Raw genomic sequence first — 115,343 nt, 5'->3', positions numbered from 1 at the left:
GGACTGGAAACTGCTACGCTTCTGCCCCTGCGCGGTACTGATGGTCAAGACCGAGAACCCCTGGGCCGGCGGCGTGGTTCTCGCCGCCGTGGATGTCGGCAATGCGGACGAGGATCATCGTCACCTGCACGCGAACATCGTCGATCACGGCTATGACATCGCCAGCCTGGCCAAGGGCCATCTGCACGTGATCAGCGCCCATCCGTCGCCGATGCTCTCGGCCGCCGACCCGGTGTTCCAGCTCCGGGAAACCATCGAGGCGCGCTATCGCGAGCAGTGCCGGGCCTTCCAGGCGGAGTTCGATGTCGATGACGAGCACCTGCATATCGCCGAAGGTCCGGCGGATGTACTGATCCCCCACATGGCCCACAAGCTCGGCGCGGTGGTCACCGTGATCGGCACGGTGGCGCGGACCGGGATTTCCGGGGCATTGATCGGCAACACTGCCGAAGTGGTGCTCGATTCGCTGGAAAGTGACGTGCTGGTGCTCAAGACCCAGGAAATCACCGATCACCTGGAGGAACTGGCCAGGGGCTGAGGCCTGCACTGGACACCAGGCCCTCCTCGCGGGCAAGCCCTGCTCCTACAGGTTCGAGTCGAACTCAAGAGATATGAACACACGACAACTGTGGGAGCCGGCTTGCTGGCGATCCGCCAACGGCGGCCATCCAACACGATCTGCGCCGCTCATGATATCGCGATCGCCAGCAAGCCGACTCCTACGATGGCGAGCGAGGCCTAGCCGCCCAGGGCTTCCTTGAGGAAGCCCGGGGCGATATAGCGCTCGTAGTGTGCCTCGGATAACAGGAAGAACTCACGATCGATGGCATCCCGCAGTTCCGGCAGGGCCCAGTCACGGAACTCCGGCAACAGCACCATGCCATAGGCCTCCAGCTGGTTGATCACCCGCGCGCCACGGGCGATCAATTGATAGGCCCAGCAATATTCCGACTGGTGCGGCACGAAGCGGATCTTGCGCGACTCCAGCTGCTGGCGCAGTTTCAGCGGGTCGAACACCTCGACCTTGGCCACCATCACCTGCACCAGCAACTGTTCCAGACGCAGCCACACCGCACGCTTCTGCTCCTCGCTGTAGCCGTTCCAGTGAATGACTTCATGGTGGAAGCGCTTGCAGCCGCGGCACACCAGATCACCGTAGACAGTGGAGCAGAGGCCGACGCAAGGGGTCTTGATAGTCTGATTGGGCATGGGCAGGGAAAACGCGCAGAAGCAAAACAGGCCCGCATGTTAGCCCTTTGTCTAACAAGGGTCACCCCCGAACCTGTAGGGCTTACCTTACCTTTCTGCAGAATATGCCGTAGAATCGTTCTGCCTTTTTAGGCGCCAATGTCCGTTGGAAGCTGTTTTCAAAGCGTCACGAGCACAGTTTAGGGTGAAGCCGTCCCAGGGCGCTTCATCCACCGGGTGGTCACCCACCCTTCATCCTGAAGAACGACGTTGGCTCGGGAATTTCCGCCCGGAAGTTCTCGCGCCGACCCTCATCTGCTCCGTTCCGAAGGCGTAAAACTTTGAAAACAGCTTCTGTTGGAAATCGCGGAAACTCTGGCTAAGCGGCTCAAAAAGCCCCGCAGCGCATGAGTACCGTGCATTTCTGGATGAGCGTCCCGGACACCCATTTGGGACCACTGATGAGGGTAATAACTGTGCTTGAAGCCTACCGCAAACATATCGAAGAGCGCTCAGCCCTGGGTATCGTGCCCCAGCCGCTTAACGCCGAACAAACCGCAGGCCTGGTCGAGCTGCTGAAGAATCCTCCGGCTGGCGAAGAAGCTTTCCTCGTTGACTTGATCACCAACCGCGTTCCACCAGGAGTGGACGAGGCCGCCTACGTCAAGGCCGGTTTCCTCTCCGCACTGGCCAAGGGCGAAGCCAAGTCTCCGCTGCTGGACAAGAAGCGCGCGGTTGAACTGCTCGGCACCATGCAGGGCGGCTACAACATCGAGACCCTGGTTGCGCTGCTGGACGACGCCGAGCTGGCGCCGGTTGCCGCCGAGCAACTCAAGTACACCCTGCTGATGTTCGACGCTTTCCACGACGTCGCTGAAAAAGCCAAGGCCGGCAACGCCCACGCCAAGGCCGTCCTGGAGTCCTGGGCCGCCGGCGAGTGGTTCACCGCCCGTCCAGCCATCGCCGAGAAGTACACCCTGACCGTGTTCAAGGTGCCTGGCGAAACCAACACCGACGACCTGTCCCCTGCCCCGGACGCCTGGTCGCGCCCTGACATCCCGCTGCACGCCCTGGCCATGCTGAAAATGGCCCGTGACGGCATCGAGCCTTCCCAGCCGGGTTCGGTTGGCCCCCTGGCACAGATCGAAGCGGTCAAGGCCAAGGGTTTCCCGGTTGCCTACGTCGGTGACGTGGTCGGTACCGGTTCCTCGCGTAAATCCGCCACCAACTCGGTGCTGTGGTTCTTCGGCGACGACATCCCGTACGTTCCGAACAAGCGCGCCGGTGGCTTCTGCTTCGGCACCAAGATCGCCCCGATCTTCTACAACACCATGGAAGACGCCGGCGCCCTGCCGATCGAATTCGACTGCACCAACCTGGCCATGGGCGACGTCATCGACGTCTATCCGTTCAAGGGCGAAGTACGCCGCCACGGCAGCGACGAGCTGGTCACCAACTTTGAACTGAAAACCGAAGTGCTGCTGGACGAAGTCCGCGCCGGCGGCCGTATCCCGCTGATCGTCGGCCGCGGCCTGACCGGCAAGGCTCGCACCGAGCTGGGCCTGGCGCCATCGGACCTGTTCAAGACTCCAGAAGCTCCGGCTGCCAGCACCAAGGGCTTCACCCTGGCACAGAAGATGGTCGGCAAGGCTTGCGGCGTCGAGGGCATCCGTCCTGGCACCTACTGCGAACCGAAGATGACCACCGTCGGCTCCCAGGACACCACCGGTCCGATGACCCGTGACGAACTGAAGGACCTGGCTTGTCTGGGCTTCTCCGCCGACCTGGTGATGCAGTCCTTCTGCCACACCGCGGCCTATCCGAAGCCGATCGACGTCAAGACCCACCACACCCTGCCCGACTTCATCATGACCCGTGGCGGCGTGTCCCTGCGTCCAGGCGACGGCATCATCCACAGCTGGCTGAACCGCATGCTGCTGCCTGACACCGTCGGCACCGGTGGCGACTCCCACACCCGCTTCCCGATCGGTATCTCCTTCCCGGCCGGTTCCGGCCTGGTCGCCTTCGCGGCCGCTACTGGCGTGATGCCGCTGGACATGCCCGAGTCGGTACTGGTCCGCTTCAAGGGCAAGCTGCAGCCTGGCATCACCCTGCGCGACCTGGTTCACGCCATTCCCTACTACGCGATCCAGCAGGGCCTGCTGACCGTAGAGAAGAAAGGCAAGAAGAACATCTTCTCCGGTCGCATCCTGGAGATCGAAGGCCTGAACGAGCTGACCGTCGAGCAAGCGTTCGAACTGTCCGACGCCTCGGCCGAACGTTCCGCCGCCGGTTGCACCATCAAGCTGCCGGAAGAAGCGATCGCCGAATACCTGAAGTCGAACATCACCCTGCTGCGCTGGATGATCGGCGAAGGCTACGGCGATGCCCGTACCATGGAACGTCGTGCCCAGGCGATGGAAGCCTGGCTGGCCAAGCCGGACCTGCTGGAAGCCGACAAGGACGCCGAGTACGCTGCAGTCATCGAGATCGACCTGGCCGACGTCAAGGAGCCTGTGCTCTGCGCGCCGAACGACCCGGACGACGCCCGCCTGCTGTCCTCCGTTGCCGGCGACAAGATCGACGAAGTGTTCATCGGTTCGTGCATGACCAACATCGGCCACTTCCGCGCTGCCGGCAAGCTGCTGGACAAGGTCAAGGGTGGCATCCCAACCCGTCTGTGGCTGGCGCCGCCAACCAAGATGGACGCCCACCAGCTGACCGAGGAAGGCTACTACGGCATCTACGGCAAGGCCGGTGCACGCATGGAAATGCCAGGCTGCTCGCTGTGCATGGGTAACCAGGCACGTGTGCAGACCGGTTCGACCGTGGTCTCCACTTCGACCCGTAACTTCCCGAACCGCCTGGGTGACTCCACCAACGTCTACCTGGCTTCGGCCGAGCTGGCGGCGGTCTCCTCGATTCTCGGCAAGCTGCCGACCGTCGAGGAATACATGGAGTACGCGAAGAACATCGACAGCATGGCTGCCGACATCTATCGCTACCTGAGCTTCGACCAGATCGCCGAGTTCCGCGACGCTGCGGCCAACGCGAAGATCCCGGTCGTTCAAGCCTAAGCGACAGTGCAATAGAAAAAGCCCCGACTGATCGGGGCTTTTTCATTTCTGCCGGGAAATTTCTGCGGGGCCCCGTGGAAGATGATCCCTGTGTGGGAGCTGATCCCTGTGGGGCGAGCGGGCTTGCCCGCACTGGGGTGCGAAGCGCCCCCAAAACCTGCAGCCGCACTCCTACAGAAGTACCGGGGGTTATGGCTTTACGACTGCTCTGCAGCCGAGCGCGGGCAAGCCCGCTCACCACAAAAGCCCGCTCGCCACAAAAGCCGGAAGCCCAAAACCGGCAAGTTCCCAAGCCAAATAGCCTTCCTACTGGCGCACCAGCCGCTGGTTCTGGAAGTCCACCACTTCAGTACTGCGATACGGATTGATGTCCAGCCCGCCACGGCGCACATAACGTGCATACACCGTCAATTTCTCCGGCTTCAGCAGCCGCTGCAGATCGAGGAAGATCCGCTCCACGCATTGCTCATGAAAGTCCGAGTGCTGACGGAAACTCACCAGGTAGGCCAGCAGACTGGCATGGTCCAGCGCCGCACCACGGTACTCGACCACCACGCTGCCCCAGTCCGGCTGGCTGGTTACCGGGCAGTTGGACTTGAGCAGGTGACTGTGCACGCTCTCCTCGACCAGGCGCGACGCATCACAACGCAGCAGCTCAGGCCGTGGATGGGCATAGTCGCTGACACTGATGTCCAGCTCATCGATACAAGTGCCCGGCAACGCCACCACGCCCTCGGCCTGCACGTCGCCCAGGCGACGAATACGCACACCCACCGGCTTGCCGGCAGCCTTCGACAGATCGGCGCGCAGCACCGCTTCCAGGCTCGGGATATCGGCGAACGGCGTCTGGTTCAGCGAGTTGAGGTACAGCTTGAACGACTTGGACTCGATGATGTTCGGCGAGTCGGCCGGAATGCTGAACTCGCCGATGGCCACCACCGGCTTGCCCGACGGCAGCAGCCAGGACAGTTCGAAGCAGTTCCAGAAATCCACGCCGTGATACGGCAAGGTCTCGGCACTCAGCCCCAGCTCGGCCCATTTCGCGGCGCGCGGAATCGGAAACAGCAGGGATGGCGTGTAAGTGGCGATGTATTCACTGGACTTGCCCAGCGGCGAATGTTCGGCTGCGGGATGCATAACGAAAACCTGAAAGAATAAACCCGCCCAGTCTAGCGGGTTTACGTCCGGCTTTCAGCGTGCCGAGGCCTGCGACCTGCCTCAGCGGTCAATTTTCAGCTTGCCGACCATGCCCGCCTGGTAGTGGCCTGGGATGTTGCAGGCGAACTCGAGCGTGCCGGCCTTGCTGAAGGTCCAGGTCAATTCGGCGGTCTTGCCCGGCTCGACCAGCACACTGTTGGGATCGTCGTGCTTCATCATGCCATGATCCATGGCGCCGCCCGCCATGCTGGAATGATCCATCGCCGGCATCTTCATGCCGGTCGGCGTCAGCATGCCGCTCTGCTGCATCTTGAGCATTTCCCGCTGGTGCTCGGCATGCATCGCCGCCTCGCCGAGGTTGAACTCGTGCAGCAACCGGCCCTTGTTGACCAGCACGAAACGCACCGTTTCACCGGCCTTGACCTCAAGCTCCTTGGCATCGAAGGCGATATCGGTCATGGTCACTTCGATCGTACGGGTCGCCTTCGCAGCCGGCGCCGGCTGGCCGAAGTCATAATGCCCGGCCGGCGAGGCCCAGGCCACGGAACCCAGCAGCAGGCCGGCAAACACGAGGCTATTGCGCACAAACATGGTCACACTCCAACGGAACAGGTTTCACTCTGTGCAAGACTGTAGGGCCAGGCCGCTGCCACCAGGCTGACAGGAAGATTACAACTTTGTCAGCTTGGGCGCGGGTGGCCGGGCGACCTGTATAACGTTACCGTTCCATCTGCCATGAGTCATCCATGAAACTGCTGATCGTCGAAGACCAAGCGAAAACCGGCCAATACCTGCGCCAGGGCCTCAACGAGTCCGGCTTCAACTGCGAGCTGGTCGCGGACGGCACCAGCGGCCAGCACCTGGCCCTGACCGGTGACTACGACCTGCTGATCCTCGACGTCATGCTGCCGGGTCGCGACGGCTGGCAGATCCTCCAGGCGGTGCGCGCCGCCGGCCTGGAAATCCCGGTGCTGTTCCTCACGGCCCGTGACGCGGTCGAGGACCGGGTCCACGGCCTGGAGCTGGGCGCCGACGACTACCTGGTCAAGCCCTTCGCCTTTTCCGAACTGCTGGCCCGGGTCCGCAGCCTGCTGCGCCGCGGCGGCGGCAACACCCAGGACACCAGCCTGCAGGTCGCCGACCTGCGCCTGGACCTGATCCGCCGCCGGGTCGAACGGGCCGGCCAGCGCATCGACCTGACCGCCAAGGAATTCGCCCTGCTGGAAATGCTGCTGCGCCGCCAGGGCGAAGTGCTGCCCAAATCCCTGATCGCCTCGCAGGTCTGGGACATGAACTTCGACAGCGACACCAACGTCATCGAGGTCGCCATCCGCCGCCTGCGCCTGAAAATCGACGACGCCCACCCCAACAAGCTGATCCACACCGTTCGCGGCATGGGCTACGTGCTCGAAGAGCGGGACCTGTGATGCGCCGCCTGTCCCTGGCCGGTCGCCTGGCCATGCTGTTCGCCGCCTGCACCGCCACGGTGTCGCTGGTGGCCGGCGTGCTGTTCAACCGTGCCAGCGAATCGCACTTCATCGAACTCGACCAGCAACTGCTGGATGGCCGCCTGGCAGAACTGCGCAACACACTCGGCCAGGTAGACAACCCGGCCGACTTCCAGTCATTGCGCGACCGCCTGCAGGGCGAAATCAACCTGCGCCCTGACCAGGCCCTGAGAATCCATGGTGCCGACGGCCAACCCTGGTTCGACAGCGCCCCGCACCTGCCCATGACCTTGCCCACGCAACCCGGGCTGCTCAGCCTGCTGGACGGCGCAAGCGCCTACCGGCTGTTCAATGCGCCACTCACCCCGGGCCAGGCGGGTTCGCCCGAGCTGACACTGATCCTCGACATCACCCATCACCAGCACTTCCTGCAGCGCATGCAGCAACTGATCTGGCTGACGGTCGGCCTGTCGGCCCTCGCCACCGCCCTGCTCGGTGCCTGGGCCGCCCGCAGCGGCCTGCGCCCGCTAAGACGGATGAGCGAAGTGGCGAGCAGCGTCTCCGCCAACTCCCTGACCCCGCGCCTGGACATCGACCGGATGCCGGCAGAGCTGGCCGAACTGGGCCAGGCGCTCAACGCCATGCTTGGACGCCTGGAAGACTCGTTCCAGCGACTCTCGGCATTCTCCGCCGATATTGCGCATGAGTTACGCACACCGTTGTCGAACCTGCTGACCCACACCCAGGTCACGCTGACCCGCCCTCGCCCACTGGAAGACTACCGCGAGGCACTGCACAGCAACCTCGAGGAACTGCAATGGATGGCGCAACTGGTCAACGACATGCTGTACCTGGCCAAGGCCGACCACGGCCTGTTGAGCCCCAGCTTCGAGCAACTGGAACTGGCGGACGAGGCGGATGTGTTGCTGGAGTTCTTTGCGCCACTGGCGGAAGACAACCAGGTACGCCTGGCCCGTAGCGGCACGGCAAGCATACTGGGCGATCGCAGCATGTTGCGCCGGGCGCTGTCCAACCTGCTGGACAATGCCCTGCGCTTTACGCCGGCAGGAGGTGAAATCCAGCTCAGCCTGGAGGCGACGGCCACAGGATCGCGCATCAGCGTGCAGAACAGCGGTGCGGGGATCGCAGCAGCGTTGCTGCCCCGGTTGTTCGACCGCTTCTACCGGGCAGACCCGGCGCGTCACGAAGGCAGCAGCGAGCATGCCGGGCTGGGGCTGGCGATCACCCAGTCGATCGTGCGGGCCCATGGCGGACAGATTCGCTGTGAGTCGGAGGAAGGCTGGACGCGGTTCGTGATCGAGTTGCCGCGCCAGGCTTGAGGGCCCCTTTTCGCGGATTACGAGTAGCGCAAAGCCTGCGCCGGCTCGGTCTTCGCCGCGCGATACGCCGGATAGAGCGTCGCGAGAAAGCTCATGATGAACCCGGCCGAACAGATCAACACCACATCCCCGCCCTGCAGCTGCGATGGCAGGTTGCTGACGAAGTACACGTCGGAACTGAAGATGTGCTGCCCGCTGACCCGCTCGATCCAGCCCACCAGTTCGCTGACGTTCAACGCCGCGATCACCCCGAGCACACCGCCGATCAGGGTTCCGACGATGCCGATCACCGTGCCCTGGACCATGAAGATCGCCATGATCTGCCGGGGTGTGGCACCGATGGTACGCAGGATGGCGATGTCCGCCCCCTTGTCGTTCACCACCATGATCAGCGTAGCGATGATGTTGAAGGCCGCCACCGCGACGATCATCAACAGCAACAGGCCGATCATGGTCTTTTCCATCTTCATCGCGCTGAACAGGCTGCCCTGGGTGTGAGTCCAGTCATCGGCCTTGTACTCGGCCCCCAGGCCGCCGGCGATGGCCGCGGACACCTGCGGTGCGGCATACAGGTCCTTGACCGCCAGGCGCACGCTCTGCACCTGGTTCGGCTGCCAGTGCTGGATCTGCGCCGCATCAGCCATGTGGATCAACGCCATGGAACCATCGAGCTCGGCACCGACCTTGAACACACCGACCACGTTCAGGCGCTGCATGCGCGGGGTAATGCCACCCGGGTCGCTGCTGACTTCCGGAACGATCAGGGTCAGCTTGTCGCCGACATTGAGGCGGAAACGGCGGGCGGTGATTTCGCCGATCACCACGCCGAACTCACCCGGCTTCAGGTCTTCCAGCTTGCCCTGGACGATGTGCTGGGCAACGATCGAGACCTTGCCTTCCTGGGCCGGATCGACCCCGCTGATCTGGATCGGCTGCATCGATCCCTTGTACGACAGCATCCCGTCCATCTCGGTGAAAGGCACTGCCGCCGTCACCTGGGGGTTCTTCATCGCGGCGGCGGCCACCGGCTGCCAGTCATCGATGGGCTTGACCCCGACGATGGTCGCATGGGGCACCATGCCGAGAATCCGCGACTGCATTTCCTTCTGGAAGCCGTTCATCACCGACAGCACCACGATCATCGCCAGCACACCGAGGGCGAGGCCGATCATCGAGGTCATCGAGATGAACGAAACAAAACGATTGCGGCGTTTGGCGCGGGTATAGCGCGTGCCGATGAAAATCGATAACGGTCTGAACATTCGCAGGCCACCGTAGAAAATAATCGAGCCGACCCCGCGCACATCCGCGCGGGCCGGCCTGGGCGAATCAGATAGCGACCAGCTTGCCGTCCGTCAGGTGCAGCACACGGTCCATCTGGCGCGCCAGGTTCATGTCATGGGTCACCACCAGGAAGGCGGTATGCATCGAGGTGCTGAGCTCCAGCATCAGGTCCTGGATGCCCTGGGCGGTGTGGTGGTCGAGGTTGCCGGTCGGCTCGTCGAGCATCACCAGGCCCGGCTTGTTCACCAGTGCCCGGGCGATCGCCACACGCTGGCGCTCACCACCGGACAGTTCGGCCGGCTTGTGCTCCAGGCGATGGCCCAACCCGACCCGCTCCAGCAATGCCGTGGCGCGCTGGCGTGCTTCGGGGATCGCCGTGCGACCGATCAGCAGCGGCATGCAGACGTTCTCCAGCGCGGTGAACTCCGGCAGCAGGTGGTGGAACTGGTAGACGAAGCCCAGCGCCCGGTTGCGCAGCAGGCCGCGGGCCTTTTCACCCAGCGCCGACAATTCCTCGCCGGCCAGCCAGACACTGCCCTTGGACGGCGTATCCAGCCCGCCCAGCAGGTTGAGCAAGGTACTCTTGCCCGAACCGGAACTGCCGACGATCGCCACCCGCTCGCCCGCGAACAGCTCAAGCTGCAGGCCGGACAGCACCACCACCGACTCCGGGCCCTCCTCGTAGGATTTGCCCAGGTTGCGGCAACTCAGCACTGCTTTATCACTCATGCCCAACTCACTCATAACGTAGCGCCTCCGCAGGCTGGGTGCGCGCCGCACGCCAGGCTGGATACAGGGTGGCGAGGAAACTCAGGACCAATGCCGCGCCGCAGACCATCAGGACATCCTCGGCCATCAGCTGCGATGGCAGGTAGTCGATGAAGTACACGTCGGCATTGAGGAACTTGTGACCGATCAGGCCTTCGAGAGCGGAAATCGCGGCGCTGACATTCAGCGCGGCGAAGATCCCCACCGCCGCGCCGATCAGCGTACCGACCACGCCAATCACGCTGCCCTGGACCATGAAGATCGCCATGATCTGCCCGGGCGTGGCACCGAGGGTACGCAGGATCGCGATATCACCCTTCTTGTCGTTCACCACCATCACCAGCGTCGAGATGATATTGAACGCCGCCACCGCGACGATCAGCAGCAACAGCAGGCCGATCATGGCCTTTTCCATCTTGATCGCCTGGTACAGGTTGCCGTGGGTACGGGTCCAGTCACGGGCGTAGAAATGGTTGTCACCCAGGCGCTGGGCGATCTCCCAGGCCTCGCGCGGCGCCTGGAACAGGTCGTCGAACTTCAGGCGCAGGCCCTGGACCTGGTCCGGTTTCCAGCGATGCAGGCGGGCCAGGTCGTCAAGGTTGGTCAGGCCCAGGTAGCCGTCCAGCTCACCGGCGCCGACGTGGAAGATCCCGACCACGGTGAAGCGCTTCATCCGCGGGAACATGCCCGCCGGTGTCACCGAGACTTCCGGGGCGACGAAGGTCAGCTTGTCGCCCAGGCCAACACCGAGCTTGGTCGCGGCCTTGTCGCCGATGACGATACCGAAGCTGCCGGGCGCCAACGCATCGAGCTGGCCCTGCTGCATGAAGCGGTCGATGATCGATACCTTGCGCTCCTGCGCCGGGTCGATGGCGTTGAGCAACACCTTCTGCACCTGGCCGTTGTTGGTCAACAGCCCCTGCATCTGGGTGAAGGGCGCCACGGCGGCGACTTTCGGGTCCTGCCGGACCTTGTCCGCCAGGACCTGCCAGTCACTGATCGGCTCGCCCGATTCGATGGTCGCGTGGGGCACCATGCCCAGCACGCGGTCGCGCATTTCACGATCGAAGCCGTTCATCACCGAAAGCACCACGATCATCACCACCACGCCCAGGGCGAGGCCGATGATCGAAGTCAGGGAAATGAAGGAAACGAAATGATTGCGACGTTTTGCACGGGTATAGCGCGTACCGATAAATACGAAGAGTGGTCTGAACATGTCGGGGGCTGGTTTGGAGGAAAAGAGGACGTCCATGTGGCGAGGGCGGGTCAGCAGCTTTACACTCAGACCATTGCCTCTGCCTTGGGTTCGCCATGTCGACATTAGATGAAGAAGATCGCCGCGAATACTACCGTATCGAGGACACGATCGCACTGGAAATCCGCCCCCTGTCTGCCGTCGACGCGGCGGGCAAGGATGTGTTGCAGGATGCTTCACCGCTCTTCAACCTGCTGAGCGAACTGCACCTGAGTGAATTCGAATCGCAGCACCTGCTGCGCCAGGTCAGCGAGCGCGACCGCGCCCTCTCCGCCTACCTCAAATCCCAGAACAAGCGCATCGACCTGCTCAGCCAAGTGATGGCCATGACCATACTCGGCGAGATCGGCGAACCGCAGCCGGTGATCCTCTCCGAAGGCGGCATCGAGTTCAGCCATCACATGGCCTACCCGGCCGGCACCCACCTGGCGGTCAAGCTGGTGCTGATGCCGCAGGCCCACGGCCTGCTGCTGCGGGCCAAGGTCACCCACTGCGAACCACAGAGCTTCGGCTCGTTCGAAGTCGGTACCGAGTTCGAAGCATTGACCGATGCCCAGCGCCAACTGCTGGCCCGCTACATCCTACAGAAGCAGGCGCAGCAACGGCGCCAGGCCCGCGAACAGAACGACCCCGAGGCCAATTGAGCCTCGGGACCTGCGTGCTACCCCCGATTACTTGCCGGACATTTTTTCCTTGAAGGAGCAGTCGTGACTCTGATTTATGGCCATCGTGGCGCCAAAGGCGAAGCGCCGGAAAACACCCTGACCAGTTTCCAGGAGTGCCTCAAGCACGGCGTGCGCCGTTGCGAGCTGGACTTGCACCTGTCCATGGATGGCGAACTGATGGTCATCCATGACCCGACCCTCAAGCGCACCACCGACCGACGCGGCAAGGTGGTCGAACACACCGCCGCCGAACTGGTGACCTACGACGCGCGCAAGGGCGGCCCGGGCTGGATCACGCCCTGCCCGATCCCACGCCTGGAGGAGCTGTTCGAACAGTGCGATTTCGAGCACTGGCAACTGGAAGTCAAGAGTGCCTCGCGCACCCGCGCGGCGACCACGGTACTGGCGATTCGTGAAATGGCGCAGCGCTTCGGCCTGCTGGACAAGGTCACCATCACCTCCAGCTCGCGCGAGGTACTCAAGGCGGCCCTGGAACTGACGCCGGACCTGTCACGCGGCCTGGTGGCCGAATATGCCTGGCTCGACCCACTCAAGGTCGCCCAGAGCTATGGCTGCGAGATTCTGGCGCTGAACTGGACACTCTGCACCCCGGAGCGCCTGCTCAGGGCCCAGCGCCAGGGTCTGCACGTGTCGGTGTGGACAGTCAACGAGCCGGCGCTGATGCGCAGGCTCGCCGACTTCGGCGTCGATAGCCTGATTACAGACTTTCCCGGTTTGGCCACGGCCACACTTGGGAAAGGCTGAAATCGGTCTCCCCGGCCGGCTCAGGCCACCGGCCGGAGCCGCTCAAAAAAGCCGGTTCAGGCCGTCGTAGGCAGCTACCCGATAGGCTTCGGCCATGGTCGGGTAGTTGAAGGTGGTGTTGACGAAGTACTTCAGGGTGTTGTTCTCGCCCGGCTGGTTCATGATCGCCTGGCCGATGTGGACGATTTCCGAAGCCTGGTAGCCGAAGCAGTGCACACCGAGCACTTCCAGGGTTTCGCGGTGGAACAGGATCTTCAGCATGCCTTGCGGCTCGCCGGCGATCTGCGCACGCGCCATGCTCTTGAAGAAGGCCTTGCCCACTTCGTAGGGCACCTTGGCCTTGGTCAGCTCATGCTCGTTCTTGCCGATCGAACTGATCTCCGGAATGGTGTAGATCCCGGTCGGTACGTCGTTGACATAACGCCAGCTGCCGTTGTCGACAATGCTGCCGGCTGCCGAACGCCCCTGGTCGTGGGCGGCACTGGCCAGGCTCGGCCAGCCGATCACGTCGCCGGCACCGTAGATGTTCGGCTGGCAGGTACGATAGTTCTCGTCGACTTCGATCTGGCCGCGGCCGTTGACCTTGACGCCGATGTTCTCCATGCCCAGCTTGTCAGTGTTGCCGGTACGACCGTTGCACCAGAGCAAGGCGTCGGCCTTGATCTTCTTGCCGGACTTCAGGTGCAGGATCACCCCGTTGTCCAGGCCTTCGACCCGCTCGTACTCCTCATTGTGGCGCACGGTGATGTTGTTATTGCTGAAGTGGTAGCTCAACGCCTGGGAAATCTCGCTGTCGAGGAAGCTCAGCAACTGGTCGCGGTTGTCCACCAGCTCGACCAGCACACCCAGGCCACTGAAGATCGACGCGTATTCGCAACCGATCACCCCGGCACCGTAGATGATCAGTTTGCGCGGGGTGTGGCCGAGGCTGAGGATGGTGTCGCTATCGTAGATACGCGGGTGGTGGAAATCGATATCGGCCGGACGGTACGGGCGCGAACCGGTGGCGATGATGATGTGCTTGGCCACCAGTTTCTCGACCACGCCGTTCGGGCAGACGACTTCGACGGTCTGCTCGTCGGCGAAGCTGCCGGTGCCGAAGAACAGGTCGACGCGGTTGCGTGCATAGTAACCGGTACGCGAGGCAACCTGCTTGGCGATCACCTTCTCGGCGCTCTTGAGCACGTCCGGGAAGGAGAACCAGCGCGGCTCGCCAATGGCCCGGAACATCGGATTGGTGTTGAACTGCATGATCTGCCGCACGGAGTGACGCAGGGCCTTGGACGGGATGGTCCCCAGGTGGGTGCAGTTGCCACCGACCTGCCGGCGGCTGTCGACCATCGCGACCTTGCGCCCTGCCTTGGCGGCGTTCATTGCCGCCCCTTCTCCAGCGGGGCCGGAACCCAGTACCACTACGTCGTAGTTGTAGACAGCCATGCGTACTCCTCAGAACAGGCCGAGGCACCCCTTTGGCACCTGCGGCTAAATCACGTCGCGGCAGCGACATGCAGGATCAAATCTCGGTGTGCAGTTTATAGATGCGTCAACGCCGCGCACATTAACCCTTGGTCGCGTCGTAAGCCAGCTTTGCCTGCACTACATGTTAATGCCCGGCAGCCTTCAGTAATCTGTCAAACGCCGAATTCGTTCGTGTGACGAAAGCTTTATCGGTACGAATCACAAAAAATGCGGCGATATCGTGTTTTTCCGCATAGTCCCAACCTCGCTCAGGGCCGAGGATCAGCAACAACGTCGACAAACCATCGGCCATCAGCGTCGACGGATGAATCACTGTGACCGCTGCCAGGCCGTGGGTGATCGGCGCACCGGTCAGCGCATCGAAGGTATGGGAGTAGCGCTTGCCACCCTGCTCGAAGTAATTGCGATAGTCCCCCGAGGTGGACACCCCATAGCCGTCGATATCGACGATCCGTTGCGCAACCTGCCGGTCATCGCGCGGCGCCTCGAGGGCGACACGCCAGGGACTGCCATCGGGCTTGCGCCCTACCGCCTTGAGCTCACCCGTAACCTCGGCCAGGAAGCTGTCGATACCCAGCGCCACCAGCCGCGCGGCAATCAGATCCACAGTGTAGCCTGCGGCGATGCTGTCGAAGTCGACCTCCACCGCGGCATCCTTGCACAGGCGTTCGCCGTCGATGTGCAGATGGGCATGACCGACCCGCTGGCGGACCGCCGCCAGCTGCGCGGTATCCGGTACCTTCTCCTGGCGCCCTTGCGGGCCGAAGCCCCAGAGATTCATCAGCGGCTCGACCGTCAGGTCGTAGGCACCGTCGCTGTCAGCGGAGAGCGCTTCGCCAGTGCGCACCAGCTCGAGAATCGACGCCGGCACGACCTGGCAGCCGTTGGCCGGCAAATCGTTGAAGCGGGCGATATCCGAGTCGCCGCGATAGGTCGACAGCTGCTGGTCGACCTGCACCAGGATCGCCTCGACTTCCTTCCTGACCACAGCCGGCACCGGCCCACCGGCACGACGCACGTACTGGATCGAATAGGTGCTGCCCATGGTCGGACCACCAAAGCGCTCCAGCGAATCCTGCCCTTCACAACCGGATAGCAGCGCCAGGACCACCAGCCAAGGGCGGTGTATTCGCAAGACAATCCTGAAAGGCGGGAGAAAGAACATGGGCTCACAATGGGCAGCATTCGGGGTTGCGCATTATGCGCCAGATCATTGCCGACCCATTGACAATCATGACCAGGCGTTACTCACAGCCGACCCGAAACTGCTGCGGAGCGCTCTAGCCCGTGGTGTATGCCATTTAGCCAGCAAGCTTGCTTTTTTGTTGCCCGGAAACCTTAATACACATATCGTTACAAAACTGTTCTGCCAGCGTGCGTATACCTGAAAGAGTCAGTAAGGACGAGCAAAGACGAAGGATTGCTTATAAGACAGCCAACGTGAGTGAATAAAAATGGCCTCGAATACGGGCAAGGGCAAGGCGATCTTTCGCGTTGTCAGCGGCAACTTCCTTGAAATGTTCGACTTCATGGTCTACGGCTTCTACGCCACGGCCATCGCTAAAACCTTCTTCCCTGCCGACAGTGCATTCGCTTCGCTGATGCTCTCGCTGGCCACCTTCGGTGCCGGCTTCCTGATGCGCCCACTGGGGGCGATCTTCCTCGGCGCCTACATCGACCGCCACGGCCGTCGCCAGGGCCTGATCATCACCCTGGCCCTGATGGCCGCCGGTACCGTGCTGATTGCCTGTGTGCCGGGCTACTCGACCCTGGGCGTTGCCGCACCGCTGCTGGTACTGGCCGGCCGCCTGCTGCAAGGCTTCTCCGCCGGCGTGGAACTGGGTGGCGTTTCGGTCTACCTGGCCGAGATCTCGACCCCGGGCCGCAAGGGTTTCTTCGTCAGCTGGCAGTCCGCCAGCCAACAGGCCGCCGTGGTCTTCGCCGGCCTGCTGGGTGTAGGCCTGAACCACTGGCTGAGCCCGGAAGAAATGGGTGAATGGGGCTGGCGCGTACCGTTCCTGGTCGGCTGCATGATCGTTCCGGCGATCTTCATCATCCGCCGCTCGCTGGAAGAAACGCCCGAGTTCCAGGCCCGCAAGCATCGCCCAACCCTGTCGGAAGTGATGCGCTCGATCGGCCAGAACTTTGGCCTGGTGCTGGCCGGCATGGCGATGGTGGTGATGACCACGGTGTCCTTCTACCTGATCACCGCCTACACCCCGACCTTCGGCAAGGCCGAACTGCACCTGTCGGACTTCGATGCGCTGCTGGTGACCGTGTGCATCGGCCTATCGAACTTCTTCTGGCTGCCGGTGATGGGTGCCGTCTCCGACAAGATCGGCCGCAAGCCGCTGCTGCTGGCGGCGACCATCCTGGCGATCCTGACCGCCTACCCGGTGCTGTCCTGGCTGGTGGCCGACCCGAGCTTCAGTCGCCTGCTGATCGCTGAACTGTGGCTGTCGTTCCTGTACGGTTCGTACAACGGGGCCATGGTGGTCGCCCTGACCGAAATCATGCCGGCCGAAGTACGCACCACCGGCTTCTCCCTGGCCTACAGCCTGGCAACCGCGACCTTCGGCGGCTTCACGCCAGCCGCCTGCACCTACCTGATCCACGTGCTGGACAACAAGGCCGCGCCGGGCATCTGGCTGAGTGGCGCGGCAGTACTGGGCCTGATCGCGACCCTGGTGCTGTTCCGTGGCAACAAGCACGCACTGCGTACCGCGCAGACCGCGGCGTGACACAAGGAGAGAGGGGTATCCATATTGCTGTGGCCACGTCGCCGTGCCCATACCCTGTGGCAATCTCTCTCCCCATTGCCATATCCCTGTGGCGAGCGGGCTTGCCCGCGCTGGGGCGCAAAGCGCCCCTGAAGCCTGCATGCTCGCTTCGCCTGACATACCGCGACTGCTGACCTCGGGGCTGCCTTGCAGCCCAGCGCGGGCAAGCCCGCTCGCCACAAGTGATCACTCACCAGAGCGGCCTATCCAATAGGGTGGTCAGCCCAACAGAGTGAGCTGCCAACCACAAAGGCCGGACCAGACTCAAAGCCAAAACCGGCTCCGGCACAAACAAAAACGCCCCGACAAGTCGGGGCGTTTTCATTTCCAGTCGCTTAGCGCGGGAACGCTGGCGGGTTGACCCCAGCCATGTCTTCCATCACGCGAACCACCTGGCAGCTGTAACCGAATTCGTTGTCGTACCAGACGTACAGCACGACGCGGTTATCGTTGCAGATGGTGGCTTCGGCGTCGACCACACCGGCGTGGCGCGAACCGACGAAGTCGGTGGAAACCACTTCCTGCGAGTTCACGAAGTCGATCTGCTTGTGCAGGTCCGAGTGCAGCGCCATGTAGCGCAGGTACTCGTTCATCTCTTCGCGAGTGGTGGCGGTGCCCAGGTTCAGGTTCAGGATCGCCATCGACACGTTCGGCGTCGGAACGCGGATCGCGTTACCGGTCAGCTTGCCAGCCAGCTCAGGCAGGGCCTTGGCAGCGGCGGTGGCGGCGCCGGTTTCGGTGATCACCATGTTCAGCGCAGCGCTGCGGCCACGACGATCGCCCTTGTGGAAGTTGTCGATCAGGTTCTGGTCGTTGGTGTACGAGTGAACGGTTTCAACGTGGCCGTTGACGATACCAAACTTGTCGTTGACCGCCTTCAGCACAGGAACGATGGCGTTGGTGGTGCAGGACGCCGCCGAAACGATCTTGTCCTCGGCGGTGATCTCGGCATGGTTGATACCGTGCACGATGTTCTTCAGCTTGCCCTTGCCGGGAGCGGTCAGGACAACGCGGTCGATACCCGGGCAGGCCAGGTGCTGGCCCAGGCCGTCGGCATCACGCCAGACACCGGTGTTGTCCACCAGCAGGGCGTCCTTGATACCGTACTGGGTGTAATCCACCTCGGTCGGGTTCTTCGCGTAGATAACCTGGATCAGGTTGCCGTTGGCGGTGATGGTGTTGTTTTCTTCGTCGATGGTGATGGTGCCGTTGAACGAACCATGTACCGAGTCACGACGCAGCAGGCTGGCGCGCTTGGTCAGGTCGTTGCTGGCACCCTTGCGCACGACGATGGCACGCAGGCGCAGGCCGTCGCCACCACCGGTTTTCTCGATGAGGATACGGGCCAGCAGGCGACCGATACGACCGAAGCCGTACAGCACCACGTCGGTACCCTTGCGAGCGGCAGCGTTCTGCTGGCCAACCACGTCGGCCAGCTCTTCACGGACGAACTGCTCGGCAGTACGGCCGTTGCCTTGTTCCTTGAATTTCACTGCCAGCTTGCCCAGGTCCACCGAAGCGGCGCCCAGCTTGAGCTCGCTCATGGCCTTGAGCAGCGGGAAAGTCTCGTGGACGGACAGTTCGGCATCGTCGCTCTGACGATGGCGAGCAAAGCGGTGAGCCTTGAGAATCGCGATGACAGACTGGTTGATCAGGCTGCGGCCATAGATCGAACTCACCACATTGTTATTGCGGTAGAGCTGACCGATCAGCGGAATCATCGCTTCTGCAAGTGCTTCACGATCAATCCACTCACCAAGACACTGGTCGGGCTTCTGAGTCACGGGAACCTTCCACATGTAGGGGCTTAAAAAAGGGGCTACATTATGCCGCCGAGTCGCCCCATGAGCAATGCGCGACTGTCACCCTTCGTCACAGAAAATGCCCACGGAAAAATCCCGACCTCGACGCAGACCAGTAAACACGCGGCTTCCAGAGCGCCCCATTTTGGAGCAGTCAGTACGACTTGTCTGTAACCCTCCGAAACACTGCGGGCATACCCCACTACATATTCAGGGAAAAACCGTGTTTTTTTGTCATAGCCACTACATTTCCCTCGTCATGCAATCGGCACAGTCTGCAACTGACAGGCGGCACCCGGGACCGTTACAATTGATCAATTTGTCGCAACGCTTGGAGCTCAACCTTCCGTGCCCGTTCTGCGTCTACCGCTACTGCCTGCCGCAACAGGCAAACAACACTGGGGCAACCTCCCCGGTGCCGCACTCAGCCTGGCCATTGCCGAGGCTGCCAGCGCCGCCCGGCGCTTCACCCTGCTACTGACTGCCGACAGCCAGAGCGCCGAACGGCTGGAACAGGAGCTGAGTTTCTTCGCTCCCGATCTGCCGGTGCTGCATTTCCCCGACTGGGAAACGCTGCCCTACGACCTGTTCTCGCCGCACCAGGACATCATCTCCCAGCGTATCGCCAGCCTCTATCGGCTGCCGGAACTGGAACATGGCGTGCTGGTGGTGCCGGTCACCACCGCCCTGCATCGCCTGGCCCCGACCAAATTCCTGCTGGGCAGCAGCCTGGTCCTGGATGTCGGCCAGAAGCTGGACGTGGAGCAGATGCGCACCCGCCTGGAGGCTGCCGGCTACCGCTGCGTCGACACGGTCTACGAACACGGCGAGTTCGCCGTGCGCGGGGCCCTGATCGACCTGTTCCCGATGGGCAGCAAGCTGCCATACCGTATCGACCTGTTCGATGACGAGATCGAGACGCTGCGCACCTTCGACCCGGAAAACCAGCGCTCCATCGACAAGGTCGATTCGGTGCGCCTGCTGCCGGCCAAGGAATTCCCGCTGCAGAAAGAGGCGTTGATCCGTTTCAAGGCGCGCTTTCGCGAGCGCTTCGATGTCGACTTCCGCCGCTGCTCGATCTTCCAGGACCTCAACAGTGGCATCACCCCTGCCGGTATCGAGTACTACCTGCCACTGTTCTTCGAGGAAACCTCGACGCTGTTCGACTACCTGCCGCAGGACACCCAGGTGTTCTCCCTGCCGGGCATCGAACAGGCTGCGGAAAACTTCTGGAACGATGTGCGCAATCGCTATGACGAACGCCGCATCGACCCGACCCGCCCCCTGCTGCCACCGGCCGAGCTGTTCCTGCCGGTGGAAGACTGCTTTGCCCGCCTGAAAAGCTGGCCGCGCGTGATCGCCAGCCAGCAGGACGTGGAAACCGGTGTCGGCCGGGAGCGTTTCGCCGCCCGCGAACTGCCGAACCTGGCAATCGAAGCCAAGGCCAACCAGCCCCTGGCGGCGCTCTCCGGGTTCCTCGACCAGTTCCCCGGCCGCGTGCTGTTCACCGCCGAATCCGCCGGCCGCCGGGAAGTCCTGCTGGAACTGCTGGAACGACTCAAGCTGCGCCCGAAAACCGTCGACAACTGGCCGGAATTCGCCGCTGGCAAGGAACGCCTGGCAATCACCATTGCCCCGCTGGACGAAGGCCTGGTGCTCGACGACCCGGCCCTGGCATTGATTGCCGAAAGTCCGCTGTTCGGCCAGCGCGTGATGCAGCGCCGGCGCCGGGAAAAGCGCGCCGACGCCAACAACGACGCGGTGATCAAGAACCTCACCGAGCTGCGTGAAGGCGCACCGGTGGTGCACATCGACCATGGCGTCGGCCGCTACCTGGGCCTGGCGACCCTGGAAATCGACAACCAGGCCGCCGAGTTCCTCACCCTCGAATATGCCGAGGGCGCCAAGCTCTACGTGCCGGTCGCCAACCTGCACCTGATCGCCCGCTACACCGGCAGCGACGACGCCCTCGCCCCACTGCATCGACTCGGCTCGGAAACCTGGCAGAAAGCCAAGCGCAAGGCCGCCGAGCAGGTCCGCGACGTCGCCGCCGAACTGCTCGACATCTATGCCCGCCGCGCCGCGCGCGAAGGTTATGCGTTCAACGATCCGAAGGCCGACTATGCGACCTTCAGCGCCGGCTTCCCCTTCGAGGAAACCCCGGACCAGCAGAGCGCCATCGAGGCGGTACGCGCCGACATGCTCGCCGCCAAGCCGATGGACCGCCTGGTCTGCGGTGACGTCGGCTTCGGCAAGACCGAAGTGGCCATGCGCGCAGCCTTCATCGCCGTGCACGGTGGCAGGCAGGTGGCGATCCTGGTGCCGACCACCCTGCTCGCCCAGCAACACTACAACAGCTTCCGCGACCGCTTCGCCGACTGGCCGGTGACCGTCGAGGTGATGAGCCGCTTCAAGTCAGCCAAGGAAGTCAGCGCCGCCGTGGCCGACCTCGCCGAAGGCAAGATCGACATCGTCATCGGCACCCACAAGCTGCTGCAGGACGATGTAAAGATCAAGAACCTGGGCCTGGTGATCATCGACGAGGAACACCGGTTCGGCGTGCGCCAGAAGGAACAGCTCAAGGCCCTGCGCAGCGAGGTCGACATCCTCACCCTGACCGCCACGCCGATTCCGCGCACGCTGAACATGGCCGTGTCGGGCATGCGTGACCTGTCGATCATCGCCACGCCGCCAGCGCGCCGACTGTCGGTACGCACCTTCGTCATGGAGCAGAACAAGAGCACGGTCAAGGAAGCGCTGCTGCGCGAGCTGCTGCGCGGCGGCCAGGTCTACTACCTGCACAACGACGTGAAGACCATCGAGAAGTGCGCCGCCGACCTCGCCGAGCTGGTGCCGGAAGCCCGCATCGGCATTGGTCACGGGCAGATGCGCGAGCGCGAACTCGAACAGGTGATGAGCGACTTCTACCACAAGCGCTTCAACGTGCTGATCGCCTCGACCATCATCGAGACCGGCATCGACGTACCGAGCGCCAACACCATCATCATCGAGCGTGCCGACAAGTTCGGCCTGGCCCAGTTGCACCAGTTGCGTGGTCGGGTCGGACGCAGCCACCACCAGGCCTACGCCTACCTGCTGACGCCGGGTCGCCAGCAGATCACCGCCGACGCGGAGAAACGCCTGGAGGCGATCGCCAACACCCAGGACCTGGGGGCCGGCTTCGTCCTCGCCACCAACGACCTGGAGATCCGTGGCGCCGGCGAACTGCTCGGCGACGGCCAGAGCGGCCAGATCCAGGCGGTGGGTTTCACGCTGTACATGGAAATGCTCGAGCGCGCGGTCAAGGCCATCCGCAAGGGCGAACAGCCGAACCTCGACCAGCCGCTGGGTGGCGGCCCGGAGATCAACCTGCGCCTGCCGGCGCTGATCCCCGAAGACTACCTGCCGGACGTGCACGCGCGCCTGATCCTCTACAAGCGCATCGCCTCGGCGACCGACGAGGAAGGCCTCAAGGACCTGCAAGTGGAGATGATCGACCGGTTCGGCCTGCTGCCCGAGCCGACCAAGAACCTGGTGCGCCTGACACTGCTCAAGCTGCAGGCCGAGCAACTGGGGATCAGGAAGATCGACGGCGGCCCGCAAGGCGGACGCATCGAGTTCACCGCGGACACACCGGTCGATCCACTGGCACTGATCAAGCTGATCCAGGGACAACCCAACCGCTACAAGTTCGAAGGCGCCACGATCTTCAAGTTCATGGTACCGATGGAACGTGCGGAAGAACGCTTTAATACACTGGAGGCGCTGTTCGAGCGCCTCACCCCGAAATCTGCCTGATAAGGACGCCGTATGCGCCTGATCCCATCGCTGGCCGTGTTGTTGACCCTGCTTTCCCCGGCCGCCTTTGCCGATGAGCCATACCAGGTCGAAATGATCCTGGTGCGGCAGAACCTCGAACAACCCTTCCAGAGCCAGCCGGCTCCGGAAGACTGGGCCAAGGGGGCGAAAGCCATCACGGCCAGTGACGAGCGCACCCCCAGCCTGAACGACATGGCCAGCAAGCTCAGCGCCAGCGGCAACTACGAGGTGCTGCTGCACAAGGCCTGGCAGCAGAACCTCGGCGACCAGCCGAGCGTCGTCTCGATCACCTCAGGCCAGGAGCAGTTCGGCCAGTTCCCGGTGGAAGGCACCCTGAGCCTGACCCTCAAGCGCTTCACCGAGGTGCAGGCGCAATTCTGGGTCAACGGTTTCGACAACAATGGCGTGGTCAATGCCAGCGAGCGCCTGAGCCAGACCAGCCAGACCAAGAACGGCCAGCTCAACTTCCTCGACGCCGGCCACCTCGGCCTGCTGCTCAAGGTGACCTCGCTGAACGCCTCCCGCCGCGAAGCGCCGTCCCAGAACCTCGACCAGTGAAAGCCAGATGCCCGCGCCCGTGACACCCTCCATGACCAAGCCGCTCGCCCCGTCCTGGGCCAGCCGCTTCAAGGAACAGAGTCTGGAGCGCGGTCGCCGCTACGCGATCGAAAACCGGGTGAGAATCGTCGAGGCCGCCGACAGCACGATCACCGCCAGCTGCGAAGGCTCTGGCGGCAACGTCTATCGGCAGACCATCCACCTGCGCGAATCGGCCAAGGGCACCCTGCTGATCATCGACGCGACGTGTACCTGCCCGGTGCGCAGCCACTGCAAGCACACGGCGGCGGTCCTGCTGAAAGTACAGGAAACCCTGGCCTACCCGGCCGCGGAGAAAGATGCCGAGCTGCTGGAAAAACTCCAGGCCGTGCTCGACTCGCGCCCACCGCCGCCCCCCCAGCAGCAGGTCGACGACGTTCAACCGGTGCCCCGGTTATGGCTGGCGAGTGTCGAGTTCAGTGCCTTCGAACCCCGCAACGGGCGCATGCAGCGCTACATCCAGCACCGCGCGGCACTGTCGTTCAATTACCTGGGCGAGTACGCCAGCGGCCAGAAGAACGCCGACATCATCCTGCGCCAGGAACACCAGAGCCTGCGCATCAAGCGCCAGCCCGAAGCGGAAAAGGCCTGCCGCGAACAACTGCGCCAGCTTGGTTTCAAGGTTGCCACCCGGCAGAGCAAGGCCCTGCCGGAAAGCGCCGGCGAGTTGTACGAAATGGTCAATGACAGCGCCTGGCTGAACTTCACCCTCAACGAGCTGCCAGGCTTGCGCGCGCTGGGCTGGGAATTGCAGATCGACGAAGACTTCGGCTTCGACCTAAGCCCGGTCGACGACTGGTACGCCACTGTCGATGAAGCCCCGGAGCGCGACTGGTTCGACCTGGAACTGGGAATCATCGTCAATGGCGAGCGCCTGAGCCTGTTGCCGATCCTGCTCAACCTGATGCGCTCGCACACCGAACTGCTCAACCCCGAGCGACTGGCCCGGCGCCGGGATGACGAACTGATCCTGGTGAACATCCCCGCCTCGCCCAGCGGCAGCCACGACCCGCTACAGGTGGCACTGCCCTATGGTCGCCTCAAGCCGGTACTCAGCACGCTGGGCGAGTTCTACCTGGAAGAACCCGGCAGCACCACGCTGCGCCTGAGCAACGCCGACGCGACCCGGCTCAACCCCCTGGACGGCCTGCCACTGCTGTGGGAAGGCGGGGCGCAAATCCGCAGCCTGGCCGAGCGGCTGCGCGATATCCGCGAGTACAGCGCCAGCGTCCCCGAGGGCCTCAACGCCACGCTGCGCCCCTACCAGCACGAGGGCCTGAGCTGGATGCAATCGCTGCGGCAGCTGGAAGTCGGCGGGATCCTCGCCGACGACATGGGCCTGGGCAAGACCCTGCAGACCCTGGCGCACATCCTCAGCGAGAAGAACGCCGGACGCCTCGATCGCCCGTGCATGGTGGTGATGCCCACCAGCCTGATCCCCAACTGGCTCGACGAAGCCGCGCACTTCACGCCGCAACTCAAGGTCCTGGCGCTGTATGGCGCGGCCCGCAAGAAGCATTTCGAACGACTGGGCGACTACGACCTGATCCTCACCACCTACGCCCTGCTGCCCAAGGACATCGACACGCTCAAGACCCAGCCCCTGCACGTGCTGGTGCTCGACGAGGCGCAGTACATCAAGAACCCCGGCAGCAAGGCCGCCCAGGCCACCCGCGAACTCCAGGCAAGGCAACGCCTGTGCCTAAGCGGCACGCCCCTGGAAAACCACCTGGGCGAGCTGTGGTCGCTGTTCCACTTCCTGCTGCCAGGCTGGCTGGGCGACGCCAAGAGCTTCAACCGCGACTATCGCATCCCCATCGAGAAGCACGCCAGTGAAGTGCGCCTGCAACACCTGAACGGCCGGATCAAGCCGTTCCTGCTGCGCCGCACCAAGGAACAGGTGGCGACCGAGCTGCCACCCAAGACCGAGATCATCCACTGGGTCGAACTCAACGAGGCGCAACGCGACGTCTACGAGACCATGCGCCTGGCGATGGACAAGAAGGTCCGTGACGAAATCACCCGCAAGGGCGTGGCGCGCAGCCAGATCATCATCCTCGAGGCGCTGCTCAAGCTGCGCCAGGTCTGCTGCGACCTGCGCCTGGTCAGCGACGCGACCCCTCCGGCCCGCGGCAGCGCATCGGGCAAGCTCGACAGCCTGATGGAAATGCTCGAGGAGCTGTTCGCCGAAGGTCGGCGAATCCTGTTGTTCTCGCAGTTCACCTCGATGCTGTCACTGATCGAGGCCGAACTGAAAAAACGCCATGTCACCTACGGCTTGCTGACCGGGCAGACCCGTGACCGACGTACACCGGTGAAGGACTTCCAGAGCGGCAAGCTGCAGATTTTCCTCATCAGCCTCAAGGCCGGTGGCGTCGGTCTGAACCTGACCGAAGCCGACACCGTGATCCACTACGACCCGTGGTGGAACCCGGCGGCGGAAAACCAGGCCACTGACCGCGCCTACCGGATCGGCCAGGAAAAGCCGGTGTTCGTCTACAAGATGATTGCCCGCGGCACGGTCGAGGAAAAGATCCAGCACCTGCAACAGGAAAAATCCGACTTGGCCTCCGGCGTGCTCGACGGGCGCCAGGCCGGGGACTGGCAGTTGCAGAACGAGGACATCGAGGCGCTGTTCGCGCCGCTGCCGGACAAGAAGGCCGGGCGTTGAGCCCCCCCTGAAAGCTTCGCGGGCAAGCCCGGCTCCTACAGTATGCGTGTCGTGCGTCAGATGGAGTACGGCACACCTTGTAGGAGCCGGGCTTGCCCGCGAATGGGCCCTCGAATATGACGCCACTCAATCGATGAGCTGAGCCTCGCGCAACGCCCCCAGCGCCTCCAGCCATCGCGGCTGCTCGCGGTAGTCCGTGCGGGCGAAGCCCTGGCCACGCATCCGCGCGATCCGTGGCGACGGCGCCACCTTCAGGCGCTGCGCGGCACTCAGGGCCAGCTCCGCCGCCGCCCGGTCATTGCACACCAGCCCCATGTCGCACCCGGCCGACAGCGCCGCCTCGATACGACTGGCCGCATCGCCCACCACATGGGCACCGGCCATGGACAGGTCATCACTGAAGATCACCCCATCGAACCGTAACTCGCCGCGCAGGATGTCCTGCAACCAGCGCCGCGAGAAGCCGGCAGGTTGCGCATCGACCTGCGGATAGATCACGTGAGCCGGCATCACCGCCGCCAGCTGCTGGCTCAGGTGGGCGAAAGGCACCAGGTCATGGGCGCGAATGGTGTCCAGGCTGCGCTCGTCGACCGGGATTGCCACATGGGAGTCCGCCTCGGCCCAGCCATGCCCGGGAAAGTGCTTGCCGGTGGCGGCCATGCCGGCCGCCCTCATGCCGCGGATGAATGCACCGGCGAGCAGGGCCGCACGCTCCGGATCACCCTCGAAGGAACGACTTCCAACCACCGCGCTACGCTGATAGTCCAGGTCCAGTACCGGGGCAAAGCTCAGGTCGAGCCCGACCGCCAGCACCTCGGTCGCCATCAGCCAACCGCAGTGTTCGGCCAGGCGCTCGGCCTGCGGGTTGTCGGCAATCGCGCGCATCGCCGGCAGGCGCACGAAGCCCTGGCGCAGGCGCTGCACCCGCCCGCCCTCCTGGTCGACCGCCAACAGCAGATCAGGGCGAATCGCGCGGATCGCAGCGCTCAGTTCGCGCACCTGGCGCGGGCTCTCGATGTTGCGCGCGAAGATGATCAGCCCACCCACTTGCGGCTGGCGCAACAACTGGCGATCTTCAGACGTCAGCCAGGTGCCGGCGATATCGACCATCAGGGAGCCTTGCAGGGCAGTACTCATAGGAAATCCTTGTGAAAAAGGGCCGTCTGGAAAACCGCCAGGCGTGCGAACGCCCTGCCACGGAGCGCATCCGGCAGACGAACAGGAAAAAAGGGAGCGGCAAACGCAAAGGAGTCAGGCATGGGCGGCAAGCTTAGCGGATCGAGGCCTGCGCGCCCACCCGGATGCGTCAGGCCTTGACGACAGGCGCCGCCGACTTGCTGCGCGGGCGCAGTTGCGCGGCGGCCATGGTTTCGTCGGTGACACCGCTGTCGGCGCGCATGCCGGCCGCCAGGAAGGGCACCATCAGGCGCATCACCGTCTCGATCGAGGTATTGACGCCGAAATCGGTCTCGGCGATCGCGCGCAGCGCCTTGATCCCGGACATGCTGAACGCCGCTGCGCCGAGCATGAAGTGCACGCGCCAGAACAGCTCGATCGGGGGGATACGCGGGGCCGCTTCATTAACCAGCAGCATGTAGCGGCGGAACACCTTGCCGTACATGTCCTCCAGGTAACGGCGCAGGTGGCCCTGGCTCTGGCTGAAGGCAAGGCCCAGCAGGCGCATGAAGATCGACAGGTCGTTGCCGCTGCGGGGCTGCACGACCAGGGCCTGTTCGACGAGTATTTCCAGCAGTTCTTCCAGGGTCGGCTTGACCTCCGGCTTGGCCTGGCGGCGCTCCAGTTCGCGCTCGAGGCTGACGCAGAATGGGCCGAGGAAACGCGAGAAGACCGCCTGGATCAGGGCCTTTTTCGAGCCGAAATGGTAGTTCACCGCCGCGAGATTGACCCCCGCCTTGCTGGTGATCAACCGCAACGAGGTCTCGGCGAAACCTTTTTCCGCGAACAATTGCTCGGCAGCATCGAGAATGCGTTCAACGGTTTCCGACTGGGCCATGACTACTCCGCCTGACAAACACTTGTTTGAAACATACGTTTCAGACCACGGAATGTCAAGCCTGACGGTCCCTTTCCGGCCGGTCAGTCAGGTATTAAATCATAGAACCCGCACCTGTAGCGCGGCACTTGCCATGGATCCCGAAGCCCTTTGCGACAACCGTCCGGCGGCCACCTTGAAAAGGAGGATTGCCAAGCGCCTCGCACTGTATATAATTCCAGTCACTGTATAAAAAGACAGAGCCATCGAAATGCTAAAACTGACGCCTCGCCAAGCTGAGATTCTGGCTTTTATCAAACGCTGCCTCGATGACAACGGCTATCCGCCTACTCGTGCGGAGATTGCCCAGGAACTGGGCTTCAAGTCACCGAATGCGGCCGAAGAACACCTCAAGGCCCTGGCCCGCAAGGGTGCGATCGAAATGACACCCGGTGCCTCGCGTGGCATTCGTATTCCGGGTTTCGAAGCCAAGGTCGACGAATCCACCCTGCCGATCATCGGTCGCGTCGCGGCTGGTGCGCCTATCCTCGCCGAACAGCATGTCGAGGAATCCTGCAACATCAACCCGACGTTCTTCCACCCTCGGGCCGACTACCTGTTGCGCGTCCACGGCATGAGCATGAAGGACGTCGGCATTTTCGACGGCGACCTGCTGGCCGTGCACACCTGCCGCGAAGCCCGCAACGGCCAGATCGTGGTCGCCCGCATCGGCGAGGAAGTCACCGTCAAGCGCTTCAAGCGCGAGGGCAGCAAGGTCTGGCTGCTGGCGGAAAACCCCGAGTTCGCCCCTATCGAAGTCAACCTGAAAGAGCAGGACTTCGTCATCGAAGGCCTGAGCGTCGGCGTCATTCGCCGCTGAAGGAGGCGTCATGCAATTTCCGCAAACTCCACAACATGCACAGCTGCCCTTGTTCGAAGCGTTCATGATGCAGCCGCTGGCCCCGGTCCTGAAGGACGTGGTCGAAACACCCTGGAGCACCGAGCCCGAGGCCTTTAGCGAGTTGTCGTTGCGCGGCGGGAATTGCCTGAGCCTGCTGGCCCCGATCCTGCGCGAACTGAGCCAGGACCAGGACGCCCGCTGGCTGACCCTGATCGCCCCACCCGCCAGCGTCACCCAGGCCTGGCTGCGCGAAGCCGGCCTGAACCGCGAGCGAATTCTGCTCCTGCAACCCAGCAGCGCCCAGAATGCCCAGCAACTAGCCTGTGAGGCCTTGCGCCTGGGGCGCAGCCATACCGTGGTCAGTTGGTTGAATCCGCTGAGCAGCAGCGCTCGCCAACAATTGATCAACGCCGCACGCAAGGGCGACGCACACAGCCTGAATATTCGCTTGGGTTGAAGCGGGATAACGATAGGCAGGCTGTTCGCACCCACCCCACAAGGCTTCTCCAGGACAGAGAAGCCGATAGGACCAACGACTGGCTACAGACACGTACCTGAGCCAGGCACGCACAGCTCCTTAGTGAAGAACCCGCGGACCGTCTTCTTCTTTCTCAAACTCGCCTTCCACCAGGCGCCCTGCCATCTGCACACCCACGCTCAACATGGCCTTGGCCACTTCGACGTGCTGGCCCTGCAGGAAGGCCTTGGCGTCCTCAGAAAAGTTCAGGGTGACCAGAGAACCTTCGTCCTCGGCGCGGCGCAGCTCGATACGGCCGTCCGGCAGCTCGACAATTTCTAGAAAGGACGTAGGCATAAAAGTCTGTTCTCCACGAAAGGACAATATTATACCAGTCATTCATGGCAACTCGCTCATCATCTCAACAGCTTTCGTTACCGCCTGATGAACAACTGACAGACGGAACCTACATCCCGTCCGCGCAGATCAGCACTCGCTGAGCCCATCCCGGAAGCGAATCGCCAGCGCCTTGAGGTTCTGCCGCCAGCTTTCCAACTCTTCACGGCCCAGCTCCGGTGCCGCCTCTTCATCCAGGCTGACTGCCTCGATCAGCGGCTGCAACACATCGCCCTTGGGTTTGCGCGGCGCCAGCGGTGGCAGATAGAGCGCAGAGTGGGCAGCGATCAGCCGCGCCAGCCAGGTTTGCGGGCTGTGGGCCAGCTCTACCAGCTCGGCCATTTCCGGAATGGCGATGGACTCCAGCACTTCCCGGGTCAGCAACAACTCGGCGCGCGGCGCGCTGGCCTGAGGCAGACGATAGAAGCCGGCGATCTCATGACACAGCCCGAGCAAGGCGCCATAGAGATGAAATACCGCGGCTTCACGCTCGGCCTGGGTCAGCGCCAGCGCGTTCATCGCCCGGCTCTCCTCGGCCTTGCCAAGGGCTTCCAGGGCCAGGCCGGCGTAGAAGATCTTCTGGTTGGTACGGGTATAGAGTTCGTTGGCCATGATGGCGCACTCCCAAATAAGACCATACACGGCCCGCTGCAGGAGCGCGGCTTGCCCGCGAAGGCGTCTTCAAGGACGCTAAAAGCTTCGCGGGCAAGCCACGCTCCTGCAGGGGCCCGCATCAGGCCCTGGCTTCAAGGAAACCAGGACCTCGACCGGCAAACGGATCAGGCACCCTGACGCTTGTCTTCCACCTTCCACTTGCCGCTGTCGTAGAACGCCTTCCAGCCCGTCGGCTTGCCATCGACCTCGGTCTGCACGTACTGCTCCTTGGTCTTGCGGCTGTAGCGGATCACCGCTGGACGGCCGTCCGGGTCCTTCTGCGGCGCTTCGCAGAGGAAGTGGTACTTCGGATCGATTTCATCCTTGTGCGGGACGATTTCGAGCACCAGTGGCGCACGGGTCTCGCGATTTTTCGGGAACTGGCTCGCGGCCAGGAACAGGCCCGAGGCACCATCCCGCAGGATGTAGGTGTCGTCGACCTTCTCGCACTTGAGCTCCGGCATCTTCACCGGGTCCATTTTCGGCGGCGCCGCATCACCGCTTCTGAGCAGCTTACGCGTGTTCTTGCAGGTCGGGTTGGTGCAACCGAAGAACTTGCCGAAACGGCCGGTCTTGAGCTGCATCTCGCTACCGCACTTGTCGCACTCCAGGCTCGGCCCTTCGTAACCCTTGATCCGGTAGTTGCCTTCCTCGATCTCGTAGCCGGCGCAATCCGGGTTGTTGCCACAGATGTGCAGCTTGCGCTTCTCGTCCAGCAGGTAGGCGTCCATCGCGGTGCTGCAGATCGGGCAGCGATGCTTGCCACGCAACACCAGCGATTCCGACTCACCCTCGTCGTCCGCGGCGATTTCGTCGCCCGGCACCAGGTTGACGGTTGCCTTGCAGCGTTCTTTCGGTGGCAGGCTGTAGCCCGAGCAACCGAGGAACACACCGGTCGAGGCGGTACGGATCTGCATCGGCCGGCCGCAGGTCTGGCATGGGATATCGGTCATGACCGGCTGGTTGGCACGCATGCCGTTTTCCGCACCCTCGGCCACTTCCAGCTTCTTCTTGAAGTCGCCGTAGAATTCGTCGAGCACGTTCTTCCAGTCACGCTCGCCCTGGGCCACGTCGTCGAGGTTCTCCTCCATGTCCGCGGTGAACCCGTAGTCCATCAGGTTCGAGAAGCTTTCCGCCAGGCGCTCAGTAACGATGTCGCCCATCTTCTCGGAGTAGAAGCGACGATTGTGCAACGCCACGTAGCCGCGATCCTGGATGGTGGAAATGATCGCCGCATAGGTCGAAGGACGACCGATACCACGCTTCTCCATTTCCTTGACCAGGCTGGCTTCGGAGTAACGCGCCGGCGGCTTGGTGAAGTGCTGGCTCGGGTCGAGCTGGATCAGCTTCAGCACTTCGCCCTGGGCCATGTCCGGCAGGACATCATCGTCGCCCGGCTTGCTCAGCTGTGGCAGAACCCGGGTGTAGCCGTCGAACTTGAGGATGCGACCCTTGGCACGCAGCTCGAAGTCGCCAGCGGCGACGCTGACAGTGGTCGACAGGTACTGCGCCGGCAGCATCTGGCAAGCGACGAACTGGCGCCAGATCAGCTCGTACAGGCGCTCGGCGTCACGCTCCATGCCCGAGAGCTTGCTCGGGTCAGTGTTGACGTCCGAAGGCCGGATCGCCTCGTGCGCCTCCTGGGCACCTTCCTTGCTGCTGTAGACGTTCGGTGCGGACGGCAGGTATTTCGCGCCGAACTCGCCCTCGATATAGGTCCGCGCCATCGCCACGGCGTCTGCCGAGAGGTTGGTGGAGTCGGTACGCATGTAGGTGATGTAGCCCGCTTCGTACAGACGCTGGGCCATCATCATGGTCTTCTTCACCCCGAAGCCCAGGCGGTTGCTCGCGGCCTGCTGCAGAGTGGAGGTAATGAACGGAGCCGAAGGCTTGCTGCTGGTCGGCTTGTCTTCACGCTTGGCGATGGTGTAGGCCGAGGCCTTGAGCTTCTCCAGCGCCGCCATGGCCTGGGCTTCGTTCAGCGGCTTGAAGGCCTCGCCGTTCTCCCGCGCCACCTCGAAGCGCACCTTGGCGCCCTTGGTCGTGCCCAGGCCGGCATGCACTTCCCAGTACTCTTCCGGGATGAACGCGCGAATCTCACGTTCACGCTCGACCACCAGCTTCACCGCCACCGACTGCACGCGACCGGCGGACAGGCCACGGGCGATCTTCGCCCACAGCAGCGGCGAGACCATGTAGCCAACCACGCGATCGAGGAAGCGACGGGCCTGCTGGGCATTGACGCGGTCGATGTCCAGCTCGCCAGGCGCCGAGAAGGCCTCCTGGATCGCCTTCTTGGTGATTTCGTTGAACACCACGCGCTTGTAGCGGCTGTCGTCCCCGCCGATGGCTTCGCGCAGGTGCCAGGCAATGGCTTCCCCCTCGCGATCCAAGTCGGTTGCGAGATAGATGGTGTCGGCATCCTTGGCCAGTCGGCGCAGCTCCTCGATCACCTTCTCCTTGCCAGGAAGGATCTCGTAGCGGGCTTTCCAGCCATGATCCGGGTCGACGCCCATGCGCGACACCAGCTGCTTGCGGGCCTTCTCCTTCGCCGAGAGCGCAGGCGCCTCGCTGGCCGCAGCCTTGCCGCGCTTGGCAGCGGGTTCCTTGGTGGCACTGGCCGAACCGCTGGTGGGCAGGTCTCGGATATGGCCGATACTCGACTTCACCACGTACTGGGTTCCCAGATACTTGTTGATGGTCTTGGCCTTAGCCGGGGATTCCACAATGACCAGCGATTTGCCCATGGATCGGAAAATTCCTGAATGCTAGAAGTGAGAGCGCAGCCCGCGACTGGCGCGGCACCGCTATATATAGTGGCAACAAGGTGAGGTCAAGCACAGGGTGCTGCGCGACCGGCCCTCAAGCCTTGGAAAAAACACTCGGCTCGGCCTGCACCAAAGCAAAGCGTGGGACCCGTTCGCCGTCAACCTCGACCGACTCCAGGAACATGCTCAAGGGCCGTACCCAAAAGCCGTATTCGCCATACAGCGCCTGGTAGAACACCACCTCTTCCTCGGTCTCGGAATGCCGTGCCACGCTGAAAACGCGGTACTGCGGCCCCTTGTAATGCTGATAGAGCCCGGGTTGCAAAGTCATGTATCGGCCCTCTTACAAAATAAAATAAAAAATATCGCAAAAACAAAAACCGGGGCACCAGGCCCCGGTTTCCGTCAACGAAACACTCAGACGCGTTCGAAGACGGTGGCAATGCCCTGGCCGAGGCCGATACACATGGTGGACACCCCGAAAGTGCCGCCGTTCTGTTTCATCACGTTCAGCAGGGTGCCGGAAATCCGTGCACCCGAGCAACCGAACGGGTGACCCAGGGCGATGGCACCGCCGTGCAGGTTAACCTTCTCGTCCATCTTGTCGAGCACTTTCAAGTCCTTCAGCACTGGCAGGGCCTGTGCGGCGAAGGCTTCGTTGAGCTCGAAGAAGTCGATGTCGGAGATCGACAGCCCGGCACGCTTGAGGGCTTTCTGGGTCGCTGGCACGGGACCATAACCCATGATCGCCGGATCGACACCGGCCACCGCCATCGAACGGATCACCGCCAGCGGCTGGATACCCAGGTCCTGCGCACGCTGCGCCGACATCACGATCATGCACGAGGCACCATCGGTGATCTGCGACGAAGTACCCGCGGTCACGGTCCCCCCCTTGGGGTTGAATGCCGGCTTCAACGCCGCCAGGCTTTCCAGGTTGGTTTCCGGGCGAATGGTCTCGTCGTAGTCGAAGACCTTCAGGAAGCCAGCCTCGTCATAACCCTGCATCGGGATGATCTCGTCCTTGAACTTGCCTTCCACGGTCGCCTTGTGGGCGAGCTGGTGGGAACGCACGCCAAAGGCGTCCTGAGCCTCACGGGTGATGCCGTGCATCTTGCCGAGCATCTCGGCGGTCAGCCCCATCATGCCCGAAGCCTTCGCCGCGTACAGCGACAGGTGCGGGTTCGGATCGACACCATGCATCATGCCCACGTGGCCCATATGCTCGACGCCGCCAACGACGAAAACGTCACCATTGCCGGTCATGATCGCCTGGGCGGCGGTGTGCAGTGCGCTCATCGACGAGCCACACAGGCGGCTGACGGTCTGGCCGGCAGCGGTGTGCGGGATCTGGGTCATCAGCGAGGCCATGCGCGCGATGTTCCAGCCCTGCTCCAGGGTCTGGTTCACGCAGCCCCAGATCACGTCCTCGACCTCGTTCGGGTCGACCTTGGTGTTGCGCTCCAGCAGCTTGCTGATCAGGTGCGCGGACATGTCCTCGGCACGGGTATTGCGGTGCATGCCGCCCTTGGAGCGGCCCATCGGAGTACGACCGAAGTCGACAATCACGACGTCTCTAGGATTCAAGCTCATATCGTTCACTCTCGCTCTAGTGTGGGCGCTTAACCGAAGAACCGCTGGCCGTTCTTGGCCATTTCACGCAGTTTCGCGGTCGGGTGGTACAGCGCGCCCAGATCGGCGTACTGGTCAGCCAGGGCAACGAACTCGGCCACACCGATCGAGTCGATGTAGCGCAGCGCACCGCCACGGAAGGGAGGGAAACCGATGCCGTAGACCAGGCCCATGTCGGCCTCGGCCGCAGTGGCGACGATGCCGTCTTCCAGGCAGCGCACGGTTTCCAGGCACAGTGGGATCATCATCCAGTTGATGATGTCCTCGTCGGTCACTTCACGCTGCTCGTAGACGATCGGCTTGAGCACTTCCAGCACCGACGGATCGGCGACCTTCTTCTGCTTGCCACGCTTGTCGGTCTCGTAGGCGTAGAAGCCCTTGCCATTCTTCTGGCCCAGGCGCTTGGCGTCGTACAAGGCATCGACAGCCGAACGACGGTCGTCCTTCATGCGATCCGGGAAGCCTTCGGCCATCACGTCGCGACCATGGTGACCGGTGTCGATGCCGACCACGTCCATCAGGTACGCCGGGCCCATCGGCCAGCCGAACTTCTCCATGATCTTGTCGATACGAACGAAGTCCACACCGGCACTGACCAGCTTGGCGAAACCGCCGAAGTACGGGAACAGGATACGGTTGACCAGGAAGCCGGGGCAGTCGTTGACCACGATCGGGTTCTTGCCCATCTTCTTGGCGTAGGCCACGGTGGTGGCGATCGCCTGTTCGCTGGACTTCTCGCCACGGATCACTTCCACCAGCGGCATCATGTGCACGGGGTTGAAGAAGTGCATGCCGACGAAGTTTTCCGGACGCTTGAGGGCCTTGGCCAGCAGACTGATGGAAATGGTCGAGGTGTTGGATGCCAGCACGGCATCTTCCTTGACCTGGGCTTCCACTTCCGCCAGGACTGCCTGCTTGACCTTCGGGTTCTCGACGACCGCCTCGACCACCAGGTCGACGTGGCCGAAGTCACCGTAGGACAGGGTCGGACGAATGCCATTGAGCACTTCGGCCATCTTCGCCGCGGTCATGCGGCCCTTGTCGACGCGACCGACCAGCAGCTTGGCGGCTTCGGCCAGGCCCTGCTCGATACCGTGTTCGTTGATGTCCTTCATCAGGATCGGCGTGCCCTTGGACGCCGACTGGTAGGCGATGCCGCCACCCATGATGCCAGCGCCGAGTACGGCGGCCTGCTTCACGTCCTTGGCGATTTCGTCGTAGGCCTTGGCCTTCTTCTTCAGTTCCTGGTCGTTCAGGAACAGACCGATCAGGCTTTCGGCAGCCGAGGTCTTGGCCAGTTTCACGAAGCCGGCGGCTTCGATTTCCAGGGCCTTGTCACGACCGAAGTTGGCGGCCTTCTGGATGGTCTTGATCGCCTCGACCGGCGCCGGGTAGTTGGGACCCGCCTGCCCGGCCACGAAGCCCTTGGCGGTCTCGAAGGCCATCATCTGCTCGATGGCGTTGAGCTTGAGCTTGTCCAGCTTCGGCTGGCGCTTGGCCTTGTAGTCGATCTCGCCGGAAATGGCGCGCTTGACCAGGTCTAGGGCGGCCTGCTGCAGTTGCTCGGGGGCAACCACGGCGTCGACGGCGCCGACTTTCAGTGCGTCTTCGGCACGGTTTTCCTTGCCGGCGGCGATCCACTCGATGGCGTTGTCCACACCGATCAGGCGTGGCAGGCGGACGGTGCCGCCGAAGCCCGGGTAGATGCCCAGCTTGACTTCCGGCAGGCCGATCTTGGCGCTGCTCGACATGACCCGCAGGTCCGCGGCCAGGCACATTTCCAGACCACCGCCCAGGGCGATGCCGTTGATCGCGACAACGGTCGGAACGGCCAGGTCTTCGAAATCGCTGAAGATCCTGTTGGCTTCGAGGTTACCGGCCACGAGCTCGGCATCAGGCAACTTGAAGTTGTCGACGAATTCAGTGATGTCGGCACCGACGATGAACACGTCCTTGCCGCTGCTGACGATGACACCCTTGACCGAGGCATCGGCCTTGAGGGTATCCACCGCCTGACGCAGTTCGTTCAGGGTGAGACGGTTGAACTTGTTGACGGACTCACCCTTGAGATCGAACTTCAGTTCGACGATGCCACTTTCAAGAGCCTTAACCGTGATGGCTTTACCTTCGTAAATCATCAACTGATCTCCACGATATGGAAGCTGAACAGTACACGTCGGTCGCTAGCTTCCGGCCCCGCATTGACGTCACCGTCACTGCTACGCCAAGCCGCCAGGCACACCCGCCGACGCGATAGTCGGGATTCTGTAAGAGCGGTCTGTCAGACAAACGCTCAATTCATACGCCCGTTTGATTTGGGTGTGGACACCTTCACGGAATTCGAGGCAATTGTCAATTGCCGAAAACACCCCGAAAAAATGCGACTTTCCGGTCACTTTCCAGGCGTGCAGGTGCTGCAGCCGCCGTCCTGATGGCGCTTCATTCATGAAATCAATAGCACGCAAAGCCATCAGATCAGACACAAATCTGAGAACAGGCCTACCAGACTCCAAGAGAGAGCCTAGTGGAAAATATGGACACTTTTTGTGAAAGGAAGGTGCCAGAGCGGTTTGCCGATGGAATGCCCTCGGCTCAAGCCAGCGCCTTGAGCACCGCCGCGATATCCTGGAGTACTTTCGCGTCACCGCGTTCGCCCCAGTAGAGCGCGATCATCTGCGCATCCGCCTCGACCTTGAAGACATTGCCCGGCAACGTCCGCAAATGGGCCAGCAGCGCCTCGTCCGCGAGCACTTCGCGCCACTGGTTGACCCACACACCCGGCTCGCTCTGCCAATAGCACCAGCACGGCGATACCTTGCCGCGCCGTGGTCGATGATACTGCGCACAGGGGCTTGGCGGCTCCTGGGGCAGCCAGTGCGGCCATTCCTGGGGCGCCAGCTGCATGCCCAGGCCAATGCGGCGCGCCTCCATGCGCAGGGCCATCCGATCGCTCTGGCGGCGCGACGGACGCAGCCAGGCCAGAGGACTGAGAACCACCGCCAGGATTGACACCACTATCCAGACCGTCATATCTCTACTCCCCGATGATTATTCATGAGCGATTGATTCAGCGCAGAACCAATCAGCTTGAAACGAGCCATAATTAATACAAATGCGATCCTCAGGAGGTGCCTCCAATGCCCTACAACCACATTCTGGTTGCCGTCGACCTGACGGAAGAGTGCGACCCGGTCATTCACCGCGCACGCGAACTGTCGGCCAGCAACAACGCCAAGCTCTCGCTGGTCCACATCGTCGAGCCCATGGCCATGGCCTTTGGCGGCGACGTCCCGATGGACCTGTCCCAATTGCAACAGCAGCAGTTCGACCAGGCCAAGGAGCGCCTGGAACGGCTGATCAACAAATACCCTGAAATTTCCAAGGACACCTGCCACCTGACCTACGGCCAGCCGCGCCAGGAAATTCACCATCTGGCCAAGGAACAGCACTGTGACCTGATCGTGGTCGGCAGCCACGGACGCCATGGCCTGGCCCTGCTGCTCGGATCCACTGCCAACGACGTCCTGCACGGCGCCTCCTGCGACGTCCTCGCGGTACGCCTCCAGACCAAAAACTGATCCGCCCCTGTAGGAGCAGGGCTCGCCCGCGAATGGCATTGCAGGGTGAAACAGTGACAGGACGTTGTCTTGTTCGCGGGCAAGCCCTGCTCCTGCAAGGACACCGCCTCGCCTGTGCACCCCTTGAGCAGCTTCTGAAAAAAGCCCGGCCTCACAGAATGAAGCCGGGCTTTTTTATTGTCGCGCCGTCAATCAGGCATCCAGCTCGGCCCAGCGCTCGACCATTGCATCCAGCTCGGCCTGCAGGGCCTCCAGCTTGGCCAGCACCGCAGTGGTTTCAGCCACTGGACGCTGGTAGAAGCCTGCTTCGGCCATCTCGGCCTGCACGGCGGCAATGGCCTGCTCCTTGGCATCGATCTCGCCCGGCAGAGCCTCCAGTTCGCGCTGCAGCTTGTAGCTGAGCTTCTTCTTCGCCGCCGGTGCCTCAGCCACAGGCGCAGCCTGCGCAGGCGGCGCACTGACGATCGCCGATTCCAGCTCGGCCTTGCCCGACTTGCTCTCGGTCACCCCGAGCAGGCGCGGCGAGCCGCCCTGGCGCAGCCAGTCCTGATAACCACCGACGTATTCACGCACCTTGCCTTCACCCTCGAACACCAGGGTGCTGGTCACCACGTTGTCGAGGAATGCCCGGTCGTGACTGACCATCAGCACGGTACCCTGGAAGGTCAGCAGCACCTCTTCCAGCAGTTCGAGGGTTTCCACGTCGAGGTCGTTGGTCGGTTCGTCGAGGACCAGCAGGTTCGCCGGCTTGCTGAACAGCTTGGCCAGCAGCAGCCGCGCGCGCTCGCCACCGGACAGCGCCTTGACCGGCGTGCGGGCCCGCTGCGGGCTGAACAGGAAATCACCGAGGTAGCTGAGCACATGACGGCTCTGGCCATCGATCTCGATGAAATCGCGACCTTCGGCGACGTTGTCGACCACGGTCTTTTCCAGGTCCAGCTGATGGCGAAGCTGGTCGAAATAGGCCACCTCGATGCGAGTGCCCTCCTCCACCTTGCCGCTGGTCGGCACCAGGCCACCCAGCATCAGCTTGAGCAGGGTGGTCTTGCCGGTACCGTTGGCCCCGAGCAGGCCGATGCGGTCACCGCGCTGCAGGACCATCGAGAAGTCCTTGACCAGCACCGGGCCGTCCGGATGGGCGAAGCTGACGTTCTCAAGGACCATCACCTGCTTGCCGGACTTCTCGGCGGTATCGAGCTGGATGTTCGCCTTGCCGGTGCGCTCGCGCCGCTCGCTACGCTCGACACGCAGCGCCTTCAGAGCACGCACACGGCCCTCGTTACGGGTACGCCGGGCCTTGATGCCCTGGCGAATCCACACTTCTTCCTGGGCCAGGCGCTTGTCGAACAGCGCGTTGGCGGTTTCCTCGGCAGCCAGCGCGGCTTCCTTGTGCACCAGGAAGCTGGCGTAGTCGCCGTTCCAGTCGATCAGCCCGCCGCGATCCAGTTCGAGGATCCGGGTCGCCAGGCTCTGCAGGAAGGAACGGTCGTGGGTGATGAACAGGACCGCCCCCTGGAAGTCCTTGAGGGCTTCTTCCAGCCAGGCGATCGCGCCGATATCCAGGTGGTTGGTCGGTTCGTCGAGCAGCAGCAGGTCCGGCTCGGCCACCAGGGCCTGGGCCAGCAGCACGCGACGGCGCCAGCCACCGGACAACTCGGCCAGGGTCTTGTCGGCCGGCAGCTGCAAACGGCTCAGGGTACTGTCGACCAGCGTCTGCAGGCGCCAGCCATCGCGGGCTTCGAGGTCATGCTGGACGCGCATCAGCTTGTCCAGGTCGGCATCGGTGACGATGTTCTGGCTCAGGTGGTGATATTGCGCCAGCAACTCACCGACACCGTCCAGGCCCTGGGCCACGACGTCGAACACGGTGCGCTCGTCGGCCACCGGCAGTTCCTGCGGCAATTCGCCGATCTTGAGCGCCGGCGCGCGCCAGACGGAGCCGTCGTCGGGCTTCTGATCGCCCTTGACCAGCTTCAACATGCTGGACTTGCCAGTGCCGTTGCGGCCGATGATGCACACCCGCTCACCACGGGCGATCTGCCAGGACACCTTGTCCAACAACGGCATGGCGCCGAAAGCAAGGGACACATCGCTGAATTTGAGCAGGGTCATGAGCTTCTCCAAAAACCGGGCGCGCATTCTACCCGATGTTGAGCGGCGAGGCGGTCGCGATTTTCGCCGGTGGTCGACGCCCGCCCCGTCCGGCACATGACATTTGGTATCAAGTTGCGTACGAGAGGCCGGCAAAACTTTCGCCCGTCGCCGGCAAAAGGCTAAGCTACCGGACAATCAGCGCCGGCCCAGCCAGCGCTTGTCCGTTTTTCTGACCGGAAGTCTCATGCGCAGCCGTCTTTTCAACTTTTTATCGTGTCTGCTTCTTTCCACCTGCGCCGTCCAAGCTGCACAGGCCGTCGACCTCGCCCAGCAACGTCAACTCTACGATGATGCCAAGCGCGCCCTGGCCAAGGGCGACTCGGGCCCGTATTTCCAGAATCGCAGCGCCCTGTTGAGCTACCCGCTGGAACCCTACCTCGCCTACGACGAATTGACTGCCCGGCTGAAGACCGCCAGCAACGCCGAGATCGAGCAGTTCCTCGCCGAGCATGGCGACCTGCCCCAGGCCAACTGGATGAAGCTGCGCTGGTTACGCTGGCTGGCCGAACGCGGCGACTGGGCACCCTTCGTCAAGTATTACGACCCGAAACTGAACTTCACCGAACTGGACTGCCTCAACGGCCAGTACCAGCTCAGCCACAACCTGCGCGCCGAGGGCTTCGCCACCGCGGAGAAACTCTGGCTGACCGGCAAGACCCAACCCGGTGCCTGCGATGCCCTGTTCGACGCTTGGGCCGCACAGGGCCAACTGACCGAGCAGAAGCGCTGGCAACGCGTCAAGCTGGCCACCGAGGCCCGCAACTACGGGCTGGCCACGGCCTTGACCAAGGGCCTGAACACCCTCGGCGCGCAAGGCCGCCTGATGATCGACGTGGCGCAGAAACCTGACCTGCTCAGCCAACCGGCGCGCTTCATGCCAGCCGACGAGGCGATGTCCGACGTGGTCGGCCTGGGCCTGCGGCGCCTGGCACGCCAGGATCCGGACAAGGCCATGGCACTGCTCGACGGTTATGCCACGAGCATGCACTTTTCCCGTGACGAAAAGGTGTCCATCGCCCGTGAAATCGGCCTGACCCTGGCTCGCCGCTACGACGGTCGCGCCCTGGAAATCATGACCCAGTACGATCCGGAGCTGCGCGACAACACCGTCACCGAGTGGCGCCTGCGCCTGCTGCTGCGCCTGGGCCGCTGGGAAGAGGCCTACCAGTTGACTCGCCGCCTGCCACAGGACCTGGCCAGTACCAACCGCTGGCGCTACTGGCAGGGCCGCAGCCTCGAACTGGCCGAACCACAGAACCCGCAGGCGCAGGTGCTGCTCAAGAACGTCGCCCGCGAGCGTGACTTCTATGGTTTCCTTGCCGCCGACCGCTCGCAGACCCCTTACCAGTTGACCAACCGCCCGCTGGTCCTCAGCCAGCAGTTGATCAACAAGGTCCGCAACACCCCGGGCATACGTCGCGCCCTGGAACTGCACGACCGCGGCCAGATCGTCGACGGTCGCCGCGAGTGGTACCACGCCAGCCGCCACCTCAGCCGCGACGAAATGGTCGCACAGGCCAAGCTGGCCTATGACCTGAAGTGGTATTTCCCGGCGATCCGTACCATCAGCCAGGCGCAGTACTGGGACGACCTGGATATCCGCTTCCCGATGGCCCATCGCGACACCCTGGTGCGCGAATCCAAGCTGCGCGGCATCCATTCGAGCTGGGCGTTCGCGATCACCCGCCAGGAAAGCGCCTTCATGGATGATGCCCGCTCCAACGCCGGCGCCAGCGGCCTGATGCAACTGATGCCCGGAACGGCGAAGGAAACCGCACGCAAGTTCAGCATCCCGCTGGCCTCGCCGCAGCAAGTGCTGGACCCGGACAAGAACGTCCAGCTGGGTGCCGCCTACCTGAGCCAGGTGCACGGCCAGTTCAACGGCAACCGGGTGCTCGCCACCGCCGCCTACAACGCAGGTCCTGGTCGGGTTCGCCAATGGCTCAAGGGCGCGAACCACCTGAGCTTCGATGTCTGGGTGGAAAGCATTCCGTTCGACGAAACCCGCCAGTACGTGCAGAACGTGCTGTCCTATGCGGTGATCTACGGCCAGAAGCTCAATGCACCACAGCCGCTGGTGGACTGGAACGAGCGCTTCTTCGACGATCAGTGATTCAAACGCCGACCTGCAAGAGCACACGTGACCTGTGGAGCCCTGAACTCACCCTTGATTCAGGGACCACAACAGACCTGGGGAGCCGGCTTGCTGGCGATAGCAGCGCATCAGGCGCCGCTGATCTCGTTGAATGCCGCCTGCCGCGGATCGCCAGCAAGCCGGCTCCCACAGGGAAAGATGTCGTGCAGAAAGATGTAATCCGTCGCCCCGCCACAGGGCCCGACGGATCACTCGAGAATCGTCACCGGCATCCCCACTTCCAGCCGCCCCAGCCCGTCATTGACCAGGTTCTGCCCGAAAAACACGTCCCCATCCTTCTCGCGATAGGTCTTGAGCGTGGTTAGCGGCTCGCGGTCGGCGCTGCGCTCCCCGGTCTGCGGGTCGATGGTGGTGAGAATGCAGCGTGAGCAAGGCTTGACCAGGCGGAACTCGATCTCGCCAATCCGGATCCGCTTCCACCGGTCCTCGGCAAACGCCTCACTGCCCTCGATGACCAGGTTCGGCCGAAAGCGCAGCATCTCCAGCGGACGCCCGACCTTCCGCGACAGATCCTCCAGCGAGGCCTGGCCGATCAGCAGCAACGGAAAACCGTCGGCAAATGCCACGCGGTCATCTTCCCGGCCATAACCGGCCTCGGTGATTCGCGCCCGCTCCTGCGGCACATGGACCAGGCGCACCGCCTTGCCGATGAACCCGCTCAACCACGCCGCGGCCTCGTCACCGGCATCGGGCACGCGCAGGGTATCACTCCAGATGGTCACGCCGCGCAGTTGCTCATCGGCAGCCGGCAAGGCCACCTCCAGCGACGAATGCCCCGGCGCACTCAGGGTCAGGCCACCGGCGTCATTCCACAACGCCGACAGTTGACTCATGCCGGCCACCGCACGCTGGGTCAGGAAACGCCCGCTGGTCTCGTCCACCACCATCCAGCGTCGATCGCCGGTCAACCCCAGCTCATCGAGCGCGGCATGGCCCAGGCGTTCACCCTTTGCAGACTTGAGTGGATAACGATACAGCGCGCTCAGACGCAACATGAGGACCGGCTCCGTGAAAAAAAGACCACGATATACGAGCCGATCACCCAATCAAAGGCGACATCACCACAGCGATGACCGGGGCAGGCCTTGCACCTGCCCCCGACGGCACAATCAGGCGCCGGGATGGTCCAGCAACAGGCGCTGGCGCACCACATCCACCAGCTTGTCCGGCTGGAACTTGGAGAGGAAGTTGTCGCAGCCGACCTTCTTCACCATCGCTTCGTTGAAACTGCCGGACAGCGAAGTGTGCAGCACCACGTACAGGCCACGCAGACGCGGGTCATTGCGGATCTCGGTGGTCAGGCGATAACCGTCCATCTCCGGCATCTCCGCGTCGGTGAACACCATCAGCAGCTTATCGGTCATCACCGCGCCGGAATCGGCCCAGGTCTTGAGCATGTTCAGCGCCCGAAGACCATCACTGGCGATATGCAGCTTGACCCCCAGCTGGCCGAGGGTATCGCGCAACTGCGACAGGGCCACCTTGGAGTCGTCGACCAGCAGCACCTCGCGTCCACGGGCATGTTCCATGATCGGGTCGTCGAGTTTTTCACGAGACACCTTGGCGTTGTACGGTACGATCTCGGCGAGAACCTTCTCCACGTCGATGATCTCCACCAACTGATCGTCGACCTTGCTGATGGCGGTCAGGTAATGCTGGCGCCCGGCACTGCCCGGCGGCGGCATGATCGCTTCCCAGTTCATGTTGACGATACGGTCCACGCCACCGACCAGGAAGGCCTGCACCGAGCGGTTGTACTCGGTGACGATAATCGTGCTGTCGGGGCCCGGCACCAGCGGACGCATGCCGATCGCCTGGGACAGGTCGATCACCGGCAGGGTCTGCCCGCGCAGGTTGACCACCCCGCAGACGAATGGATGGCGCTGGGGCATCAGGGTCAGTTTGGGCAGTTGCAGGACTTCCTGCACCTTGAACACGTTGATCGCGAACAACTGGCGACCGGCCAGGCGGAACATGAGAATCTCCAGACGATTCTCTCCCACCAGCTGCGTACGTTGGTCTACCGTGTCGAGAATGCCGGCCATCAATCACTCCTGGGGCGTTGATACAAAGAACTTCATTGAGAGAGTTATCGGCCGCTTTCGCCGGACCTTGACCCTCACGCAAAATGCTACGCAAAACGTTTGATGTCACATTAACATCATGCTTTACTGAGTGCACTCTCCGGGCTCGACGCACCGTGCGCGAGACGACCACCGGAGCTGCTTTTGGTTCCCCCGCATAGGGGAATCCCCTAGTAACAATCAGGCCCAACCTGATATTCGCAATATCCAATAGCCATTAATGTGACGCCATTCTCATTACATGAATGGAGTCAGGCTTTTGCTTTCAATCGCGGGACGGTGGCCGCAAAGCCAGGCGAGACGCCTCACAACTCTGGTTAAAGCGCTCTGGGTCGGTCCTTTTGGACGTTTCCCGCAACCGTCTCAAGTCGATTTATCGAACAGCGCCTGTCAGTGCATGAGAATCCTTTGCAAATGTGCCGTACCGAAAAACTCGGGAACAGATCACCGAAACGCTCTGTTGGCCCACATTAATCCACTGCCGTTCGCCAAGCGCGACCTTCTATCGCCTGCCGATATTTCATGGAGATAAAGCATGCTGAACGGTAAAGAACGGCAGGCCAACCTGCCGGAATTCCTGGTGGAAGCGGAAACCTTGCAGACGAAGATGCAGGAGTGCTGCCAGCACCTGGAGCTGATCCGCAACGACCGGGATGCGATCGACTGCCTGCTCACCGCCCTGCACAAGCTGGGTGGACGCGCCGATGTACTCGGCGTGCGCTGCATGGCGAAATTTTCCCGGCACATCCATGAAGTCCTGAGCTACGCACCGGAGCGGCTCAACCTGCACGAGGGTGCCTTGCAAGCCCTGCAGGACTGCCTGACCTTGCTGGCCTGGCAGTTGGAACTGATCGACCCGCATACCGGCCAACTCGGGCTGGACGATAGCGAACAGGCCGAGCTGATTGCCGCCCTGGCAGCACAGACCGAGGTCTCCACGACCCTGCTGGCCGAGCCGAAAGGCTTCACACTGATCACCTTTCCCGGGCATTCCGCCTGAACCACCGTGCCAGGGGCCAGGCCTGCATGCCAGGCGCCTGCCCCCGCCAAGTGCAGATACACTCTCACGGTCAAGAGCAGCCAGATCAACTAAAGAGCAACTTTCGGTGTTTTGTGCCGGGCCTTCTTATGCGCAGAAAGAGCAGCACGATAAACTGCGATGATTTCAAACATGAATCGATCGCGAGAGCTGCCCGGCGCGTCTTCTGGAACCGGCGTACAAAAAAGCTGACCGATTGGACATATATCAACAGGGACGACCAACCTTAAACGAAGTGCTACTATGCTGCCCGCTTGCTTATGTACTTGATGGCAAAATGATTTCCTGAACATCCCGTATAGGATCCAAAAAATAATAGCACTTAGCCACAATTCCTATATCAAGTTGTACCAGAAGATTGAACCGTAAAGGTTTTTTAAACAGAGTCCTGTCAGTGGTTGCACTTGGGCTCTTTGTACCAGACACTCTTTGGCTCCACACGCTATGTACGCCAGCCTCAAGTTATTAAAGCCCTGGTTTCCCTCGCGAAAGAACGCCCGTCGATTGACCGTGCTGTTCTGCGCGGCCTCGGCCGTTACCAGCCTGGCGCTCTGCCGACAAGGCTCGGGGCTGTCCCTGTGGCTGCTGGCGCTGAACCTCGCCGCACTGGCCAGCCTCTGGCTGCAGTATCGCGACTCGCGCACATCGATCAATTTCCAGCCCCAGGAACTGGCCGACCGCCTGTTGCAGGTGCAGGAGAACGAGCGCCACCGCCTGAGTCGCGAACTGCACGACGACATTGGCCAACTGCTCACGGCCGCGCGCTTGCAGACCCAGTGGTTGCAAGGCCGCCTGCCGGAAGAACTGCGTAGCCAGTGTGCGGACCTCAACAGCACCCTGGATGAAACCCTGGCCAAGGTCCGCGACGTCTCGGCCATTCTCAACCCACGCCAGTTGACCAGCCTGGGCCTGGAGGCCAGCCTGCGCGCGCACTTGCTCAAGACCCTGGGCAACACCCCGCTGCACTGGAGCCTGGAATGCCACCAGCAGTTGTCCGGGCTGCCCGAGGAAATGGCCGTGACCGCCTTTCGCATCACCCAGGAGGCTGTCACCAATGTCCTGCGCCATGCCCGGGCCGACAATCTGCTGGTACGTCTCAAACGCCTTCCCGAAGGCCTGTCGCTGTCTATCGCCGATGATGGCCAGGGCTTCTCTCCCGCCGCCAATCCCGCTGAACAGGGCCAACGCGGCATGGCCGGCATGGTCGAGCGCGCCGAACAGTTGGGCGGCCGATTGACAGTCACCAGCGGACCCGGCAAAGGTACGCAAATCGAAGCCCTTCTTCCCTGGGCCCCCCGCGCCCTCGAACGAGCCAGTACGAATAAGGTTCTATGACCTGCAACCTACTTCTTGTGGATGACCACTCACTGATCAGGGCCGGTGTCCGTGCCCTGGTACTGGAGATTCCGGGCTACGCCGTGATCGGCGAAGCCAGCGATGGCGCGCAGTTGCTCGAGGCCGTCGAACGCCTGGATCCGGACATCATCCTGCTCGACCTGTCGATGCGCGATACCGGCGGGCTCGACGCCCTGCGCCAGTTGCAGGCGGTTCGTCCGCAGAGCAAGGTGCTGATCCTGTCGATGCACACCGACCCGCAACTGATCATGCAGGCGTTGGAGATCGGTGCCCATGGCTACCTGCTCAAGGACACCACCGCGACCGAACTGGCCCAGGCCCTGGAAGCCTTGCGCAACAACGAGCGCTACCTCAGCCCGGCGATCGCCCACACGGTGATCAACCAGGCCCTGACCCAGGCCCAGCGGCATTCGCCGGCACAGGCCCAGACCCACAACCTGACCGGACGCCAGCTGGAGATCCTCCGGCTGATCGTGCGCGGAAAATCCACCCGGGAGATCGCCAATGGCCTGGGCCTGAGCATCAAGACCGTGGAGACTCACCGCGCGCAGATCATGAAGCGCCTGCAGATCTTCGACGTCGCCGGCCTGGTGCTGTTCGCCGTCCGCGAACGCATCATCAGTCTCGACGACTGAGCAGCGGCGAATCCGCCGGCAAGTGCACCCGCAGTGCCCCGGGACGCGCCTCGAAGCGCAGGCTGTCGCTCTCCAGGGGTTCGCCATCAAGATTCAGGTACAGCCCCTCGGCGACCTTGATCTCGACCCAGGGCAGCCGCGCCCGGACGAACATGTTGTCCAGGCCCCAACCGTCGCTCATCAAACGGCGCAGGGTGCCGACCACCTCCTGGGGCGCCGGCAGGATGCTGATATCGAGCAGGCCGTCATCGACCAGCGCCTGCGGACACAGTTCGTGCCCGCCACCGGCCTGGCGGCCATTGCCGATCCCCAGCGCCAGCAGCTCGCCGCGCCAGTGGAAATCCGGCCCCTGCAATTCGCCATAGGCGGCATGCAGCTCGCCAAAGCGTGACAGCCCGGTGAACAGGTAGGCAGCACCGCCCAGCACCTTCTTCAGGTCCTCGGATGTATTGGCCGTCACCTGGCTGCCGAAACCACCGGTGGCCATGTTCAGGAACACCTGCCCACCTACCGCGCCGAGGTCGATCGAGCGAGCCGGGACATCCAGCAGTTGCAGAGCCCCGGCGGGCTCCAGCGGCACACCGGCGGCCCGGGCGAAATCATTGGCGGTACCCAGCGGCATCAACACCAGGCTCGCCTGGGTGTCAGCCAGGGCCAGGGCCTCGGCGATGTCGCGCAGGGTACCGTCACCGCCCCCGGCAATCAGATAGCGGTAGCCCAGTTGCAGCGCCTCATGCACCAGACGCTGTGCGTCACCCGCCTCCCAGGTCAACCGTACGGCCAGTTCCCAGCCTTCCCGGCGCCTGTCCTCGACAGCCGTCCTGACGTCCTCATTGAGGGCCTGCTTGCCATGCAGAATCAGCAATGCCTTGCGTTCGCTCATCGGCGTTTCCTCCTGTGTCGACGGCCTTGAAAAATGTGACCACAGCAGGCCGCAAACGACTTGTCATACCCTGCATTTATTTCACCCATCGGTTCAACGCACGCTCTAGACCGGGCCCGCCCCACAAAACCACGACGTCGCCGACTTTTTTCAGCTACATGCTGTCATTCAATTAGCGACCCTGTGTTTCATGAGCTTTACTCAAGCCTACTCCTTGTACACGAAAGGAAAAAATGTACACACATGTCAGCTAAGACCATAAGAGCAGTAGGACCTATCCTTGCCTGAACACCAGCCTGGAACGGTCCCAACCGACATATAAATCAGCTACCAGGGATGGGGGCGGCGCAAAGCCCTGGGACGTTGATATAGGAATGACCTACCGAATTGCCTGGCAGTGGCGATTTCGAGAAGGTAGAAAAGGAAGGGGGTCTCAATGCGTTTGCAGCCAGTCGACAGCCTGTTTCTCACTCGGCCGAGCATGGTCGAGTACTTCCTGTTCGGCATTCGCCTGGTCCACGGACTGACCGCCATCCTGCCCGGCCTGCTGTTCCTGATCTACCTGCGCGAACAGACCCCGGACATCACCCGCAGCTACCTGACCATCCTGCTGTTCTTCGGCGTCATCAGCGTACTGATCTTCCAGGCGCTGGGAGTCTATGCCGAGGCCATATTCAGCAACCTGCTGCGTTTCCAGATCACCCTCATCGCCTGGTCCTCGGCCTTCTGCCTGCTGCTGTTCATGCACCATGGGCTGCAGCTGTTCAACTACCTGGACAATACGCAACTGCTGGTCTGGTTCATCGCCAGCCTGACCCTGTTCGGCGTCGAACGGCTGATCCTGCTGGCACTGTTCCAGCAACTGATGCAACGCGGAATCTTCCTGCAGAATGCGGTGATCCTCGGTGCCACCGAGAACGGCCAGCGCCTGGCCGAATACCTGTCCCAACACCAGGACATCCGCTCCGGAGTGATCGGTTTCATCGACGACCGCATCAGCCGGCTGCCGAAAACCATGGTCAACCTGCCGCTGCTGGGCAACTCCAGCGACCTGGAGCGGCTGATCCGCGAGGAAACGGTGACCCAGGTGCTGGTCGCCCTGCCCTGGTCGGCGGAAAACCGCATGGACTACATCATTCGCGAACTGCGCCGGCTACCGGTCAACGTGCTGCTGGTGCCGGACATGGTCGCCTTCCGCCATGCCCACAACCGCATCACCGAAGTCGCCAACCTGCCGATGTTCAACGCCTCCGAGATGCCCCTGCGCGGCTGGTCGCCGATGTTCAAGCGGCTGGAGGACATGGTGCTGTCGAGCATCGCGCTGTTGCTGCTGGCACCGATCATGTTGCTGGTGGCGATCGCGATCAAGCTCGACTCGCCCGGTCCGGTCCTGTTCCGCCAGAAACGCTATGGCTACAACAACCGGCTGATCGAGGTGTTCAAGTTCCGCTCGATGCACCAGCACCAGGCCGACGCCAACGCCGAGAAACAGACTACCCGCGGCGACCCGCGGATCACCCGGGTCGGGCGCTTCATTCGCAAGACCAGCCTCGACGAGCTGCCGCAACTGTTCAATGTCTTCCTCGGCAGCATGTCCATGGTCGGCCCGCGCCCCCACGCCACTGCGACCAAGGCAGCTGGCATCCTGTTCGAAGAAGCGGTAAAGGAATACACCTCGCGCCATCGGGTCAAGCCAGGGATCACCGGGCTGGCACAAATCAATGGCTATCGCGGTGAAACCGACACCCTGGAAAAGATCGAGAAACGGGTGGAGTTCGACCTGGAGTACATCGAGAACTGGTCGATCTGGTTCGATCTCTACATTCTGTTCCGCACTGTCCCGGCAGTGCTCCTGACACGCGAGGCCTTCTGACATGAGCCTGCTCATTCCCTGCATCATCGCCGGCGGCGCCGGTACCCGACTCTGGCCGGTTTCGCGCGAAGCGATGCCCAAGCCCTTCATGCGCCTGCCCGATGGCGAGAGCCTGCTGCAGAAGACCTTCCGCCGTGCCACCGGCCTGGCCGATGTCCAACGCCTGTTGACCGTGACCAACCGGGAAGTGTTCTTTCGTACCCTGGATGACTATCGCCTGCTGAACAAGGGCGGCACGGCCCTGGACTTCATCCTGGAACCCTTCGGGCGCAACACCGCACCGGCCATAGCCGCTGCCGCCCTGCACGTCTCCCGGCTCTACGGCGAGGACGCACAACTGCTGGTACTGCCGGCGGATCACCTGATCAAGGATCTGGACGCCTTCGCCAAGGCGGTCCAGAGCGCGCGCAAACTGGCGGACCAGGGCTGGCTGGTGACCTTCGGCCTGGTACCGACCCAGGCGGAGACCGGCTTTGGCTACATCGAGAAAGGCCAGGCCCTGGACGAGGGCAGCTTCCAGGTCGCGCGTTTCGTCGAGAAACCCGATGCAGCCACGGCCCAGCGCTACGTCGACGGCGGCCTGCACCTGTGGAACGCCGGCATGTTCTGCATGCGCGCCGACGTGGTACTGCGCGAACTGCAGGAACACGCCCCGGATGTACTGGCGGCCATGACCGAATGCCTGGCCCACAGCCATGGCCGCGAGGGCAGCCAGGAACTGCAACTGGAACTCGACGGCAAGACCCTGGGCCTGGCTCCGGACATCTCCATCGACTATGCGCTGATGGAGCGTTCGAAGAAGGTCGCGGTCGTGCCCTGCCAGCTGGGCTGGAGCGACATCGGCTCGTGGCAGGCGGTACGCGACCTGACCCCGGCCGATGCCAACGGCAACCAGTGCAACGGCGAAACCGTACTGTTCGACGTGCACAACTGCTACATCGACTCACGCAAGCGCCTGGTCGGCGGGGTCGGTCTCAAGGACCTGATCATCATCGACACACCCGACGCCCTGCTGGTCGCCGACAGCAAGCGCAGCCAGGATGTGAAACTCATCGCCCAGGAGCTCAAGCGCCAGGGCCACGAAGCCTATCGCCTGCATCGCACGGTCACCCGGCCGTGGGGGACCTACACCGTGCTGGAGGAAGGCAAGCGCTTCAAGATCAAGCGCATCGTGGTCAAGCCCGACGCCTCGCTCTCGCTGCAAATGCACCACCACCGCAGCGAGCACTGGATCGTCGTCAGCGGCATGGCCCGGGTCACCAACGGCGAGCACGAATTCCTGCTCGATACCAACGAATCGACCTTCATCAAGCCGGGCAAGACCCACCGCCTGGTCAACCCCGGGGTGATCGACCTGGTGATGATCGAGGTACAGAGCGGCGAGTACCTGGGCGAAGACGATATCGTGCGTTTCACCGATATCTATGGGCGGGTGCCCGTCGAAGCCGGCAAATCCTGAAACACGGCAAGCTCAGTACCACCCAGCCCGTGAGGGAGCTGTAAACATGCACGACAGGAAAATCGACCCATGAAAACCCCCTTGCTGATCTTCAGTGTTCTATTGCTCAGCGCCTGCAGCATCCCGGCCAAGGTGGTGCTGCCACAGAAAAATGTGCTGCAGGAAGGTCACAGGGCGGGCGAGGCACTGGCCGGCAAGCCCCTGCCGGCGCAGCGCATCCGGGCCGGCGACACCTTGCGTATCGTGCGCAACACCGGCGAGGCGCCGTCGATCTCCGCCTTCACCGCCAACTCCATCTACGAGCTGACCCTGTTCACGGTGATGAACGACGGCAGCTTCGCCTATCCGTATATCGGCAACGTCAAGGCGGCGGGCCTGACCCCACAGGAGCTCACCGTGTTCCTGCAGGACAAGCTCAAGAACATCTACCAGGACTCGGCGCTGACGGTGAACATTTCCACCTCGCCGGGCAATACCGTGTTCGTTGGCGGTTCGGTACGCAACCCGAACAACCTGTCGGTAACCACCGCCACCACCCTGGAACAGGCACTGATCGGTGCCGGTGGCCTGTTGCCGGTGGGGGACAGTCGCAATGTCGCGCTGCTGCGTCAGGAAGACGACGGCCGCTACAAGACCTACTTCTTCGACTACCGCGACACCATGCTCGCCGGTGTCAGCAACCGGCCACCGGTACTGCTGCAGCGCGGCGACGTGGTCTTCGTGCCCAAATCCCATGTAGGCAATGGCATCGAGTGGGTCGATCTCTACCTGAACCAACTGATTCCGTTCCAGAAATCGATCGGTATCGGCGTGAACTACAACCTGCGTGAAAACAGCAACTGATCGTTAAGGACAACACACATGATCAATATCCGCTCCTTCCGCGATTTGTTGCGCCTGTTTTTCATTTTCAAGCGGGAAGTGAAAATCACCGTCATGGTGACCTTGATCATCATCCTGCTGGGTGCCTTCCTGCTGCCCAACCGCTACGAGTCCACGGCGCTGCTGCTGGTCAAGCCGGGGCGCGACACCAGCACCCTGCCGATCGAGATTTCCGACCGCCAGGCAACCATCATTCCCAGTGCCCAGCGTGACCCGATTCTCGACGAGGAGCGCATGCTGACCGGACGCCCGATCGCCCGCCTGGTGGCCGAACAGTACCTCAACGAGCTGTCCAGGGTACCGCCCCAGGAAGGTTTCCTCGGCACACTCAAGAGCCTGGCCAAAAGTACCGTGCAGGCCCTGGTCGACGCTGGCCGCGGCCTCCTGCAACTGCTGGGCCTGGTGGAGAAGCAAACCCCGGTCGAACGCCTGGCCGACCAGTTGTCGAAGAACTTCAGCGTGACCCACGCCGCCGGCTCCTCGGTGATGGAGATCAGTTTCACCTGGAACAACCCGGCGGTGGCCCAGACCATCGTCCAGAACTGGATCGAACAGTACGAGCAGGAGCGTACCCGCAGCCTCGGGCGCAAGAGCCTCTATACCTTCTATGAAAGCGAAAGCAAGGCGACCCAGGCTCGCATCCTCGACTACAAGAAAAAGATCGAGGCCCACCTCAACGAGCTGGGGGCGGTGAGCATTTCCGAGCGCCTGAACGATATCTCGCGCAACCTCAACAACCTGCGTGGCGAGCATCTGAACACCACCCGCGCCGTGGCTTCGACCCGCAGTGGCCTGGAACGTATCCAGGCGCAGCTCAACAGCATGAAGAAGGAAATCAGCATCGGTCGGCAGATGAGCATCAACCCCGATCGCCAGGACCTGCAACAGCGGATCAACTCCAAGCAGATCGAGCGCCAGGAGATGCTGCGCACCTTCAAGGAAGGCGCACCGCCGGTCAAGGCCATGGACACCGCCATCGCCAACCTGGAGAAGCTGCTCAAGTCGCAGAATGCGGTGGTCCAGCGTTCCGACAACCTGGCACCGAACCCGGTCTACACCCGCCTGCAGAACAGCTTCGCCGACCAGCAGGCCAGCCTCAGCCGCCTGCAGACCCAGGCCGCACAACAGAAGACCCAGCTTGACCAGCTCGAGCAGGACCGTCGCCAGGCCCTGGCCATCGAACCCGAGATGTCGCGCCTGCAACGCGAACTCGATGCCGCCGAGAAGAGCTTCGCGCTGTACAGCGACAGCACCGAGAAGGCCCGGATCGACCGCGAGCTGGACAAGAGCCAGATCAGCAACATCGCGATCATCGAGCAGGCCACTCTCAATGAACGCCGGGTCTTCCCGAAAAGCCTGAGCATGGTCCTGCTGGCGATCCCGCTGAGCCTGGCGGTCGGCCTGCTGGCCCTGTATTTCTTCTACCTGCTGGACCAGCGCATCCACGACGGCGACAAGATCGAGTCGCGCTTCGGGGTCAAGGTCTGGACCAGCCTGCAGGACATCAGCGACAACGATCCTCGCCGGCGCACCGCCTTCACCGCGAGCATGTACCGGCTATACGGGGTACTGCCGCTGGAACGGGTCGCCGAGCACGGGCTGAGCATCGGCCTGACCTCGGCCCGCCACAACGAGGGCGTCAGCTTCGTCATCGAACACCTGAGCGAACTGCTGCGCCAGCGCGGTCACAACGTGCGCGTCGAAGGCGAGGGGCCGGCGCAGCCCGGAGAAATCCTGCTGCTCAACGCCGGCGCATTCTTCTCCAACCAGGAAGCCTTCGTGATCCTGCGCCAGGCCGACCTGATCACCCTGATCATCGAGGCGGAAACCACCACCGTACCGATCCTGGAAAATGCCCTGACGACCCTCAACACGGCGTTCAAGCGGGTCGACGGCATCATCCTCAACCGCCGGCGCTTCGAAATTCCGGAACGGGTACTCAACACCCTCGCACGGATCCGGAGTCACGCCTGATGCATATCGCCCTGCTCGCCCCGCTGCCGCCGGAACAGAACGGCATCGCCGACTACGCCGGCCACTTGAAGGCCGCCCTGGAAAGCCACGGTGCGCGTATCAGCACGCCGCTGGCCGGGCTGGGCAACGACCCGCAACGCGCGATCCAGGCGGTGGGCCAATACGATTGGCAGGGCATCGACCTGGTGCATGCGGAAATCGGTGGCGGCCGCCTCGCCGAGTTCCATGCACTGAGAGCCCTGCGTGCACGCTTTGCGCAATTGCCGCTGACCGCGACCATCCATGACCCGGAGCGCCTGGTCTGGCGCCGCGAGCGCCTGCCCTGGCCGCTGTCGCTGGCCAGCAAGCTGCCCTCGCCCCTGCCACAGGTGGCCACGGTGCTGGCCGACCCCCTGTGCCTGCATGAAGAACGGCAATTGGCGCGCAGCCTGACCCGGCTGATCACCCTGACGCAATCGGGCAGCCACTGCCTGCGCCAACGCATGGGCCTGCGCGGCGAGCAGATGGCGGTGATCCCCCACGGCAACCTGGCCATCGCGCCTGCACCGCTACCCCCACTGGAACCGCTGAAACTGCTGTATTTCGGTTTCATCTACCGTGGCAAGGGCATCGAGGACCTGCTCGATGCGCTGGCGATGACCTTCACCGACCAACCCGGGTTGCGCCACAAACTGCGCCTGACCCTGGCCGGCGGCAGCGAACCGGAGATGGCCTTCGGTCCGGCCGGCAGTTACCTCGACCAGTTGCGCCAGCACATCCAGCGCCTCGACCTGCAGGACTGCATCGACTGGCAGCTCGACCTGCCGGCCGCCGACATTCCCAAGGTGATCCAGGCCCACCACGTGATGGTGCTGCCCTATCGCGAGTCGAGCAAACTCAAGCTGCTGGGCCAACTGCGCGGAACCAGCGGCGCACTGTCCTGGGCCGCCGCCTGCGGACGCGGAGCGATCACCTCAGACGCCCGCTCCTTTGCCGAAGAAGTCGCCCAGGGCAACGGCGTGATCTTCCCCCAAGGCAACGTCAGCGCGCTGGCGGCCGAAATCAGCCACCTGTGCGCCGCTCCCGAACTGGCGATCCGCTGGGCCGAACACGCCAGCATGATCGGCGACCAGCGAGTCTGGAGCCAAACCGCCAAACGTTTCCTGCAGGTGTTCGAGCAGGCGTGTCGAGGGCATGAAGATGTGGCGTAAACCGATTCTCTGGGTACCGTTGCTGGTCATCCTGGCCGGAGCCCTCAGTGCCCTGCAGTGGCGCGACACCGATGCCCAGTCCTCCTCCCAGGTGCTGCTCAAGGCGCCACGGGCGATCGAGTGGAAGGACTTCCTCGGGGTCAACGCCCAGTTCCAGTATTTCGACCCGGGCATCTACCAGAAACAGATGAGCCAACTCGACCAGTTGGGCCTGAACTGGGTCCGCTTGACCATCCACTGGCCGATGATCGAGCCGCAGCAAGGCACCTATGACGTCGCCGCCCTCGACGCGGCGATGCAACAGATGAAGGCGCACAACTACAACGTCATCGCCTACCTGGTGGGCTCGCCGCCCTTCGCCAGCAGCGCGCCGGCCGACGCCAGCAATACCGACCAGTACCCGCCCCGGGACTTCAACCTGTTCGCCAACCGCATGGCGACCCTGGCCGAACGCTATCCCCAGGTGAACACCTGGCAGGTCTGGAACGAGCCGAACATCATCTGGCTGCCCAAGGAAGATCCGACCGCCTACTACCAACTGCTGACCGCCACCGCCAAGGCGATCCGCGACAAGGTCCCGGGCAAGCCGGTAGCCACCGCCGGCCTCGCCTACTACAGCCAGATGCACAGCACCCCGGGGCTGATGCTCGACAGCCTGGTCAGCCAGGGCCTGGCCAGCCAGAACATCATCGCCGCCTACCACCCCTATTCCGAGTTGCCCGAAGGTGACAGCGCCACGGCCCGGGACTTTCTCAGCAAGGCCGGCAGCCTCAACCGATCGCTGCATGGGGCTGGCGTGTCGCAGGTGTGGGCCACCGAATGGGGCTGGTCGAGCTATGCCGGGCCCAAGGAAATGCAGGCGCTGATCGGCACCGGTGGCCAACAGGACTACACCCTGCGCCGCCTGGCCCTGATGAGCGCCATGGACTATCAGCGGATCTTCCTGTTCAACCTCAGCGACCTCGACACCCGGGCGACCCCGCGTGACCAGTTCTATGGCCTGCTGGACCTCGATGGCGAGCCGAAGCCGGTCTATACCGCGCTGAAGAACTTCCTCGAGGTGACCGGCCCGAAACTGCAACCGGCCGACACGCCCAGCCTGAGCAACGCCCCCGACGACCTGTTCAGCGTCACCTGGACCCGCAACGACGGCGCCCGTGTCTGGATGTTCTGGAGCGCCACCGGCAGCAGCCTGCAATTGCCCGGTGTCACCCAGGCCGCCCTGTACGATCCACTGGCCGGCAGCCGCACCGACCTGAGCGATGCGAAGGCCGTGACCGTCCCGCTGAAAACCAGCCTGCAACTGTTGGTGTGGTCGCCATGAAGATTCTCTGGACTCTCCCCTACCTGCCCTGGCCCACCACCAGCGGCGGCAAGACCCGGCAGTTCCACCTGCTGCGCAGCCTGGCCGCCCGGGGGCACAGGATCACCCTGCTGGTGCAGTCCAAGACGGCGCTCGACGAGGCCACCCGGCAGAGCCTGATGCCGTATCTGGAGCGGTTGATCGTGGTCCCACGGCGGCCGCTGCGCAGCCTGCGGACCCTGTTCACCGCCCTGCTCGCGCCCTACCCGATGCTGGCCGCGGTCAACGGCTCGGCGCCGCCACTGCAACAGCAGTTCCGCGCCCTGCTGCAAGAGCACTGGGACGTGATCCAGATCGAGCACAGCTACAGCTTCCAGCCATTCGAACAACCGCTGGCCGAGGCCGGGCGCGATTTCATCCTCACCGAGCACAATGTCGAGTCTGCGCTCGGTGCGGCCAGCTACGACCGCCTGCCGGGCTGGCTGAAACCGTTCACGCTGTATGACCAGTGGCGCTACCGGCGCTGGGAAAGCCGGGTGTTCGGCCAGGCCACCGAACTGGTCGCGGTGACCCGCGCCGATGCCGACGTCCTGCGCCAGCAGACCGGCAAGCCGGTGGCCGTGGTGGTCAACGGTGTCGACACCGGCCACTACGCCGGCGTGACCCCCGATCTTTCGGCCCAGCGCCTGCTGTTCATCGGCAACTACGAATACAGCCCGAACCTCGATGCAGTGGAATGGGCCCTCGATGTCATCCTCCCGGCACTCTGGAAGCTCAACCCGGACGTCCGTTTCGCCATCGCCGGCTACGGCCTGCCCGACGCCTGGCGCGAGCGCTGGAGTGATCCACGCATCGAGTGGCAGGGCTTCGTCCCCGACCTGCGCACCCTGCAAAGCCGCGCGTCGGTGTTCTTCGCCCCGCTGCGCCAGGGGGGCGGCTCCAAGCTCAAGGTGCTCGAAGCCATGGCCGCCGGCCTGCCGGTGGTCACCACTGACCAGGGCAGCTCGGGCCTGAAGGTCGAGAACGGTCAGCACTACCTCGGCAGTGAAGACCCGCAAGCACTCGCCCGGATTCTCGCCGACGCCCTGGCCCAGCCCGAGCGCCTGCGGCAGATCGCCGAGGCCGGCCGTGCCTACGTCAAGGCCGAGCACGACTGGTCCGTGGCGGCCGCACAGCTCGAGGCGGTCTACACCCAACTCCCACAGCTCAAAAAAGAAGAAGTGTCCGTATGCGCATAGGCCTGGATTACCGCCCGACGGCGGGTTACACCCAAACCGGCATCGGCCGTCAGAACCTGGCCCTGGAGCAGGCCCTGCGGGCCAATCCCGAGGTGCAACTGCAACTGTTCGGCGTGGCGCCATACGACCACCCGCTGCGCCGCCGCGTGCACTGCCCACGCTGGGAGGCGCCGCTGCAAGGTATCCACCGCCTGCCCCTGCGCCTGAAGTTCGAGGGCGGTTTCCTGCCTGGCGCGCTGCGCGAAGCCGGGGTACAGATCTACATCTGCAATTTCAACATGGGCCTGCCACTGGGCCGCAAGCCCGCCGACATGCGCTACGTGTTGCAACTGCACGACCTGTTCCAGTTGACGCTGCAGAACAGCCACGGCTCGCAGATCAAGCAACGGGTCTATCGCGTCACCGACCGGCTGTCGATCGGCCATTCGGTGAAAGTCGCCGACCGTATCTGGACACCTTCGCAGTACACCGCCGACGAACTGGTGAAGCTGTTCCCCGGAGCCCGCGACAAGGTCCGGGTGCTACCGAACCTGGTCGAAGGCTTCAGTGGCGAACCGGCCGACATCACCGACCTGCAGTTGCCGGAGCGCTACTGGCTGGCGGTCGGCACCCGCGAGCCACGCAAGAACATTCCCTGGTTCGTCAGTGCCTGGCAGACCGCCCGCCAGCAGTCCGACCAGGTCCCGGAGCTGGTACTGATCGGCGAACCGGAACACCTGCCCTCGCCGCTGCGGCACCTGCCGGGACTGCATTACCTCAACGGGATCAGCGATGCCCAACTGCATGCGGTCTACCGCCAGGCCCAGCGCCTCTGGCAACCCTCCTATGCCGAGGGCTTCGGCCTGCCGGTGATCGAGGCACTGAGCGTCGGCACCCCGGTGGCGGTCGCCAGCGGCTCGTCACTGGATGAAATCACCCCACCCGACAGCCCACGTTTCTCGCCGACCGACAGTCCGGCCCTGACCGCGCTGATGCTGAGCCTGGCCGATGCCCCGGTCGAGGATCGCGCCGCGCTGCGCGACTGGGCCGCCCGCTATGCCACGGCGGCGTACCGGGAGCGCTTCGACCAATTGCTCGGGGAGCTCAAGTAATGCCGATCGCGATGCCCATAGCACTGTTGTTCAGCCTGGTCTTCGGTGTACTGGTCTGGCTCTTGCCGGCCGTCAAGGTGCTGATAGTGCTGGTAGGTATCGCCGGGGTGGTGACGATCATCCGCCACCCGCTGTGGGGCCTGCTGCTGTTCACCGTGCTCGCCACCTTCCTGCCCTATTCGACGGTGCAGATCGGCCTGCGTACCACGGTCTCCGAAGCGCTGGTGTTGCTGGTCTGGGCCAGCGTGCTGGCGCACGGCATGTTCAACAACCTGCCGGACAAGCCACCGCTGCTGCGTACCGAGCGCCTGTTGGTAGCGTTGATGCTGTTCAGTGCCTTCCCCTTCATCATCGGCCAGCTGACGGTGAATGCCGAGGGCAATGGCCCGGTGAACTGGATCCGCTGGCTGTTGAACCTGTCGGTGCTGTTCCTCGTACCGCGCCTGCTCGATACCCCCAAGGCCCGTGAACAGGCGGTGACCGGGCTGTTGCTGGGCACCCTGATGATGTTGCTGCTGTCGATCCCGGTGTTTCTCAAGACCGGCAGTGCCACCGGCATGACCCCGATCCTTTCCCATCTCGGCTATGGCGGCATCGAGGTACTCGGTGACAGCCTCAGTGCCATGGCCAACCGCATGGGCTCGCCGTGGATGCACCCCAACGTCACCGGTGGCGCCATGGCCCTGCTGATGCCCCTGGCGTTCTGCTTCGGCCTGCCCCGCCAGGGCTGGCCGCGGGCCCTGGGCTTTGCCGTCGCCGGCCTGGGGGCGATCGCCCTGCTGCTGACCGGTTCACGCGGGGCGCTGCTGAGCCTGATCGTGGTGATGGTGTGGATGGCCCGCAAGCGCGTGCCGTACACCGGGCGCCTGCTGATGGGCGGCGTTGCCCTCGGTGCCCTGCTGCTGATGTTCTATCCGCCGCTGCAGGACCGCCTGCTGACCATCTTCTCCACCAACGACGCCAGTACCAGCGTGCGCTTCGACGAGTACTCGCATTTCCCGCAGGCGGTGGCGATGTTCCCCTTCGGCATCGGCTTCAAGACCGAACCGCCGGTGCCCGGCACCGGCCTCTGGGGGATTTCCAACCTGTGGCTGAACTTCGTCTACAAGCTCGGTATCCCCGGCATGCTGCTGTTCGTCACGGTGATCGTGAGCTGGTGGCGGGAAACCCGTCCCACCGAGCAAACCCTGCGCCTGACGGTGGACAACTCCCTCTGGATCGGCACCACGGCCGGCCTCATGGCCGCCCTGCTCAGCGGTATCTTCGACCACTATTTCAGCTTCACCCAAGTACTGATCGCCCTGTTCTGGCTGTTGCTGGGTCTTAACCTGCACGAAGCCCAGCGCCTCAAGCCCAAGGCCTCGCGCCTTTCTGGAGTCCACCCATGAAACACCGCATGATGCACTCGTTGAACCTGCGCGAGGCCCTGCCCGAGTACGCAGAAAAGATGGCCGTCAGCCTGGAGGAGCTGCAAGCCGCCTATGAGTGGATGCTGGAAAACGATGTCTGCTTCGAGCAACCGCTCAAGGGCAACGTGCTGTGCTTCATCAGCTACCTGAACATCGAGCCGCGGATCGAGAACCCGCTGGCGCGGCGTTTCTATGCGCTGCTCGGGCGCGAGATCAAGGGCGCGCTGATCCCGCTCTACGGCATCAACTGGCCCACCCTGCGCGACCGCCTGCTGCGCTGGTGGGAGCTGGCCTACAACATGATCATCTGCAAGATTCCCAGCCACACCCTGCGCCTGCTCTGGCTGCGCATCGGCGGGGCGAAGATCGGCAAGGGTTCGACCGTCTGGCGCAACACCGAAGTGCTGGGCGTCGACAGCCTGCGCATCGGCAACGACAGTACGGTCGGCTGGCACTGCCAGCTGGATGCCCGTGGTGGCCTGATCATCGGCGACCACGTGACCATCGCCTCCCACGTGCTGATCATCGCCGGCGGGCATGATGTCCAGGCACCGGAGTTCTGGGCCGTTGGCGGACCGGTGTACATCCGCGACTACGCCTGGGTCGCCAGCCGCGCCCTGCTGTCCTTCGGTGCCGACATCGGCGAGGGCGCAGTGGTCGGTGGCCAATGCGTGGTGTCCAAGCCGATCCCGCCCTACGCCATCGTCGGCGGCCCGGATGCGGCGATCAAAGGCGAACGCTGCAGTGGCCTGAACTACAAGGTGGGCGGCAAAGGCCTGTTCACTTTGTTCCACTGAGTCACGCCGATGTTCGGATCGACCCTCTGGCTGACCCTGGCGACCCTGACCGGCCTGGCCGCCGGTTTCGCGCGCGAATGGCTATTGGTCGCCGCCTGGGGCGCCGGTGGGCGCAGCGACAGCTTCCTGGTCGCGCTGTTCCTGCCGGAAGCCCTGCGCATGGCGCTGGCAGCCGGCCTGCTCAGCGCGGCGGCGCTGCCGCTCTATCAGCAACGCTCGGCCAACGACCAGGCCAACTGGCTCGGCGCCCTGGCGCCGCGCCTGCTGCTCTGTGGCCTGTTGCTGGGCGGCCTGCTGAGCCTCGGTGCACCGTTGTGGGTGCGGCTGATCGGCCCGGGGCTCGACAGCCAGGGTTATCAACTGGCCGGTGACAGCCTGCACTGGCTGGCCTGGTGCGCGCCGGGCTTCATTCTCCATGCGCTGTTCTGCGTGCCGCTACAGGCACGGTCACGGTTCGTCCTGGCCGGGCTCGGCTCGCTGCTGTTCAACCTGCCGCCCGTGCTGTACCTGGCCCTGCTGCGTCACGCCGCGACGCCTACCGGCCTGGCCAGTGCCTGTGTGCTCGGCAGCCTGCTGATGCCGACGGTGCTGCTGCCCTCGCTCTGTCGCAGCGGCTGGAAGCCCTGGCAAATGGCGCAAGCACCGGGGGCAGGACGCGAACTGCTCAAGCAGATCGGGCCGCTGCTCAGCAGCAACCTGGCCAGCCAGGGCCTGGCCCTGCTGGAACGGATGGTCGCCTCCCTGCTGGGTGAAGGCGCAGTCACCTGGATCAACCTGGCACGCAAGCTGATCAACCTGCCACTGATCGCCCTGATGAGCCTGAACCAGGTACTGCTCGGCCTGATGAGCGGCAGCGCCGGCAACGAGCGCCTGTCCCTGCTGCGCAAGGGCCTGGCCAGCGCCACCCTGCTGACGCTGCCAGCGGTTGCCGGGCTGATCGGCGCCGCCACCGCACTGGTCAGCCTGCTGCTGCCCAACCAGGCCGCCGACAGCCCGCTGCCGGAGCTGCTGGCGTGGTTCTCCGTACCGCTGATGTTCGGTGCCTGGAACGCCCTGCTCGCACGCTACGCCTATGCCGCCGGCGACACGCGCATGCCGCTCAACTGCGAACTGGCCGGCAGCCTGCTCAATGCCCTGCTGCTGGCAGTGCTGCCGCACTTCCTGGGCCTGGTCGGCATTGCCCTGGCGGCCGTCTGCGGGGTGATCCTCACCGGCCTGCTGCTGATGCGTCGCCAGCAACTGCTGGCTGAAGTCCCCTGGCGCAGCCACTGGCTGCTCGGACTCGGCGTAATGATCCTGGCCGCCCTGGTGCTGCATCCCCTCTCGGGCACCTGGCTGCAACTGGGGCTGAGCACGCTCTACAGCCTGGTGCTGCTGATCGCCCTGGCCTGCTGGCTGCGCCCCTGGCGGCCGACGACAATTCCTGGAGGCTGAACCATGTCGACCCTCAAAGTGGCCTGCGTGATCCCAACCTACAACGGTCGCCGGGATCTCGAGCGCCTGCTCGACTCCCTCGACCGCCAGACCGCGGTGTTCGATACCCTGGTCGTCGATTCCAGCTCCAGCGACGGCACCTTCGAGCTGGCCGAGTCCCGCTGCCCCAATGTCCTGCGCATCGACAGCAGGGACTTCAACCATGGCGGCACCCGGCAGATGATGGTCGAACGGCACCCGGAGTATGACGTCTACGTCTTCATGACCCAGGATGCCTACCTGGAAGATCCCGAGGCGCTGGCCAATATCGCCTGGCCATTTACCGACACCCGTATCGGCGCGGTCTGCGGCCGGCAGTTGGCGCACCTGGACGCCAGTCCGCTGGCCGAACACGCCCGGCTGTTCAACTACCCGCCCACCTCGCAGGTCAAGAGCCTGGAGGACGCGCCGCGCCTGGGCATCAAGACCGCCTTCGCCTCCAACTCGTTCTGTGCCTACCGCCGCGAGGCGCTGATGCAGGTCGGCGGCTTCCCACAACATGTGATCCTCTCGGAAGACATGTACGTGGCCGCGAAGATGTTGATGGCCGGCTGGAAAGTCGCCTACGAGGGCAGCGCCTGCTGCCGGCACTCCCACAACTACACACTCTGGGAAGAGTTTCGCCGCTACTTCGATATCGGCGTGTTCCATGCCCGCGAACCCTGGATTCGCCAGACGTTCGGCGGTGCAGGCGGCGAAGGCCTGCGCTATGTGTTGTCCGAACTGAAGTTTCTCGGCGCCAAGCGGCTGTCGGCCTGGCCCGGCTCATTCCTGCGCAACGCAGTGAAGTTGTTCGCCTACAAGCTCAGCCAGCAGGAACGGCACCTGCCCAGGGCCTTGAAGAAGCGCCTGGGCATGTACAAGCGCTACTGGGACAGTCCTTACGCCTGAGCAGGCGAACCTCCAGTGTCGGTGACTTTTCCTATAGGTCTTGGGGAATCGCCTCAATTGACCCGCCAGCCAAATAGAGCGAGTTTTTGAGGTGTCTTTTATCCGGGCAATGACGCCCGGCACCAGGACCTTCGAGGACGAGCAATCACATGGAAGTCGAGTTCAAACGCTATGCCACATCGCATCTGCACCCCGCCGGGAAATGGCCGGACAATCATGAGCCGTTGCGGCCATGCCCCCCACCGACCGCCTCGGCCAAGCCGAACGACCCCACTGGAGGCAACCTCATGGAACCTCGCATCACCGAATTGGAAACCCGCTTCGAGTACATCCACCGCGACCTCGGCGAAGTACGCAGCGATGTGAAATCCATCCGCGCACGCCTCGCCTACATGGCCGGCGGGGCGACAATCGTCGGCACGCTGGTGGCCTGGGTCGCCAACACCCGCCTGGAGCAGATCGTGCTGCTGCTGACGTCCTGAAGCACCGGCAGGTCAAGCGGGCCAGGCGCCCCACCAACGGGACGCCGGCAACAGCTACAGGCTGATCGGCTTGCGCCCGGCAAACGAATGCGCGAGGGTTCCGCCGTCCACCAGCTCCAGCTCACCGCCAAGCGGTACGCCATGGGCGATACGCGAGGTGACCAGGCCTTTGTTGGTGAGCAATTGGGCAATGTAGTGCGCGGTGGCTTCACCCTCGACCGTCGGGTTGGTGGCCAGGATGACTTCGGTGAAACTGCCCTGCTCCTCGATACGAGCCAGCAGTTGTGGAATACCAATGGCCTCCGGCCCCAGGCCGTCGAGTGGCGACAGGTGCCCCTTGAGCACGAAGTAGCGGCCGCGATAACCGGTCTGCTCCACCGCGTAGACATCCATCGGCCCTTCGACCACGCACAACAGGCTGTCGTCGCGCCGAGGGTCGGCACACTGCGGGCACAGGTCGTCCTCGGTCAGGGTGCGGCACTGGCGGCAGTGCCCGACCCCGTCCATGGCCTGGGCCAACGCCTGGGCCAGGCGCGAGCCGCCGCTGCGATCACGCTCCAGCAGCTGCAGGGCCATGCGCTGGGCGGTTTTCTGGCCGACCCCGGGCAATACCCGAAAGGCGTCGATCAGTTGGCGAATCAGGGGGCTGAAGCTCATGGGCGATAGGTCCGACAAAACTGCGAGAGGCGGTTTATACCCGCGGCTCCGGCCAGCGTCAAATACGCGGGCAGCAAACCCCGGAAACGACAATGCCAGGCGTCAGGCCTGGCATTGTTGAACGGCAAGTTGCCTTAGAACGGCATCTTGAAGCCCGGTGGCAGCTGCATGCCAGCGGTCATGCCGGACATCTTGTCGGCGCTGTTGGCTTCGATCTTGCGCACGGCGTCGTTGACGGCGGCGGCAAACAGGTCTTCCAGTACTTCACGATCGTCATCGCTGACGCCTTCGAGCAGGCTTGGGTCGATGCTCACGCGCTTGACGTCATGACGGCCGGTCATGACCACGGTGACCATGTCGCCGCCAGCCTTGCCGGTGACTTCAGCGTTGGCCAGTTCTTCCTGCATCTTGGCCATTTTTTCCTGCATCTGCTGCGCCTGCTTCATCAGGCCGGCCATGCCACCCTTCATCATGGGAATCACCTCAAAGTTGCTTGGACAATGGATGCAAGGCTCGCGCCTCGCGTCCTTCAGTTATTAGCCCTGGGTCACCAGGGCATCGACAGGTTCAATAGTATCGTCACGGACCACCGCGCCGAACTGTTGCATCATTTGCTGGATGAACGGATCGGCATGAATCGAGGCAATGGCCTCGTTCTGCCGCTCGTGCCGACGGCGGGCCGCCGCCTGGGCCGGGGTCTCCTGCTCGGGCTTGATCAGCTCGATGTTCAGCTTCAGCGTCCGTCCATGGTACTGGTTCAGCGCTTCATTGAGGCGCCGCTGCTGGGTCGGGTTGAACAGCGCACTGTGGGCGGGGTCCAGGTGCAGCAGCCAGTCGTCACCGTTGACCGCGATCAGGGTGCAGTTGGCCGCGATGCTGCCGGTCATGCCGGATATCGGCAGTTTCGGGAACAGTTGCAACCATTCCAGCGCCAAGCCAGTAGCCGGTTGCGCCGCAGGCAGCGGCTCGGGCTCAGGTTGTGGCTCCAGCTCGGCGGCATGTTCGCTCGCCAGTTCATCCAGGTAACTGTAGGCCGAATCCATGTCCGGCTCGATGTAGTCTTCGTCCAGCGGCGGCTCGTCGTCGCGGTCGGGACCTGCCACGGTGCTGGCCATCTGGGCCGGGACCGAATCGGGGATCGGCGCAGCCGCCCATTCGGGAGCAGCCTGCACGCTGTTTTCGGGAGCCACCGGCGGCACCGGGGCCGGATGTTCGACGACAACCTGCGGCTCGCGCTCGGCCACGGGCTCGGGCTCGGGCTCGGGGGCCGTCGCCTGGCTCGGCACCTGGGCTGGCTCGTTCCAGGGCAGGTCGATTTCCTCGACTGCCGGGGCGGCCGGTTCGGGTTCAGTTGCGGGAGCCACTTCGGCAACCGGCTCAGGCGCGACCTCGACTGCGGGAGCCGGGGTGGGCTCCGGCGCAACAGGTGCTGCAACCGGCGCGGCAGGCACCTCGGCCACCGGGGCCACGGCTGCCGCTATCGGCGCGACAGTTGCCGGCCCCGCCACCTTGTTCGCGGAATCAACTGTGGCCTGGCTGATCCCCACTGGCTTTAGTGGCTGCCTGGGTGCGGCAGCACTGTCGGCCGGGCGGAAGGCAAGCATGCGCAACAGCACCATCTCGAAGCCGCCACGCGGGTCCGGCGCCAGCGGCAGGTCGCGTCGACCGATCAGGCCCATCTGGTAGTAGAACTGCACGTCCTCGGCCGGCAGCGCCTGGGCCAGGGCCAACACCCGGTCACGATCGCCATGGCCGTTATCGACGCCCTCCGGCAGCGCCTGGGCAATCGCCACACGATGCAGCACGTTGAGGATTTCCGAAAGCACGCCGTTCCAGTCCGGCCCCTGCTCGGCCAGATGGCGCACGGCTTCGAGCAGCGCCTTGGCGTCACCCTCGATCAACGCATGCAGCACGTCGTAGACCTGGCCATGGTCCAGCGTGCCGAGCATGGCCCGCACATCACTGGCCAGGACCTTGCCTTCGCCGAAGGCAATGGCCTGGTCGGTCAGGCTCATGGCGTCGCGCATCGAACCGTCGGCCGCACGCCCGAGCAGCCACAGGGCGTCGTCTTCGAACGGCACGTTCTCGACCCCGAGGACGTGGGTCAGATGCTCGACCACCCGCTCCGGGGTCATGTTCTTCAGGGAGAACTGCAGGCAGCGTGACAAAATCGTTGCCGGAAGTTTCTGCGGGTCGGTGGTCGCCAGGATGAACTTGACGTAGGGCGGCGGCTCTTCCAGGGTTTTCAGCAAGGCGTTGAACGAGTGGCTGGACAGCATGTGCACTTCGTCGATCAGGTAGACCTTGAAGCGCCCACGGCTCGGTGCGTACTGCACGTTATCCAGCAGCTCGCGGGTATCCTCGACCTTGGTGCGGCTCGCGGCGTCGATCTCGATCAGGTCGACGAAACGCCCTTCGTCGATCTCGCGGCACACCGAACAGCTGCCGCAAGGCGAGGAGGTGATACCGGTTTCGCAGTTCAGGCACTTGGCGATGATTCGCGCGATGGTGGTCTTGCCCACCCCGCGGGTACCGGTGAACAGGTAGGCGTGGTGCAGCCGCTGGCTGTCCAGAGCATTGATCAGCGCCTTGAGCACATGGGTCTGGCCGACCATTTCGCGGAACGAGCGCGGACGCCATTTACGTGCAAGAACCTGATAACTCATCGATAACCGTCGCATCTGGAAAGCGGAAGACCGCTAATGCTAGCGGAGCAGGGGCGAAATTGCATCCGGCGTGCTTCTCTAATCTGCCTGGGGCACAGTTTGTGGGACAATCCGCAGCCCGAACGTCGTACTCCCGAGGGAGAACCTGATGCGTCTAGTGTGGGGCGTCCTTGCGCTGATCACCGCCAACTGCTTCGCCGAACCCACGCCGCTGCGCTTCGCCGTGGCCGACAGCTGGGCGATGCCGCAGGTCCAGATCGAGAACGGCCAGCCGACCCAGGGCATTCTCTATGACCTGATGACCAGCCTGTCCCGACAGGTCGGAAAGCCCGCCGAGTTTCACGTGCTGGCACGGGCACGGGTACAGCTTGCCATGCAGCACGGCGATATCGACGTGAACTGCTATACCGCGCAGCCCTGGCTGCCGAACCAGCAGGCCGACTATATATGGAGTACACCCCTGCTGACCCAGCGCGACGTGCTGATCAGCAATGCCGCCTATCCGCTCCAGGCCGACCCGAGGGAACTGCCCCGGCAACTGATCGGTACGGTGCTGGGCTACACCTACCCGACCCTGCAACCGCTGTTCGACAACGGCCAGTTGGTACGCGACGATGCCCGCAACCAGGAACAGGTCCTGCAGAAGCTCGCCGCGGGTCGTTATCACTATGCCGTCAGCAACCAGTGGAACCTGGACCGTTTCAACCTCACGCTTCCCGAATCACAGCAACTGCGCGAAGTGGCGGTGCTGACGGAACAAGGGGTCGGCTGCGCGGTGCGCAACGACCCGGCTCTGCCGGTGCAACAGATCCTGCGAACACTGCTACGCATGAAGATGTCCGGTGAAGTCGACGCGATCATCGAGCGCTACACCGCAAACAGGCCGTCCCAGCAATAGCCTAGGGTGCGGGCAAGGCACGCCAGAGTGGCGAAGGGGCAAACGCCCGTACCCAACCGGGCACCTGCGTCGCCCCCATCGGCCGGGCAATGAACTGGCCCTGCGCCACGTCGCACCCCAGGCTCACCAGCAACTGACCCTGCTCGGCGGTCTCCAACCCCTCGGCTACCACCTCCCGGCCAAAGGCCCGGGCCAGGCCGATGATCGCGGTGGTCAGGGCCAGGTCGTCCTGGTCATGGAGAATGTCGCGAACGAAGGAAGGGTCGATCTTGATGGTCTCGGTCGGCAGGCGCTTGAGGTAGCTCAGGGACGAATAGCCGGTACCGAAGTCGTCCAGGGAAAACCGCACCCCCAGCGCCTGGCAGGCGTGCAGGCACTGGCTGACGCGCTGGATGTTCTCGATCGCCACCGACTCGACGATCTCCAGGTCCAGCATCCACGCAGGCACCTCGACATAGCGGGCCAGCAGCGAGCGCAACCGCGGGACAAAGTCCGCGCGCTGGAAGTGCCGGGCGGCGACATCCAGGCTGACCGGCCATTCGAACCCTGCCCGCAGCCAGTCGCGGATCTGCACCAGCACACGCTCGATCGCCCACTCGCCGATCTCGCCGATCACCTCCGTCTGCGCCACCAGCGGCAGGAACTCATGGGACTCGAGCAGGCCACGTTGCGGGCTCTGCCAACACACCTGTGCCTCGAAACCGACCACCTGGCCGCTGCGCAGGTTGACCTTGGGCTGATAGACCAGCCGCAGCTCGTCGGCCGCCAGGGCCTGGCGCAGCAATTCCACCGTCTGGTAGGTCGCCCTGATCTCCTGGTCCAGCGACACGTCGAACAGCTGGAAACGGTTGCGCCCACCCTGCTTGGCCATGTACATGGCCTGGTCCGCGTGGCGCAACAGGGTCTCGGCATCCTCATCATCTTCCGGGAACAGGGTCACGCCGATACTGGCATGGACATGCACCTCCTGCTGGTGGAGCGAGTACGGCGCCGCGAGAGCCCACAACACCCGTTGCAGCGCCGCACGCAGCTCCTGGCTATTGCGTACGTAACGCAGGATCAGCACGAACTCGTCGCCGGCCAGCCGCGCCACCACGTCCTCGCCGCGCATGACCCCGCGCAGCCGTGCCGCGACCTCCACCAGCAACGCATCGCCACTGGCATGGCCGTAGCTGTCGTTGATCGCCTTGAAGCCATCGAGGTCGAGCATGCACACCGCCAGCGGGATCTGCTCGCGCCGGGCGTACTCCAGCGACTGGTTCAACAGCTCGGAAAGAAAGGCCCGGTTGGGCAGGCCGGTCAGCACGTCATGGCCGACCCGCCACTGCAGGGTGTGCAGCAGACGCTGCTTTTCACTGACATCGAAACGGATCGACAGGTACTTGCGCACCCTTCCCGTCACCTCATCCAGCAACGGCACCATGGTGCTCTCGAGCCAGAACAGCGACCCGTCCTTGGCCCGGTTGCACACCTCGCCCTTCCACACCTGCCCGAGGGCCAGCGTGCGCCACATGTCGGTGAAGAATTCCGCCGGGTGAAAACCGGAATTGAGCAGGCGATGGTTCTGCCCCAGCAACTCCTCGCGGCTATAGCCGGAGATCGTGCAGAACGGTTCGTTGACGTAGGTGATGCGGCCGTTCAGATCCGTCTCGGAAAAAATGGCGGCTGCATCCACAACCTTGCGATACATCTCGTCCATGAGCTCAGTTCACCTGGGCAGTTACCGGTTGAACCGCTCGCGCAGGGCATCCGCCCCCGCAGAGACAAGCACCCGTTCGCCACGACAGTGCGCAATACCCGGCCCACGGCTGGGCCACGTCGCACTGTTCGGCAGAACTTCGACGAAGATCAACTAGAGTTAAACCGAGGTTGTCAGCAGATCGACGCATGGACCGCTGAAACCCGCGAAACAGACACCCGAAGGCCCGGTTCAGTGCTCGCGACATGAAGTTCAGGATGTCCTGCTTCATGAAGCCGCCACCTGAAACCCGATCAGCGAATACCTGTCCGATCCGTCGATTCTACGAATTGCATCACATTATGCAATAGAAGGTGATGAATCATGGTGTTGTCTAATGCAAAGATTTATCGTTAAGTTCTTGATTCTAAATGGGAATTGAGCGATGGAAATTTCAAGTTTGGGTATGGCCATTAGACGCTATCGCAAGGTAGCGGGGCTGACTCAGGCTGAACTTGGTGAGAGAACCGGTTTTGACCCCAAAACCATCAGCCGCTTCGAAACCGGCAGTTACACACCCAGCGTCGAAGCCCTGTTTCTGTTCGCTGATGTGCTCGGGGTAAAACTGAAAGTGTTTTTCGCGGATATGGGCGACGAGGATGAACAGCGTGCCTACCTGTTCGGCGTCATTCACAAAGCCCCCTCAAAGGACCTGGGAAAACTGATCGCCGCGGTCGATCTCGCCTTGTCCAAGCCCTGAATCACCTCACTTCAGGTCCGCCCCACGGGGCTGGACCTGGGGCGCGAGCACCTTCGAATCGGGCCCATGGGGACTTCCCCTGCTGGAACCGGCATCGCCGCCAGAAACCGCACCAGCACGTCCCTCGAGATGCAACGCCAGCACACTGCCCAGCACGACCGCGCCCCCCAGCAGCACCAGCGGCGACACCCCGACGCCCAGCACCAGCGCCGCCATGACGATCGCCACCGGCGGAATCAGGTACAGTGCAACCGCTGAGCGACTGACCGCCGAATGCGTCAGCACATAGGCCCAGGCCAGGTAGGCCAGGGCACTGGGAAAGATCCCCAGCACCAGTACCGCGACATTCACCCGCAGCGAAGCGCGGGTCACCGCCTGCTCCAGCCCCGGCAGGTAGACGCACAGCAGCAGCGTCCCGGCCCAGACCATGTAGCACACCGTGGTCAGCCCACTGTAGTGATGGGCGTAGTGCTTCTGCAGGGCGAAATAGATACTCCAGGACAGCGCCGCCAGCACGATCAGAAAACCCTGGGGATTGAACGTACCGATCCCGCGATCCCCCCAGATCACCAGCAGCACTCCGACGAACCCGGCGAACACCCCCAGCCAGCGCCAGCCGGTCACCGCTTCCTTGAGCCAGAAGTAGGCGATCAGCGTACTGAACAGCGGCGTCGACTGCGCCAATACGCTTCCCGCCCCCGGCGTGACCCACTGCTGGCCATAATTGATGCTGACGTGATGCAGGAAGATCGCGAAGAAGCCCAGCACGAACAGCCAAGGCAGGTCACGCAGGCGCGGCAAGGCAATCCCCTTGACCAGCGCCACCCCGGCCATGAACACCGAGGCGACCAGGAAACGCAGCAGGGCCAGGTGGCCCGGACTGTAGTGTTCCAGGCCGATATGGATACCGGTCGGCGAATAGGCCCAACAGAGAATCACCGAGGCGGTGGCGAGGGACACTTTTATCGAAGGCAGGGCTTTCACGGCAGGACGACATCCAAGATGATCTAGGGAGTGCACCCAGTCTTGAGCGGCCTGGCGTCCAGCACAATTGACGAATATTGAGACGAGAATTCACCGGGAGTGAATCATGGAACTGGCGCAAATGCGCATGGTGAAAGCGGTTGCCGAAACCGGCAGCATCGCCCTCGCCGCCCAACGGCTGCACTGCGTGCCCTCCAACATCACCACGCGCATCAAGCAACTGGAGGGCGAGCTGGGCACCGAACTGTTCGTACGTGCCGGGCGCGGCCTGAGCATCAGCCCGGCCGGGCAGATCTTCCTGGAATACTGCTCGAGGATTCTCGACCTGGTGGACGAAGCCAGGCGCGCCGTTGACGCCAACACCCGCCCTTCCGGCACCTTGCGCATCGGCGCCATCGAATCCTGCGCAACCGTGCACCTGCCGGCGCTGCTCGCCGAATATCACCGGACCTACCCCGAAGTCAGCCTGGAACTGATCACCGGCACCTGGACACAACTGATGGAGGATGTGCGCCAGCGCCGCCTCGACGGCGCGTTGGTGGCTGCCGAGATCCATCATCCGAAAATCGCCACGACCGCGCTGTACCGCGAGAACCTGGTACTGATCAGTGCCGCCGACAGCCCGCCAATCCACAACGCCCACGATCTGCTGGGACGCACCCTGATCATGTGGCCGAACGGCTGCCCCTATCGTGCCGCGCTGAAGAACTGGGTGCAGGAGCACGACCGCCACCCGCCAATCGCCAGCTACGGCAGTTGGGGCACGATCATCGGCAGCGTGAATGCCGGGGCCGGCGTGTCACTGGTGCCGGAGGGCATCCTGCGTCGCTTCGAACAATCCACGGGGCTGGCGACCTACCGTTTCGAGGAACTGACACCGGTGCAGAACAGCTTCATCTGGCACAGGGAAACCACCCGCCACCCGGCCCGCGAGGCCTTCGCCAAGCTGCTCCAGGAGCGTCTGGAGCTGCCCTCGCAGTAGCGCCCAAACATGGGATTCTGGCGATTGACCAGCTCTTTCGGTTATCCTGCGCGGCCAAATTAATTCAAATTGTAAGGGACTACGATGAAACACCTGCGCCAGTTGTTGGCGGCAGTGTTGCTCAGCGCAACCACTTTGCCCGCCATTGCCGCCAGCACTCCCGCGCCTGCGCCAACCGCCAGCGAACAACCGCACCAGAGCGCCGAACAGTGGCTGGCCACGCTCAAGCAACAGCACGGCAACATCACCCTGCCCGGCGGCATCGCCAGCCTGCAACTCAACAACGAGTTCTACTACCTGTCGCCGAGCGACACCGAGCGCCTGCTGACCGAGGCCTGGGGCAACCCCCCGGGGCACAAGACGCTCGGCATGATCATCCCGACCGCCGTCAGCCCACTGGCCGACAACGGCTGGGGCGTGATCATCAGCTACAAGAACGACGGCCACATTTCCGACGATGACGCAGCCAAGATCGACTACGCCGACCTGCTCAAGCAGATGAAGGCCGATGACGAGGAAGACAACAAGGAGCGTCGCAAGGAAGGCTACGCCGGCCTGACACTGCTGGGCTGGGCCGAACCACCGAGCTACGACCAGGCCACTCACAAGATGTACTGGGCGCGTGAGCTGAAGGCCGACGACGCCGACCAGACCACCCTGAACTACAGCATCCGCGTGCTGGGCCGCGAAGGTGTACTGGAGCTCAACGCCGTGGCGGCGATGGCCGACCTGCAGACCATCAAGCAGGAAACGCCGAAGATCCTCGCCTTCACCAACTTCACCGACGGCAACCGCTACGCCGACTACGATTCCAAGACCGACAAGCTGGCGCCGTACGGCCTGGCCGCTCTGGTCGCCGGCGGCATCGCCGCCAAGGCAGGCCTGTTCGCCAAGATCGGCGTTGCCCTGCTGGCGTTCAAGAAGTTCATCATCCTGGGCCTGGTGGCCATCGCCGGCTTCTTCGGCAAGCTGTTCAAGCGCAAGCAATCCTGACTCGGACCTGGCTCACCCTGACCGGGTGAGCCACCCTCCTCTCCTGTGGCGAGTGGGCTTGCCCACGTTCGACTGCACAGCAGTCGCAGGCCCAATCCACACTCACCCGCCATTTCATCCGTTCCCTACAGCTCGAGCGTTTCGGCACAACACCTGAGCACCCCGGCACAGTCCCCCTCCCCGCCACCCCATAGACTCGCCTTATCACCCAGAAGACGAGATCCCCATGAAAACCGCACTCTTCCTCGCAGCCCTCAGCTTGAGCGTTGCCGCCCAGGCAGCCGACCTCACCCTCACCAGCCACGACATCAGCGACGGCAAGCCGTTGAGCAGTCGCGAAGTGTTCCAGGGCTTTGGCTGCACTGGCGGCAACACCTCGCCGCAATTGTCCTGGCGGAACGCCCCGGCGGGCACCAAAAGCTTCGCCATCACCGCCTACGATCCAGATGCCCCGACCGGTAGCGGCTGGTGGCACTGGACTGTGGTCAATCTCCCCGCCTCCACCCATGAGCTGCCATCCGGCGCCGGCAGCACAGGCGGCCAGTTGCCTGCCGGTGCGATACAAGGGCGCACCGACTATGGCCAACCCGGTTTCGGCGGCGCCTGCCCGCCACCAGGTGACAAGCCGCATCGCTACCAATTCACCGTCTGGGCGTTGAAGGCGGATAAACTGCCGGTCGACGAACAATCCAGCGGTGCCATGGTGGGCTACATGCTCAATGCCAACACCCTGGGCAAGGCCACCCTCACCGCCACCTACGGACGCCCGTAACCATGAACGCACCTGCCGGCCCCCAGCATCGCGAAAGCCGCCTCGGCACCAGCGTGATCCAGGCCCGCCAGCCCCATGCGCTGCAACGGGTACCGATCTTCGTCACCACCCTGTGCCGGATCCGCCAGGGTGAGAAGCTGATGAGCTGGGACGACCGGCAGATGCGCGTGGGCTCCAGGCACCTGATCCTGCTGCCGGCCGGACGCGAAGTGGCGATCAACAACTACCCCGGTGTACAGGGCTATTACATCGCCGACACGGTGAGTTTTCCGACGCAGCTGCTGCGCGCTTTCAGCGCCCGCCATGGCCAGCAGATCAATGCCCTGCCGAACCCGATCGGCCCGCAGGAACTCTGCGTGCCGCTGGATCGACACACCACCCATGCCTGGGAGAGCCTGCTGCAGGCGATCAATAGCGACGCACCGGATGCCCTGCGCAGCCACTACGCGGAGGCCGTATTGCTGGCCCTGACACTGGGCGGCTGGGCGGGCCCGGTCCTGCTGGACCGTCGCGATCCACTGTGCGAACGCGTGCAGCAGATCGTCATGAGCGCTCCGGCACGGGACTGGACGGTGGCGGATGTCGCCGAGCGCCTGCACCTGGGCGCCTCGACCTTGCGCCGCCAACTGGCGAACGAGGACGACAGTTTCAGCAATATCCTGGAGAACGTCCGGTTGGGCATGGCGCTGCATTGGCTACAGACCACGCCAAGGCCGATTGGCGAAATTGCGGCGGCGAGCGGATATGCCTCGGCATCGCGCTTTGCAGTGCGGTTTCGCAAGCACTACGGGTTGTCACCGAGAGAGTTGCGAGCGGCGATTTAAATCCGGAAGTTTAAATAATGGCGCCAAAATAAAAACACACTCCATCAAACAACAGTGACTGCAATCAGCAGATCCAAACTTCAACTATCGACGAGTACTCGTTGATATTCTTTCCGACCAATGGTGACAAATAGCCACTACACCGGAACAGTGGTTGATGCGATGATCCGCCCATTCAAAATGGGTGTCCTATGAAAATCATTTGTTTGCCAGCCTGGTTGATCGCGACCAGTGTCCTGGCCTGTTTGAGCCTGCCTGCGCAGGCGGAATGCCTGGTCAGCGCCTCAGGCAAAACCGGTTGGTGCGACAACGGTTCGACCGGTACGACGACGGCACCGAAACGCGCCACGCCGAAGATCAACGCCGAGCAAACCACGCAGATCATCAATGCGGTGGGCGCCATTGGCGAACTGCTCGACCAGCAGTCCGAGCAGAATACCGAGCAGCAGCGCCAGCGTGACGAGGCACTGCAGGAAGCCTATCGGCGCCAGGCGGAGGATCGCGTTCGGTTGCAGCAACAGGAGCAACAGCGTCAAGCGGCGCTCCTCAATGCCAACCAGTTGATCAGCAATGCCTCCCAGGACACCCAGGACTGGAAAAGTCGCGCACAGACTGAAGATGACACATCCACTTCGAGCACCTCGAACTGCGATTGCTCAAAGACAGTGGATATATGCAAGGCCAGTATCCAGATTGTGAAAAAGCTCAAGACCGGCGTTGATTTCAAGGTCAGCTCGTCCGAGGCGAGCTGTTCGAAAGTCAGCTACTTCATTGATAACACGCCCTACTTCACTGTGCTTTCCAACAGCCGAAGCGCGATCGAACATAGTGCCAGCCTGAAACCGATCTCCGCCTCTTCCTTTACCATCGAACGGTGTGACGTATGTGCCCGCAGTCGCTGAAGAAATCCGCTTTTGTACTGGGCATGGCCCTCTCTGTCCTGGGCATGCAGGGCCTGGCCTTCGCCGAGATGAAGAAGCTCCGCACCTGGCCTGCTGACATGCCTGTCGACAACCCGGCCCTCAAGGAACAGTACGAGTACGATCCGCTGGCGGGTAGCGATGACCAGCACAGGAACATCAGCACCACGGTCACATCGTGGCAGAACGGCAGAACCTATGTAACGTCCTGGCCGCCAAAACCCACGGACTCACAGGACATTCCAACCTATGCCCATAAAACCTTACCCATGTTTTATGGGCTGGAAACCTACAGCAGCGACCCCAGCATCAAGATCACGAAACTGAACCTGAAGACGAAGGGCAAAATGCCGTCGTCCGACTTTACCTATTACGTGGAAAAAACCATCCTGGTCAATGGCACAGCTTATAGCAAGAATGTCCTGGACTGTAAGTTCCAAGGACAGTTTGATGCCAGCCGGTATATAACCGGACTTCCTGGAAAACTGTACAAGTACAGTTGCATAAAAAGTGATGTATTCACATTCAACAACTCCCCATCGACCTCCACTTCGAACAACAACTATTACATCTCTGACTGGCTGCAGTCCGTGATCGCCATCCAGACTGGCAAGTACATGAGCAATGGCGAAGAGTTGAAGCTCGATACTGGCGCGTACCGTTACTCGACGGCGATGACGATTGTCACGCCCAATGGCGGGAAAACTGAAATCCTGATCGACGAAGCCGCGCGGAACCGATTGCCGTAACCGCTGCTACCCGCCAGCACTTTGCATTCACCACCAAGAGGCCCGTCCCGGGCCTCCCCTCAACTCAACCCCGGTAACGTCCGGGTTTGTGCCAGATGATCAGGATCGCGTTCATCGCCACGGTGCCCAGCAGCGACCAGACCATCTTCTCAAGAGGCAGGTACAGGCTCGCCACGATGAACAACGCCGCATCGCAGGCCAGTTGCGCGATACCGGCATTGATCGAAAACCGCCGCTGAATCCACAGCACCACCGACCCGGTGCCACCCATCGAGGCGTTGTGCCGGGCCAGGCAGAGGATACCCATCCCGAGAAACGTCCCGCCCAGGATGCAACCGATATCCGGATTGATACCCGACGCACTCAGCAATGGGCTGACCAGGCTGACACCCAGGCCCAGGGCGAAGCTGACCAGTACGCTCTTGAGCGTGAACGCCCGCCCCATGGTGAACAGCGCGAACAGCAGGAAAGGAACATTGATCGCCGGAACCAGCACCGACGGCGTGTAGGAACTGATGAACGAGCCCAACAGCGCCATGCCCGCGATACCGCCCGTAATCAGCCCGCTCTTGCCCAGGATCGCGATGCCGGTGGCGGCAAAGGCAATGCCGATGAACAGGCCATAGGCGTCGTCCAGCAGACTATGGCGAGGATAGGAAACCGGTAGCCCGGCCAGCTCGTCAGCGGAGCTCATAAGGGACACTCATCGGCGTGATGCCACGATTGGCGAGCCCCTCGACCGGAGTGATCCGGGCGATCTCGATGCCGTGGCGCACGATGACCACTTCAGTCCCATGGGTGACCTGCTCGAGGATGAATTCGAGACTGTCCTGCGCATCGTTCACGCCGTATTTCACTTGCTGCATGTCGTCGTTTCCTTTTGGGATGGCAGCCCTCTATGCCGGGCCTGGTGGGTTGCACCGGCGGCCCCGCTACGCCCCGCGTGGGGCGTATGGCTGGATGCTTAGTCTGGGCTTCGACGCGCGGAAAGTGCTTTCGTATTTTGTGGTGATAACGCTAGGATGCGGAAAATCCTTTCGTAGAAACCAGAGTATGCAAAAAAACAATCTTGATGAGATGGACCGGCGGATTTTGCGGGTCCTCAGCAAGGACGGCAGGGCCAGCCTGCAGGACATCGGCAAGCAGGTCGGCCTGTCATCGAGCCCCTGCTGGCAGCGGATCAAGCGGATGGAAGACGCCGGCGTGATCCAGGGCTACCAGGCGCGCATCGACATGACGGAACTGGGCTACCGCGATGGGCTGATCGTCATGGTCACGCTGGAGCACCACAGCGACGAGCAACTGGACAAGTTCGAGCAGGCACTGGCCGACATTCCCGAGGTCATCGAGGCGTACCTGGTATCAGGGGAGTACGACTACTTCCTACGCCTGGCAGTGAAGGACACCCGCGATTATGAGCGGCTGCTACGGGAGAAGCTCTACAAGATTCCAGGGCTGCGGCATTCGGTGTCGAGTTTTGTGCTGCGGCAGTTGAAGGCGGCGAGTGTGCCGCTTTAAGGGGCAAAGATCAGCAGCGAGGGGGTTGCTGATCTTTTCAAAAATTCAGATGAAGTAAAATGACACGACCATTCGGCCTGACAACATCACATTTCGATGCTTTTCACGGAAGAAATCTTGAAAAAGACTTACAGGATGGAGGCAACCCCACCAGCCACACCCCGGCACACAATGTTCCCGCTGTGGCTGCTCCCTTCCGGGCCTGACCAGGTTAACGGGTAATCGTTGCGGGGGGACCGATGGGGTCACCATAACAACACTCGCCTGGCAGCGAGCCGCGCCATTGTACCTAGATAACGGGAAGTTACAACCGCCAGGTGGCGTAAAAATTCGATGAGGGTCAAGTACTTGTCTGCTGGAGGGCTCACAGGAGCAACAGCGGGCCTGAAGTGCTGCCCAGCAGCGGGGGAATCCAGGACGGGGCAAAGGGTTGAGGCCATTCGCGGGCAAGCCACGCTCCTACAGGTTCGCGTCGCACACAAAATAAGCGGACGACACGACTCGGTAGGAGCGCGGCTTGCCCGCGAATGGGCCGGTAGGTCCCGCCCCTGAAACCGCCAAACAGGGTCAGGTGGTTATCTGTTTTGCATCCAGAAGCTCGTCGACATGGGTCTGGGCCAGGTCCACCAGATGGACGACGGCCAGGGCCAGTTTGCGGGTGGTGCCTTGCAGGCGGTCCGCGCATTCATAAGCGGTCGCGGAAGCCGACTGGAGGATTTCGTGGATCTGGGCTAGGGCGTCTTCGGGATTCGGCGATTCGAGTCGTGGGTGACGATCGACCAGGGAAGAGAGTTCGTAGTGAACGACCGCTCGGTCGACGGCGCATTGGCCGGCGGGGGATGACAGGTCTTCGGTTGGGGGATTGGGGGTGATCTTGAACATGGCGCTATTCCTACCTTGCTGGTTTGGAGCCATCACCCGCCCGCTTGCACGCGATTTAGGGTGGCAGCCATACGCAGGTGTGCAAGACCGGGGCAAGATAGGAAACCCGGCAGATCCCGAAGATCTCCCACGTACAGCCGCCATGACACGAACCTCAAACATGAGGATGCCTGAAGGTACAGGAGGAACAGTACGCCTGATCTTGCGGTCCGGACTTGCACGTCCGTATCACCGATTTTGCGGTGACAAGACGCAGACTAGTACCCGGTCGGAACAGGCGCAACGGGTTGGGATTTTCTAGGAAACTTCACGCAAGTTAAAGAGATCTTTCGACAATTGGCGTTTGCAAGGAAGGACTGCGACACACTTCTCGGCCCGGATAGCACGTGAAGGGTCAGCGATGTAGACGAACAGAAAAATCGGCTGCAGTTGAGGATATTTCTGACTGACAGGCAGTGAAAAGCTAGCCAAGCATAGGTCTGGCAGCCGCTGATTCAAGCGGTGTTCGCGAGGAAGTATTCGCGGATAAATTCAGCTCCCACAATGATGATCGCGCCGGACAAGAAGCTTGTGGACAGCCCGATACCTTGCCGACAACCGGCACCCACCAGGATTGCCGATCGTTCCCACGCTTTGCATGGGAATGCCTCCCAGGATGCTCCACGTCCACCCTGGTGACGTAGAACGTCACCGGCTGCATTCCCACGCGGAGCGTGGGAACGATCATCGGGGGTGGATAACAGACAACCGGCACCCACCAGGATTGCCGATCATTCCCACGCTCTGCGTGGGAATGCCTCCCAGGATGCTCCGCGTCCGCTCTGGTGACGTAGAACGTTACCGGCTGCATTCCCACGCGGAGCGTGGGAACGATCATCGGGGTGAATAGCAGGCAACCGGCGCCCACAGGATTGCCGATCGTTCCCACGCTCTGCATGGGAATGCCTCCCAGGATGCTCCACGCCCACCCTGGTGACGTAGAACGTCACCGGCTGCACTCCCACGCGGAGCGTGGGAACGATCATCGGGGGTGGATAACAGACAACCGGCACCCACCAGGATTGCCGATCGTTCCCACGCTCTGCGTGGGAATGCCTCCCAGGATGCTCCGCGTCCGCCCTGGTGACGTAGAACGTTACCGGCTGCATTCCCACGCGGAGCGTGGGAACGATCATCGGGGTGAATAGCAGGCAACCGGCGCCCACCAGAATTCACCGCCATGTTTGAGTGGGCGTCAGGCTTCGATACCGTGGGTTTTCAAGAAACCGACGAACGCTTCTTCGTCCAGCACCTTGAGACCCAGTTCGTTGGCCTTGGTCAGCTTGGAGCCGGCACCCGGGCCCGCGACCACGCAGTGGGTCTTGGCCGACACCGAGCCCGCCACCTTGGCGCCCAGGCTTTCCAGCTTGTCCTTGGCGACGTCGCGGCTCATCAGTTCCAGCGAACCGGTCAGCACCCAGGTCTGGCCGGTCAGCGGCAAGCCTTCCACAGCCTTTTTCTCGCTCTGCCAGTGCATGCCGAAATCACGCAGCTGCGCTTCGACCGCCAAGGCCCGCTCGGCATTGCCCGGCACATCGAAGAACTCCCGTACGGCCTTGGCCGGCTTTTCATTCAGCGCCTGGCGCAGGTCCAACCAGTCGGCGTTGATGATGCCTTCGACCGAACCGAACTTGGCCGCCAGTTTCTCCGCCGCCGTCGGCCCCACCGAGCTGATGTCCAGCTTGGCGATCAGCCCGCCCAGGGTGGTGCTGGCGGCAAACTCGGCACCCAGTTCGCCCTGGTCCTGCAGCACCAGGCCACGTTCGAGCAGTTGGCCGATGACGCTGCGGTTGTGCTCGTCCTCGAAGAAGCTGTGGATCTCGTGGGCCACTTCCAGGCCGATGTCCGGCAGGTAGGTCAGCACCGAGGGCAACGCCTGCATGACGCGCTCCAGCGAGCCCAGCGAGCGGGCCAGGACCTTGGCGGTCTCCTCGCCCACATCCGGGATGCCCAGGGCGTAGATGAAGCGCGCCAGGCTTGGCTGCTTGCTGTCGGCGATGGCCTGCAGCAGGTTGCTGGTCGACAGTTCGGCGAAACCTTCGAGGTCGACGATATCTTCGCGCTTGAGGGTGTAGAGGTCGGCTGGCGACGCGATCAGGTTTTCATCCACCAACTGCTCGATGGTCTTGTCGCCCAGGCCCTCGATGTCCATCGCCCGACGGGAGACGAAGTGGATGATCGCCTGCTTGAGTTGCGCGCCGCAGGCCAGGCGGCCGACGCAGCGGTACACCGCGCCTTCGCTGATGGTCTCGCGGCCCTTGCTGCGCTTTATCAATTGGGTGCGCTCGACATGGGAACCACACACCGGGCAGCTCTCGGGAATCTGCACCGCACGGGCGTTTTCCGGGCGGCGCTCGGTGACCACCTGGACCACCTGTGGAATCACGTCGCCGGCTCGGCGGATGATCACAGTGTCACCGATCATCAGGCCCAGGCGCGCCACTTCGTCCATGTTGTGCAGCGTGGCGTTGGAGACCGTGACGCCGGCGACCTTGACCGGCTTCAGGCGAGCCACCGGGGTGACCGCACCGGTACGGCCGACCTGGAACTCGACGTCGAGCAGCTCGGTGAGTTCTTCCATCGCCGGGAACTTGTGGGCGATCGCCCAGCGCGGCTCACGGGCACGGAAGCCCAGCTCGCGCTGGGACGCCAGGCTGTTGACCTTGAACACCACGCCGTCGATTTCATAGGGCAGCGCGTTGCGGCGCTCGCCGATGGCGCGGTAGTAGTCCAGGCATTGGTCGATACCCTTGGCCAGTTTCAGTTCATGGCTGATCGGCATGCCCCAGGCCTTGAGCTGCTGCAGGTTGCCGATGTGGCTGTCGGCAATATCCTGCGACACCTGACCCAGGCCGTAGCAGCAGAACTCCAGTGGACGGCTGGCAGTGATCTTCGAATCGAGCTGGCGCAGGCTGCCCGCGGCGGCGTTGCGCGGGTTGGCGAAGGTCTTGCCACCCGCCTCCGCCTGCGCGGCGTTGAGGCGTTCGAAGCCGGCCTTGGACATGAACACTTCGCCACGCACTTCGAGGGTCGCCGGCCAGCCAGTGCCTTGCAGTTTGAGCGGAATGTTGCGCACGGTGCGCACGTTGACGCTGATGTCTTCGCCGGTGGTGCCGTCGCCACGGGTGGCGCCGCGCACCAGCAGGCCGTCCTGGTACAGCAGGCTGACCGCCAGGCCATCGAGTTTCGGCTCGCAGCTGTACTCGACGGCCGCACCGCCCCCGAACAGATCAGCGGTCGGCAGGTCGAGGCCTTCGTTGACCCGGCGATCGAACTCGCGCATGTCGACTTCTTCGAAGGCGTTGCCCAGGCTCAGCATCGGGATTTCATGGCGGACCTGGGTGAACGCCGTCAGCGCCGCGCTGCCGACACGCTGGGTCGGCGAGTCGGCGGTGACCAGTTCCGGGTGTTCGGCTTCCAGGGCCTTGAGCTCGTGGTACAGGCGGTCGTATTCGGCGTCCGGAATGCTCGGTTCGTCGAGCACGTGGTAGCGGTAGTTGTGCTGATCCAGTTCAGCACGCAGCTCTAGAATACGGGTCTGGGCGGCGGTCATGGAGGGTCTCTCGGAAAGCAAAAGAGCAGCCGGGGCTGCTCAATATGTTAGTGCGGTTTCGGCGGTGAGCTGGAGGGCCTCTTCGCGGGCAAGCCCGGCTCCTACAGAATCTGGCTTGCCCGCAAAGAGGCCGGCAAGCCTGTCCAATCGATCAGCGCTTCTGGGTCAGCGCGCGACGTTCGAATTCGACGATGCGCTGGCGGTAGTGCTCGATGGTCTGGGCGGTCAGCACGCTGCGCTGGTCGTCCTTGAGCTCGCCATTGAGCTCCTGGGACAGCTTGCGCGCCGCAGCAACCATCACGTCGAAAGCCTGCTTCGGATAACGCGGGCCTGGCAGGCCGAGGAAGAAGCTCACCGCCGGCGTGCTGAAGTGGTCGATGTCGTCGAGGTCGAACACGCCCGGCTTGACCGCGTTGGCCATGGAGAACAGCACCTCGCCGTTGCCGGCCATGCTTTCGTGGCGGTGGAAGATGTCCATCTCGCCGAAGCGCAGGCCGCTTTCGAGGATGTTCTGCAGCAGCGCCGGGCCCTTGAAGCCATTCGGGTCGCGGCTGATCACGCTGATCACCAGCACTTCCTCGGCTGCGGGCTGGTCCTTGTCCTGACGATCCTTGTCCTGGCGCGGGGCCGGCTTGTGGTCATCGACGAAGTCGTCATCACGGCTGCTGAAGCTCGGGCCTTCCTCGTCCAGGTCAAGGTTCAGGTCGCCCTGGGTCGGCTCGCTCGCACGCTTGCCACGCTTGGACGGTTTTTCCCGTGGTTCACGCGCCGGCATGCTCACCGATGGCAGGTCATGCTCATCCAGTTCGGGTTCCTTCTGGGTTTCCAGCACGCGGGCCGGACCCAGCAGTTCGGGGTTGCTATCGTCATCCGGCAGATTCGAAAGACTGCGGTCCAGACGAAACTTGAGCTTGCCCTTGCCACCGCGCATCCGGCGCCAGCCATCAAAAAGAATACCGGCGATGACAATGATGCCGATGACGATCAGCCACTCGCGCAGACCGATTTCCATGTAATCCCGTGCCTCTAAAATAATGGTTCTATGAAGAAAGGGCGGAAAACCCTTTAAAGCGTGGTGCCAACTCTATGTTCTGACAGGCATTTTTTCCCACGCACAAGAAAATTGGACATTAAATTAACACGACCAAAGGTAACTTTACACCGTCTGTCGTACAGGGTATGCATTAATAAGTCCCCAATGAGCGGTGCTAGTTCCCGCAAGGCATGAGGAAAGCACCTTGCGCCCTGAATCCGTTGCCCTCGCCCGCCGCCGAATCAGGCGTCGACCATGGCCATCGCTTCCTCGACATCCACCGCCACCAACCGCGAACAGCCAGGTTCGTGCATCGTGACACCCATCAGTTGATCAGCCATTTCCATGGCGATCTTGTTGTGGGTGATATAGATGAATTGAACCGACTCGGACATTTCCTTGACCAGTCGGGCATAACGTCCAACGTTAGCGTCATCCAGCGGTGCGTCAACTTCGTCGAGCATACAGAACGGTGCCGGGTTCAACTTGAAGATGGAGAACACCAGGGCCAAGGCCGTCAAAGCCTTCTCGCCACCGGACAGCAAATGAATGGTGCTGTTCTTTTTCCCCGGGGGGCGCGCCATGATGGTCACGCCGGTGTCGAGCAGGTCATCGCCGGTCAGATCCAGGTAGGCACTGCCGCCACCGAACACTTTTGGAAACAAAGCTTGTAGGCCACCGTTGACCTGGTCGAAGGTGTCCTTGAAGCGGTTGCGGGTTTCCTTGTCGATCTTGCGGATGACGTTTTCCAGGGTCTCCAGGGCTTCGACCAGGTCGGCGTCCTGCGCATCCAGATAACGTTTACGCTCCGATTGTTGCCGATATTCGTCGATGGCCGCGAGGTTGATCGCCCCCAGGCGCTGGATGCGCCCGGCAATGCGCTCGAGCTCTTCCTCGGCCTCCTTCTCGCTGGCCCCGGCGACCAGGGTGGCGAGCACGCCGTGCAGGTCGTAGCCGTCTTCCAGCAACTGATCCTGCAGGGCCTTGCGGCGCACCGTCAGGGCCTGCCATTCCATGCGCTGCTGTTCGAGCTGGCCACGGATCAGCTGGGCCTGCTGCTCGGCCTGGCTGCGGCGCTTCTCGGCATCGCGCAGTTCGCGGTCGGCATCTTCCAGGGCGAGCTGCGCGGTCTTGAGTTCGACATCGACGCTCATGCGCCGGTCGAGCAACTCCTCGAGCTTGAGGCGCAATTCCTCGAGCGGGGCTTCGCCCTCCTCCAGGTTCAGGCTCAGTTGCTCGCGTTTTTCCGTCAGGCGCTCCGATTGCAACTCCAGGCGTTCCAGGGCCTGGCGGGTGGAGTCGTGCTGGGCCTTCAGCGAACCCAGGCGGACCGCCAGCTGGTGCGCATGATCCTTGTGCTGGCGAGCTTCCTGGCGCACCCGGTCGAGGCGCTCGCGCAGGCTGTCACGCTCAGCCAGCAGCAGCTCGCGCTGCTCGGCATCCACCGCCATCGTATCGAGCGCTTCCTGCAGTTGCAGGCGGGCTTCGCCGATGTCTTCATGCTCCTGCGCGCGCTGGGCGACCAGTTCTTCGACCTCCTCATCGAGCCGGGTACGACGCAGTTGCAACTGCTCGACCTTGGCCCTGGCGGCAGACAGCTTGGCTTTCAGTTCACCCTGCTGGCGGGCTTCGTCCTGCAGCAGCCGGCGCAAATGTTCACGCCCGGTTTCCTGCTGGCGCTGGGTGGCACGCAGGGTTTGCAGCCTGGTTTCGAGAGCGGCCAGGGTTTCCTCCAGCGCTTCGCGATCCAGGCCCAGCTGCTCGATTTCCTGTCCACGGGCGAGCACGCCGCTTTCGGCTTCACTGGCGCGACGCACCCGCAGGAAGTGCCGACCGACCCAGTAGCCATCACGACTGATCAGGCTTTCGCCCACCGCCAATTGACCCCGCAGGGCCAAGGCCTGCTCCAGGCTGTCGACCGGTTTGACCTGGCCCAGCCACGGCGACAGATCGATATCCGCCTCGACCTTTTCCAGCAGGCTGCCGGCGATCCGCGTGCCCTCCGCTGTCGGGGTCAGCAGGCGCAGGTCGCCCTGCTGGAAACCACCGAGGTCAAGCCCGGCGAAGTTGTCCACCAGCACCGCCTGCAGGTCGGCGCCGAGTACGGTTTCCACCGCCAGTTCCCAACCGGGCTGGACCTTCAGGCCCTGCGCCAGGCGTGGACGCTCGGCGAGTTGTTGATCACGCAGCCATTCGGCGGTGCCGGTCCCCGGATCCAGCGCCGCCTGCTGCAAGGCCTCAAGGGAGGCGAGACGGCCGACCAGCCGTTGCAGGTCGCCCTGGGCCTGTTGCTGCTCCTGGGTGGTCTTGTGCAGGTCCTGGCGCAGTTGCTCCAGGCGCTCGACCTGGCCTTCTTCGCTGGCCTGCAGGTCTTCCAGGGTCTGTTCGCTCTCGGCCAGTTGCTCGGTCAGTTCGAGAATCGCCTCGTCTTCCGGGTCGGCGGCGAGCAAGGCGCGCTCTTCGACCAGGCGCCGCTGGCGCTCGGCCAGGCGTTCCAGGCTGGCCTCCAACTGCTGGATGCGCGACTGCTGGACTTCCGCCTGGCGTCGCGGCTCGGACGAGCGCAGGTTGAAACCGTCCCACTGCTCCTGCCAGCCATGCATGGTGGCCTCGGATTGCTCCAACACGGCGGCCGCCTCTTCGGCGGCGGCGGTGGTCAGCTCCTGCTCGGGCTCGAGCATCGCCAACTCTTCACCAAGGGTCGCCAGCAGGGTGCGGTCATGCCCCAGGTGCGACTCGGTTTCCAGCCGCGAACGTTCGGCCTCGCGCAGGTCGTCCTGCAACTGGCGCAGGCGCTGCTGGCCGTGCTGGATGCTCTGTTCGACCCGGGCGATATCGCCACCCACCGAGTAGAACCGCCCCTGCACCTGGTTGAAACGTTCCGACAATTCATGGTGACCATCACGCAGGCGCTCGATGCTCGCATCGGCGTTGCGCTGCTCGGCCACCAAGGCTTCGAAGCTGATTTCCTGGTTGCCGATGACCGACTCGCGCTGGCCGACCTGATCGTTCAGCGCCTGCCAGCGCAAGGCCGACAGCTGTGCCTTGAGCTGGCGCTCCTCGGCCTTGTATTCCTGGTATTTCTCGGCGGCCTGGGCCTGGCGGTGCAAGCGCTCGAGCTGGCGCTCGAGTTCCTCGCGCAGGTCGGTCAGGCGCGCCAGGTTCTCGTGGGTGCGGCGGATACGGCTTTCCGTCTCACGCCGGCGCTCCTTGTACTTGGAGATCCCCGCGGCTTCCTCGATGAAATTGCGCAGGTCTTCCGGCTTGGCCTCGATCAGCTTGGAGATCATCCCCTGCTCGATGATCGAGTAGCTGCGCGGACCGAGGCCCGTGCCGAGGAAGATGTCGGTGATGTCCTTGCGGCGGCACTTGGTGCCGTTGAGGAAATAGCTGTTCTGGCTGTCGCGGGTCACCTTGCGGCGAATGGAGATTTCCGCATAGGCCGCGTACTCGCCGACCAGGGTGCCGTCGGAGTTGTCGAACACCAGTTCGATGCTCGCCTGGCTGACCGGCTTGCGGCTGGTGGAGCCGTTGAAGATGACGTCGGTCATCGACTCGCCGCGCAGGTTCTTCGCCGAGCTCTCGCCCATCACCCAACGGACGGCGTCGATGATGTTCGACTTGCCGCAACCGTTGGGGCCGACCACGGCCGCCATGTTGCTGGGGAAGGTCACCGTGGTCGGGTCGACGAAGGATTTGAACCCCGCCAACTTGATGCACTTGAGCCGCACGTTTAGTCGACCGCCAGGGCAGACAGCACGATGTCACAGCTGCGCTGGGCATAGCTGGCCAATACCGAGCGAATCAGCGGCAGGTCACGGGCCAGTACCGCCGCCAGCAGGCGGGCGAACAGTTCCAGGTACTCGCTCATTTCCGCCTTGCGCCGCTCCAGCGCCAGGTAGTAGGCGCGACTCATGGCCGGCTGCAGGTTCTCGACGGTTTCCTGCAGGTACGGGTTGTCGGCGAACGGATACGCGGCGCGCATCACATTGAAGCTGTCTTCGACGAAGCTGCGGATGTCCTGGCGCTCGTAGCTGTCGCTCAGGCGCTGTTGCAACTGCAGGAACGGCGCGAGGTCGGCCTGCACCTGCCAGCGCTGGGCCACGGCGTTGCCGAGCAGGATGTACAGCTCGCTCATCAATGTGCACAGGCTCTGCACCTTGTGCGCGGTCAACTCGGTCACATGGGCGCCACGGCGTGGCAGGATCGCGATCAGGTGGCGCCGTTCGAGAATCAGCAAGGCTTCACGCACGGAGCCACGGCTGACATTGAGTGCCAGCGTGACCTTCTGTTCCTGGATGCGCTCCCCGGGTTTGAGTTCGCCGCGGATGATGCGTTCGGCGAGGTGGTGAGCAATCTGCTCGGCGAGGCTGTCCGGCGCCTTGAACGTCATGGTTTTCCTTCAAAAATCTTTGGTCAGTGCAAGCGGCGCAGTGTAGCGCAATTGCTACATGATGGCGCAGCGCCAAATGGCCGGAATTTGGCACGAAATACGCATTTCATCCGGGGCTAGACTTTCATGAAGAGCCGCTCCCTGTCGGTATTTGTAAAAACTTGACCTTACGGTCAGATTTTTGTTGACCTAAAAGTCAGACAACAATAGATTCTGCCCTAACGGTCAACAATAATAATGAGTCTGCGAGGCCTTCCGTGATCCAGTTTCTTCTCAACCAGGAACTCCGTAGCGAGCACACCCTGGACCCGAACCTGACGGTACTCAACTACCTGCGTGAACACCTGGGCCGCCCCGGCACCAAGGAAGGCTGCGCCAGTGGCGACTGCGGTGCCTGTACCGTGGTGGTCGGCGAGCTGCACACCGATGAAACCGGCACCGAGCGCATTCGTTATCGCAGCCTCAACGCCTGCCTGACCTTCGTCGCCGCGCTGCACGGCAAGCAGCTGATCAGTGTCGAGGACCTCAAGCACCAGGGCCAGCTGCACAGCGTGCAACAGGCCATGGTCGACTGCCACGGCTCGCAGTGCGGCTTCTGCACACCGGGTTTCGTCATGTCGCTGTTCGCCCTGCAGAAGAACAGCCAGGCCCCGGACCGTCATCAGGCCCACGAAGCCCTGGCCGGCAACCTGTGCCGCTGCACCGGCTACCGGCCGATTCTCGCCGCTGCCGAACAGGCCTGCTGCAACAAGCCGGGCGACCAGTTCGATGCCCGCCAGGCGCAGACCATCGCCCGCCTGAAGGCCATCGCCCCCAGCGACACCGGCGAGTTGAACAGCGGCGACAAGCGCTGCCTGGTGCCGCTGACCGTCGCCGACCTGGCCGAGCTCTACGAGTCTTACCCGCAGGCCCGCCTGCTGGCCGGTGGCACCGACCTGGCGCTGGAGGTCACCCAGTTCCACCGTCCACTGCCGGTTATGATCCATGTCAGTCAGGTCGCCGAACTCAAGCGCATCAAACGTTTCGATGACCGCCTGGAAATCGGGGCGGCAGTTCCCCTCTCCGATTGTCATGCCGCCCTGGCGGACGAGTACCCGGATTTCGGCGAACTGCTGCAACGCTTCGCCTCGTTGCAGATCCGCAACCAGGGCACCCTTGGCGGCAACATTGGCAACGCCTCGCCGATCGGTGACTCACCGCCCCTGCTGATCGCCCTAGGCGCACACCTGGTGCTGCGCAAGGGCACCGGCACTCGCACACTGGCGCTGGAGGACTATTTCATCGACTACCGGGTGACCGCCCGCCAGGACAGTGAATTCATCGAGAGAATCATCGTGCCGAGGGCCAGCGCCGAACGACAGTTCCGCGCCTACAAGGTCTCCAAGCGGCTCGACGACGATATCTCCGCGGTCTGTGCCGCGTTCAACCTGCGCCTCGAGCATGGCGTGGTCGCCGAGGCGCGGATCGCCTTCGGCGGCATGGCGGCAATTCCCAAACGCGCCCGGGCCTGTGAAGCCGCGCTGGTCGGCCAACCCTGGAGCCAGGCCAGCCTCGAACAGGCCTGCGCAGCCCTGGCCGAGGACTTCACGCCGCTGTCGGACTTCCGCGCCAGCAAGGAGTACCGCCTGCTCAGCGCGCAGAACCTGCTGCGCAAGTACTTCATCGAACTGCAGACGCCACACATCGAAACCCGGGTGACCGCCTATGTCTAACCATTGCGCCGTGGAAAAAACCCAGGCCGAGCTCGCCGAACTGTTCGCCCGCGACCTGAACAGTGGCGTCGGTCGCAGCGTCAAGCACGAGAGCGCCGACAAGCATGTGGCCGGCGAAGCGGTGTATATCGACGACCGCCTGGAATTCCCCAACCAGCTGCATGTATATGCACGGCTTTCAGACCGCGCCCATGCGCGCATCCTGAGGATCGACACCACGCCCTGCCATGCCTTCGACGGCGTGCGTATCGTCATCACCCACGAGGACATTCCCGGCCTCAAGGACATCGGCCCGCTGCTGCCCGGTGATCCGCTGCTGGCGATCGACAAGGTCGAGTTCGTTGGCCAGCCGGTGCTCGCCGTCGCTGCACGGGACATGGAAACCGCCCGCCAGGCGGCCATGGCAGCCATCATCGAATATGAGGACCTGGAGCCGGTGCTGGACGTGGTCGAGGCCTTGCGCAAGCGTCATTTCGTCCTCGAGAGCCACACCCATCGGCGCGGCGACTCGGCCGCGGCCCTGGCCAGCGCCGAACATCGCATCCAGGGCAGCCTGCACATCGGCGGCCAGGAACACTTCTACCTGGAAACCCAGATCTCCTCGGTGATGCCCACCGAGGACGGCGGGATGATCGTCTACTGCTCGACGCAGAACCCTACCGAAGTGCAGAAGCTGGTGGCCGAAGTACTCGCCGTGCCGATGAACAAGGTGGTGGTCGACATGCGCCGGATGGGTGGAGGCTTTGGCGGCAAGGAGACCCAGGCGGCCAGCCCGGCCTGCCTGTGCGCGGTGGTCGCGCGCCTGACCGGGCAGCCGACCAAGATGCGCCTGCCGCGGGTCGAGGACATGCTGATGACCGGCAAGCGCCACCCCTTCTACATCGAATACGACGTCGGCTTCGACAGCCGCGGCCGGCTGCACGGGATCAACCTCGAGCTGTCCGGCAACTGCGGCTGCTCGCCGGACCTCTCGGCGTCGATCGTCGACCGCGCCATGTTCCACGCCGACAACGCCTATTACCTGGGCGATGCGACGGTCAACGGCCACCGCTGCAAGACCCACACCGCGTCGAACACCGCCTACCGCGGCTTCGGCGGCCCACAGGGGATGGTCGCCATCGAGGAGGTGATGGACCACATCGCCCGTCACCTCGGCCTCGATCCGCTGGCGGTGCGCAAGGTCAACTACTACGGCAAGACCGAACGCAACATCACCCATTACTACCAGACCGTCGAGCACAACCTGCTCGAGGAAATGACCGCCGAGCTGGAGGCCAGCAGCCAGTATGCCGAGCGCCGGGAAACCATCCGGCGCTACAACGCCCACAGCCCGATCCTGAAAAAGGGCCTGGCACTGACCCCGGTGAAATTCGGCATTTCCTTCACCGCCAGCTTCCTCAACCAGGCCGGCGCACTGGTGCACGTCTATACCGACGGCAGCATCCACCTGAACCACGGTGGCACCGAGATGGGCCAGGGCCTGAACACCAAGGTCGCGCAAGTAGTGGCCGAGGTGTTCCAGGTGGAAATCGACCGGGTGCAGATCACCGCGACCAACACCGACAAGGTGCCGAACACCTCGCCCACTGCCGCCTCAAGCGGCGCCGACCTGAACGGCAAGGCGGCGCAGAATGCTGCAGAAACCATCAAGCAGCGACTGGTGGAGTTTGCCGCGCGGCAGTACAAGGTCAGCGCGGAGGATGTCGAGTTCCACAACGGCCATGTGCGGGTCCGCGACCAGATCCTGACCTTCGAGGCGCTGATCCAGCAGGCCTATTTCGCCCAGGTGTCGCTGTCCAGCACCGGCTTCTACAAGACCCCGAAGATCTACTACGACCGCAGCCAGGCCCGCGGTCGGCCGTTCTACTACTATGCCTATGGCGCAGCCTGCGCCGAGGTGATCGTCGACACCCTGACCGGCGAGTACAAGATGCTGCGCACCGACATCCTGCATGACGTCGGTGCCTCGCTGAACCCCGCCATCGATATCGGCCAGGTCGAAGGCGGCTTCGTCCAGGGCATGGGCTGGCTGACCATGGAGGAACTGGTGTGGAACGCCAAGGGCAAGCTGATGACCAATGGCCCGGCCAGCTACAAGATCCCGGCAGTGGCCGACATGCCGATCGACCTGCGGGTCAGGCTGGTGGAGAACCGCAAGAATCCGGAGGACACGGTGTTCCACTCCAAGGCCGTGGGTGAGCCACCGTTCATGCTCGGGATTGCCGTATGGTGTGCGCTGAAGGATGCGGTGGCGAGCCTCGCCGACTACCGGCTGCAACCGAAGATCGACGCACCGGCGACACCGGAGCGGGTGCTGTGGGGCTGCGAGCAGATGCGCAAGGCCAGGGACGAGTGATCGGGAGACTTTCATGAACTATTGGCTCAGCGCCCTCGCCGACCTGCAGAACCAGGGGCTACCCTGCGTGCTGGTGACGATCATCGAAGAACAGGGCTCGACCCCACGCAACGCCGGTTCGAAGATGGTCATCAGCGCCACCGGCACCTTCGACACCATCGGCGGCGGCCACCTGGAATACAAGGCCACGCAGATCGCCCGGGACATGCTCGCCGGCGGCCAGCAAGGCACTCGCCTGGAACGCTTTAGCCTGGGCGCCAGCCTCGGCCAGTGCTGTGGCGGCGCCACGGTGCTGCTGTTCGAACCCATGGGCCAGGTCCAGGCGCAGATCGCCGTGTTCGGCGCGGGCCATGTCGGCCGTGCCCTGGTACCCTTGCTCGCCAGCCTGCCCTGTCGGGTGCGCTGGATCGATTCGCGCGAGCAGGAATTCCCCGCGCTGATTCCCGAGGGCGTGCGCAAGATCGTCAGCGAAGAGCCGCTGGAGGAAATCGACCACCTGCCCGTCGGCTGCTACTGCGTGGTCATGACCCATAACCACCCGCTCGACCTCGAGCTCACCGCCGCCCTGCTCAAGCGCAACGACTTCGCCTACTTCGGCCTGATCGGCTCGAAGACCAAGCGGGTGAAGTTCGAACATCGCCTGCGTGAACGCGGCTTCGACAATGCAGCGCTGCAACGCATGCGCTGCCCGATGGGGCTGGCCGAGGTCAAGGGCAAGCTGCCGGCGGAAATCGCCATCTCCATCGCCGGCGAGATCATCGCCACCTACAACGCGAATTTCGGCCAGCACGACGCGAGCGTCGAACCCATTGCCAAACTGCTGCCGGCCTCGCGCCGCAGCCAAGCCACGAACTGAGAAAGACCATGCCTGCAACCCGCAAAGCCTACCGCGCCGCCATCCTGCACAGCCTCGCCGATCCGGCCGAAGTTGGCATCGACGCCTCCTACGAGTATTTCGAGGACGGCGTGCTGCTGGTCGAGAACGGCCGGATCGGTGCCATCGGCCACGCCCGCAACCTGCTGCCGACACTGGCCGCCGACACCGAAGTCGTCCACTACCCCGACGCGCTGATCACACCGGGCTTCATCGACACCCACATCCACCTGCCCCAGACCGGCATGGTCGGTGCCTACGGCGAGCAGTTGCTCGACTGGTTGAACACCTACACGTTCCCCTGCGAAAGCCAGTTCGCCGACCCGGCGCACGCCGCCGAGGTCGCGGATATCTTCATCAGGGAACTGCTGCGCAACGGCACCACCACCGCACTGGTGTTCGCCAGCGTGCACCCGGAGTCGGTCGAGGCGTTCTTCGAGGCCGCGCAAAAGCTGGACCTGCGGATGATCGCCGGCAAGGTGATGATGGACCGCAACGCGCCGGACTATCTGACCGATACCGCCGAGTCGAGCTATGCCGAAAGCAAGGCACTGATCGAGCGCTGGCATGGCAAGGGGCGCCTGCACTATGCGGTGACTCCGCGCTTCGCGCCGACCTCGACGCCAGAGCAGTTGACGCTCGCCGGCCAGTTGCTCGCCGAGTACCCGGACCTGTACATGCAGACTCACATCAGCGAGAACCTGCAGGAAATCGAATGGGTCAAGGAGCTGTTCCCCGAGCGCAAGGGCTACCTGGATGTGTATGACCATTACCAGCTGCTGGGTGAGCGCTCGGTCTTCGCCCACGGCGTGCACCTGTGCGACGACGAGTGTGCACGGTTGGCCGAGACCGGCTCGGCGGTGGCGTTCTGTCCGACCTCCAACTTCTTCCTCGGCAGCGGCCTGTTCAACCTGCCGCAGGCCGAGAAGCACAAACTCAATGTCGGGATCGGCACGGATGTCGGCGCCGGCACCAGTTTCTCGATCCTGCACACACTGAATGAGGCCTACAAGGTGATGCAACTGCAGGGAGCCCGCCTGAGCCCGTTCAAATCGCTTTACCTGGCAACCCTCGGTGGCGCCCGGGCGTTGCGCCTGGAACAGCGGATTGGAGACCTGCGGCCGGGCAGCGATGCCGATTTCGTGGTACTCGACTACCACGCCACGCCGCTGCTGAGCTACCGCCTGCAACAGGCTCGCGACATCGCCGAGAAGCTGTTCGTATTGATGACCCTGGGAGATGACCGCACGGTGCTGCAGACCTATGCGGCGGGAAGACTGGTGCACCAGCGCTGATACCATGCCGGCTTGGTGGGCCCCACCATGCTGTGGAACAACTTGGATCTGTGGGAGCTCTGGATCTGTGGGAGCTCTGGATCTGTGGGAGCTCTGGATCTGTGGGAGCTCTGGATCTGTGGGAGCTCTGGATCTGTGGGAGCCGGATTTATCCGCGAAGAGGCCCGTGAGATCGCTAAAAAGCTTCGCGGATAAATCCGGCTCCCACAGGTCTGGACTGCCCCCCTGTGCAGGAACCTCAGGAAAGACCTAGGACCTTGCCGACGACCGCTTGGTCTGCAGCAGGTGCGAGAACACCGCATGCAGGTCATCCGACGCACTCTCCTCGTCGAGGTTGAGCTTGCTGTCGATGTGATCCATGTGGTGCATCATCAGCTCCACCGCCTGCGCCGCATCCCGTGCCTCGATGGCATCGATCAGTTGGCTGTGCTCGTCATAGGAGCAATGCGAGCGGTTGCCGCTTTCATACTGGGCAATGATCAGCGAGGTCTGCGACACCAGGCTGCGCTGGAAGCTGATCAGCGGGGCATTCATCGCCGCTTCCGCCAGTTTCAGGTGGAACTCGCCAGACAGTCGAATCCCCGCGCCGCGATCGCCACGGGAGAAGCTCTCGCGCTCGTCGCGAACCATCTGCCGCAGCTCGGCCAACTGCTCGGCCGTCGCATGCTGCACCGCCAGTTCCGTGATCGCCTTTTCCACCATGCGCCGGGCGAAGAACACCTGGCGGGCTTCCTCGACGCTCGGGCTGGCGACCACCGCACCACGGTTGGGCCGCAGCAGCACCACGCCTTCATGGGCCAGGCGCGACAGGGCGCGGCGAATGATGGTCCGACTGACCCCGAAAATCTCCCCCAGCGCCTCTTCGCTCAGCTTGGTACCGGGCGCCAGGCGCTGTTCGAGGATCGCCTCGAAAATGTGCGCGTAGACGATATCGTCCTGGGTCACGCTGCGGCCGGTCTTGCCTGCTCGCGGTTGTTTCTTGAGGGGCTGCAACTGTTCGTTCATGGGCACTCGAGTCGGAAACGGGGCAATGGACTGTCATTAGCCACAATGGATCGCTGACAAGTATCGCGTAAAATCATGGCACATTGTACACAACCTGTAGCACCAACACGACTGTACGGCTGTTTGCGGTCACCGCTGTACTGCAATAAACAGTTACCTTTGCGTTTAGGCTGCAATCGCCATTAACGCCCGTTTTATCCGTACAAGGAAAGCCCCCATGACCGACCTCACTCAAGCGCGATTGCGCCCGCTGGCCGACACTTCGCCTTCCGCGGTGGTCGCCGGTTTCATCGCGATGATGACCGGCTACACCAGTTCGCTGGTGCTGATGTTCCAGGCCGGCCAAGCCGCCGGCCTGAGCGCCGGACAGATCTCCTCGTGGATCTGGGCCCTGTCGATCGGCATGGCGATCTGCAGCATCGGCCTGTCGCTGCGCTACCGCACACCGATCACCGTCGCCTGGTCGACGCCCGGTGCCGCCCTGCTGATCACCAGCCTGGCCGGCGTCAGCTATGGCGAAGCGATCGGCGCCTACATCACCTGCGCCGTGCTGGTGACCATCTGCGGGCTGACCGGCAGTTTCGAGCGCCTGGTCAAGCGCTTGCCGTCCTCGCTCGCGGCGGCACTGCTGGCCGGCATCCTGTTCAAGATCGGCAGCGAAATCTTCGTTGCTGCCCAACACCGCACCGGGCTGGTCCTGGGCATGTTCTTCACCTACCTGCTGGCCAAGCGCCTGTCGCCACGCTACGCAGTGCTCGCCGCCCTGCTGGTCGGTACCGCCCTGTCCGGGCTGCAGGGCCTGCTCGACTTCAGCGGTTTCCAGCTGGAAGTGGCAACGCCGGTATGGACCACGCCCTCGTTCTCGCTGGCGGCGACCATCAGCATCGGCATCCCGCTGTTCGTGGTGGCCATGACCTCGCAGAACATGCCCGGCGTCGCCGTGCTGCGTGCCGACGGCTACGACGTGCCCGCCTCGCCGCTGATCAGCGTGACCGGCATCGCCTCGCTGCTGCTGGCGCCGTTCGGCTCCCACGGCATCAACCTGGCCGCCATCAGCGCGGCGATCTGCACCGGCCCACATGCCCATGAGGACAAGAGCAAGCGCTACACCGCGGCGGTCTGGTGCGGCATCTTCTACGGCATCGCCGGCATCTTCGGGGCCACCCTGGCGGCACTGTTCGCCGCGCTGCCCAAGGAACTGGTGCTGTCGATTGCCGCCCTGGCGCTGTTCGGTTCGATCATCAACGGCCTGAGCATTGCCATGAACGAGCCGAAGGAGCGCGAAGCGGCGCTGATCACCTTCATGGTCACCGCCTCGGGCTTCACCCTGTTCTCGGTGGGCTCGGCCTTCTGGGGCATCGTCGCGGGCGTGCTGACGCTGCTGATCCTCAACTGGCGCAAGGCCTGAAGAACGGGCCGGTGGCGAGCGGGCTTGCCTGCGCCGGGACGCAAGGCGGCCCCCAAATCCAGGCGCCTCGGTGTAATTGACGGACCGAGGTGACTGGTTTTCGGGGCTGCCAAGCAGCCCAGCGCGGGCAAGCCCGCTCGCCACGAAGATTTGAAAGACTCAGGTGCGGAAGTGCCCGACCATGCCCTTCAACTCCATCCCCAACTGCGCCAGCTCGATGCTGGACGCCGCATTGCCCTGCATCGCCACCGCCGACTGATCGGCACTGGCGCGAATGCTGGTCACGCTGCGATTGATCTCTTCGGCCACCGAACTCTGCTGCTCGGCTGCCGCGGCAATCTGCTGGTTCATCTGCTGGATCAACGACACCGCCGAAGCGATGCTGCCCAGCGCGCTTTCGGTTTGCAGCGCATCGCTGACCGCCAGCTTGACCAGGTCGCCACTGCTGCGGATCTGCTCCACCGATGACTGCGCGGCCGCGCGCAGGGCGCTGACCAGTCGTTCGATTTCCTCGGTGGACTGCTGCGTGCGCTTGGCCAAGGCCCGCACCTCGTCCGCGACCACGGCGAAACCACGCCCCTGCTCACCCGCGCGGGCGGCCTCGATCGCCGCGTTCAGCGCCAGCAGGTTGGTCTGCTCGGCGACGCTCTTGATCACCCCGAGCACGGTGCCGATGTTCTGGATTTCCGCACTGAGGCTTTCGATGCTGACGCTGGCCGAGTTGGCCGAATCCGCCAGTTGCTCGATGCGCTGCATGCTCTGGCGTACCACCTGCTGGCCGCTGTCGACCTTGTCGTCGGCGGTCTGCGCCGCCAGTGCCGCCTCTTCGGCATTGCGCGCCACATCGTGGACGGTGGCGGTCATCTGGTTCATCGCCGTCGCCACCTGCTCGGTCTCTTCCTTCTGGGTGCTGACTTCCAGGTTGGTCTGTTCGGTGACTGCCGACAGCGAATGCGCCGAATTCGCCAACTGCTCGATCCCCGCCTGCAAGCCACTGACGATACCACTCAGCCCCTCCCCCATCTGCTGCATCGCCAGCATCAACTGGCCGATTTCGTCGCGACGGCGAACCTCGATCGTCGCGCTCAGGTCACCCGCGGCAATCTGCTGGGCCACGCTGATCACGCTGCGCAGCGGCGCGACGATCAGCCGGGTGATCACCAGCGCCGCCACCAGCCCGACCAGCAGGGCCAACGCCGAGGAGCCGATGATCAGCAGCGAGTTCTTCTTCAGTTCGGCCTGCATCGACTGGTCCTCGGCCGCATAGGCCTGGTTGACCCGCTCGACCACCTGGGCCGCACGCTCATGCAGTTGCTGGTAGACCTTTTTCTCCTGCTCCAGCAACCCGGTGTATTCGGTGAGCTTGTCGCTGAAGCTGGCGATGTGGCCGCCGACCTCATTGAGCACCGTCTGGTAACCGGCATCCTTGACCGAACTCTTGAGTTGCTCGACACCGGCCAGGGCCTGTTCCGCCTGCTCGATCTTGCCCTGGTTCTGGTTTTCGTCATCGCCCTTGCGACTCTGGTCGAGACGCACCCGCGCCTCGTTCATCGCCTGCAGCATCAGCTGCGAGACGTGGCTGACCTGCGCAGCCTGCTCGAGGAATTCATTGCCGTCCTGCCCCTGGGACTGCTTGAGGGTATAGCTGCCATCATCGGCAAGGCCAGCCTGCAGCACATCGAGGTTGTTGGCCACGCTGGACACCGACCAACTGGCCATCTCCAGCGCGAGGTCCTTGGCCTGGGTCAGCCCGACGAATTCGTCGAATGCCTTGCGATAGTCCGCCAGGGCCTGCTCGACATCGTTCATGACCGCCACGTTGGCCGGCGATTGCGCCTTGAGTGTCTGCGCCAGCGCCGCCAGGCCATCGACGCCCTCGTGCAGGGCATCAACCGTCTTGGGGTTCGAGTGCAGGGCATAGTCCTGCTCGAGCAGACGCACCTTGAGCAGGCTGCTGTTGAGCGAGGACATCTGCTTGAGCCCATCGAACCGCAGGCTGATGGCCTGCAAGGACCAGACGCCGATTGCCGCCACGACACCGGTGAGCAGCAATACGAGGGTAAAACCGATCCCCATCTTCTTCGCCATACCGAGGTTGGCGAAACGTCCTTGCACGGCAGAAATCATGAGGCGTAATCTCCGATCGAATGCTGAAGGCGCGCAAGCCATTCAAGATTCAAGCAGATTCGCAACCACGACTGGTGAAATACAAGCCTTTGGCGCCGGAATAATGGCCAAAAGCTACATCTGCGTCGTTTTCAGGATCGTCGAGGTCGATTCGGCACCACCCAGCAAGCGGAAGAACTTGCGTGCCCGCGAGTCCGTCGCATAGGCCACGTTGATCCGCATCCAGCCAGCGGAAGTCGCCCGTGGCGTGAAGGCCGAGTCCTGGGCCAGCAGTACCCCGAGCTGGCGAGCCCCGGCCTGGACCTGGGCCGGATTGTAGCGGCGGCTGCGCGCCCAGACGAACATGCCGGCCGACGGTTCGCTGAACACCTCCCAGCCGCTTTCCTCGAGCACGTCCAGCGTCGCCGCCATCTCGGTCTCCAGGCGCTGGCGCAGGCGCTGCACCAGTTTGCGGTAGGCGCCATTGGCCAGCAAGGTGGCGACGACACATTCGGTAAAGCGCGAGGCACCGAGGCTGGTGATCATCTTCACCTCGGCCAGGCGCTGGATGAGCCCCGCGTGAGCACGAATGAAACCGACCTTCAGCGAACTGCTCAGGGTCTTCGAGAACCCGCCGAGATAGATCACCCGCTGTGCGCTGTCCAGCGCCGCCAGTTGGACCCCCGGCCCCCCCTGCAGATCACTGCAGACACCGTCCTCGACAATCAGGAAATCCTCCGCCTGGGCCAGTTGCAGCAACTGCGTGGCAACCGGCAGGGTCAGGCTGCTGCCCGTGGGGTTGTGGCAGAGGCTGTTGATGAACAGGCACTTGGGCCGGTGCGTGCGCAGCAGTGTGTGCAGCGCCTCGAGGTCGGGCCCCGAACGGGTCCGCGGCACCTCCAGCAACTCGATGCCCTGCAGTGCCAGGAGCCGGTAGAGGTTGCCATGGCCCGGGGTTTCCACCACCACGCAATCACCCGGCTTGAGCAGCGTGCGCACCAGCAGGTCGAGTCCCTGGGTAACGCCCAGGGTGGTCAGCACCTCGCCGTCCACCGAGTGGATGCCTTTCTGGGTCAGGCGCTTGTGCAACTGCTGGCGCAGGGCCGGCAGCCCCAGCGGCGTGCTGTAGTGGAACAACCCCTGCATCTGCGTGCGGCTGACTTCACGCACCGCATAACCGATATCGTCACTTTCGCGCCAACCCTGGGGCACCCAGCCACAACCGAGCTTCAACTCACCCAGCGGATGATCGCTGAACGCCCCCCATTTCGCTTCCAGGCCCTCATACCACTCCGGCTCGCTGGTCACCCGGGATGCACCGGAGGTTTCCGCGACGATGAACACCGAACCATTACGTGACGCCAGTACCCCCTGCATCACCAGCCGCTCGTAGGCCTCGGTGACATTGGCCTGGCTGAGAGCGTTTTCCTTGGCCAACTGCCGAACCGACGGCAGGCGAGTCCCCGGGCATGCCCGGCTCAGGCGCACCCATTCGACGATGGCATTGACGACTTGCTGCACGACAGGCACCAGCGCCTGACGATCGATTTCCAGATCCATTGTATGTGACGCTCCAAGGCACGGTTATTTCCCGCCGGGCAGTTAACCATACAAAACCGCCCCTTCCGCTTGCACAAAAAGCCTGTCCAGGTACCACTGCAAGCCACGTCGATCATGGCCTCCAGTATTCTCCCTGCATGAATGAGCGAATGCTCCGACAGCATGCGCAAGATCGACGGACGTAAAAAAACCCGCATCTGCGGGTTCTCTTTACATGGAAACTACAGCCGACGGAGAAGGCCGTGGCCGGTCAAATCGCCGTGGCGCCGCCATCCACTGCCAAGGCGTGGCCGGTGGTGAAGGCCGCACCGTCGCTGCACAGGTAGAGTACGGCACTGGCAATCTCCTCGACCTTGCCGATGCGCCCTACCGGGTGCATCGCCGCCGCAAATTCGGCCTTTTTCGGGTCGGCCTCATAGGCCCGACGGAACATGTCGGTGTCGATCACCGCCGGACACACGGCGTTGACGCGAATACCACGCTTGGCGTACTCGATCGCCGCCGACTTGGTCAGGCCGATCACCGCGTGCTTGGAGGCGGCATAAATGCTCATCTTCGGCGCCGCGCCCAGGCCAGCGACCGACGCCGTATTGACGATGGCGCCGCCACCCTGGGCCTGCATCAACGGCAACTGGTACTTCATGCACAGCCAGACGCCCTTGACGTTGACCCCCATGATCGCGTCGAACTCATCCTGGGTGCCGTCGGCCAGCTTGCCCTTCTCGATCTCGATCCCGGCGTTGTTGAAGGCATAGTCGAGCCGGCCATAGGCCGCCACGGCCTGTTCCATCAGCTTCTGCACATCGGTTTCGAGGGTAACGTTGCAGCGCACGAAGATCGCTTCGCCGCCTGCGGCACGAATCGCCTCGACGGTACCCTCGCCACCCGCCACATCCAGGTCGGCAACGACCACCTTCAAACCTTCGGCCGCGAAAGCCTGGGCGGTCGCCCGGCCAATACCGGCGGCAGCGCCGGTCACCAGGGCCACCTGGCCGGAAAACGTCATGCTCATGATTTTTATCCTCGCAGAGTGCGTGAGTGATCGCCTGGCGTGAGTCTAGCCAGAGGCTGGCTTCACGGGGCAGCACTATCAGGAGGCCGGTTACCGCTTCATGCACCAGAGTGATAAGTTGTGGTGATAACAGCCTGCGGATCACCATCAGCGAAGTGGATCGCGCCCTATTCGCCCGACCGGCAAGACTTGCCCTGGCGGCGATCAGGGTCTATCTACAAGGCTTCATTGACCTCATCGAGTACCTGCCATGACCACCCAGAACAACCGCCAATTCCTGCTGGCCAAACGTCCGGTCGGGGCCGCGACCCGCGAGACCTTTACCTACCAGGAAGTCCCCGTGGGTGAGCCGGGCGCCAACCAGATCCTGGTCCGGAACGAATACCTGTCCCTCGACCCGGCCATGCGTGGCTGGATGAACGAAGGCAAGTCCTACATCCCGCCGGTGGGGCTGGGCGAAGTGATGCGTGCGCTGGGGGTCGGCCAGGTCGTCGCCTCGAACCATCCGGGCTTCGCAGTGGGTGACTACGTCAACGGTGCGCTGGGCGTGCAGGACTATTTCCTCGGCGAGCCACGCGGTTTCTACAAGGTCGACCCGAAACTCGCCCCCCTGCCCCGCTATCTTTCGGCACTGGGCATGACCGGCATGACCGCCTACTTCGCGCTGCTGGATGTCGGCGCCCCGAAAGCCGGTGAAACCGTGGTGATCTCCGGTGCCGCCGGTGCGGTGGGCAGCATTGCCGGGCAGATCGCCAAGCTCAAGGGCTGCCGGGTGGTCGGGATCGCCGGTGGTGCCGACAAGTGCCGTTTCCTGGTCGACGAGCTGGGCTTTGACGGCACCATCGACTACAAGAGCGAGGACGTCGCTGCCGGGCTCAAGCGCGAGTGCCCCAAGGGCGTCGACGTGTATTTCGACAACGTCGGCGGTGACATTCTCGACGCCGTGCTGACCCGCCTGAACCTCAAGGCCCGCGTGGTGATCTGCGGGGCGATCAGCCAGTACAACAACAAGGAAGCGGTCAAGGGCCCGGCGAACTACCTGGCACTGCTGGTCAACCGCGCGCGCATGGAAGGCTTCGTGGTGATGGACTACGCCGCGCAGTTCGCCGCCGCCGGGCAGGAAATGGCCGGCTGGATGGCCAAGGGGCAGCTCAAGAGCAAGGAAGATATCGTCGAGGGGTTGCAGACTTTCCCCGAGACGCTGGCGAAGCTGTTCAGCGGGGAAAACTTCGGCAAGCTGGTGCTGAAGGTCTGAATGGGCAGCGGGGCATGGCTTGCAGGCCTTGCCCCGTCAGGCCGGATCAGGCCAGCTCGGCGACCACCGCCGCCAGTGCCTGGGCCGGATCGGCCGCCTTGCTGATCGGCCGGCCGATCACCAGGTAGTCGGAACCGGCATCCAGTGCTTCACGCGGCGTGAGGATACGACGCTGGTCGTCCAGTGCGCTGCCCGCCGGACGAATGCCCGGTGTCACCAGTTGCAGGCCGGGATGCGCGCTCTTCAGTGCCGTCGCCTCCAGTGCCGAGCACACCAGACCATCCATTCCGGCCTTCTCGGCCAGCGCCGCCAGGCGCAATACCTGTACCTGCGGATCGACATCCAGGCCGATTCCCGCCAGGTCTTCGCGCTCCATGCTGGTGAGCACGGTCACACCGATCAGCAACGGCTTGGGTCCGCTGCGTTGTTCCAGCACTTCGCGGCAGGCCGCCATCATGCGCAGGCCACCGGAGCAATGCACGTTGACCATCCATACGCCCATCTCCGCTGCTGCCTTGACCGCCATGGCGGTGGTGTTGGGGATGTCGTGGAACTTGAGGTCCAGGAACACTTCGAAACCCTTGTCACGCAGGGTCCCGACGATCTCCGAGGCGCAGCTGGTGAACAGCTCCTTGCCGACCTTGACCCGGCACAGTTTCGGGTCCAGCTGATCGGCCAGTTTCAGGGCGGCGTCACGGGTGGGGTAATCCAGGGCGACGATGATGGGAGTCTGGCAGGCGGACATGGAGGGCTCTCAGGCAAGTCGAAATCGGCGCGCATTGTAGCGGAACCCGGCGACGATCGGGACCCGGTGATCGGCAAATGTGCCGGGTACGCGCCATAAATGCCCGCACTTGCACCAATTAAAGTCGAAATTCAGGGCAACCTCGGCGAAATATCCTCGATACGACAGCCTTTTCAGCTTTACGACATGTTCCCCGGCACTGGCACGCCCGCTGCAATCGCCTGATCCGAGCGGTATCCAAACGGTTCAGGGAGAAACACATGAACACTCGACTCAAGCCCACGCTGGGCACGCTGCATCTGTGGGGCATCGCGGTAGGCCTGGTGATTTCCGGCGAATACTTCGGCTGGAGCTATGGCTGGGGCGTGGCCGGCACGCTCGGGTTCCTGGTGACGTCGCTGATGGTCGCGGCGATGTACACCTGCTTCATCTTCAGTTTCACCGAACTGACTACCGCCATTCCCCATGCCGGCGGGCCGTTTGCCTACAGCCGACGGGCGTTTGGCGAGAAAGGCGGCTTGATCGCCGGCCTGGCGACCCTGATCGAATTCGTCTTTGCTCCGCCGGCCATCGCCCTGGCCATCGGCGCCTACCTGAACGTGCAGTTCCCGGCGCTCGATCCCAGGCATGCCGCCGTGGGTGCCTACATCGTGTTCATGGGCCTGAACATCCTCGGGGTCAAGCTGGCCGCCACCTTCGAGCTGGTGGTGTGCATCCTCGCGGTGGCCGAGTTGCTGGTATTCATGGGCGTGGTCGCCCCGGCCTTCAGCTTCAGTCATTTCGCCCTGAACGGCTGGGCCGGTGCCGACAGCTTCGGCGCGCCGGCGATTGCCGGGATTTTCGCCGCCATTCCCTTTGCCATCTGGTTCTTCCTGGCGATCGAAGGCGCGGCCATGGCCGCCGAGGAAGCCAAGGACCCGAAACGAACCATTCCCAAGGCCTACATCAGCGGCATCCTGACCCTGGTGCTGCTGGCCATGGGCGTGATGTTCTTCGCCGGCGGTGTCGGCGACTGGCGTACCCTGTCGAACATCAACGACCCGCTGCCCCAGGCGATGAAAGCGGTGGTCGGCGACAGCTCCGGCTGGTTGCACATGCTGGTCTGGATTGGCCTGTTCGGCCTGGTGGCGAGCTTCCACGGCATCATTCTCGGCTACTCACGGCAGTTCTTCGCTCTGGCCCGCGCCGGCTACCTGCCAGCCTCACTGGCAAAACTGTCACGCTTCCAGACACCACACCGCGCGATCATTGCCGGTGGCCTGGTGGGCATCGCCGCCATCTACAGCGACGGCCTGATCAACCTGGGCGGCATGACCCTGACCGCGGCGATGATCACCATGGCGGTGTTCGGTGCCATCGTCATGTACATCATGAGCATGCTCAGCCTGTTCCGTCTGCGCCGGACCGAGCCTGCACTGGAGCGCACCTTCCGTGCACCGGGCTATCCAGTCGTACCCGCCATCGCGCTGGGCCTGGCAGTGATCTGCCTGGTCGCAATGGCCTGGTTCAATGCCCTGATCGGCCTGATCTTCGTCGGCTTCATGGCCGTCGGCTTCGTCTACTTCCTGCTCACCGGGCAACTGCGCGCCGCCGCCCCGGCCGATGCGATGCTGACCGGGCTGTGAGCACTCACGGGGCATAACGGGTTTACAATTGAACCACTGAGAAATCGCTTCACTCAAAGTGGCAAGGGCCAGCATCCCATGCGAACCGTTCGCGTGGGAGCGGCTCATCGAGGAGAACCCTATGCCCTGGTATGCCTGGTTGATCATCGTCGTGGCCGTCGGCTCCATCGTTGGCGGCCTGATGATGTTGCGCGACACCGCCAACAAGGTGGAACTGACGGACGAGCAGCGTCGACGCGTCCAGCAACGCAATGCCGAAGCAGATGCCAAGGACGCCCAGGACCGCTGAAAGGCGACACGTGAACAAAGTTGAACATCGCGACAAAAAAGTAGGGGCGCCCGCCTCCAGGTCACAGTTATCATTGGCTATGGATTTGGAGGCTCCGCCATGCGCTATTCGCAAGACCACAAGGCACAGACCCACGAGCGCATCATCAAGGAAGCGGCCGCGCGCTTTCGCCGTGACGGCATCGGGGCCACCGGCCTGCAGCCGTTGATGAAAGCCCTGGGGCTGACCCATGGCGGTTTCTACGCGCACTTCAAATCCAAGGATGAACTGGTCGAAAAGGCCCTGCAGGAAGCGGCAGCGGAACTGGACGTGCATTGCGACATGCTGTTCAGCCAGGACAAGCCCCTACAGTCGTTCATCGACAGCTACCTCTCCGAATGGCACCTGACCACACCCGAGCACGGCTGCCCGATTCCGACCATGTGCTCGGAGCTGGGCCAGCGCGGCGAACCCAGCCCCACGACCGACACGGTGATCGAGTCGCGCCTCAAGCAGGTGGAGACGGCGCTGGGTTCAGGGCCGGACGCCGAAGAGCAAAGCATCGTCATGCTGGCGACCCTGGTGGGCGCGCTGGTGATGTCACGTAGTGCCGAGGATCCGGAACTGGCGAAGAAGATCCTGGAAGTGACCAAGGCGCACCTGAAGGATCAGGTTGAGTAGGGAGACCGGTTTCCTGGCCGGCCTCGCAGCTCAGTCAGGCAACGTCAGTTGATTTCCATCTGGTCACGGTTACGGTCGAGAAGCGCCTTGCCGATGCCTTTCACCTCAAGCAGTTCATCCACCGAAGAGAACGGACCATTCGCCTCGCGGTAGGCGACGATGGCCTGGGCCTTGGCTTCGCCGATACCGGTCAGCTCGCGCTGGATGGTTTGGGCATCGGCGGTGTTGAGGTTGACCTTGCCGGCCTTGGTCGCCGCCAGGCCGGATGCCGGGGGCTGCTGACCGGCCTGCCCCGTCGGTGCGGCATTGGCGGTGCCGATCGTGCCGAGCAGAAGGGTTAACAGCAGGGAAGGAATAACGCCTGTACGCATAAATGACACTCCATGACATCGTAGGGGAAAAGCAGCTTTCCGAAGCTGCCTTTCAAACCTAGGTGATGCCTGGAGCTTGTCAAAAGCCCGGCCGTTACCGGGTATGTAGCTCAGGGATCGGAACGGCGTTGCTGATAGATCCAGTCGACGATCTCGCCATCCGGCGCATAACCACTCACCGTCTCCCGCAGCAGTTGCCGGACTCGTGCGTAATCATCGTTCTCAACGGCCTTGAGCAACTCGGACAGGCGCAACTTGAGCACATCCCAAGGCAGCATGTCTTCGTTGGCGGTCATGATCATCGGATGAGGGGTGGCCGCCACGTTGTCGCCAATCAGCAATTCTTCGTAAAGCTTTTCGCCCGGGCGCAGGCCTGAGAACTCGATGGCAATATCGCCATGGGGGTTCTTCTCGGAGCGGATGCTCAAGCCGGACAGATGGATCATCTTTTCCGCCAGCTCGACGATCTTGACCGGCTCGCCCATGTCGAGGACGAACACATCACCGCCCTGCCCCATGGAACCGGCCTGAATCACCAGTTGGGCAGCCTCGGGGATGGTCATGAAGTAGCGGGTGATTTTCGGGTGCGTCACCGTCAGCGGCCCACCCGCCTTGATCTGCTTGTGGAACAGAGGGATGACCGAGCCCGACGAACCCAGCACGTTGCCAAAACGGACCATGGTGAAACGGGTCTTGTTGACCCGCGATACGTTGCTCGAATCACCAAAGAGCACCGGCGCCTGCTCGCGACTGAGAGCCTGCAGAGTCAACTCGGCCAAGCGCTTGGTACTACCCATCACGTTGGTCGGACGCACCGCCTTGTCGGTGGAAATCAGCACAAAGTTGGCCACACCTGCCTGCAGGGCAGCCTGGGCAGTGTTGAGCGTACCGATCACGTTGTTCAGCACACCTTCGGCGATGTTGTGCTCGACCATCGGGACATGCTTGTAGGCTGCGGCGTGATAGACCGTCTCGACACGCCAGGTTTTCATCACCGACAGCAACTTGTCCTGGTTGCGAACCGATCCCAGGATCGGCAGCAGGCGCACGGGCAGTGACTCGCGATCCACCCGGCGTTCGAGCTCGGACAGAATGCTGTAGAGATTGAACTCGCTGTGCTCGAAGAGCAACAATGTCGTTGGGCGCAAGGCCAGGATCTGTCGGCACAGCTCCGAACCGATGGAACCGCCAGCGCCTGTTACCAGCACCGAGCGCCCCTTGATGCAATGTTCCAGCAACTCGGCCTGGGCAGGCACCGCATCACGCCCAAGCAGATCGGCGATGTCGACTTCCTGGATGTCGTCTACCTTGACCCGGCCGCTGGCCAGGTCCATGAAGCCGGGCACGCTGCGCACGTGCAACGGGTAGCCTTCAAGGAAGCCAAGGATCTCTCGCCGTCGGGCACGCGATGATGAAGGGATCGCCAACAAAATCTCTTGGGCCCCAGTTGTATCGATCATCTGCTGGATGTGCTTGGGCTTGTAAACCTGCAGACCAGAAATGCTACGATCAGCAATGCTGCTGTCATCATCTATAAAGGCAACCGGCTGCATCGCTCGGCCCATACGCAGTGCTGCAACCAGTTGGTTACCGGCCGCACCAGCACCATAGACGGCCACCTTCGTCAGGCCATTGTCACGATTGGCGAAAGGCATATGTTGGGCGGCACTGAACCAGTCACCAAGGAAGTACTGACGCATAGCCAAACGAAGGCCCCCGATCATGATCAGGCTCAACCACCAATAGTTGAACATAATCGAACGAGGGACCAGCGTTTGATGATTGCTGTAAAGGTAGACCACTACCCCCAGGATCAGTGAGGAGAGGCTCACAGCCTTGACAATGGCTATCAGTGCATCATTACCGAAGTAACGCATCACGGCCCGATAAAGCCCGAATCGAATGAAAAGAGGGATGGAAATGATCGGAGCGGAAACGAACAACCAACGATGCTGGGCAAATGGATTGACCATTTCATCGACTCCCAAACGGACGACAAACGACATCCACAGGGCAAACCAGACCAGAAACGTATCACCTATCACTTGCAAAATGCGTTTTTTCCGACGCGGGAGGCCCAACAGGTAGGCTCGTATCTTATCCATAACCCCTCTAAAATCTTGCACGCCTAAAAACGGACATCCGATCGCCCCTCGCGGGAATGACAGTTCTCTCACCCAGGAACCGACTGAGTGACAACGCAACCGGTTTTCATCAATTAGACCGTATAATACATGAATTCAAGGCTTACCAGCGATACGCGCTCATGAGGTTACCAGAATCGACACTCTCCCCTTACCTTGGGCCAGATTAAACCATTGACCACAGAAGCGGTAACTGTCAGAAATTTATCTCTACCTATCGGCAGAAAAGGAATTTATAAAGATGACTGCAGCGAACCCTATAAAACCTCTCTACGCAAACCATTGCCATGCTGGAAAAATTGAAACCTCTAAGCACCCGACGCTTTATAAAATAGAAAATCATAATAAGCCATTCTACCCCCAACATTTTCAGGAATAAAATAGATTGCAGTACAACACCTCCCATCCTATCCTCACGAAAGAAAACGAAAGATTCAGGGCCGACATAAACGGCCTCAGAGCCTGGGCCGTTCTTGCAGTGATTTTTTATCACTTCGAAATACCATGGATCACAGGGGGATTTTCAGGTGTAGATATTTTCTTCGTAATCTCAGGCTTTCTGATGGCAAAAATAATCATCGAAGACCTCGAAAAAAGCACTTACCCTCAAAGATTCAAATTACTCTTAAGCTTCTACTTCGCCAGAGCTAAAAGAATTCTACCAACCCTTATAGTCGTGTGCTCCACATTGATAATTTTAGGCTGGTTTTTTTTGGGGCCTATCGAATACAAGACACTCGCAAAACACACCACAAGCGCGCTTCTATTTTTTTCAAATATTCAACTCCAACAAGAAGCAGGGTACTTTGATATTTCCTCACAAGAAAAATGGCTATTACATACATGGTCTTTGGCAGTAGAATGGCAATTTTACCTCGTCATTCCACTTCTGATATTATTTTCTTGGACGAAAAACAGCAAAGGAAAAGCCCCAACCATAATCCTCGGTAGCACACTTCTCCTTTCTTTGCTTGCTGCAATATATTACACCACCACGGACCCCAACAAGGCATTCTACATTTTCCCGACAAGAGCATGGGAAATACTATCAGGAAGCTTGACCTTTTTCATCACAAGGAAAATAAAGCCTAAGGAAAAACACAAAAAACTCATAGAATACTCAGGATTCTCACTGGTAATTTTCTCTTTTTTTGCATTTAACAAATATAGTGAATGGCCCGGCATTAATGCAATCATCCCAATCCTAGGGGCATCATTAATAATTTTTTCAGAGAGATTCGACTCCCCCCTCACGAAAAATATTTTTACCCAATGGCTAGGAACACGTTCCTATTCGCTATACCTGTGGCACTGGCCAATAGTTGCCACCTTGTATTTCCTAGGAAGCACAACCCCGAAAGAGCTTCTCACCGGAATAATTCTGACTATAATCATAGGCGCCCTATCATATAGATACATAGAAGAAGCATCACGTAAATTTTTTAAGAAAAAAAGTCCCACAAAGATCATCACATTAATACTGACCAGTTTATTCACGGTAATAATCTGTGACAAACTCATAGCCTCAAGGAAAGGCTACCCCGACAGACTACCTGAAAAATATGTGCAAATCTTGAATGAAGTTGACAATATAAACCCACGACGATCGGAGTGCCATGTAAGCGGAATGATGAAAACGCCAGGCTGCACCTTTGGTGGAGAGCAGATTGGCGCACTAGTAATCGGAGATAGCCATGCAGCATCTATAATAACCGCCGTAGAGAACTCACTACCAGAAAAGAAACTCAACGTACTTCAATGGACATTCAGCGCCTGCCCCACATTCAAAGGCGTCAAGCAGGAAAATACTGCTTGCTCGAGCTTCATAGACTGGGCGTTGGAAAAACAAAAGGAATTAGCGCCGCAAGTCCCTGTCATCATCATGAACGAGACATCCGCTTATATTCATGGTTTCTCCCACGGGCAACCCCCAACAGTCTATTTCAACAAAAAATACACAGAACGGACACCTGAGTATCTGAAGGAATTACGCAATGCACTTATTGACGCTGCCTGCGAAATATCAAAATACCATCCAGTGTTTATGGTACGCCCTATTCCTGAAATGAAAGTGCCTGTCCCTGCTGCTAGCGCAAGAGCATTTTTGCTTGGAAAAAATAATGGACCATCTATTAGCATCGAAGAGTATCAAGAGAGAAATAGACTTGCTTGGGAAGCACAGGATGCGGCACACGAAAAATGCGGAGTAACTATACTCGACCCACTACCCTATCTCTGCAGAGATGATAAATGTTACGGCACCAAGGACGGCTGGCCAATTTACTACGACGACAATCATTTAAGTGAGCGAGCAGCCAAAATAATATCCCCTTTATTCGAAAGGGTTTTTCAAAGACCACTACAAACTCAAAAAAGTGAAAAACTCACCACTCAATGATTCTAGGTAAACTTAGCCATCAGCAGTACAACTCTGATGGCCAAGCCATATAGAACTATCTATCCATCACTACAGCTTCCAGTCGATCTGATGCTGACCAGGCCCAAAATCTACTTGAGCGTCATCAATTTTTAATCTGGCAACAGTGCCAGCAGGGACTGCAAATGAAATTTTACGCGCCGGATAGTCATAAATAATCTTGATCACTCCATAGGGAGTAGGGATACTTGATTCAGCAGAAAATTTTAATACTTTCGACGGCTTAACTGTCCACACTGCCCAGCCTGGCGTGACAGGATTGACCCCAAGAATAAACCGCGGAATTATATTAGACGGCGCGGCCCCCCATGCATGGGTCCAGTCTTCGTTATCCTTAAACTTAACATCCCATGCCTCATGGGTTATTGTTGCATCATATCTCCTGATCATATTAAACCAACCACGATCAGTCTTGTTAAGCATTAATGAAAGAGCTTCCTCATCCTCCCCCGACTGAAAAAGAGCCTCAAGTAGATATTGAGCCATAAAAACAGAGCAGGGGAACCCACCTGAATAACCGTCTATTTTTTCACTTAGCGCCTTCAAAACGCCACCTCTCTGATCTGCATTGACCATCCCAAATGCAAGTGGGACGAACAGGGAGTGAGCAGATGTGTGGCTAGAGCCGATACCATCCACATACAAACCGTCAGACCGTCTAACGCGATCATCCATAGAAGCCTTAAGCTGAGCAGCCAGCTTGGTGAATTTGTCTCGGTCAGAATCTTCGCCTAGCGCATGAGCAATGTCCGCCATTCGGACAAACCCCATATAGACAAAAGCATTAGTAACTGTATTGCTCGGTTTCATTTCATGACCATCTCTCTGAGAGGGAGGCCAATCGACTATATCTGCAAGAGGATAGGTTACTTTTAACTCCCTCTTTAAAAACCACGAGATGTCTTTAATATTAACCATTCCAGTCTTTGATGAGATAGCCCTATCCAGACTAACAAGTTTTAACCACTCATAATTCTTACGTAAAAACTGGAGATCACCAGTATACTGATAATCAGCCCAAGCCATAAATATCATGTGAGCCTGCCACTCTGTCGGCCAACTCGGGTGCTCAACCAAAAAATCAAATGTGCGACGAGGAACCGTTACATCATCAACATTGGCAAACCAACCCAACATATTAATATAAGCATCGGCTTCGTAAGGAAGCCGCTCTCTATCACCATCTACAAAAACACCGGCAAAGCTTGTTGCCTCTATAGTGTGATTAGACAGTTCAAGAAGCCTATTCAGCTCTTCAGCATGCCCCCCTCCAGAAAAAAGTGTACCTCCTTGTTGCCTATACTTAGAGGACCTGGCAGCCTCTACATCCACCATATCTTCCGAGAACTCTCCTTTCCAGCCATAGATATCTAAATAGCGAAATGGCATCACCGCCCCAACATTCGCATGCATGAGACGCTTGTCAGAGTCCGGCAAGGACAAGCGCTGCGCCCCATTTACCAGCGATACTTCTTGCTCGAGATAGCGGACACCGATTTGTTCCTGACCGATACTAGGAAGAGGATCAGGCTGGCCGCTTTCTCTAAGCTTAATTTTTACCGTATTCCCGAAATTTTCAGAATTGGGGCTTAACGTAACTTGAGAGAAGAAAACCTTTCCATAATCAATCGTTATTTTTTTTCCATCAGCATTCACCTTCACCGGCTTCAACCTTGTCAGAACAACCTCACCTTCCAAACCTGCCGGTCGAGGTTGTTCAGCAGCAAAAGCCGCACCACCCAGAAAACCAATTAAAAAAACAAAAACCATCCGCACCTATCTGCTCCTAAGAAGCCGAACCATCAGCCCCATGATTTCCAACTAAACATCATACGCCAAACCACATACATAATCAATTCACCAATAGACAAACAGAGGCCTGACATGCGATAGTATGGAGATATCCCTTTTTAGAACTCAAGGATAGCCATGGACGAACAGGCATTTGCAAACAAAATCTTAGCGATCTTTATCAGCCTTGGAATTTTAGGATATGCTCTCGTCTTAAAACACAAAGCTCAATCCTGGGTTTCACCTGGAGTTATATTTTCCATATTCTGGTTCCTAGTCACATTCCTACCACTAACCATAGTATTTAATGCACCTATAAATCCCTGGTCAGTTTTATTTATTGCCATCTGCGTTTTTATTTTCGGACTACCCGGATTTTCCTCAGCCCTGAGGACCCCACTTGTTAATAATATAGAAACAAAAAAAAACACCCAAGAAAACTACTCAGGAGCTTTTCTATCTCTTTCTTTTTTTACAATACAACTAATCACAATCCTATGCATTTTGATAAACCTTTCAATCCAGGGACTTAGTCTCAGCGAGTTTTTTTCAGATGTCTCAGGCACCGCAAACTATTATCTAAATCTCCGATACTCTGGAAAAATAGAAAGCAACATTTTTTTACAGCTAGGAGGGTTATTAAACTACACAGGAGTATGTATCGGTGGATTGATCCTCGGAAACAAACAAGGAAACCTCAAGAGAGCATCAATTCTGCTACTTAGCTTTCTCCCCGCCATACTTTACATGATCATGTACGCGGACAAAGGGACTTTGTTCCTATCCGCAGCCTTTTTTTATGGCGGAATAATCATTAATCGCCTGAGAAAAGGCGACACTGCGCTCACAAATAAATCAACAAATAAAATCCTAATCCTCACCCTACCAATATTATTGATTGCACTGACATCCTCTTTTATCGCAAGAGGAATTGACGCGCGCGATACCGGCTTACTACTAAGCAAATTAGGATACTATTTCTCATCATACGCCCTTGCACATCTGTATGCATTCTCAGACTGGTTTTCCAGCTACAACTCAGAAAGCTCAGTGAAAATATATGAACACAGCGAAGATTTAACCTTAGGATTTTCAACATTTATGGCTATCTTTAGAGCCTTTGGTGATCTACGACCAATTCCCGAGGGATATTATAACGAGTATTTTCAATATAAAGACATCCTGAAAACAAATATATTCACCATGTTCAGAGGAACAATTCAAGACTTTGGAATCATAGGAACCTTCCTATACATGTTAATAACAGGCACCATATTCAACATAGCCTATATCACACTACTAACAGCCAGAAACCCTGTAGTATCAGTCGCCATCTACATATGCGGAATAGGATATATATATACATCATTCATGCTAAGCATAATGGTATGGAACAGCATATTTGTGCTTCTCATCACCTTGACATTCATGCTCTACATCAACGAGCTATACCAGAATATACAAGCCAAAAAGTTGCACCCAGCAAATCTTTCACCTCAAAATAGCACACACAGTCTGAAAAACTTACATAAACCGAAATTCTGGAACGCC

General features: G+C 62.0%; 92 protein-coding genes, 1 other RNA gene and 1 pseudogene (2 of these 94 only partly in view). 50 read left to right on the top strand and 44 right to left on the bottom strand.

The window, feature by feature from the left end; all coding sequences use genetic code 11:
* On the top strand, window positions 1-538 hold the 3' portion of the coding sequence (locus HU752_RS10325) for a universal stress protein (protein ID WP_186681750.1). Its footprint begins 323 nt before the window's first position; only the last 538 of its 861 coding nucleotides appear in the window; the start codon falls outside the window, past its left edge; its stop codon occupies window positions 536-538.
* Window positions 539-738: 200 nt separating this feature from the next.
* On the opposite strand, the gene HU752_RS10320 is transcribed toward HU752_RS10325, so the two are convergent.
* Window positions 739-1,209, bottom strand: a complete 471-nt coding sequence (locus HU752_RS10320) for a DUF1289 domain-containing protein (protein WP_186681751.1) — start codon at window positions 1,207-1,209, stop codon at window positions 739-741.
* 455 nt (window positions 1,210-1,664) lie between these two features.
* Here HU752_RS10320 and acnB point away from each other — a divergent pair, with 455 nt between their 5' ends.
* A complete protein-coding gene (acnB, locus tag HU752_RS10315) occupies window positions 1,665-4,265 on the top strand; it encodes a bifunctional aconitate hydratase 2/2-methylisocitrate dehydratase (RefSeq protein WP_186681879.1) in 2,601 nt (866 codons plus the stop codon).
* Window positions 4,266-4,571: 306 nt separating this feature from the next.
* Here the strand turns inward: acnB and queF are convergent, their stop codons facing one another.
* A complete protein-coding gene (gene queF, locus HU752_RS10310) occupies window positions 4,572-5,402 on the bottom strand; it encodes an NADPH-dependent 7-cyano-7-deazaguanine reductase QueF (RefSeq protein WP_186681753.1) in 831 nt (276 codons plus the stop codon).
* 81 nt (window positions 5,403-5,483) lie between these two features.
* Window positions 5,484-6,014 (bottom strand): copper-resistant cuproprotein CopI, encoded by a 531-nt coding sequence (gene copI, locus HU752_RS10305; protein ID WP_186681755.1) that lies wholly within the window; start codon window positions 6,012-6,014, stop codon window positions 5,484-5,486.
* Window positions 6,015-6,169: 155 nt separating this feature from the next.
* On the opposite strand from copI, the gene HU752_RS10300 reads away from it, so the two are divergent.
* Together HU752_RS10300 and HU752_RS10295 are read left to right on the top strand one after the other, a co-directional pair.
* The gene (locus HU752_RS10300) at window positions 6,170-6,850 is read left to right on the top strand and encodes a heavy metal response regulator transcription factor (RefSeq protein ID WP_186681757.1); all 681 of its coding nucleotides are present in this window, start codon (window positions 6,170-6,172) and stop codon (window positions 6,848-6,850) included.
* Complete coding sequence (locus tag HU752_RS10295; RefSeq protein ID WP_186681759.1) at window positions 6,850-8,211, top strand: heavy metal sensor histidine kinase; 1,362 nt, start codon at window positions 6,850-6,852, stop codon at window positions 8,209-8,211. Before HU752_RS10300 ends, HU752_RS10295 begins: the two co-directional genes overlap by 1 nt.
* 17 nt (window positions 8,212-8,228) lie before the next feature.
* Here HU752_RS10295 and HU752_RS10290 read toward each other — a convergent pair whose 3' ends face one another.
* The 3 genes from HU752_RS10290 to HU752_RS10280 form a co-directional block, all read right to left on the bottom strand.
* On the bottom strand, window positions 8,229-9,473 hold the full coding sequence (locus HU752_RS10290) for a lipoprotein-releasing ABC transporter permease subunit (RefSeq protein WP_186681761.1): 1,245 nt from the start codon (window positions 9,471-9,473) through the stop codon (window positions 8,229-8,231).
* A gap of 67 nt (window positions 9,474-9,540) precedes the next feature.
* Complete coding sequence (gene lolD / locus HU752_RS10285) at window positions 9,541-10,224, bottom strand: lipoprotein-releasing ABC transporter ATP-binding protein LolD (RefSeq protein WP_186681762.1); 684 nt, start codon at window positions 10,222-10,224, stop codon at window positions 9,541-9,543.
* 7 nt (window positions 10,225-10,231) lie between these two features.
* Window positions 10,232-11,482: a lipoprotein-releasing ABC transporter permease subunit gene (locus HU752_RS10280; RefSeq protein WP_186681764.1), complete on the bottom strand. Its 1,251-nt coding sequence runs from the start codon at window positions 11,480-11,482 to the stop codon at window positions 10,232-10,234.
* Window positions 11,483-11,577: 95 nt separating this feature from the next.
* Between HU752_RS10280 and HU752_RS10275 the strand changes: the two genes are divergently transcribed.
* Together HU752_RS10275 and HU752_RS10270 are read left to right on the top strand one after the other, a co-directional pair.
* Window positions 11,578-12,165, top strand: coding sequence for a PilZ domain-containing protein (locus HU752_RS10275; protein WP_186681766.1), 588 nt, complete (start codon window positions 11,578-11,580; stop codon window positions 12,163-12,165).
* A 63-nt stretch (window positions 12,166-12,228) separates the two neighbouring features.
* Window positions 12,229-12,951: a glycerophosphodiester phosphodiesterase gene (locus HU752_RS10270; protein WP_186681768.1), complete on the top strand. Its 723-nt coding sequence runs from the start codon at window positions 12,229-12,231 to the stop codon at window positions 12,949-12,951.
* 42 nt (window positions 12,952-12,993) lie between these two features.
* Here the strand turns inward: HU752_RS10270 and sthA are convergent, their stop codons facing one another.
* Both sthA and HU752_RS10260 read right to left on the bottom strand, forming a co-directional pair.
* Window positions 12,994-14,388: a Si-specific NAD(P)(+) transhydrogenase gene (gene sthA, locus HU752_RS10265; protein WP_186681770.1), complete on the bottom strand. Its 1,395-nt coding sequence runs from the start codon at window positions 14,386-14,388 to the stop codon at window positions 12,994-12,996.
* Window positions 14,389-14,554: 166 nt separating this feature from the next.
* A complete protein-coding gene (locus HU752_RS10260; RefSeq protein WP_186681772.1) occupies window positions 14,555-15,595 on the bottom strand; it encodes an FAD:protein FMN transferase in 1,041 nt (346 codons plus the stop codon).
* 289 nt (window positions 15,596-15,884) lie between these two features.
* On the opposite strand from HU752_RS10260, the gene HU752_RS10255 reads away from it, so the two are divergent.
* Complete coding sequence (locus tag HU752_RS10255) at window positions 15,885-17,171, top strand: MFS transporter (protein WP_186681773.1); 1,287 nt, start codon at window positions 15,885-15,887, stop codon at window positions 17,169-17,171.
* 374 nt (window positions 17,172-17,545) lie between these two features.
* Here the strand turns inward: HU752_RS10255 and HU752_RS10250 are convergent, their stop codons facing one another.
* Complete coding sequence (locus HU752_RS10250; RefSeq protein ID WP_186681775.1) at window positions 17,546-19,009, bottom strand: glyceraldehyde-3-phosphate dehydrogenase; 1,464 nt, start codon at window positions 19,007-19,009, stop codon at window positions 17,546-17,548.
* Window positions 19,010-19,360: 351 nt separating this feature from the next.
* Between HU752_RS10250 and mfd the strand changes: the two genes are divergently transcribed.
* Genes mfd through HU752_RS10235 form a run of 3 tightly spaced genes read left to right on the top strand, consistent with a single transcriptional unit; the run spans window position 19,361 to window position 26,099 of the window.
* Window positions 19,361-22,810: a transcription-repair coupling factor gene (mfd, locus tag HU752_RS10245; RefSeq protein WP_186681777.1), complete on the top strand. Its 3,450-nt coding sequence runs from the start codon at window positions 19,361-19,363 to the stop codon at window positions 22,808-22,810.
* 12 nt (window positions 22,811-22,822) lie between these two features.
* Window positions 22,823-23,389 carry a CsiV family protein gene (locus HU752_RS10240; RefSeq protein ID WP_186681778.1) on the top strand — a complete coding sequence of 189 codons (567 nt, stop codon included), beginning with the start codon at window positions 22,823-22,825 and terminating at the stop codon, window positions 23,387-23,389.
* 31 nt (window positions 23,390-23,420) lie between these two features.
* Window positions 23,421-26,099, top strand: coding sequence for a DEAD/DEAH box helicase (locus HU752_RS10235; protein ID WP_437182338.1), 2,679 nt, complete (start codon window positions 23,421-23,423; stop codon window positions 26,097-26,099).
* 126 nt (window positions 26,100-26,225) lie between these two features.
* Here the strand turns inward: HU752_RS10235 and nagZ are convergent, their stop codons facing one another.
* Window positions 26,226-27,224: a beta-N-acetylhexosaminidase gene (gene nagZ, locus HU752_RS10230; RefSeq protein ID WP_186681883.1), complete on the bottom strand. Its 999-nt coding sequence runs from the start codon at window positions 27,222-27,224 to the stop codon at window positions 26,226-26,228.
* A gap of 181 nt (window positions 27,225-27,405) precedes the next feature.
* Complete coding sequence (gene psrA / locus HU752_RS10225; RefSeq protein WP_186681780.1) at window positions 27,406-28,113, bottom strand: transcriptional regulator PsrA; 708 nt, start codon at window positions 28,111-28,113, stop codon at window positions 27,406-27,408.
* Window positions 28,114-28,363: 250 nt separating this feature from the next.
* On the opposite strand from psrA, the gene lexA reads away from it, so the two are divergent.
* Complete coding sequence (lexA, locus tag HU752_RS10220) at window positions 28,364-28,972, top strand: transcriptional repressor LexA (protein WP_026145583.1); 609 nt, start codon at window positions 28,364-28,366, stop codon at window positions 28,970-28,972.
* 10 nt (window positions 28,973-28,982) lie between these two features.
* Entirely contained in the window at window positions 28,983-29,450 is a 468-nt protein-coding gene (gene sulA / locus HU752_RS10215; protein ID WP_186681782.1) for an SOS-induced cell division inhibitor SulA, read from the top strand.
* A gap of 120 nt (window positions 29,451-29,570) precedes the next feature.
* Here the strand turns inward: sulA and HU752_RS10210 are convergent, their stop codons facing one another.
* From HU752_RS10210 to HU752_RS10180, 7 genes are all read right to left on the bottom strand, one after another.
* Entirely contained in the window at window positions 29,571-29,807 is a 237-nt protein-coding gene (locus tag HU752_RS10210) for a hypothetical protein (RefSeq protein ID WP_186681784.1), read from the bottom strand.
* A 129-nt stretch (window positions 29,808-29,936) separates the two neighbouring features.
* Entirely contained in the window at window positions 29,937-30,458 is a 522-nt protein-coding gene (locus HU752_RS10205) for a DUF6586 family protein (RefSeq protein WP_186681785.1), read from the bottom strand.
* Window positions 30,459-30,625: 167 nt separating this feature from the next.
* A complete protein-coding gene (topA, locus tag HU752_RS10200) occupies window positions 30,626-33,247 on the bottom strand; it encodes a type I DNA topoisomerase (RefSeq protein ID WP_186681787.1) in 2,622 nt (873 codons plus the stop codon).
* 115 nt (window positions 33,248-33,362) lie between these two features.
* Window positions 33,363-33,599, bottom strand: a complete 237-nt coding sequence (locus tag HU752_RS10195) for a DUF1653 domain-containing protein (RefSeq protein WP_010449615.1) — start codon at window positions 33,597-33,599, stop codon at window positions 33,363-33,365.
* Window positions 33,600-33,685: 86 nt separating this feature from the next.
* Window positions 33,686-34,861 (bottom strand): acetyl-CoA C-acyltransferase FadA, encoded by a 1,176-nt coding sequence (gene fadA, locus HU752_RS10190; protein ID WP_186681789.1) that lies wholly within the window; start codon window positions 34,859-34,861, stop codon window positions 33,686-33,688.
* 29 nt (window positions 34,862-34,890) lie between these two features.
* Window positions 34,891-37,038, bottom strand: a complete 2,148-nt coding sequence (gene fadB, locus HU752_RS10185; RefSeq protein WP_186681791.1) for a fatty acid oxidation complex subunit alpha FadB — start codon at window positions 37,036-37,038, stop codon at window positions 34,891-34,893.
* Window positions 37,039-37,492: 454 nt separating this feature from the next.
* Window positions 37,493-37,930: a hypothetical protein gene (locus HU752_RS10180; protein ID WP_186681793.1), complete on the bottom strand. Its 438-nt coding sequence runs from the start codon at window positions 37,928-37,930 to the stop codon at window positions 37,493-37,495.
* 107 nt (window positions 37,931-38,037) lie between these two features.
* Here HU752_RS10180 and HU752_RS10175 point away from each other — a divergent pair, with 107 nt between their 5' ends.
* Window positions 38,038-38,478: a universal stress protein gene (locus HU752_RS10175; RefSeq protein WP_186681795.1), complete on the top strand. Its 441-nt coding sequence runs from the start codon at window positions 38,038-38,040 to the stop codon at window positions 38,476-38,478.
* A gap of 192 nt (window positions 38,479-38,670) precedes the next feature.
* Here HU752_RS10175 and HU752_RS10170 read toward each other — a convergent pair whose 3' ends face one another.
* Complete coding sequence (locus tag HU752_RS10170) at window positions 38,671-40,590, bottom strand: ATP-binding cassette domain-containing protein (protein WP_186681797.1); 1,920 nt, start codon at window positions 40,588-40,590, stop codon at window positions 38,671-38,673.
* Between the two features lie 226 nt (window positions 40,591-40,816).
* On the opposite strand from HU752_RS10170, the gene HU752_RS10165 reads away from it, so the two are divergent.
* Window positions 40,817-42,745 (top strand): transglycosylase SLT domain-containing protein, encoded by a 1,929-nt coding sequence (locus HU752_RS10165; protein WP_186681799.1) that lies wholly within the window; start codon window positions 40,817-40,819, stop codon window positions 42,743-42,745.
* 230 nt (window positions 42,746-42,975) lie between these two features.
* Here the strand turns inward: HU752_RS10165 and HU752_RS10160 are convergent, their stop codons facing one another.
* Window positions 42,976-43,782, bottom strand: a complete 807-nt coding sequence (locus HU752_RS10160; RefSeq protein ID WP_186681801.1) for an MOSC domain-containing protein — start codon at window positions 43,780-43,782, stop codon at window positions 42,976-42,978.
* A 114-nt stretch (window positions 43,783-43,896) separates the two neighbouring features.
* The gene (locus HU752_RS10155; protein ID WP_186681803.1) at window positions 43,897-44,832 is read right to left on the bottom strand and encodes a chemotaxis protein CheV; all 936 of its coding nucleotides are present in this window, start codon (window positions 44,830-44,832) and stop codon (window positions 43,897-43,899) included.
* Window positions 44,833-45,406: 574 nt separating this feature from the next.
* Here HU752_RS10155 and HU752_RS10150 point away from each other — a divergent pair.
* From HU752_RS10150 to HU752_RS10140, 3 genes are all read left to right on the top strand, one after another.
* Window positions 45,407-45,871, top strand: a complete 465-nt coding sequence (locus tag HU752_RS10150) for a hypothetical protein (protein ID WP_186681805.1) — start codon at window positions 45,407-45,409, stop codon at window positions 45,869-45,871.
* A 483-nt stretch (window positions 45,872-46,354) separates the two neighbouring features.
* Window positions 46,355-47,245 carry a sensor histidine kinase gene (locus HU752_RS10145; RefSeq protein WP_186681807.1) on the top strand — a complete coding sequence of 297 codons (891 nt, stop codon included), beginning with the start codon at window positions 46,355-46,357 and terminating at the stop codon, window positions 47,243-47,245.
* Window positions 47,242-47,901, top strand: coding sequence for a response regulator (locus HU752_RS10140; RefSeq protein WP_186681809.1), 660 nt, complete (start codon window positions 47,242-47,244; stop codon window positions 47,899-47,901). Before HU752_RS10145 ends, HU752_RS10140 begins: the two co-directional genes overlap by 4 nt.
* Here the strand turns inward: HU752_RS10140 and yegS are convergent.
* Window positions 47,885-48,784: a lipid kinase YegS gene (yegS, locus tag HU752_RS10135; protein WP_186681811.1), complete on the bottom strand. Its 900-nt coding sequence runs from the start codon at window positions 48,782-48,784 to the stop codon at window positions 47,885-47,887. The two genes, HU752_RS10140 and yegS, sit on opposite strands and share 17 nt — an antisense overlap.
* A gap of 436 nt (window positions 48,785-49,220) precedes the next feature.
* On the opposite strand from yegS, the gene HU752_RS10130 reads away from it, so the two are divergent.
* The 13 genes from HU752_RS10130 to HU752_RS10070 all read left to right on the top strand — a co-directional run bounded on the left by HU752_RS10130 (window position 49,221) and on the right by HU752_RS10070 (window position 64,846).
* Complete coding sequence (locus tag HU752_RS10130; RefSeq protein WP_186681813.1) at window positions 49,221-50,657, top strand: undecaprenyl-phosphate glucose phosphotransferase; 1,437 nt, start codon at window positions 49,221-49,223, stop codon at window positions 50,655-50,657.
* A 1-nt stretch (window position 50,658) separates the two neighbouring features.
* A complete protein-coding gene (locus HU752_RS10125) occupies window positions 50,659-52,116 on the top strand; it encodes a mannose-1-phosphate guanylyltransferase/mannose-6-phosphate isomerase (RefSeq protein WP_186681815.1) in 1,458 nt (485 codons plus the stop codon).
* Between the two features lie 69 nt (window positions 52,117-52,185).
* On the top strand, window positions 52,186-52,959 hold the full coding sequence (locus HU752_RS10120; RefSeq protein WP_186681817.1) for a polysaccharide biosynthesis/export family protein: 774 nt from the start codon (window positions 52,186-52,188) through the stop codon (window positions 52,957-52,959).
* Window positions 52,960-52,977: 18 nt separating this feature from the next.
* Window positions 52,978-54,972 (top strand): GumC family protein, encoded by a 1,995-nt coding sequence (locus HU752_RS10115; RefSeq protein ID WP_186681819.1) that lies wholly within the window; start codon window positions 52,978-52,980, stop codon window positions 54,970-54,972.
* Window positions 54,972-56,162 carry a glycosyltransferase gene (locus tag HU752_RS10110; RefSeq protein ID WP_186681821.1) on the top strand — a complete coding sequence of 397 codons (1,191 nt, stop codon included), beginning with the start codon at window positions 54,972-54,974 and terminating at the stop codon, window positions 56,160-56,162. Before HU752_RS10115 ends, HU752_RS10110 begins: the two co-directional genes overlap by 1 nt.
* Window positions 56,152-57,486 (top strand): beta-galactosidase, encoded by a 1,335-nt coding sequence (locus HU752_RS10105; RefSeq protein ID WP_186681885.1) that lies wholly within the window; start codon window positions 56,152-56,154, stop codon window positions 57,484-57,486. The genes HU752_RS10110 and HU752_RS10105 overlap by 11 nt, the downstream gene beginning before the upstream one ends.
* Complete coding sequence (locus HU752_RS10100; RefSeq protein ID WP_186681823.1) at window positions 57,483-58,703, top strand: glycosyltransferase family 4 protein; 1,221 nt, start codon at window positions 57,483-57,485, stop codon at window positions 58,701-58,703. The genes HU752_RS10105 and HU752_RS10100 overlap by 4 nt, the downstream gene beginning before the upstream one ends.
* Window positions 58,694-59,794 carry a glycosyltransferase family 4 protein gene (locus tag HU752_RS10095; RefSeq protein ID WP_186681825.1) on the top strand — a complete coding sequence of 367 codons (1,101 nt, stop codon included), beginning with the start codon at window positions 58,694-58,696 and terminating at the stop codon, window positions 59,792-59,794. The genes HU752_RS10100 and HU752_RS10095 overlap by 10 nt, the downstream gene beginning before the upstream one ends.
* Window positions 59,794-61,182 carry an O-antigen ligase family protein gene (locus HU752_RS10090; protein ID WP_186681827.1) on the top strand — a complete coding sequence of 463 codons (1,389 nt, stop codon included), beginning with the start codon at window positions 59,794-59,796 and terminating at the stop codon, window positions 61,180-61,182. Before HU752_RS10095 ends, HU752_RS10090 begins: the two co-directional genes overlap by 1 nt.
* On the top strand, window positions 61,179-62,000 hold the full coding sequence (locus HU752_RS10085) for an acyltransferase (protein WP_186681829.1): 822 nt from the start codon (window positions 61,179-61,181) through the stop codon (window positions 61,998-62,000). The genes HU752_RS10090 and HU752_RS10085 overlap by 4 nt, the downstream gene beginning before the upstream one ends.
* A gap of 9 nt (window positions 62,001-62,009) precedes the next feature.
* Window positions 62,010-63,434: a lipid II flippase MurJ gene (locus HU752_RS10080; protein ID WP_186681831.1), complete on the top strand. Its 1,425-nt coding sequence runs from the start codon at window positions 62,010-62,012 to the stop codon at window positions 63,432-63,434.
* A 3-nt stretch (window positions 63,435-63,437) separates the two neighbouring features.
* Window positions 63,438-64,364, top strand: a complete 927-nt coding sequence (locus tag HU752_RS10075) for a glycosyltransferase family 2 protein (protein WP_186681833.1) — start codon at window positions 63,438-63,440, stop codon at window positions 64,362-64,364.
* Between the two features lie 287 nt (window positions 64,365-64,651).
* Window positions 64,652-64,846: a hypothetical protein gene (locus HU752_RS10070; RefSeq protein ID WP_186681835.1), complete on the top strand. Its 195-nt coding sequence runs from the start codon at window positions 64,652-64,654 to the stop codon at window positions 64,844-64,846.
* Window positions 64,847-64,900: 54 nt separating this feature from the next.
* Here the strand turns inward: HU752_RS10070 and recR are convergent, their stop codons facing one another.
* The 3 genes from recR to dnaX form a co-directional block, all read right to left on the bottom strand.
* The gene (gene recR / locus HU752_RS10065; RefSeq protein ID WP_186681836.1) at window positions 64,901-65,503 is read right to left on the bottom strand and encodes a recombination mediator RecR; all 603 of its coding nucleotides are present in this window, start codon (window positions 65,501-65,503) and stop codon (window positions 64,901-64,903) included.
* A gap of 134 nt (window positions 65,504-65,637) precedes the next feature.
* The gene (locus HU752_RS10060) at window positions 65,638-65,976 is read right to left on the bottom strand and encodes a YbaB/EbfC family nucleoid-associated protein (RefSeq protein WP_186681838.1); all 339 of its coding nucleotides are present in this window, start codon (window positions 65,974-65,976) and stop codon (window positions 65,638-65,640) included.
* Window positions 65,977-66,039: 63 nt separating this feature from the next.
* Window positions 66,040-68,169: a DNA polymerase III subunit gamma/tau gene (gene dnaX, locus HU752_RS10055; RefSeq protein WP_186681840.1), complete on the bottom strand. Its 2,130-nt coding sequence runs from the start codon at window positions 68,167-68,169 to the stop codon at window positions 66,040-66,042.
* Between the two features lie 148 nt (window positions 68,170-68,317).
* Between dnaX and HU752_RS10050 the strand changes: the two genes are divergently transcribed.
* On the top strand, window positions 68,318-69,067 hold the full coding sequence (locus HU752_RS10050) for a substrate-binding periplasmic protein (protein WP_186681843.1): 750 nt from the start codon (window positions 68,318-68,320) through the stop codon (window positions 69,065-69,067).
* A 1-nt stretch (window position 69,068) separates the two neighbouring features.
* On the opposite strand, the gene HU752_RS10045 is transcribed toward HU752_RS10050, so the two are convergent.
* Window positions 69,069-70,766, bottom strand: a complete 1,698-nt coding sequence (locus tag HU752_RS10045) for a putative bifunctional diguanylate cyclase/phosphodiesterase (RefSeq protein WP_186681844.1) — start codon at window positions 70,764-70,766, stop codon at window positions 69,069-69,071.
* A gap of 424 nt (window positions 70,767-71,190) precedes the next feature.
* On the opposite strand from HU752_RS10045, the gene HU752_RS10040 reads away from it, so the two are divergent.
* On the top strand, window positions 71,191-71,505 hold the full coding sequence (locus HU752_RS10040) for a helix-turn-helix domain-containing protein (protein ID WP_026145589.1): 315 nt from the start codon (window positions 71,191-71,193) through the stop codon (window positions 71,503-71,505).
* Between the two features lie 6 nt (window positions 71,506-71,511).
* Here the strand turns inward: HU752_RS10040 and HU752_RS10035 are convergent, their stop codons facing one another.
* A complete protein-coding gene (locus tag HU752_RS10035; protein ID WP_186681846.1) occupies window positions 71,512-72,489 on the bottom strand; it encodes a DMT family transporter in 978 nt (325 codons plus the stop codon).
* A gap of 106 nt (window positions 72,490-72,595) precedes the next feature.
* Between HU752_RS10035 and HU752_RS10030 the strand changes: the two genes are divergently transcribed.
* The 6 genes from HU752_RS10030 (at window position 72,596) to HU752_RS10005 (ending at window position 77,729) form a co-directional block, all read left to right on the top strand.
* Complete coding sequence (locus HU752_RS10030) at window positions 72,596-73,471, top strand: LysR family transcriptional regulator (RefSeq protein ID WP_186681848.1); 876 nt, start codon at window positions 72,596-72,598, stop codon at window positions 73,469-73,471.
* Between the two features lie 84 nt (window positions 73,472-73,555).
* Entirely contained in the window at window positions 73,556-74,464 is a 909-nt protein-coding gene (locus HU752_RS10025; RefSeq protein ID WP_186681850.1) for a DUF2167 domain-containing protein, read from the top strand.
* A 226-nt stretch (window positions 74,465-74,690) separates the two neighbouring features.
* Window positions 74,691-75,236: a kinase inhibitor gene (locus tag HU752_RS10020; protein WP_186681852.1), complete on the top strand. Its 546-nt coding sequence runs from the start codon at window positions 74,691-74,693 to the stop codon at window positions 75,234-75,236.
* 2 nt (window positions 75,237-75,238) lie between these two features.
* Window positions 75,239-76,060 carry a helix-turn-helix transcriptional regulator gene (locus HU752_RS10015; protein ID WP_186681854.1) on the top strand — a complete coding sequence of 274 codons (822 nt, stop codon included), beginning with the start codon at window positions 75,239-75,241 and terminating at the stop codon, window positions 76,058-76,060.
* Window positions 76,061-76,305: 245 nt separating this feature from the next.
* Window positions 76,306-76,962: a hypothetical protein gene (locus HU752_RS10010; RefSeq protein WP_186681856.1), complete on the top strand. Its 657-nt coding sequence runs from the start codon at window positions 76,306-76,308 to the stop codon at window positions 76,960-76,962.
* Complete coding sequence (locus tag HU752_RS10005) at window positions 76,944-77,729, top strand: hypothetical protein (protein WP_186681858.1); 786 nt, start codon at window positions 76,944-76,946, stop codon at window positions 77,727-77,729. Before HU752_RS10010 ends, HU752_RS10005 begins: the two co-directional genes overlap by 19 nt.
* Window positions 77,730-77,793: 64 nt before the next feature.
* Here the strand turns inward: HU752_RS10005 and HU752_RS10000 are convergent, their stop codons facing one another.
* Together HU752_RS10000 and HU752_RS09995 are read right to left on the bottom strand one after the other, a co-directional pair.
* On the bottom strand, window positions 77,794-78,423 hold the full coding sequence (locus HU752_RS10000) for a DUF6198 family protein (RefSeq protein WP_186681860.1): 630 nt from the start codon (window positions 78,421-78,423) through the stop codon (window positions 77,794-77,796).
* On the bottom strand, window positions 78,410-78,595 hold the full coding sequence (locus HU752_RS09995; RefSeq protein WP_186681862.1) for a type II toxin-antitoxin system Phd/YefM family antitoxin: 186 nt from the start codon (window positions 78,593-78,595) through the stop codon (window positions 78,410-78,412). The genes HU752_RS10000 and HU752_RS09995 overlap by 14 nt, the downstream gene beginning before the upstream one ends.
* Before the next feature lie 187 nt (window positions 78,596-78,782).
* Between HU752_RS09995 and HU752_RS09990 the strand changes: the two genes are divergently transcribed.
* Window positions 78,783-79,247: an Lrp/AsnC family transcriptional regulator gene (locus tag HU752_RS09990; RefSeq protein ID WP_186681864.1), complete on the top strand. Its 465-nt coding sequence runs from the start codon at window positions 78,783-78,785 to the stop codon at window positions 79,245-79,247.
* 145 nt (window positions 79,248-79,392) lie between these two features.
* Here HU752_RS09990 and ffs read toward each other — a convergent pair.
* From ffs to HU752_RS09960, 6 genes are all read right to left on the bottom strand, one after another.
* An RNA gene (gene ffs / locus HU752_RS09985) (signal recognition particle sRNA small type) lies at window positions 79,393-79,489 on the bottom strand.
* A 325-nt stretch (window positions 79,490-79,814) separates the two neighbouring features.
* Window positions 79,815-80,129 (bottom strand): DUF6124 family protein, encoded by a 315-nt coding sequence (locus HU752_RS09980; protein WP_186681866.1) that lies wholly within the window; start codon window positions 80,127-80,129, stop codon window positions 79,815-79,817.
* 1,234 nt (window positions 80,130-81,363) lie between these two features.
* Window positions 81,364-83,721 carry an NAD-dependent DNA ligase LigA gene (gene ligA, locus HU752_RS09975; protein WP_186677198.1) on the bottom strand — a complete coding sequence of 786 codons (2,358 nt, stop codon included), beginning with the start codon at window positions 83,719-83,721 and terminating at the stop codon, window positions 81,364-81,366.
* Between the two features lie 151 nt (window positions 83,722-83,872).
* A complete protein-coding gene (gene zipA / locus HU752_RS09970; RefSeq protein ID WP_186677201.1) occupies window positions 83,873-84,733 on the bottom strand; it encodes a cell division protein ZipA in 861 nt (286 codons plus the stop codon).
* Between the two features lie 263 nt (window positions 84,734-84,996).
* Entirely contained in the window at window positions 84,997-88,485 is a 3,489-nt protein-coding gene (gene smc, locus HU752_RS09965; RefSeq protein ID WP_186677209.1) for a chromosome segregation protein SMC, read from the bottom strand.
* Window positions 88,486-88,487: 2 nt separating this feature from the next.
* Complete coding sequence (locus HU752_RS09960) at window positions 88,488-89,147, bottom strand: GntR family transcriptional regulator (RefSeq protein WP_186677211.1); 660 nt, start codon at window positions 89,145-89,147, stop codon at window positions 88,488-88,490.
* Between the two features lie 257 nt (window positions 89,148-89,404).
* Between HU752_RS09960 and xdhA the strand changes: the two genes are divergently transcribed.
* The 4 genes from xdhA to guaD are packed head-to-tail and all read left to right on the top strand — an operon-like array spanning window position 89,405 to window position 95,384.
* A complete protein-coding gene (gene xdhA, locus HU752_RS09955; protein ID WP_186677212.1) occupies window positions 89,405-90,859 on the top strand; it encodes a xanthine dehydrogenase small subunit in 1,455 nt (484 codons plus the stop codon).
* Window positions 90,852-93,215, top strand: a complete 2,364-nt coding sequence (xdhB, locus tag HU752_RS09950; RefSeq protein WP_186677213.1) for a xanthine dehydrogenase molybdopterin binding subunit — start codon at window positions 90,852-90,854, stop codon at window positions 93,213-93,215. The genes xdhA and xdhB overlap by 8 nt, the downstream gene beginning before the upstream one ends.
* A 13-nt stretch (window positions 93,216-93,228) precedes the next feature.
* Window positions 93,229-94,071, top strand: coding sequence for a xanthine dehydrogenase accessory protein XdhC (gene xdhC / locus HU752_RS09945; protein WP_186677214.1), 843 nt, complete (start codon window positions 93,229-93,231; stop codon window positions 94,069-94,071).
* An 8-nt stretch (window positions 94,072-94,079) separates the two neighbouring features.
* Window positions 94,080-95,384 (top strand): guanine deaminase, encoded by a 1,305-nt coding sequence (gene guaD, locus HU752_RS09940; RefSeq protein ID WP_186677215.1) that lies wholly within the window; start codon window positions 94,080-94,082, stop codon window positions 95,382-95,384.
* Window positions 95,385-95,633: 249 nt separating this feature from the next.
* Here the strand turns inward: guaD and HU752_RS09935 are convergent, their stop codons facing one another.
* Window positions 95,634-96,389 carry a GntR family transcriptional regulator gene (locus tag HU752_RS09935; protein ID WP_186677217.1) on the bottom strand — a complete coding sequence of 252 codons (756 nt, stop codon included), beginning with the start codon at window positions 96,387-96,389 and terminating at the stop codon, window positions 95,634-95,636.
* A 217-nt stretch (window positions 96,390-96,606) separates the two neighbouring features.
* On the opposite strand from HU752_RS09935, the gene HU752_RS09930 reads away from it, so the two are divergent.
* Window positions 96,607-97,797: a benzoate/H(+) symporter BenE family transporter gene (locus HU752_RS09930; protein ID WP_186677218.1), complete on the top strand. Its 1,191-nt coding sequence runs from the start codon at window positions 96,607-96,609 to the stop codon at window positions 97,795-97,797.
* A gap of 159 nt (window positions 97,798-97,956) precedes the next feature.
* Here HU752_RS09930 and HU752_RS32105 read toward each other — a convergent pair whose 3' ends face one another.
* The 4 genes and pseudogenes from HU752_RS32105 to HU752_RS09915 all read right to left on the bottom strand — a co-directional run bounded on the left by HU752_RS32105 (window position 97,957) and on the right by HU752_RS09915 (window position 102,475).
* Window positions 97,957-98,661: a methyl-accepting chemotaxis protein gene (locus HU752_RS32105; RefSeq protein ID WP_437182361.1), complete on the bottom strand. Its 705-nt coding sequence runs from the start codon at window positions 98,659-98,661 to the stop codon at window positions 97,957-97,959.
* Window positions 98,662-98,865: 204 nt separating this feature from the next.
* Window positions 98,866-99,042, bottom strand: a pseudogene (locus HU752_RS32100) (HAMP domain-containing protein); the annotation flags it as partial.
* A gap of 996 nt (window positions 99,043-100,038) precedes the next feature.
* Window positions 100,039-101,463 carry an aminotransferase-like domain-containing protein gene (locus HU752_RS09920; protein WP_186677221.1) on the bottom strand — a complete coding sequence of 475 codons (1,425 nt, stop codon included), beginning with the start codon at window positions 101,461-101,463 and terminating at the stop codon, window positions 100,039-100,041.
* Window positions 101,464-101,713: 250 nt separating this feature from the next.
* On the bottom strand, window positions 101,714-102,475 hold the full coding sequence (locus HU752_RS09915; protein ID WP_186677222.1) for an SDR family oxidoreductase: 762 nt from the start codon (window positions 102,473-102,475) through the stop codon (window positions 101,714-101,716).
* Between the two features lie 250 nt (window positions 102,476-102,725).
* On the opposite strand from HU752_RS09915, the gene HU752_RS09910 reads away from it, so the two are divergent.
* Window positions 102,726-103,730, top strand: a complete 1,005-nt coding sequence (locus tag HU752_RS09910) for an NADP-dependent oxidoreductase (protein WP_186677223.1) — start codon at window positions 102,726-102,728, stop codon at window positions 103,728-103,730.
* Window positions 103,731-103,776: 46 nt separating this feature from the next.
* Here the strand turns inward: HU752_RS09910 and pyrF are convergent, their stop codons facing one another.
* Complete coding sequence (pyrF, locus tag HU752_RS09905) at window positions 103,777-104,475, bottom strand: orotidine-5'-phosphate decarboxylase (RefSeq protein WP_186677224.1); 699 nt, start codon at window positions 104,473-104,475, stop codon at window positions 103,777-103,779.
* Window positions 104,476-104,735: 260 nt separating this feature from the next.
* Between pyrF and eat the strand changes: the two genes are divergently transcribed.
* From eat to HU752_RS09890, 3 genes are all read left to right on the top strand, one after another.
* The gene (eat, locus tag HU752_RS09900; protein ID WP_186677225.1) at window positions 104,736-106,100 is read left to right on the top strand and encodes an ethanolamine permease; all 1,365 of its coding nucleotides are present in this window, start codon (window positions 104,736-104,738) and stop codon (window positions 106,098-106,100) included.
* A 121-nt stretch (window positions 106,101-106,221) separates the two neighbouring features.
* Window positions 106,222-106,389, top strand: coding sequence for a DUF2897 family protein (locus HU752_RS09895; RefSeq protein ID WP_186677228.1), 168 nt, complete (start codon window positions 106,222-106,224; stop codon window positions 106,387-106,389).
* Window positions 106,390-106,488: 99 nt separating this feature from the next.
* Complete coding sequence (locus tag HU752_RS09890) at window positions 106,489-107,049, top strand: TetR/AcrR family transcriptional regulator (protein WP_017906749.1); 561 nt, start codon at window positions 106,489-106,491, stop codon at window positions 107,047-107,049.
* A 44-nt stretch (window positions 107,050-107,093) separates the two neighbouring features.
* Here HU752_RS09890 and HU752_RS09885 read toward each other — a convergent pair whose 3' ends face one another.
* Window positions 107,094-107,420, bottom strand: coding sequence for a ComEA family DNA-binding protein (locus tag HU752_RS09885; RefSeq protein WP_186677230.1), 327 nt, complete (start codon window positions 107,418-107,420; stop codon window positions 107,094-107,096).
* Window positions 107,421-107,530: 110 nt separating this feature from the next.
* The gene (locus tag HU752_RS09880) at window positions 107,531-109,525 is read right to left on the bottom strand and encodes a polysaccharide biosynthesis protein (RefSeq protein ID WP_186677232.1); all 1,995 of its coding nucleotides are present in this window, start codon (window positions 109,523-109,525) and stop codon (window positions 107,531-107,533) included.
* 424 nt (window positions 109,526-109,949) lie between these two features.
* Between HU752_RS09880 and HU752_RS09875 the strand changes: the two genes are divergently transcribed.
* Complete coding sequence (locus HU752_RS09875) at window positions 109,950-111,962, top strand: acyltransferase family protein (protein ID WP_186677234.1); 2,013 nt, start codon at window positions 109,950-109,952, stop codon at window positions 111,960-111,962.
* A gap of 69 nt (window positions 111,963-112,031) precedes the next feature.
* On the opposite strand, the gene HU752_RS09870 is transcribed toward HU752_RS09875, so the two are convergent.
* Complete coding sequence (locus HU752_RS09870) at window positions 112,032-113,771, bottom strand: alpha-L-rhamnosidase-related protein (protein ID WP_225920169.1); 1,740 nt, start codon at window positions 113,769-113,771, stop codon at window positions 112,032-112,034.
* Between the two features lie 159 nt (window positions 113,772-113,930).
* Here HU752_RS09870 and HU752_RS09865 point away from each other — a divergent pair, with 159 nt between their 5' ends.
* On the top strand, window positions 113,931-115,343 hold the 5' portion of the coding sequence (locus tag HU752_RS09865; RefSeq protein ID WP_186677238.1) for an O-antigen polymerase. It continues 30 nt past the right edge of the window; 1,413 of the gene's 1,443 nt are visible here — the first part of the coding sequence; the start codon lies at window positions 113,931-113,933; its stop codon lies off the right edge, out of view.

This window comes from Pseudomonas vanderleydeniana, from assembly GCF_014268755.2.
Taxonomy (GTDB): Bacteria; Pseudomonadota; Gammaproteobacteria; order Pseudomonadales; family Pseudomonadaceae; genus Aquipseudomonas; species Aquipseudomonas vanderleydeniana.
Note: the sequence above shows the minus strand (reverse complement) of the source record. Positions and strands in the feature narration are given on the sequence as shown.

Excerpts from the sequence above, each read along its gene's own strand:
- HU752_RS10320 (WP_186681751.1), bottom strand. The coding sequence starts at position 1,209 with ATGCCCAATCAGACTATCAAGACCCCTTGCGTCGGCCTCTGCTCCACT.
- queF (WP_186681753.1), bottom strand. The coding sequence starts at position 5,402 with ATGCATCCCGCAGCCGAACATTCGCCGCTGGGCAAGTCCAGTGAATAC.
- copI (WP_186681755.1), bottom strand. The coding sequence starts at position 6,014 with ATGTTTGTGCGCAATAGCCTCGTGTTTGCCGGCCTGCTGCTGGGTTCC.
- HU752_RS10300 (WP_186681757.1), top strand. The coding sequence starts at position 6,170 with ATGAAACTGCTGATCGTCGAAGACCAAGCGAAAACCGGCCAATACCTG.
- HU752_RS10295 (WP_186681759.1), top strand. The coding sequence starts at position 6,850 with ATGCGCCGCCTGTCCCTGGCCGGTCGCCTGGCCATGCTGTTCGCCGCC.
- HU752_RS10290 (WP_186681761.1), bottom strand. The coding sequence starts at position 9,473 with ATGTTCAGACCGTTATCGATTTTCATCGGCACGCGCTATACCCGCGCC.
- lolD (WP_186681762.1), bottom strand. The coding sequence starts at position 10,224 with ATGAGTGATAAAGCAGTGCTGAGTTGCCGCAACCTGGGCAAATCCTAC.
- HU752_RS10280 (WP_186681764.1), bottom strand. The coding sequence starts at position 11,482 with ATGTTCAGACCACTCTTCGTATTTATCGGTACGCGCTATACCCGTGCA.
- HU752_RS10275 (WP_186681766.1), top strand. The coding sequence starts at position 11,578 with ATGTCGACATTAGATGAAGAAGATCGCCGCGAATACTACCGTATCGAG.
- sthA (WP_186681770.1), bottom strand. The coding sequence starts at position 14,388 with ATGGCTGTCTACAACTACGACGTAGTGGTACTGGGTTCCGGCCCCGCT.
- HU752_RS10260 (WP_186681772.1), bottom strand. The coding sequence starts at position 15,595 with ATGTTCTTTCTCCCGCCTTTCAGGATTGTCTTGCGAATACACCGCCCT.
- HU752_RS10255 (WP_186681773.1), top strand. The coding sequence starts at position 15,885 with ATGGCCTCGAATACGGGCAAGGGCAAGGCGATCTTTCGCGTTGTCAGC.
- HU752_RS10250 (WP_186681775.1), bottom strand. The coding sequence starts at position 19,009 with ATGTGGAAGGTTCCCGTGACTCAGAAGCCCGACCAGTGTCTTGGTGAG.
- HU752_RS10240 (WP_186681778.1), top strand. The coding sequence starts at position 22,823 with ATGCGCCTGATCCCATCGCTGGCCGTGTTGTTGACCCTGCTTTCCCCG.
- HU752_RS10235 (WP_437182338.1), top strand. The coding sequence starts at position 23,421 with ATGACCAAGCCGCTCGCCCCGTCCTGGGCCAGCCGCTTCAAGGAACAG.
- psrA (WP_186681780.1), bottom strand. The coding sequence starts at position 28,113 with ATGGCCCAGTCGGAAACCGTTGAACGCATTCTCGATGCTGCCGAGCAA.
- lexA (WP_026145583.1), top strand. The coding sequence starts at position 28,364 with ATGCTAAAACTGACGCCTCGCCAAGCTGAGATTCTGGCTTTTATCAAA.
- sulA (WP_186681782.1), top strand. The coding sequence starts at position 28,983 with ATGCAATTTCCGCAAACTCCACAACATGCACAGCTGCCCTTGTTCGAA.
- HU752_RS10210 (WP_186681784.1), bottom strand. The coding sequence starts at position 29,807 with ATGCCTACGTCCTTTCTAGAAATTGTCGAGCTGCCGGACGGCCGTATC.
- HU752_RS10205 (WP_186681785.1), bottom strand. The coding sequence starts at position 30,458 with ATGGCCAACGAACTCTATACCCGTACCAACCAGAAGATCTTCTACGCC.
- topA (WP_186681787.1), bottom strand. The coding sequence starts at position 33,247 with ATGGGCAAATCGCTGGTCATTGTGGAATCCCCGGCTAAGGCCAAGACC.
- HU752_RS10195 (WP_010449615.1), bottom strand. The coding sequence starts at position 33,599 with ATGACTTTGCAACCCGGGCTCTATCAGCATTACAAGGGGCCGCAGTAC.
- fadA (WP_186681789.1), bottom strand. The coding sequence starts at position 34,861 with ATGAGCTTGAATCCTAGAGACGTCGTGATTGTCGACTTCGGTCGTACT.
- fadB (WP_186681791.1), bottom strand. The coding sequence starts at position 37,038 with ATGATTTACGAAGGTAAAGCCATCACGGTTAAGGCTCTTGAAAGTGGC.
- HU752_RS10180 (WP_186681793.1), bottom strand. The coding sequence starts at position 37,930 with ATGACGGTCTGGATAGTGGTGTCAATCCTGGCGGTGGTTCTCAGTCCT.
- HU752_RS10175 (WP_186681795.1), top strand. The coding sequence starts at position 38,038 with ATGCCCTACAACCACATTCTGGTTGCCGTCGACCTGACGGAAGAGTGC.
- HU752_RS10170 (WP_186681797.1), bottom strand. The coding sequence starts at position 40,590 with ATGACCCTGCTCAAATTCAGCGATGTGTCCCTTGCTTTCGGCGCCATG.
- HU752_RS10165 (WP_186681799.1), top strand. The coding sequence starts at position 40,817 with ATGCGCAGCCGTCTTTTCAACTTTTTATCGTGTCTGCTTCTTTCCACC.
- HU752_RS10160 (WP_186681801.1), bottom strand. The coding sequence starts at position 43,782 with ATGTTGCGTCTGAGCGCGCTGTATCGTTATCCACTCAAGTCTGCAAAG.
- HU752_RS10155 (WP_186681803.1), bottom strand. The coding sequence starts at position 44,832 with ATGGCCGGCATTCTCGACACGGTAGACCAACGTACGCAGCTGGTGGGA.
- HU752_RS10150 (WP_186681805.1), top strand. The coding sequence starts at position 45,407 with ATGCTGAACGGTAAAGAACGGCAGGCCAACCTGCCGGAATTCCTGGTG.
- HU752_RS10145 (WP_186681807.1), top strand. The coding sequence starts at position 46,355 with ATGTACGCCAGCCTCAAGTTATTAAAGCCCTGGTTTCCCTCGCGAAAG.
- HU752_RS10140 (WP_186681809.1), top strand. The coding sequence starts at position 47,242 with ATGACCTGCAACCTACTTCTTGTGGATGACCACTCACTGATCAGGGCC.
- yegS (WP_186681811.1), bottom strand. The coding sequence starts at position 48,784 with ATGAGCGAACGCAAGGCATTGCTGATTCTGCATGGCAAGCAGGCCCTC.
- HU752_RS10130 (WP_186681813.1), top strand. The coding sequence starts at position 49,221 with ATGCGTTTGCAGCCAGTCGACAGCCTGTTTCTCACTCGGCCGAGCATG.
- HU752_RS10125 (WP_186681815.1), top strand. The coding sequence starts at position 50,659 with ATGAGCCTGCTCATTCCCTGCATCATCGCCGGCGGCGCCGGTACCCGA.
- HU752_RS10120 (WP_186681817.1), top strand. The coding sequence starts at position 52,186 with ATGAAAACCCCCTTGCTGATCTTCAGTGTTCTATTGCTCAGCGCCTGC.
- HU752_RS10115 (WP_186681819.1), top strand. The coding sequence starts at position 52,978 with ATGATCAATATCCGCTCCTTCCGCGATTTGTTGCGCCTGTTTTTCATT.
- HU752_RS10110 (WP_186681821.1), top strand. The coding sequence starts at position 54,972 with ATGCATATCGCCCTGCTCGCCCCGCTGCCGCCGGAACAGAACGGCATC.
- HU752_RS10105 (WP_186681885.1), top strand. The coding sequence starts at position 56,152 with ATGTGGCGTAAACCGATTCTCTGGGTACCGTTGCTGGTCATCCTGGCC.
- HU752_RS10100 (WP_186681823.1), top strand. The coding sequence starts at position 57,483 with ATGAAGATTCTCTGGACTCTCCCCTACCTGCCCTGGCCCACCACCAGC.
- HU752_RS10095 (WP_186681825.1), top strand. The coding sequence starts at position 58,694 with ATGCGCATAGGCCTGGATTACCGCCCGACGGCGGGTTACACCCAAACC.
- HU752_RS10090 (WP_186681827.1), top strand. The coding sequence starts at position 59,794 with ATGCCGATCGCGATGCCCATAGCACTGTTGTTCAGCCTGGTCTTCGGT.
- HU752_RS10085 (WP_186681829.1), top strand. The coding sequence starts at position 61,179 with ATGAAACACCGCATGATGCACTCGTTGAACCTGCGCGAGGCCCTGCCC.
- HU752_RS10080 (WP_186681831.1), top strand. The coding sequence starts at position 62,010 with ATGTTCGGATCGACCCTCTGGCTGACCCTGGCGACCCTGACCGGCCTG.
- HU752_RS10075 (WP_186681833.1), top strand. The coding sequence starts at position 63,438 with ATGTCGACCCTCAAAGTGGCCTGCGTGATCCCAACCTACAACGGTCGC.
- HU752_RS10070 (WP_186681835.1), top strand. The coding sequence starts at position 64,652 with ATGGAACCTCGCATCACCGAATTGGAAACCCGCTTCGAGTACATCCAC.
- recR (WP_186681836.1), bottom strand. The coding sequence starts at position 65,503 with ATGAGCTTCAGCCCCCTGATTCGCCAACTGATCGACGCCTTTCGGGTA.
- HU752_RS10060 (WP_186681838.1), bottom strand. The coding sequence starts at position 65,976 with ATGATGAAGGGTGGCATGGCCGGCCTGATGAAGCAGGCGCAGCAGATG.
- dnaX (WP_186681840.1), bottom strand. The coding sequence starts at position 68,169 with ATGAGTTATCAGGTTCTTGCACGTAAATGGCGTCCGCGCTCGTTCCGC.
- HU752_RS10050 (WP_186681843.1), top strand. The coding sequence starts at position 68,318 with ATGCGTCTAGTGTGGGGCGTCCTTGCGCTGATCACCGCCAACTGCTTC.
- HU752_RS10045 (WP_186681844.1), bottom strand. The coding sequence starts at position 70,766 with ATGGACGAGATGTATCGCAAGGTTGTGGATGCAGCCGCCATTTTTTCC.
- HU752_RS10040 (WP_026145589.1), top strand. The coding sequence starts at position 71,191 with ATGGAAATTTCAAGTTTGGGTATGGCCATTAGACGCTATCGCAAGGTA.
- HU752_RS10030 (WP_186681848.1), top strand. The coding sequence starts at position 72,596 with ATGGAACTGGCGCAAATGCGCATGGTGAAAGCGGTTGCCGAAACCGGC.
- HU752_RS10025 (WP_186681850.1), top strand. The coding sequence starts at position 73,556 with ATGAAACACCTGCGCCAGTTGTTGGCGGCAGTGTTGCTCAGCGCAACC.
- HU752_RS10020 (WP_186681852.1), top strand. The coding sequence starts at position 74,691 with ATGAAAACCGCACTCTTCCTCGCAGCCCTCAGCTTGAGCGTTGCCGCC.
- HU752_RS10015 (WP_186681854.1), top strand. The coding sequence starts at position 75,239 with ATGAACGCACCTGCCGGCCCCCAGCATCGCGAAAGCCGCCTCGGCACC.
- HU752_RS10005 (WP_186681858.1), top strand. The coding sequence starts at position 76,944 with ATGTGCCCGCAGTCGCTGAAGAAATCCGCTTTTGTACTGGGCATGGCC.
- HU752_RS10000 (WP_186681860.1), bottom strand. The coding sequence starts at position 78,423 with ATGAGCTCCGCTGACGAGCTGGCCGGGCTACCGGTTTCCTATCCTCGC.
- HU752_RS09995 (WP_186681862.1), bottom strand. The coding sequence starts at position 78,595 with ATGCAGCAAGTGAAATACGGCGTGAACGATGCGCAGGACAGTCTCGAA.
- HU752_RS09990 (WP_186681864.1), top strand. The coding sequence starts at position 78,783 with ATGCAAAAAAACAATCTTGATGAGATGGACCGGCGGATTTTGCGGGTC.
- HU752_RS09980 (WP_186681866.1), bottom strand. The coding sequence starts at position 80,129 with ATGTTCAAGATCACCCCCAATCCCCCAACCGAAGACCTGTCATCCCCC.
- ligA (WP_186677198.1), bottom strand. The coding sequence starts at position 83,721 with ATGACCGCCGCCCAGACCCGTATTCTAGAGCTGCGTGCTGAACTGGAT.
- zipA (WP_186677201.1), bottom strand. The coding sequence starts at position 84,733 with ATGGAAATCGGTCTGCGCGAGTGGCTGATCGTCATCGGCATCATTGTC.
- HU752_RS09960 (WP_186677211.1), bottom strand. The coding sequence starts at position 89,147 with ATGACGTTCAAGGCGCCGGACAGCCTCGCCGAGCAGATTGCTCACCAC.
- xdhB (WP_186677213.1), top strand. The coding sequence starts at position 90,852 with ATGTCTAACCATTGCGCCGTGGAAAAAACCCAGGCCGAGCTCGCCGAA.
- xdhC (WP_186677214.1), top strand. The coding sequence starts at position 93,229 with ATGAACTATTGGCTCAGCGCCCTCGCCGACCTGCAGAACCAGGGGCTA.
- guaD (WP_186677215.1), top strand. The coding sequence starts at position 94,080 with ATGCCTGCAACCCGCAAAGCCTACCGCGCCGCCATCCTGCACAGCCTC.
- HU752_RS09935 (WP_186677217.1), bottom strand. The coding sequence starts at position 96,389 with ATGAACGAACAGTTGCAGCCCCTCAAGAAACAACCGCGAGCAGGCAAG.
- HU752_RS09930 (WP_186677218.1), top strand. The coding sequence starts at position 96,607 with ATGACCGACCTCACTCAAGCGCGATTGCGCCCGCTGGCCGACACTTCG.
- HU752_RS32105 (WP_437182361.1), bottom strand. The coding sequence starts at position 98,661 with ATGACCGCCACCGTCCACGATGTGGCGCGCAATGCCGAAGAGGCGGCA.
- HU752_RS09920 (WP_186677221.1), bottom strand. The coding sequence starts at position 101,463 with ATGGATCTGGAAATCGATCGTCAGGCGCTGGTGCCTGTCGTGCAGCAA.
- HU752_RS09915 (WP_186677222.1), bottom strand. The coding sequence starts at position 102,475 with ATGAGCATGACGTTTTCCGGCCAGGTGGCCCTGGTGACCGGCGCTGCC.
- HU752_RS09910 (WP_186677223.1), top strand. The coding sequence starts at position 102,726 with ATGACCACCCAGAACAACCGCCAATTCCTGCTGGCCAAACGTCCGGTC.
- pyrF (WP_186677224.1), bottom strand. The coding sequence starts at position 104,475 with ATGTCCGCCTGCCAGACTCCCATCATCGTCGCCCTGGATTACCCCACC.
- eat (WP_186677225.1), top strand. The coding sequence starts at position 104,736 with ATGAACACTCGACTCAAGCCCACGCTGGGCACGCTGCATCTGTGGGGC.
- HU752_RS09895 (WP_186677228.1), top strand. The coding sequence starts at position 106,222 with ATGCCCTGGTATGCCTGGTTGATCATCGTCGTGGCCGTCGGCTCCATC.
- HU752_RS09890 (WP_017906749.1), top strand. The coding sequence starts at position 106,489 with ATGCGCTATTCGCAAGACCACAAGGCACAGACCCACGAGCGCATCATC.
- HU752_RS09885 (WP_186677230.1), bottom strand. The coding sequence starts at position 107,420 with ATGCGTACAGGCGTTATTCCTTCCCTGCTGTTAACCCTTCTGCTCGGC.
- HU752_RS09880 (WP_186677232.1), bottom strand. The coding sequence starts at position 109,525 with ATGGATAAGATACGAGCCTACCTGTTGGGCCTCCCGCGTCGGAAAAAA.
- HU752_RS09870 (WP_225920169.1), bottom strand. The coding sequence starts at position 113,771 with ATGGTTTTTGTTTTTTTAATTGGTTTTCTGGGTGGTGCGGCTTTTGCT.